The sequence below is a fragment of the Polaribacter filamentus genome, from assembly GCF_002943715.1.
GTDB lineage: Bacteria > Bacteroidota > Bacteroidia > Flavobacteriales > Flavobacteriaceae > Polaribacter > Polaribacter filamentus.
The window spans coordinates 2,152,817-2,268,159 of sequence record NZ_MQUA01000013.1 but is presented as its reverse complement, the minus strand read 5'-3'; the positions used below and the strand labels follow the sequence as shown (position 1 = coordinate 2,268,159).

104 protein-coding genes, 1 tRNA gene and 6 pseudogenes (2 of these 111 running past the window's edge) are annotated in these 115,343 nt (G+C 32.0%); 56 read left to right on the top strand and 55 right to left on the bottom strand.

The window, feature by feature from the left end:
* A protein-coding gene (locus tag BST83_RS12395) for an IS5 family transposase (protein ID WP_104810058.1) crosses the window boundary here: on the bottom strand, nucleotides 1-79 show its beginning. Its footprint begins 965 nt before the window's first position; only the first 79 of its 1,044 coding nucleotides appear in the window; it begins with the start codon at nucleotides 77-79; its stop codon lies off the left edge, out of view.
* Between the two features lie 393 nt (nucleotides 80-472).
* Between BST83_RS12395 and BST83_RS12385 the strand changes: the two genes are divergently transcribed.
* Complete coding sequence (locus BST83_RS12385) at nucleotides 473-925, top strand: T9SS type A sorting domain-containing protein (RefSeq protein ID WP_240614746.1); 453 nt, start codon at nucleotides 473-475, stop codon at nucleotides 923-925.
* A 6-nt stretch (nucleotides 926-931) separates the two neighbouring features.
* Complete coding sequence (locus BST83_RS12380) at nucleotides 932-2,743, top strand: immunoglobulin-like domain-containing protein (RefSeq protein WP_104810056.1); 1,812 nt, start codon at nucleotides 932-934, stop codon at nucleotides 2,741-2,743.
* 181 nt (nucleotides 2,744-2,924) lie between these two features.
* Here BST83_RS12380 and BST83_RS12375 read toward each other — a convergent pair.
* Nucleotides 2,925-3,242, bottom strand: a pseudogene (locus BST83_RS12375) (IS30 family transposase); the annotation flags it as partial.
* Nucleotides 3,243-4,520: 1,278 nt separating this feature from the next.
* Here BST83_RS12375 and BST83_RS12370 point away from each other — a divergent pair.
* The 39 genes and pseudogenes from BST83_RS12370 (at nucleotide 4,521) to BST83_RS12180 (ending at nucleotide 39,233) form a co-directional block, all read left to right on the top strand.
* On the top strand, nucleotides 4,521-5,798 hold the full coding sequence (locus BST83_RS12370; RefSeq protein ID WP_104810054.1) for a nucleotide sugar dehydrogenase: 1,278 nt from the start codon (nucleotides 4,521-4,523) through the stop codon (nucleotides 5,796-5,798).
* A gap of 355 nt (nucleotides 5,799-6,153) precedes the next feature.
* Entirely contained in the window at nucleotides 6,154-7,083 is a 930-nt protein-coding gene (locus tag BST83_RS12360; protein ID WP_104810053.1) for a Gfo/Idh/MocA family protein, read from the top strand.
* A 35-nt stretch (nucleotides 7,084-7,118) separates the two neighbouring features.
* A complete protein-coding gene (locus BST83_RS12355; protein WP_240614745.1) occupies nucleotides 7,119-7,475 on the top strand; it encodes an adenylyltransferase/cytidyltransferase family protein in 357 nt (118 codons plus the stop codon).
* Nucleotides 7,476-7,545: 70 nt separating this feature from the next.
* Entirely contained in the window at nucleotides 7,546-7,953 is a 408-nt protein-coding gene (locus tag BST83_RS12350; RefSeq protein WP_104810052.1) for an adenylyltransferase/cytidyltransferase family protein, read from the top strand.
* Between the two features lie 26 nt (nucleotides 7,954-7,979).
* Nucleotides 7,980-8,156: pseudogene (locus BST83_RS12345) on the top strand (UDP-glucose 6-dehydrogenase); the annotation flags it as partial.
* A gap of 300 nt (nucleotides 8,157-8,456) precedes the next feature.
* Nucleotides 8,457-9,782, top strand: a complete 1,326-nt coding sequence (locus BST83_RS12340) for a UDP-glucose dehydrogenase family protein (RefSeq protein WP_104810050.1) — start codon at nucleotides 8,457-8,459, stop codon at nucleotides 9,780-9,782.
* 228 nt (nucleotides 9,783-10,010) lie between these two features.
* Nucleotides 10,011-10,946 carry a UDP-glucuronic acid decarboxylase family protein gene (locus BST83_RS12335; RefSeq protein ID WP_104810049.1) on the top strand — a complete coding sequence of 312 codons (936 nt, stop codon included), beginning with the start codon at nucleotides 10,011-10,013 and terminating at the stop codon, nucleotides 10,944-10,946.
* Between the two features lie 49 nt (nucleotides 10,947-10,995).
* Nucleotides 10,996-11,508 (top strand): annotated as a pseudogene (locus tag BST83_RS12330) (UDP binding domain-containing protein); the annotation flags it as partial.
* Nucleotides 11,509-11,651: 143 nt separating this feature from the next.
* The gene (locus tag BST83_RS12325; protein WP_104810047.1) at nucleotides 11,652-14,048 is read left to right on the top strand and encodes an SLBB domain-containing protein; all 2,397 of its coding nucleotides are present in this window, start codon (nucleotides 11,652-11,654) and stop codon (nucleotides 14,046-14,048) included.
* A 43-nt stretch (nucleotides 14,049-14,091) separates the two neighbouring features.
* Entirely contained in the window at nucleotides 14,092-15,210 is a 1,119-nt protein-coding gene (locus tag BST83_RS12320) for a Wzz/FepE/Etk N-terminal domain-containing protein (RefSeq protein WP_104810046.1), read from the top strand.
* A 238-nt stretch (nucleotides 15,211-15,448) separates the two neighbouring features.
* Nucleotides 15,449-16,075, top strand: a complete 627-nt coding sequence (locus BST83_RS12315; RefSeq protein WP_104810045.1) for a glycosyltransferase family 4 protein — start codon at nucleotides 15,449-15,451, stop codon at nucleotides 16,073-16,075.
* Nucleotides 16,060-16,137, top strand: a pseudogene (locus BST83_RS21480) (hypothetical protein); the annotation flags it as partial. The gene BST83_RS12315 and the pseudogene BST83_RS21480, both read left to right, overlap by 16 nt.
* Entirely contained in the window at nucleotides 16,138-16,608 is a 471-nt protein-coding gene (locus tag BST83_RS12310; RefSeq protein ID WP_240614744.1) for a hypothetical protein, read from the top strand.
* A 52-nt stretch (nucleotides 16,609-16,660) separates the two neighbouring features.
* Nucleotides 16,661-17,125 (top strand): transcription termination/antitermination NusG family protein, encoded by a 465-nt coding sequence (locus tag BST83_RS12305; RefSeq protein ID WP_104810043.1) that lies wholly within the window; start codon nucleotides 16,661-16,663, stop codon nucleotides 17,123-17,125.
* Between the two features lie 173 nt (nucleotides 17,126-17,298).
* Nucleotides 17,299-18,255: a GDP-L-fucose synthase family protein gene (locus BST83_RS12300; RefSeq protein WP_104810042.1), complete on the top strand. Its 957-nt coding sequence runs from the start codon at nucleotides 17,299-17,301 to the stop codon at nucleotides 18,253-18,255.
* Between the two features lie 452 nt (nucleotides 18,256-18,707).
* Nucleotides 18,708-19,061: a four helix bundle protein gene (locus BST83_RS12295; protein WP_104810041.1), complete on the top strand. Its 354-nt coding sequence runs from the start codon at nucleotides 18,708-18,710 to the stop codon at nucleotides 19,059-19,061.
* Nucleotides 19,062-19,136: 75 nt separating this feature from the next.
* Nucleotides 19,137-20,315 carry a GDP-mannose 4,6-dehydratase gene (gene gmd / locus BST83_RS12290; RefSeq protein WP_104810040.1) on the top strand — a complete coding sequence of 393 codons (1,179 nt, stop codon included), beginning with the start codon at nucleotides 19,137-19,139 and terminating at the stop codon, nucleotides 20,313-20,315.
* 53 nt (nucleotides 20,316-20,368) lie between these two features.
* On the top strand, nucleotides 20,369-21,352 hold the full coding sequence (locus BST83_RS12285; protein ID WP_104810039.1) for an SDR family oxidoreductase: 984 nt from the start codon (nucleotides 20,369-20,371) through the stop codon (nucleotides 21,350-21,352).
* A gap of 4 nt (nucleotides 21,353-21,356) precedes the next feature.
* Nucleotides 21,357-22,640: a nucleotide sugar dehydrogenase gene (locus BST83_RS12280; RefSeq protein ID WP_104810038.1), complete on the top strand. Its 1,284-nt coding sequence runs from the start codon at nucleotides 21,357-21,359 to the stop codon at nucleotides 22,638-22,640.
* A gap of 19 nt (nucleotides 22,641-22,659) precedes the next feature.
* Nucleotides 22,660-23,076, top strand: a complete 417-nt coding sequence (locus tag BST83_RS12275) for an adenylyltransferase/cytidyltransferase family protein (RefSeq protein ID WP_104810037.1) — start codon at nucleotides 22,660-22,662, stop codon at nucleotides 23,074-23,076.
* 222 nt (nucleotides 23,077-23,298) lie between these two features.
* Complete coding sequence (pseB, locus tag BST83_RS12270) at nucleotides 23,299-24,330, top strand: UDP-N-acetylglucosamine 4,6-dehydratase (inverting) (RefSeq protein WP_104810036.1); 1,032 nt, start codon at nucleotides 23,299-23,301, stop codon at nucleotides 24,328-24,330.
* A gap of 2 nt (nucleotides 24,331-24,332) precedes the next feature.
* On the top strand, nucleotides 24,333-24,719 hold the full coding sequence (locus BST83_RS20720) for a cytidylyltransferase domain-containing protein (protein ID WP_240614743.1): 387 nt from the start codon (nucleotides 24,333-24,335) through the stop codon (nucleotides 24,717-24,719).
* 77 nt (nucleotides 24,720-24,796) lie between these two features.
* Entirely contained in the window at nucleotides 24,797-25,021 is a 225-nt protein-coding gene (locus tag BST83_RS20715; protein WP_240614742.1) for a glycosyltransferase family protein, read from the top strand.
* Between the two features lie 13 nt (nucleotides 25,022-25,034).
* Entirely contained in the window at nucleotides 25,035-25,907 is an 873-nt protein-coding gene (locus BST83_RS12260) for an SDR family oxidoreductase (RefSeq protein ID WP_170062785.1), read from the top strand.
* The gene (locus BST83_RS12255) at nucleotides 25,894-26,961 is read left to right on the top strand and encodes an N-acetylneuraminate synthase family protein (RefSeq protein WP_104810034.1); all 1,068 of its coding nucleotides are present in this window, start codon (nucleotides 25,894-25,896) and stop codon (nucleotides 26,959-26,961) included. The genes BST83_RS12260 and BST83_RS12255 overlap by 14 nt, the downstream gene beginning before the upstream one ends.
* Nucleotides 26,958-27,482, top strand: coding sequence for a GNAT family N-acetyltransferase (locus BST83_RS12250; protein ID WP_104810033.1), 525 nt, complete (start codon nucleotides 26,958-26,960; stop codon nucleotides 27,480-27,482). The genes BST83_RS12255 and BST83_RS12250 overlap by 4 nt, the downstream gene beginning before the upstream one ends.
* A gap of 221 nt (nucleotides 27,483-27,703) precedes the next feature.
* Nucleotides 27,704-28,060 (top strand): oligosaccharide flippase family protein, encoded by a 357-nt coding sequence (locus BST83_RS12245; RefSeq protein WP_104810032.1) that lies wholly within the window; start codon nucleotides 27,704-27,706, stop codon nucleotides 28,058-28,060.
* Nucleotides 27,982-28,608: an oligosaccharide flippase family protein gene (locus BST83_RS12240; protein ID WP_104810031.1), complete on the top strand. Its 627-nt coding sequence runs from the start codon at nucleotides 27,982-27,984 to the stop codon at nucleotides 28,606-28,608. Before BST83_RS12245 ends, BST83_RS12240 begins: the two co-directional genes overlap by 79 nt.
* Nucleotides 28,609-28,984: 376 nt before the next feature.
* Nucleotides 28,985-29,389, top strand: a complete 405-nt coding sequence (locus BST83_RS12230) for a hypothetical protein (protein ID WP_104810029.1) — start codon at nucleotides 28,985-28,987, stop codon at nucleotides 29,387-29,389.
* A 29-nt stretch (nucleotides 29,390-29,418) separates the two neighbouring features.
* A complete protein-coding gene (locus BST83_RS12225) occupies nucleotides 29,419-30,180 on the top strand; it encodes a glycosyltransferase (RefSeq protein ID WP_104810028.1) in 762 nt (253 codons plus the stop codon).
* A gap of 4 nt (nucleotides 30,181-30,184) precedes the next feature.
* The gene (wzy, locus tag BST83_RS12220; protein ID WP_104810027.1) at nucleotides 30,185-31,534 is read left to right on the top strand and encodes an O-antigen polysaccharide polymerase Wzy; all 1,350 of its coding nucleotides are present in this window, start codon (nucleotides 30,185-30,187) and stop codon (nucleotides 31,532-31,534) included.
* The gene (locus tag BST83_RS12215; RefSeq protein WP_104810026.1) at nucleotides 31,488-32,528 is read left to right on the top strand and encodes a hypothetical protein; all 1,041 of its coding nucleotides are present in this window, start codon (nucleotides 31,488-31,490) and stop codon (nucleotides 32,526-32,528) included. The genes wzy and BST83_RS12215 overlap by 47 nt, the downstream gene beginning before the upstream one ends.
* Nucleotides 32,529-32,902: 374 nt before the next feature.
* Nucleotides 32,903-33,775, top strand: a complete 873-nt coding sequence (locus BST83_RS12210; protein ID WP_104810025.1) for a TolB-like translocation protein — start codon at nucleotides 32,903-32,905, stop codon at nucleotides 33,773-33,775.
* A complete protein-coding gene (locus tag BST83_RS12205; RefSeq protein WP_104810024.1) occupies nucleotides 33,772-34,560 on the top strand; it encodes a glycosyltransferase in 789 nt (262 codons plus the stop codon). Before BST83_RS12210 ends, BST83_RS12205 begins: the two co-directional genes overlap by 4 nt.
* A 189-nt stretch (nucleotides 34,561-34,749) precedes the next feature.
* Entirely contained in the window at nucleotides 34,750-35,964 is a 1,215-nt protein-coding gene (locus BST83_RS12200; protein WP_104810023.1) for a DegT/DnrJ/EryC1/StrS family aminotransferase, read from the top strand.
* Nucleotides 35,961-37,154 carry a polysaccharide biosynthesis protein gene (locus BST83_RS12195; RefSeq protein ID WP_104810022.1) on the top strand — a complete coding sequence of 398 codons (1,194 nt, stop codon included), beginning with the start codon at nucleotides 35,961-35,963 and terminating at the stop codon, nucleotides 37,152-37,154. Before BST83_RS12200 ends, BST83_RS12195 begins: the two co-directional genes overlap by 4 nt.
* Before the next feature lie 3 nt (nucleotides 37,155-37,157).
* The gene (locus BST83_RS12190; RefSeq protein WP_104810021.1) at nucleotides 37,158-37,814 is read left to right on the top strand and encodes a sugar transferase; all 657 of its coding nucleotides are present in this window, start codon (nucleotides 37,158-37,160) and stop codon (nucleotides 37,812-37,814) included.
* 12 nt (nucleotides 37,815-37,826) lie between these two features.
* On the top strand, nucleotides 37,827-38,120 hold the full coding sequence (locus BST83_RS12185) for a hypothetical protein (RefSeq protein ID WP_104810020.1): 294 nt from the start codon (nucleotides 37,827-37,829) through the stop codon (nucleotides 38,118-38,120).
* Nucleotides 38,121-38,144: 24 nt separating this feature from the next.
* Nucleotides 38,145-39,233, top strand: coding sequence for a nucleotidyltransferase family protein (locus tag BST83_RS12180; protein WP_104810019.1), 1,089 nt, complete (start codon nucleotides 38,145-38,147; stop codon nucleotides 39,231-39,233).
* Nucleotides 39,234-39,235: 2 nt separating this feature from the next.
* Here the strand turns inward: BST83_RS12180 and BST83_RS12175 are convergent, their stop codons facing one another.
* Nucleotides 39,236-40,252 carry a phage integrase SAM-like domain-containing protein gene (locus tag BST83_RS12175; RefSeq protein ID WP_104810018.1) on the bottom strand — a complete coding sequence of 339 codons (1,017 nt, stop codon included), beginning with the start codon at nucleotides 40,250-40,252 and terminating at the stop codon, nucleotides 39,236-39,238.
* A gap of 638 nt (nucleotides 40,253-40,890) precedes the next feature.
* Between BST83_RS12175 and BST83_RS12170 the strand changes: the two genes are divergently transcribed.
* Both BST83_RS12170 and BST83_RS12165 read left to right on the top strand, forming a co-directional pair.
* The gene (locus BST83_RS12170) at nucleotides 40,891-41,655 is read left to right on the top strand and encodes a type IV toxin-antitoxin system AbiEi family antitoxin (RefSeq protein ID WP_240614741.1); all 765 of its coding nucleotides are present in this window, start codon (nucleotides 40,891-40,893) and stop codon (nucleotides 41,653-41,655) included.
* Entirely contained in the window at nucleotides 41,648-42,541 is an 894-nt protein-coding gene (locus tag BST83_RS12165; protein WP_104810016.1) for a nucleotidyl transferase AbiEii/AbiGii toxin family protein, read from the top strand. Before BST83_RS12170 ends, BST83_RS12165 begins: the two co-directional genes overlap by 8 nt.
* Before the next feature lie 473 nt (nucleotides 42,542-43,014).
* Here BST83_RS12165 and BST83_RS12160 read toward each other — a convergent pair whose 3' ends face one another.
* The 3 genes from BST83_RS12160 to BST83_RS12150 form a co-directional block, all read right to left on the bottom strand.
* Nucleotides 43,015-43,374 (bottom strand): helix-turn-helix domain-containing protein, encoded by a 360-nt coding sequence (locus BST83_RS12160; protein WP_104810015.1) that lies wholly within the window; start codon nucleotides 43,372-43,374, stop codon nucleotides 43,015-43,017.
* Nucleotides 43,371-43,664: a type II toxin-antitoxin system HigB family toxin gene (locus tag BST83_RS12155; protein ID WP_240614740.1), complete on the bottom strand. Its 294-nt coding sequence runs from the start codon at nucleotides 43,662-43,664 to the stop codon at nucleotides 43,371-43,373. Before BST83_RS12155 ends, BST83_RS12160 begins: the two co-directional genes overlap by 4 nt.
* Before the next feature lie 537 nt (nucleotides 43,665-44,201).
* Nucleotides 44,202-44,420 (bottom strand): hypothetical protein, encoded by a 219-nt coding sequence (locus BST83_RS12150; protein WP_104810013.1) that lies wholly within the window; start codon nucleotides 44,418-44,420, stop codon nucleotides 44,202-44,204.
* A 75-nt stretch (nucleotides 44,421-44,495) separates the two neighbouring features.
* Here BST83_RS12150 and BST83_RS12145 point away from each other — a divergent pair, with 75 nt between their 5' ends.
* The 6 genes from BST83_RS12145 (at nucleotide 44,496) to BST83_RS12125 (ending at nucleotide 52,068) form a co-directional block, all read left to right on the top strand.
* Nucleotides 44,496-45,581, top strand: a complete 1,086-nt coding sequence (locus BST83_RS12145) for a Fic family protein (protein WP_104810012.1) — start codon at nucleotides 44,496-44,498, stop codon at nucleotides 45,579-45,581.
* Nucleotides 45,582-46,448: 867 nt separating this feature from the next.
* Entirely contained in the window at nucleotides 46,449-47,261 is an 813-nt protein-coding gene (locus BST83_RS12140; protein WP_240614739.1) for an ATP-binding protein, read from the top strand.
* 64 nt (nucleotides 47,262-47,325) lie between these two features.
* Nucleotides 47,326-47,565 carry a DUF4143 domain-containing protein gene (locus BST83_RS20710; protein WP_240614826.1) on the top strand — a complete coding sequence of 80 codons (240 nt, stop codon included), beginning with the start codon at nucleotides 47,326-47,328 and terminating at the stop codon, nucleotides 47,563-47,565.
* Nucleotides 47,566-47,713: 148 nt separating this feature from the next.
* Nucleotides 47,714-48,910, top strand: a complete 1,197-nt coding sequence (locus BST83_RS12135; protein ID WP_104808119.1) for an IS4 family transposase — start codon at nucleotides 47,714-47,716, stop codon at nucleotides 48,908-48,910.
* 707 nt (nucleotides 48,911-49,617) lie between these two features.
* Nucleotides 49,618-49,866 carry a GIY-YIG nuclease family protein gene (locus BST83_RS12130; RefSeq protein WP_367889164.1) on the top strand — a complete coding sequence of 83 codons (249 nt, stop codon included), beginning with the start codon at nucleotides 49,618-49,620 and terminating at the stop codon, nucleotides 49,864-49,866.
* A 1,350-nt stretch (nucleotides 49,867-51,216) separates the two neighbouring features.
* Nucleotides 51,217-52,068, top strand: a complete 852-nt coding sequence (locus BST83_RS12125) for an N-acetylglucosamine kinase (protein ID WP_104810011.1) — start codon at nucleotides 51,217-51,219, stop codon at nucleotides 52,066-52,068.
* A 703-nt stretch (nucleotides 52,069-52,771) separates the two neighbouring features.
* On the opposite strand, the gene BST83_RS12120 is transcribed toward BST83_RS12125, so the two are convergent.
* Nucleotides 52,772-54,031, bottom strand: a complete 1,260-nt coding sequence (locus BST83_RS12120) for a UDP-N-acetylmuramoyl-tripeptide--D-alanyl-D-alanine ligase (protein WP_104810010.1) — start codon at nucleotides 54,029-54,031, stop codon at nucleotides 52,772-52,774.
* Nucleotides 54,032-54,095: 64 nt separating this feature from the next.
* Entirely contained in the window at nucleotides 54,096-55,778 is a 1,683-nt protein-coding gene (gene gldJ / locus BST83_RS12115; protein WP_104810009.1) for a gliding motility lipoprotein GldJ, read from the bottom strand.
* 197 nt (nucleotides 55,779-55,975) lie between these two features.
* Here gldJ and porU point away from each other — a divergent pair, with 197 nt between their 5' ends.
* The 6 genes from porU to BST83_RS12085 all read left to right on the top strand — a co-directional run bounded on the left by porU (nucleotide 55,976) and on the right by BST83_RS12085 (nucleotide 66,281).
* A complete protein-coding gene (gene porU / locus BST83_RS12110) occupies nucleotides 55,976-59,371 on the top strand; it encodes a type IX secretion system sortase PorU (RefSeq protein ID WP_104810008.1) in 3,396 nt (1,131 codons plus the stop codon).
* A 38-nt stretch (nucleotides 59,372-59,409) separates the two neighbouring features.
* Complete coding sequence (gene porV / locus BST83_RS12105) at nucleotides 59,410-60,537, top strand: type IX secretion system outer membrane channel protein PorV (protein ID WP_104810007.1); 1,128 nt, start codon at nucleotides 59,410-59,412, stop codon at nucleotides 60,535-60,537.
* Between the two features lie 74 nt (nucleotides 60,538-60,611).
* Nucleotides 60,612-61,094 carry a cytidine deaminase gene (gene cdd / locus BST83_RS12100; protein WP_104810006.1) on the top strand — a complete coding sequence of 161 codons (483 nt, stop codon included), beginning with the start codon at nucleotides 60,612-60,614 and terminating at the stop codon, nucleotides 61,092-61,094.
* Between the two features lie 589 nt (nucleotides 61,095-61,683).
* The gene (locus BST83_RS12095; RefSeq protein WP_104810005.1) at nucleotides 61,684-62,748 is read left to right on the top strand and encodes a 3-oxoacyl-ACP synthase III family protein; all 1,065 of its coding nucleotides are present in this window, start codon (nucleotides 61,684-61,686) and stop codon (nucleotides 62,746-62,748) included.
* 381 nt (nucleotides 62,749-63,129) lie between these two features.
* Nucleotides 63,130-64,665, top strand: coding sequence for a glutamine-hydrolyzing GMP synthase (guaA, locus tag BST83_RS12090; protein ID WP_104810004.1), 1,536 nt, complete (start codon nucleotides 63,130-63,132; stop codon nucleotides 64,663-64,665).
* Nucleotides 64,656-66,281 carry a LysM peptidoglycan-binding domain-containing protein gene (locus tag BST83_RS12085; protein ID WP_104810003.1) on the top strand — a complete coding sequence of 542 codons (1,626 nt, stop codon included), beginning with the start codon at nucleotides 64,656-64,658 and terminating at the stop codon, nucleotides 66,279-66,281. The genes guaA and BST83_RS12085 overlap by 10 nt, the downstream gene beginning before the upstream one ends.
* Before the next feature lie 106 nt (nucleotides 66,282-66,387).
* Here BST83_RS12085 and BST83_RS12080 read toward each other — a convergent pair whose 3' ends face one another.
* The 11 genes and pseudogenes from BST83_RS12080 to BST83_RS12030 all read right to left on the bottom strand — a co-directional run bounded on the left by BST83_RS12080 (nucleotide 66,388) and on the right by BST83_RS12030 (nucleotide 78,423).
* Nucleotides 66,388-66,903, bottom strand: coding sequence for a hypothetical protein (locus BST83_RS12080; RefSeq protein ID WP_104810002.1), 516 nt, complete (start codon nucleotides 66,901-66,903; stop codon nucleotides 66,388-66,390).
* 145 nt (nucleotides 66,904-67,048) lie between these two features.
* Nucleotides 67,049-70,182: pseudogene (locus BST83_RS12075) on the bottom strand (cytochrome c biogenesis protein).
* A 227-nt stretch (nucleotides 70,183-70,409) separates the two neighbouring features.
* The gene (scpA, locus tag BST83_RS12070) at nucleotides 70,410-72,512 is read right to left on the bottom strand and encodes a methylmalonyl-CoA mutase (RefSeq protein ID WP_104810001.1); all 2,103 of its coding nucleotides are present in this window, start codon (nucleotides 72,510-72,512) and stop codon (nucleotides 70,410-70,412) included.
* The gene (locus BST83_RS12065; protein ID WP_104810000.1) at nucleotides 72,505-73,860 is read right to left on the bottom strand and encodes a methylmalonyl-CoA mutase subunit beta; all 1,356 of its coding nucleotides are present in this window, start codon (nucleotides 73,858-73,860) and stop codon (nucleotides 72,505-72,507) included. The genes scpA and BST83_RS12065 overlap by 8 nt, the downstream gene beginning before the upstream one ends.
* Nucleotides 73,841-74,179, bottom strand: coding sequence for an FtsB family cell division protein (locus BST83_RS12060; protein WP_104809999.1), 339 nt, complete (start codon nucleotides 74,177-74,179; stop codon nucleotides 73,841-73,843). Before BST83_RS12060 ends, BST83_RS12065 begins: the two co-directional genes overlap by 20 nt.
* Nucleotides 74,180-74,785: a uridine kinase gene (gene udk, locus BST83_RS12055; RefSeq protein WP_104809998.1), complete on the bottom strand. Its 606-nt coding sequence runs from the start codon at nucleotides 74,783-74,785 to the stop codon at nucleotides 74,180-74,182.
* Between the two features lie 50 nt (nucleotides 74,786-74,835).
* Entirely contained in the window at nucleotides 74,836-76,146 is a 1,311-nt protein-coding gene (locus BST83_RS12050) for an ABC1 kinase family protein (protein WP_104809997.1), read from the bottom strand.
* A 2-nt stretch (nucleotides 76,147-76,148) separates the two neighbouring features.
* Complete coding sequence (locus BST83_RS12045; protein ID WP_104809996.1) at nucleotides 76,149-76,811, bottom strand: TetR family transcriptional regulator C-terminal domain-containing protein; 663 nt, start codon at nucleotides 76,809-76,811, stop codon at nucleotides 76,149-76,151.
* A gap of 119 nt (nucleotides 76,812-76,930) precedes the next feature.
* Nucleotides 76,931-77,221 carry a hypothetical protein gene (locus BST83_RS12040; protein WP_104809995.1) on the bottom strand — a complete coding sequence of 97 codons (291 nt, stop codon included), beginning with the start codon at nucleotides 77,219-77,221 and terminating at the stop codon, nucleotides 76,931-76,933.
* A gap of 30 nt (nucleotides 77,222-77,251) precedes the next feature.
* Nucleotides 77,252-78,082 carry a helix-hairpin-helix domain-containing protein gene (locus tag BST83_RS12035; protein WP_104809994.1) on the bottom strand — a complete coding sequence of 277 codons (831 nt, stop codon included), beginning with the start codon at nucleotides 78,080-78,082 and terminating at the stop codon, nucleotides 77,252-77,254.
* 83 nt (nucleotides 78,083-78,165) lie between these two features.
* Nucleotides 78,166-78,423, bottom strand: a complete 258-nt coding sequence (locus tag BST83_RS12030; protein ID WP_104809993.1) for a hypothetical protein — start codon at nucleotides 78,421-78,423, stop codon at nucleotides 78,166-78,168.
* A 215-nt stretch (nucleotides 78,424-78,638) separates the two neighbouring features.
* Between BST83_RS12030 and BST83_RS12025 the strand changes: the two genes are divergently transcribed.
* Entirely contained in the window at nucleotides 78,639-79,682 is a 1,044-nt protein-coding gene (locus BST83_RS12025; RefSeq protein WP_104808182.1) for an IS5 family transposase, read from the top strand.
* Nucleotides 79,683-80,059: 377 nt separating this feature from the next.
* On the opposite strand, the gene BST83_RS12020 is transcribed toward BST83_RS12025, so the two are convergent.
* The 36 genes and pseudogenes from BST83_RS12020 to BST83_RS11845 form a co-directional block, all read right to left on the bottom strand.
* The gene (locus tag BST83_RS12020; protein ID WP_104808323.1) at nucleotides 80,060-80,863 is read right to left on the bottom strand and encodes an AfsR/SARP family transcriptional regulator; all 804 of its coding nucleotides are present in this window, start codon (nucleotides 80,861-80,863) and stop codon (nucleotides 80,060-80,062) included.
* Between the two features lie 7 nt (nucleotides 80,864-80,870).
* Nucleotides 80,871-81,383 (bottom strand): hypothetical protein, encoded by a 513-nt coding sequence (locus BST83_RS12015; RefSeq protein WP_104808322.1) that lies wholly within the window; start codon nucleotides 81,381-81,383, stop codon nucleotides 80,871-80,873.
* Between the two features lie 10 nt (nucleotides 81,384-81,393).
* Nucleotides 81,394-82,395, bottom strand: a complete 1,002-nt coding sequence (locus BST83_RS12010) for an NAD(P)H-dependent glycerol-3-phosphate dehydrogenase (RefSeq protein ID WP_104808321.1) — start codon at nucleotides 82,393-82,395, stop codon at nucleotides 81,394-81,396.
* A 13-nt stretch (nucleotides 82,396-82,408) separates the two neighbouring features.
* The gene (locus BST83_RS12005; protein WP_104808320.1) at nucleotides 82,409-85,654 is read right to left on the bottom strand and encodes an HAD-IB family hydrolase; all 3,246 of its coding nucleotides are present in this window, start codon (nucleotides 85,652-85,654) and stop codon (nucleotides 82,409-82,411) included.
* Between the two features lie 2 nt (nucleotides 85,655-85,656).
* Nucleotides 85,657-86,817 carry an alpha/beta hydrolase family protein gene (locus BST83_RS12000; protein ID WP_104809992.1) on the bottom strand — a complete coding sequence of 387 codons (1,161 nt, stop codon included), beginning with the start codon at nucleotides 86,815-86,817 and terminating at the stop codon, nucleotides 85,657-85,659.
* A gap of 9 nt (nucleotides 86,818-86,826) precedes the next feature.
* On the bottom strand, nucleotides 86,827-87,762 hold the full coding sequence (locus tag BST83_RS11995; protein ID WP_104808319.1) for an alpha/beta hydrolase: 936 nt from the start codon (nucleotides 87,760-87,762) through the stop codon (nucleotides 86,827-86,829).
* The gene (locus tag BST83_RS11990; protein ID WP_104809991.1) at nucleotides 87,762-89,597 is read right to left on the bottom strand and encodes a WS/DGAT/MGAT family O-acyltransferase; all 1,836 of its coding nucleotides are present in this window, start codon (nucleotides 89,595-89,597) and stop codon (nucleotides 87,762-87,764) included. The genes BST83_RS11995 and BST83_RS11990 overlap by 1 nt, the downstream gene beginning before the upstream one ends.
* A gap of 190 nt (nucleotides 89,598-89,787) precedes the next feature.
* Nucleotides 89,788-89,861, bottom strand: a tRNA-Thr gene (locus tag BST83_RS11985).
* Between the two features lie 79 nt (nucleotides 89,862-89,940).
* Nucleotides 89,941-91,248, bottom strand: coding sequence for a cryptochrome/photolyase family protein (locus tag BST83_RS11980; protein ID WP_104809990.1), 1,308 nt, complete (start codon nucleotides 91,246-91,248; stop codon nucleotides 89,941-89,943).
* 109 nt (nucleotides 91,249-91,357) lie between these two features.
* Nucleotides 91,358-91,825: an SRPBCC family protein gene (locus BST83_RS11975; protein ID WP_104809989.1), complete on the bottom strand. Its 468-nt coding sequence runs from the start codon at nucleotides 91,823-91,825 to the stop codon at nucleotides 91,358-91,360.
* A 1-nt stretch (nucleotide 91,826) separates the two neighbouring features.
* A complete protein-coding gene (locus tag BST83_RS11970) occupies nucleotides 91,827-92,288 on the bottom strand; it encodes a TspO/MBR family protein (RefSeq protein ID WP_104809988.1) in 462 nt (153 codons plus the stop codon).
* On the bottom strand, nucleotides 92,288-92,458 hold the full coding sequence (locus BST83_RS11965) for a Lacal_2735 family protein (RefSeq protein ID WP_104809987.1): 171 nt from the start codon (nucleotides 92,456-92,458) through the stop codon (nucleotides 92,288-92,290). Before BST83_RS11965 ends, BST83_RS11970 begins: the two co-directional genes overlap by 1 nt.
* Before the next feature lie 6 nt (nucleotides 92,459-92,464).
* Nucleotides 92,465-92,935: a glutathione peroxidase gene (locus tag BST83_RS11960; protein ID WP_104809986.1), complete on the bottom strand. Its 471-nt coding sequence runs from the start codon at nucleotides 92,933-92,935 to the stop codon at nucleotides 92,465-92,467.
* A 17-nt stretch (nucleotides 92,936-92,952) separates the two neighbouring features.
* The gene (locus BST83_RS11955) at nucleotides 92,953-93,636 is read right to left on the bottom strand and encodes an SDR family NAD(P)-dependent oxidoreductase (protein WP_104809985.1); all 684 of its coding nucleotides are present in this window, start codon (nucleotides 93,634-93,636) and stop codon (nucleotides 92,953-92,955) included.
* Between the two features lie 6 nt (nucleotides 93,637-93,642).
* Nucleotides 93,643-93,858, bottom strand: coding sequence for a hypothetical protein (locus tag BST83_RS11950; protein ID WP_104810861.1), 216 nt, complete (start codon nucleotides 93,856-93,858; stop codon nucleotides 93,643-93,645).
* A 77-nt stretch (nucleotides 93,859-93,935) separates the two neighbouring features.
* Entirely contained in the window at nucleotides 93,936-94,163 is a 228-nt protein-coding gene (locus tag BST83_RS11945) for a hypothetical protein (RefSeq protein WP_104809984.1), read from the bottom strand.
* 3 nt (nucleotides 94,164-94,166) lie between these two features.
* On the bottom strand, nucleotides 94,167-94,859 hold the full coding sequence (gene folE, locus BST83_RS11940; RefSeq protein WP_104809983.1) for a GTP cyclohydrolase I FolE: 693 nt from the start codon (nucleotides 94,857-94,859) through the stop codon (nucleotides 94,167-94,169).
* 57 nt (nucleotides 94,860-94,916) lie between these two features.
* Nucleotides 94,917-95,192 carry a TIGR03643 family protein gene (locus BST83_RS11935; protein WP_104809982.1) on the bottom strand — a complete coding sequence of 92 codons (276 nt, stop codon included), beginning with the start codon at nucleotides 95,190-95,192 and terminating at the stop codon, nucleotides 94,917-94,919.
* A 9-nt stretch (nucleotides 95,193-95,201) separates the two neighbouring features.
* On the bottom strand, nucleotides 95,202-95,636 hold the full coding sequence (locus tag BST83_RS11930) for a hypothetical protein (protein ID WP_104809981.1): 435 nt from the start codon (nucleotides 95,634-95,636) through the stop codon (nucleotides 95,202-95,204).
* 95 nt (nucleotides 95,637-95,731) lie between these two features.
* On the bottom strand, nucleotides 95,732-97,222 hold the full coding sequence (locus tag BST83_RS11925; RefSeq protein ID WP_104809980.1) for a cryptochrome/deoxyribodipyrimidine photo-lyase family protein: 1,491 nt from the start codon (nucleotides 97,220-97,222) through the stop codon (nucleotides 95,732-95,734).
* Nucleotides 97,212-98,744 carry a cryptochrome/photolyase family protein gene (locus tag BST83_RS11920; protein ID WP_104809979.1) on the bottom strand — a complete coding sequence of 511 codons (1,533 nt, stop codon included), beginning with the start codon at nucleotides 98,742-98,744 and terminating at the stop codon, nucleotides 97,212-97,214. Before BST83_RS11920 ends, BST83_RS11925 begins: the two co-directional genes overlap by 11 nt.
* A 1-nt stretch (nucleotide 98,745) precedes the next feature.
* Nucleotides 98,746-100,056 (bottom strand): DASH family cryptochrome, encoded by a 1,311-nt coding sequence (locus tag BST83_RS11915; RefSeq protein ID WP_104809978.1) that lies wholly within the window; start codon nucleotides 100,054-100,056, stop codon nucleotides 98,746-98,748.
* The gene (locus BST83_RS11910) at nucleotides 100,026-100,166 is read right to left on the bottom strand and encodes a DUF2256 domain-containing protein (protein WP_104809977.1); all 141 of its coding nucleotides are present in this window, start codon (nucleotides 100,164-100,166) and stop codon (nucleotides 100,026-100,028) included. Before BST83_RS11910 ends, BST83_RS11915 begins: the two co-directional genes overlap by 31 nt.
* 2 nt (nucleotides 100,167-100,168) lie before the next feature.
* Nucleotides 100,169-101,590 (bottom strand): SDR family oxidoreductase, encoded by a 1,422-nt coding sequence (locus BST83_RS11905; RefSeq protein WP_104809976.1) that lies wholly within the window; start codon nucleotides 101,588-101,590, stop codon nucleotides 100,169-100,171.
* 6 nt (nucleotides 101,591-101,596) lie between these two features.
* Nucleotides 101,597-102,220: a flavin reductase family protein gene (locus BST83_RS11900; RefSeq protein ID WP_104809975.1), complete on the bottom strand. Its 624-nt coding sequence runs from the start codon at nucleotides 102,218-102,220 to the stop codon at nucleotides 101,597-101,599.
* A gap of 126 nt (nucleotides 102,221-102,346) precedes the next feature.
* Nucleotides 102,347-102,916 (bottom strand): phosphatase PAP2 family protein, encoded by a 570-nt coding sequence (locus tag BST83_RS11895; RefSeq protein WP_104809974.1) that lies wholly within the window; start codon nucleotides 102,914-102,916, stop codon nucleotides 102,347-102,349.
* 179 nt (nucleotides 102,917-103,095) lie between these two features.
* Entirely contained in the window at nucleotides 103,096-103,512 is a 417-nt protein-coding gene (locus tag BST83_RS11890) for a PepSY-like domain-containing protein (RefSeq protein ID WP_240614738.1), read from the bottom strand.
* Between the two features lie 163 nt (nucleotides 103,513-103,675).
* Complete coding sequence (locus BST83_RS11885) at nucleotides 103,676-106,084, bottom strand: TonB-dependent receptor (RefSeq protein WP_104809973.1); 2,409 nt, start codon at nucleotides 106,082-106,084, stop codon at nucleotides 103,676-103,678.
* A gap of 65 nt (nucleotides 106,085-106,149) precedes the next feature.
* Complete coding sequence (locus BST83_RS11880) at nucleotides 106,150-107,400, bottom strand: sensor histidine kinase (RefSeq protein WP_104809972.1); 1,251 nt, start codon at nucleotides 107,398-107,400, stop codon at nucleotides 106,150-106,152.
* A 3-nt stretch (nucleotides 107,401-107,403) separates the two neighbouring features.
* A complete protein-coding gene (locus BST83_RS11875; RefSeq protein WP_104809971.1) occupies nucleotides 107,404-108,078 on the bottom strand; it encodes a response regulator transcription factor in 675 nt (224 codons plus the stop codon).
* Between the two features lie 28 nt (nucleotides 108,079-108,106).
* Nucleotides 108,107-108,343 carry a hypothetical protein gene (locus tag BST83_RS11870; RefSeq protein WP_146092170.1) on the bottom strand — a complete coding sequence of 79 codons (237 nt, stop codon included), beginning with the start codon at nucleotides 108,341-108,343 and terminating at the stop codon, nucleotides 108,107-108,109.
* 168 nt (nucleotides 108,344-108,511) lie between these two features.
* Nucleotides 108,512-109,816 (bottom strand): MFS transporter, encoded by a 1,305-nt coding sequence (locus tag BST83_RS11865; protein WP_104810860.1) that lies wholly within the window; start codon nucleotides 109,814-109,816, stop codon nucleotides 108,512-108,514.
* Between the two features lie 82 nt (nucleotides 109,817-109,898).
* Nucleotides 109,899-110,878, bottom strand: a pseudogene (locus BST83_RS11860) (glycerophosphodiester phosphodiesterase family protein).
* Nucleotides 110,878-112,263 carry a T9SS type A sorting domain-containing protein gene (locus BST83_RS11855; protein WP_104809969.1) on the bottom strand — a complete coding sequence of 462 codons (1,386 nt, stop codon included), beginning with the start codon at nucleotides 112,261-112,263 and terminating at the stop codon, nucleotides 110,878-110,880. Before BST83_RS11855 ends, BST83_RS11860 begins: the two are co-directional and overlap by 1 nt.
* Nucleotides 112,264-112,434: 171 nt before the next feature.
* Entirely contained in the window at nucleotides 112,435-114,351 is a 1,917-nt protein-coding gene (locus BST83_RS11850; protein WP_104809968.1) for an outer membrane protein assembly factor BamB family protein, read from the bottom strand.
* Between the two features lie 11 nt (nucleotides 114,352-114,362).
* A protein-coding gene (locus tag BST83_RS11845; RefSeq protein WP_104809967.1) for a YdcF family protein crosses the window boundary here: on the bottom strand, nucleotides 114,363-115,343 show its 3' portion. The gene runs 183 nt beyond the window's last position; the window shows 981 of its 1,164 coding nt (coding positions 184-1,164); the start codon falls outside the window, past its right edge; the stop codon is at nucleotides 114,363-114,365.

The following is a 115,343-nucleotide window of genomic DNA, read 5'->3' as shown; positions in this document are numbered from 1 at the left end:
TGAAAAATGTCTTTTTAATTTTTCTTGCTCGTAAATCACAAATGCTATCGGCTAAAGTTGGTTGTTTTTGTATTTTCAAACACTAAATTTACAACTTAATATACTTACAATCAGATATTTAACATAAATAATTACGTGTTATTTTTGTGCTTTTTATTAGGCACTTCCTTGCAACGGTCTTAATTAGACAACCAATTGAGGTCTTATTTAGTTGGCTTATTGAAAAATCAGATATACAAAAGGCGAGTAAAGTAAGGTCTACAAAAGGGTTGAACTTGCATGTTTATGGGAGGCTTGCTGTTGCCTTTATATCCCTTATATTTAACTCTTGATTCGCATAATTAGTTTTTTCGTTGGAAAAATCTAAAATTACTATTATATTTACAACTTAACGAACCTAGTCTAGCCTTTCTTTTTGAGTTGACTTTAGTCGAATCTTTAATACTTTAATTCAATGAAAAAAATAACACTCGTGGCATGTTTATTACTTGCTTCACAATTAATTTATTCACAACAAACCATACCAGCCACAGGAGGAGACGCCACAGGCAGTGGTGGTTCTTCCAGTTATTCTGTTGGCCAATTGGTGTACACTACCAATACAGGCAGTGGCACAGTTATCCAAGGTGTTCAACAAAGTATAGAACTCTCTACCTTAAGTAACCCAGAATTGAACACTATAAATTTAAAAGCCGTTACGTATCCAAATCCAACGTCTGATTATGTCATACTTAAAATTTCAGATAATGCGCTGGATAATTTAAGCTATAATCTTATAGACATTAATGGAAAAGCTATATCTAATGGCAGCGTTACCAATGGGGATACTCAAATTAACATGCAGCAATTAGCCATAGGCATGTATATTTTGAAAATAAATCAAAACAACCAAGAACTAAAAACCTTTAAAATCATAAAGAAGTAAATCAAAATGAAAAAACTATACATAATTTTAGCAGCATTATTGGTTACTGCAAGCACTTTTGCCCAAGCGCCAGAGAAGATGAGTTACCAAGCCGTGGTAAGAGACAGTGGTGATGCTTTAGTAACAAGTCAACCAGTTGGCATGCAGATAAGTATACTACAAAACACACCTGTGGGAACAGCGGTTTATGTAGAAACACAAACACCAACTACTAATGTTAACGGATTAGTAACCTTAGAAATAGGCACAGGCACTGTTGTAAGTGGTGATTTCACGACCATAGATTGGTCTGCAGATAGCTACTTTATAAAAACAGAGACCGACCCTGCAGGAGGGACTAATTATACCATTATAGGCACCAGTCAATTAATGAGTGTACCATTTGCATTGTATGCAAAAACTTCAGAAAGTTCTGAAACGAATGCTATTACTATTGCTAACAACACAACAGCTATTGCAATAAACACGGCAAAAGTAGGATATACAGAAGCGTTGGTTTCAGCCAATACAGATGTGGTGGCTAATACAGCAAAAGTAGGCTATACAGAAGCGTTGGTTTCAGCAAACACAGACGTTGCTGCCAATACCTCTAAAGTAGGCTATACAGAAGCGTTGGTTTCAGCAAACACAGACGTTGCTGCCAATACCTCTAAAGTAGGCTATACAGAAGCGTTGGTTTCAGCCAATACAGATGTGGTAGCTAATACAGCAAAAGTAGGCTATACAGAAGCGTTGGTTTCAGCAAACACAGATGTGGTAGCTAATACTGCTAAAGTAGGTATGCCTGCAGGGACAGCCATTGGCCAAATGAATTATTGGAATGGTACTACTTGGCAAACTATTAATCCTGGAAATTCTGGAGAAGTACTTCAAATGGTTTCAGGGATACCAGTTTGGGGTTTTATTGATACGACAGCCCCAGTGATTACAGTTACACCTGGCACAGATACAGTAGAACAGGGTTCTACTTGGACGGATGCTGGAGCGACTGCCGATGGCGGTGAAACAGTTAGCGTTTCAGGCACAGTAGATATTAATACTGTTGGTACTTATACCATTACATATACTGCAACAGATGCGTCAGGAAATGTTGGAACAGCCGAGAGAACAGTTACTGTAGTTGATACGACAGCGCCAGTGATTACAGTTACACCTGGTACAGACACAGTAGAACAGGGTTCTACTTGGACGGATGCTGGAGCGACTTCCGATGGCGGTGAAACAGTTAGCGTTTCAGGCACAGTAGATATTAATACTGTTGGTACTTATACCATTACATATACTGCAACAGATGCGTCAGGAAATGTTGGAACAGCTGAGAGAACAGTTACGGTCAATCCTCCTCCAGCAATAGGCGATTTCCACCAAGGAGGTTATATCTTTTATCTCGATGGTAATGGTGGCGGTCTCATTGCTGCTCCTACAGACCAATCAAATGCTCCATGGGGTTGTTATGGAAATACAATTACTGGAGCTGATGGCACTGCAATAGGTACAGGTGCTCAAAACACGATTGACATAGAATTAGGATGTACAACAGCTGGCACAGCAGCAGATATATGTGCTAATCTAACTCTTGGTGGGTACAGTGATTGGTTTTTACCTTCCAAGGATGAATTGAATCTTATGTATCTAAAAATAGGCCAAGGAAATACATCAACCTCAGGGAATGTTGGCGGTTTTGTTGATAATTACTACTGGAGTTCTACGGAGTACGATTACTATAGCGCGTGGAATCAGTCTTTCACCAATGGTAGTCAGGGCTACATCAATAAGTACAACCCTTACAATAGCGTGCGTGCAGTTCGAGCTTTTTAACAATTTATCAATTTAATTATTTAATTAGTACCGCGAAAGCGGTCGATTTTTAAAATATAGAACCAATAGTACTCTAAAAAAGTAGTATTGGTTTTTTGTGTTTTAGATAAAGAATGATGCTGTGTTACTTACTTGGTTTCAACGTTGTAATGCAACAAATTGTTATTACTTTTTGATGTTACTAAGCTACTAATTTTAGTTCAATATTGATCATTTCAAGAGGTGTTTTATAACCAATAATTTTTCGTGGTCTATTGTTAAGTTTATCTTGTATAATTTGGAGTTGATTTTCGCTAATTTCATTAAAGTTTGTTCCTTTAGGTAGATACCTTCTTATGAGTCCATTTGTGTTTTCATTAGTACCACTTTCCCAAGAAGAATATGGATGAGCAAAGTAAATTTTCATACCGGTATTTTTAGTAATTTTTTCATGTCTTGCCATTTCAATTCTATTGTCATAAGTCATAGATTTTTTAAGATTATTGTTTAATTGATTGATTGTCAATTAAATATACGCCTTTTAATAGTCAAATGAATAACTTTTTTTAACTATTTATAATGCACAACGGGTTATAAAAATATTGCTTCAATCGTCCCTCTTTCCTAATGATAATCAGATTTAATTTATAAACTAGGCGGTCATTCCGAAATGAGCTTTTTTAGCGATTGAGGAATCTTCATTATCAGTTACTCAAATTCATGAGATTTCTCGTCACTCATACCTTCGCTCTGTCGAAATGACATCGGGTCTTGTTAACGCGTTAGCCTGTCATTTCGAAATGAGCTTTTTAGCGATTGAGGAATCTTCATTATCAGTTACTCAAATTCATGAGATTTCTCGTCACTCATACCTTCGCTCTGTCGAAATGACATCGAGACTTGTTAAGGTGTTAGCCTGGCATTCCGAAATGAGTCTTTTTAGGCGATTGAGGAATCTTCATTATCAGTTACTCGAATTCATGAGATTTCTCGTCACTCATATCTTCGCTCTGTCGAAATGACATCGAGACTTGTTAACGTCTTAGCGTGCCATTCCGAAATGAGCTTTTTAGCGATTGAGGAATCTTCATTGTTAGTTACTCGAATTCATGAGATTTCTCGTCGCTCGTATTTCGCTCTGTCGAAATGACATTGGGATTTAATTTTATAGTAACAATCTAAACCCGACATACTTTTAATGTTCGTAGCAATTCAAATTGTATGAAACGGTAAGCACCCAAAGAGGACAGAGCGTTCAATAAATGTCCAGTGGACATTTATAGCGAATGGGCCAGCCTGCGCCCGGAGTCTGGGTGCGTGAGTGGAATACAATTTAGAATTTAAGACTACCAAAGCTAAAATATATTTTGGTTGTAGGTAAATCGCGTAGCGGAAAAATAAGTCTAGATTTTTGTTTAGCTCACGCGTATCTATTTATTGGAGTTCGTGAATCTCCTAAAGTCGATTTCTTTTCAGCAATGGAAAAGAAAAATGAACAAAATAATAGGAAGTAAATGTTTTAGCAAAAAGCTGATTTACTATAAAAATATTGCTTCAATCGTCCCTCTTTCGCAATGACATCGAGATTTAATTTACAAATATAGTATGACGTATCGTTTTTCTTTAGAGAAAGAAGAAATCTCATTTTTAGTGTCTAAATCAATAATTAGGTATCCTTCATTAAAAGATTGCTTTATCCGCAGCTCTTTCTCAATGACGTGTTATTTTAAAAATTAAATACTTGCACCTCATAAAAAACCTTTTTTGTAACTTCGCAAATTGTAAATATATCCTATTAATGAGTACTGTAAAAATTGCGATTATCGGTCTTGGTTATGTCGGTTTGCCGCTTGCTAGGCTTTTTGCAACAAAGTATGCTGTTGTTGGTTTTGATATCAATTTAAATAGAGTTGTTGACTTAAAAAAAGGAACAGACGCTACACAAGAAGTAGAAAGTGAGTTGTTAAAAAAAGTACTCAAAGATGTTTCTAATAATGAAAACGGACTGTTTATCACGTCGGATGCGGACTATTTAAAAGACTGCAACTATTATATTGTTACCGTACCAACATCCGTAGATAAAAATAACCAACCTGTTTTAAAACCTTTATTGAGTGCTAGCAAAACCATTGCGAAGTATTTAAAAAAAGAGGACATTGTTATTTACGAATCAACGGTGTATCCAGGAGCTACAGAAGAAGATTGCATTCCGGTTTTAGAAAAGGTATCAGGATTTGTTTTTAATAAAGATTTTTTTGTAGGCTATTCCCCAGAAAGAATTAGTCCGGGTGATAAAGTAAGAACCGTTGAAAATATTTTAAAAGTTACCTCAGGTTCAACTGCGGAAACGGCAAAAAAAGTAGATGGTTTATATAAATCGGTTATCAAAGCAGGTACGCATTTAGCACCTTCTATTAAGGTTGCTGAAGCAGCCAAAATCATAGAAAATTGCCAAAGAGATATCAATATTGCTTTTGTAAATGAGTTGTCAAAAATATTCAGTTTAATGGATATCAATACGAACGAAGTTTTAGAAGCAGCAGCTACAAAATGGAATTTCCTTCCTTTTAAACCTGGTTTGGTTGGCGGTCATTGCATTGGTGTAGATCCTTTTTATTTAGCACAAAAAGCACAACAATTTGGCTATTATCCAGAAATTATTCTTTCGGGTAGGCGCTTAAATGACAGTATGGGCGCTCATATTGCATCCGAAGTGGTAAAGCTGATGATTGATAAAGAGGTGAAAGTAAAAGGAGCCAATGTTTTAATTTTAGGCATCACCTTTAAAGAAAATTGCCCAGATATTAGAAATACCAAAGTGATTGATTTGTATCACTCTTTAAAAAGTTTTGGCGTTCATTTGGATGTCTATGATTCTTGGGCTAAAAAAGAAGAGGTAAAAGTAGCCTATGATATCGATTTGATTGATGATATTTATACGAAAAAATACGAAGCCATCGTTTTGGCAGTAGCACATGCATCGTTTATTGATATTGATATTTTAAAATTAAAAAACAAGGAGTCTGTGGTGTATGATATCAAGAATTTTTTAGCCATTAAAGATAAAAGTTTGTAAACGTATTTCGTCCATCGTTTACCGTTTATCGTTTACCGCGAGCAACGAAACACGAACAACGATTTTCGTCCATCGTTTACCGTTTACCGCGAACAACGAATAACGAGCAACGAACAACGAATAACGATTAACGAATAACGATTTTCGTCCATCGATTACCGTTTCTCGTTTACCGCGAACAACGAACAACGAATAACGACCAACGATTAACGACCAACGACTAACGAGCAACGATTTTCGTTCATCGATTACCGTTTCTCGTTTACCGCGAACAACGAATAACGAACAACGAACCACGAACAACGAACAACGACTAACGACCAACGAATATAAAATAACATAAAAACAACCAATCATGAAAAATTTTGCTTTAATAGGCGCTGCAGGATATATCGCTCCTAGACATTTAAAGGCAATTAAAGACACCCACAATACCTTAATTGCTGCACTTGATAAATTTGATAGTGTGGGGATGATGGATAGTTATTTCCCAAAAGCAGATTTCTTTGTAGAATTTGAGCGTTTTGATCGTCATATAGAAAAATTACGAAGAAACGGAACACAATTAGATTACGTAAGTATTTGTACACCAAATTATTTGCACGATGCACATATTAGAATGGCGCTTAGAAGTGGAGCTGATGCAATTTGTGAAAAACCCTTGGTTTTAAATCCATGGAATGTAGATGCGTTGCTAGATATTGAAAAAGAATCAGGTAAAAAAATTCACACCATCTTACAGCTGCGATTGCACCCAAGTATTATTGCTTTAAAGAAAAAAATTGATGCGGGTTCTTCGGATACAAAATATGATGTAGATTTAACCTACATCACTTCAAGAGGAAAATGGTACGATATTTCATGGAAAGGAGATGAGAGTAAATCTGGCGGAATCGCCACAAATATAGGTATTCATTTTTTTGATATGTTAGCCTGGCTATTTGGAGATGTGCAAGAAAATATAGTGCACCTAAGAGAAAAAGACAAATCTGCAGGATATTTAGAGTTTAAAAAAGCGCGTGTTCGTTGGTTTTTATCAATTGATGAAAATTCTTTGCCTAAAAGGATTCAAGAAATAGGGCAAAGAACCTATCGATCTATCACCATTAATACTGAAGAACTTGAATTTAGCACAGGTTTTACAGAATTACATACAGAAAGTTATAAGCAAATCCTTAAAGGAGAAGGTTTTGGATTAAATGATGCTAAAGAATCCATAAAAATAGCCCAAAAAATTAGAAATAACGTAATAATAACAAAAGGGGAAAAACATCCTTTTTTATAGTTAGATAATAAATTATATATTTGGCAAAAAAAAGCATGAAGAGGAAGGCGATTATTGTTTCAGGGTATTTTAATCCGATTCATAAAGGGCCTTTAGAATACTTTAATAATGCCAAGTCTTTGGCAGATGAGTTGTGCGTAATTGTGAACAGCGATTTACAGAGAGCGCTAAAAAAATCCAAAGAATTTCAAAAAGAAGACGAACGTTTATTTATTGTTCAGAATATCAAAGCTGATGATACAGCAATAATTTCAATAGAGAAAGATCGAACTGTTAGTGCTTCGATAGCACATTTATATAAAACTTCAATGAAGAGTATGATCTTGGTCTCGCGAAATGCGGAGGTCAGGATAATAATTCAATTCCTGAAGCGCCAATTTGTAATGAATTAGGCATTCAATTAATAGATGGCTTAGGAGATAAAATTCAATCGTCTTCATGGTTGTTGAAAAATAAATAAATATGAAAGTAGGTATCACCTTTAGTTCTTTTAACTTGTTTCATGCAGGACATGTTAAAATGTTGGGAGAGGCAAAGCTTCATTGCGATTATTTAATTTGTGGCTTACAAACAAATCCAACTTTAGATCTACCAGAGAAAAACATGTCCGTTCAATCGGTTGTAGAAAGATACATCCAATTAAAGGGATGTAAGCATGTAAATGAAATTGTGCCGTATGCAACAGAACAAGATTTGGAGGATATATTACGTTCTTATAAAATTGATGTTCGAATTATCGGAGATGAGTATGCGAGTAAACAGTTTACTGGTAGAAAATATTGTGAAGAAAAAGGAATCGATTTGTATTTTAATAAACGAGAACATCGTTTTTCAAGTAGTGGTTTAAGAAAAGAAGTGCAAGAAAAATAAAATTTGAACAAAAGAAACAAGCAAGAATAAATATTGCTATAGTGGGTTTAGGTGATGTAGGTTTAGTTTCAGGAACTTGTTTTGCTGAAATTGGCAATCATGTTACTTGTGAAGATATTGATCCGGTTAAAATCGAAAAATTAAAGAATGGTGTTATTCCCATTTTTGAACCAGGTTTAGAGGCCATGGTTTTAAAAAATGTAAATAATTTTTATTAATGGACAAGTCGTTTATTCTTAATTGCTAATTCAATAAGTATATCAGCTAAATTAGGAAGAATTAGTAACGAATTGCTATACGGCTAAAGGGCGTTTGAAAGGTCTTTTATATAAATGTTAAATAGTTGCAAAGGGATTAGGGAATAGTGTCTGTATAAAATAGGGAGACCTCGAATTTTTTGAAAGCAGCGGGTATAAAAAAAAACCTATATTTCCATCTTGGATTAACGAGTGGAAATGTTTTGTATGTTCAAAGTAGAATTGATATAAATAAAATAGAATAGAATGAAAGTAGTAGTTATTGGGTCTGGATACGTTGGTTTAGTATCAGGGACTTGTTTTTCTGAAATGGGGAATAAGGTTACCTGTGTAGATATTGATGAAGAAAAAATTGAAAAACTAAAAAATGGAATTATTCCAATATACGAACCAGGGTTAGAACCTATGATTCTAAAAAATGTACAAGAGGAAAATTTATTTTTTACAACAAATTTAGCAGACGCAATTAAAGTTGCTGAAATTGTATTCATAACTGTTGGGACACCAATGGGTGATGATGGGTCAGCGGATTTACAATATGTATTAGCGGTAGCGAAGTCTATTGGAGAAACGATGCAACAACGAGTTGTTGTGGTGGATAAATCTACGGTGCCAGTAGGAACGGCAGATAAGGTAAAAGTGACCATTCAAGCAGCATTAGATAAAAGAGGATCTTCTTTAGAGTTTGACGTAGTCTCAAATCCCGAATTTTTAAAAGAAGGCGCTGCAATTAGCGATTTTATGAAACCAGATCGAGTGGTTATTGGTGCCGATAGTGACTATGCAGTGGCTAAAATGAAACAATTGTACCATCCTTTTTACATGTCTCACGACTGTTTAATTGCCATGGATATCCGTTCTGCAGAAATGACCAAATATGCTGCCAATGCGATGTTGGCAACGAAAATTTCATTTATGAATGAAATTGCCAATATTTGTGAAAAAGTAGGAGCAGATGCAAATAAAGTACGTGTAGGAATTGGTTCTGATTCACGTATTGGTTATAGCTTTATTTATCCGGGCGCCGGTTATGGAGGTTCTTGTTTTCCTAAAGATGTAAAAGCATTAAAAAAAATTGCTAAAGAGCATGGATATGAGGCGAAATTAATTAATTCTGTAGAAGAGGTAAATGATGCCCAAAAATTAGTGATCGCTCAAAAAGTTGTAAAACGTTTTGGAGAAGACTTAACTGGAAAGATTTTTGGTCTTTGGGGATTGGCATTCAAACCGGGTACGGATGATATGAGAGAATCATCTGCAATTTATGTGATTAAGGAATTGTTAAAAAGAGGTGCTAAAATTCAAGCCTTTGATCCAAAGGCTACTAAAGAAGCACAAGAACATTATTTAAAAGGGGTTGAAAATATTACTTATTATACCTCAAAATATGAAGTAGTTAAAAATGCAGATGCTTTGATTTTAATGACGGAATGGAAAGAATTCCGTTCTCCAGATTTTCAAGAAATAAAAGAACAATTAAACAATCCTATTATTTTTGATGGAAGAAACCAATACAATGTTTTTGACCTGCCAGCAAAAGGATTTGAGTATTTCCAGATTGGAAAGGAATAACTGAATCACTGGTTTTTTTAATGATGAGTTCATTGTATTTCAATGAAAATGTCGAATAGGTTGGAAATGAGTAGCACAAGGGGAACGATTCAGGTAGTTATAAAGCCACTCCAATAAAAAAGTGAGTGTTGTTTTTCATTTAATTGAATCTTTTAGCCTAGTTGTAATTGTTTTAAGCGGGGTTTAGAAAAAACATAAAACATTTATTGAATAAAGTAACACAAGAAAATGAAAAAAATATTAATTACAGGAGGTGCAGGTTTTGTGGGGTCTCATTTATGCGAACGCTTATTAAATGAAGGAAATGAAGTGCTGTGCTTGGATAATTACTTTACAGGAGATAAAAAAAATATACTAAAATTATTGGACAACCCTTATTTTGAAATGATTCGACATGATATTACGGAACCGTATTATGCAGAGGTAGATGAAATTTATAATTTAGCGTGTCCTGCTTCTCCGTTTCATTATCAATTTAATCCCATAAAAACGATGAAGACCTCTGTCATGGGAGCGATTAATATGTTGGGCTTGGCAAAGCGTGTAGGCGCTAAAATTTTACAAGCCAGTACTAGTGAGGTATACGGAGACCCTGCAGTACATCCGCAACCAGAAAGTTATTGGGGACATGTAAATCCGATTGGAATTCGTTCGTGTTATGATGAAGGCAAACGTTGTGCAGAGACCTTATTCATGGATTATCACATTCAAAATAAGGTAGCGATTAAGATTGTTAGAATCTTTAACACCTATGGACCAAATATGAACCCCTCAGATGGAAGAGTGGTTTCTAATTTTATAATGCAAGCATTAAGAGGCGAGAATATTACGATATTCGGAGACGGTTTGCAAACACGTTCCTTTCAATATGTAGATGATTTGGTAGAAGGCATGATTCGTGTGATGGCATCAGATCCTTCATTTTTAGGGCCTGTAAATCTAGGAAATCCGAATGAATTTACCATGCTAGAATTGGCGCAAGCGATTATTAGGCTAACAAATTCAAAATCATCCATTATTTATATGCCCTTACCACAGGATGATCCAAAACAACGTCAGCCAGATATTTCTTTAGCAAAAGAAAGGTTAAACGGATGGAAACCCTACATAGAGCTAGAAGAAGGACTTGGGAAAACCATTTCCTATTTCGAATCGTTACTTTAGGGATGCTTAAAGTGTTGGCCTAAGAAATTTGAATCCGTTAATTCTGCCTGTAAAAGCCTTAAAGAAAATAGCAGAAGCGCATGGGTATACTGCAACTTTAATTGCTTTAGTAGAAAAAGTGAATGATGCTCAAAAGCTTGTAATCGCTCAAAAAATAACAAATCGATTTGGAGAAGATTTAACCGGAAAGACTTTTGGGGTTTGGGGGTTGGCCTATAAGCCAGAAACAAACGATATGAGAGAGGCACCGGCTATTTATGTCATTCAGAATTTGGTTCAAAAAGGAGCAAAGATTAAAGTGTATGACCCAAAGGCAATGACCGAAGCTCGGGAACATTATTTAAAAGGGATAGAAAACATAACGTATTGCAATTCAAAATACGAGGTGCTTGAAAATTCTAATGCGTTGCTTCTTCTAACAGAATGGAAAGAGTTTCGATCTCCAGATTTTGAGCAGATCAAAGCACAACTTGTGACTCCAATTATTTTTGATGGTAGGAATCAATATATCGCATATGATTTAGAAGACAAAGGAATTGAATATATAAGAATTGGCAAGTAATGATGCATGTTAAAAATGGTTATCTAATTAAGTTTGCCTCAATTTTATATAAAAAAAAGGAGTAAGCTCTTTCAACAAGAAGAAATATGTACTTTTGCGCTAGAAATAAAAAAGAATATAATTGTTATTATTAAATAAGATAAATGAAAAACAGTACTCAACCATTTCTAATATTGCTTCTAGTTTTCTTTACAAGCATTGCATTTTCGCAAGACATCAGCCAACTTAAAAATGTAGATATCAATTCGATGTCTGACGATCAAATTGAATCGTATTGGTCACAAATAAAGAAAGGTGGCTATACGATGGAGCAGGTGGAGATTCTTGGAAAGGCACAAGGAATTTCTACAACTAAAATAGCAGAATTTAAAAGAAGGGTAAATAGCTTAGGAGCTATAAATGCCGCTGAAAATAAAGCGATTGAAGCAAATTCAGTAGCAGCAGTTGTCAATGAATCATTTGGATTAAAAGATGGTCAAGTAGTAGCGAAAAATACATCAGGTGATTTGCTTTTTGGATATGATTTTTTTAGAAATTCTAAAGTTTCTTTTACACCCAGTGTAAATATTGCAGTTCCTGAAAATTACCAAATAGGTCCTGGAGACGAAATCATGATTGATTTGTGGGGTGCTTCAGAAATCACCTATAAAGCCATAGTAGATAATAGTGGTAGCATTAAAATTAACGGTATTGGTTTTATTTTTATAAACGGATTTACCTTGGAGGATGCGTCTAAAAAAATAATTTCAAAATTAAAAACCAAACACGCCGGTATTTCAGCGGATAGCAATAGTTATAATAAAATAAACACCAATATTACCGTTTCTAAAATTAGAACGGTTCAGGTAAATATTATCGGAGACGTGGAAACACCAGGTACGTATGCCTTGAACTCATTGTCTACGGTTTTAAATGCATTGTATGTTGCAGGGGGGCCTACAAAAATGGGAACCTTTAGAGACATACAATTAATTCGTGCCAATAAACGAGTGGCTTCTTTAGACGTATATCAATACATGTTGTCGGGTACCCAAGAAGGCAATTTAAAATTACAAGACCAAGATGTTTTGTTAGTTACACCTTATAAAAATTTAGTATCTGTAGAGGGCGCTGTGAAAAGAGCCGGAATTTATGAATTAAAAGACGGACAAACCTTGGCGGAGTTGGTGCAGTATTTTGGTGGTTTTACGCCGATAGCATATACCAATTTATTAACGGTAGAGCGTTTAAATGGCACACAAAAAGAAATAAGAGAAGTTGCTTTTACAGAGGCTAAGGATTTTATCATGCAAGGAGGAGACAAATTGGTGGTACAAGAGATTTTAGATCGGTATGAAAATAAAATAACCATTCAAGGAGCCGTTTACAGACCAGGTAGTTTCGAGTTGTTTGAGAAGATGTCATTGAAAACCCTTATTGAAAAAGCAGAAGGCATTACCCCAGAAGCATTTCTATTGAGAGGATTGTTGGTGCGAACTTTTGATGATACCCATAAAGAAAACATAGCCTTTTCTGTTTCAGAGATTCTAAACGGGAGTTCTACAATTGTATTGCAAGCAAGAGATCAGGTTCGTATCTTTAATAAAGAAGAACTAAGAGAAAAAAGAACAATCACTATTGCTGGGGCAGTGAATACACCTAACACGTTTGATTTTGTTGATAAATTACAAATAGAAGATGTAATTGCCATGTCTGGTGGTTTAAAATTAGGCGCAGATCCGCAGGTGATTAGTGTTTCAAGAAGATTAAAAGACGGTAGTTTTAAAACTTTAAGTGAAGTATATGCAGTTTCTTCAGACGAAAACTTAGCAATTAATAACGGCACGCCCTTTTATATCGAACCTTTTGATATTATAGAAGTTCGGTATTCAAAAGGATATACAGAACAAAAAAATGTTTCCATTACTGGTGAAGTTAAATATCAAGGAGGGTATGTTTTAAAAAACAAAAACGAACGAATTTCAGATTTAATCGAAAGAGCGGGCGGTTTAACCGAGTATGCATTTGTAAAAGGAGCTTCTTTAGTTAGAAAAGGAGCACCGAGGGATGCTGCTCTTTTTAATAATCTTATTGAAGTAGAGGGTTTAGAAAAACCGCAGCCAACGCTCTCAGAATTTACGGTTTCTATTGATTTAGAAAGTGTTCTAAAAAACAAAGGAACAGAGATCGATATGTATTTAGAAGAGGGAGATATTTTGAATATTCCTACTAAATTACAAACTGTAAAAGTTTCAGGGATGGTTTTACAACAGTCATTAATACCCTATAAAGAGGAGTATTCTTTGAAAAATTACATTTCGAAATCTGGAGGGTTTAGTGCAAGTGCAAAAGAAAGTAAAATTTATGTTTCCTATGCGAATGGTGATATTAAAACTACAAAGCGTTTTCTTTTTATAAAAAGCTATCCAAAAGTAGCACCAGGTGCAGTTATTTTTGTTCCGGAACAAGCTGTAAAAGAGAAAATGTCTACTTCAGAGCTTTTGGGCATTACCACGGCTATAGCAACCTTAGGTATTTTGATTAAAACAATGTTAAACTAGTTTTTAAACTGTAAACGTATATTATCAGCAGAATTATAGCCATATGATACAAGAAAATACCACTCCGAACCAAAATCAAGAAGATGCTATAGACATCATTGCGCTTTTAAAAGATCTTTGGGCTGCCCGTAAAACCATTCTAAAAATAACGGTTGCCTTTACTTTTTTAGGGGTATTCGTTGCTGTATTTTCTAAAAATGAGTTTACGGCATCTACTACTTTTGTGCCTTTGGCACAAGGAAGTTCCGTAGGCGGAGGTAGTTTGGGAAGTTTGGCTTCTCTAGCCGGAATTAATATTGGTGGAGGTGTAAATAGTGAAGAGATCTCACCAGAACTATATCCGCAAATAGTAAGTAGCATTCCCTTTCAGTTAGAGCTTTTAAATACGCCATTAACTATAGAAGGGCAAACAGTGCCTGTTTCTTATAGAGATTATTATGAAAACATCTATAGCCCAGGCTTGTTGTCAACTATTAAAAAATACACCATCGGCTTGCCGGGTGTTTTAATTTCATTGGTAAGATCGGCTCCAGAAAACCTGGAAGCATCTGCAGGCTCTAAAGAAAGTAAATTGATTGCCATTTCTAAAGAAGATTATGAACTAATTGGGCTCTTAGAAAGTCAAATAAGTTTAAATGTAAACGCGAAGGAAGGTTTTATTTCTATTTCAGTAACCCTACCAGAAGCGATTGCAAGTGCACAAGTTGCATTAAAAGCACAGCAACTACTGCAAGCGTATGCATTACAATTCAAGACGCAGAAATCCATCGAGCAATTAACGTATATTCAAGAGCGCTATGCCGAAAAGCAAGACGATTTCAATACAATTAAAATTGCTTTGGCGCGTTTTCAAGATCAGAATACAGGGATTAATACCGCATTAGGGAGAACAAAATTATTGCAATTACAAGCTGAGTATGACCTTGCTTTTACGGTATATACCGAATTGGCAAAACAAGTAGAAACACAGCTTTTACAAGTTAAAAAAGACACCCCTCTTTTTACCGTATTAAAGCCAGTAACCATTCCAAATGAAAAGTCAGCACCTAAAAAAGCATTGATCCTAGTGGTGTATCTATTTTTAGGATTTGTGTTAAGTGTAGGTTTTGTTTTAGGGAAAAAGGCTTGGGTAAGTTTTAAAAAAGAATGGGCTTCGAAATAACCGAGCAGCATAGTTAACTTAATCTTTCTTCAAATCTTCTTGGAAGTTTTTAATGTTAAAAATAAGATTTAATAAGTTGTTTATTGCAATTTAACGCCCTTTTTTCGATTTGTACCTTATTAATGCTTATTTTATCAAGCCATCGGTTTTCTGTATCTTTTTTTTTTATTATATTTGCGAAGTATTTAATAATCAGGAAACCCGCTATGGATACTATTTAATAATTAGGAACCCCGCTATGGATACTAAAAGTTATATTTTTTTATCACTATCTCAAGAAATTACACTTTCTAATCTGTTGTATTTCCTGATTATATTATTTTTAGGGGTCTTTGTAACATCACTAGCAATCATCCCTAAAATTAGATCTTTATCCCTAAAACTTCGTTTTACCGATAGTTCCGATGAAAGGAGCTCGCACACTGGCACTATTCCATCTTTTGGAGGGGTAGCTTTTTACATAAGTTATATTTTGGTGCTGTTTTTTATTCAGCCAATAGATACGAATCATGTCTCACTTACCTTATTGAGCTCAATATCTGTCATGTTTTTTACAGGTTTGCTAGATGATGTTCGAAATCTATCTCCCAAAATTAAATTTTTAGGGCAGTGTATTGCGGTCTCCATATTAATGGCGCAGCCAGATTTTAGAATTCTAACGCTACATGGTTTTATGGGGGTGTATGAAATCCCATTGGTTCTCTCTGTTCTAGGAAGTATGTTTTTTCTATTAGGACTCATAAATGCATTTAACCTTATTGATGGGATTGATGGTTTAACTGGTATTACAGGAATTATTGCTGCTTCTTTTTACAGCTTTATGTTTTATAATTTGGGTCTTATTTTTATTTGGCGGTTAGTGTAACTACCATTGCGACGTTGCTTGCTTTTTTACGATTTAATTTCTCGATCAAAAGAAAAATATTTATGGGGGATACAGGGAGTTTAGTGATTGGTTTAGTTTTGGGGTTATTAACACTAAAATTAATGACTCTTGAAAATGCCTCCACTCCTTTTCCTTTTAATAGAGAGCAATTACCTTTATTTTTAGCGGGTGTTTTATTTATTCCCATTTTAGATCTATTTCGTGTCATGATTTTAAGGGCCTCTAAAGGGGTTTCTATGTTTCAACCAGACAGAAATCACCTACATCATATTATTGTAGATTTTGGTTTGTCTCACCATAAAGCCTCTATTTTTATTGGAATGGTTAATTTTATAGTCGCTTTTATTATGTTTAATACAATTCAAGTTTATAGTAGTGTAACATCTGCCTTTATTTTGATAACACTGTTTTTGTTGGCAATTATTATCTTGTTTTTGATGAATAAAAATAGAGCCGCTATTAAACTAAAATTGAAGATCAAAAGATCAATGCTAGGTTTCTTGTCATTATAAAAAAAACAAATTAAAAGGAGTCTGTTTTGCAAGAAATTAATAGTTTTGTACCATGTCAAATATTTCTAAAAATTGGTTTGTTTTGTTTACAAAACCTAGAAACGAGTTAAAGGTTTTAGAACGTCTTACGGCAATTGGAATCGAGGCATATACACCTTGTAAGATTGAAGTTCGTCAATGGTCCGATCGTAAGAAAAAGACACGCGTGCCTTTGTTACCATCGATGGTCTTGGTGAGTTTGCAAGAGAAAGAACTAGATCAGGTATTTGAAGTGCCAGGAGTGGTTCGGTATTTATTTGAACACGGTAAGCGTGCCATGGTATCGAATCAAGAAGTACTGGCAATGCAATGTTATTTAGAAAACACCTATCAGACGACTCCAAAAGAATTGGAAGTAGGAGATACGGTAAAAGTACCCTTGTTAGAACAAGAGGCCATATTGCTCTCTGTGAAAGGAAAAAAGTGTTTGGCCCAGTTGCAAAAATCAGGAGCCATTGTATCATTTCAATTGAGTTAATCAATTGATTTTTTTTATTTAAAAAAATCACTACTGTGGGTAGTGCTGGCGAAGCCGTAAAAAAACCAAGGTTTTGAAGCTTAAAAGAGCCCTAAAAAGCTTTTAAAAACGTTGATAAAAAGAAAAATACAAACAAAACGGGCTACCGTAGTAGTCAAGAAAAAAATAATAAAGTGAACCCTAAAAAAACTAAAATATATATCGCAGGTCACGGAGGAATGGTAGGTTCTGCGGTTTGGCGTATTTTAGTGGCTAAAGGATATTCAAATCTAATTGGGAAGACCAGTAAAGAACTTGATTTAACAAAGCAACAAGCTGTTTTAGATTTCTACAATAAAGAACAACCCGAAGTAGTCATCGATGCCGCAGCAAAAGTTGGGGGCATCCTTGCCAATAAAGATTTTCCTTATCCTTTTTTAATGGAGAACATGCAAATTCAGAACAATTTAATAGATGGTGCTCACAAGGCGGGTATCGAAAAATTTATTTTTTTAGGGAGTTCTTGTATCTACCCGAAGTTTGCGCCACAGCCGCTAAAAGAAGAATACCTACTCACAGATTCTTTAGAACCGACTAATGAATGGTATGCCATTGCAAAAATTACTGGAGTAAAAGCCTGCCAAGCAATACGCAAACAATATAACAAAGAGTATGTGAGTTTAATGCCTACGAACCTGTATGGTTCTTTTGATAATTTTGACTTGCAATCCTCGCATGTATTGCCAGCGATGCTTCGTAAATTTCATGAGGCTAAAATAAATAACCATGCAGACGTAACGCTTTGGGGAAGCGGAACTCCGATGCGAGAGTTTTTGTTTGTAGATGACATGGCAGAAGCGGTGGTCTATGCATTAGAAAATAATTTACCAGAATACTTATACAATATAGGTACAGGAAAAGATATTACCATTAAAGAACTGGCTGAAACCATAAAAAAAATAACTGGTCATCAAGGAAATATTCTTTGGGATGCCAGTAAACCAGATGGTACGCCAAGAAAACTAATGGATGTTTCCAAAATGAAAGAACTTGGGTGGCAATATACAACAGAGTTAGAAGAAGGAATTGAGCAGACGTATGCTTGGTTTTTGGAGAATATAGATGGAATAAAAGAAGTAAAGTTAGGGTAGACGAAGACAAAGACGAAGACTAAGACTTTGACAAAGACTAAAACGAAGACTTGATTCGTAAGGAAATGAAGCCATTGTCAAAGTCAAAGTCTAAGTTTAGAAAAAAGACGAAGGCAAAGACTAAGACGAAGACAAAGACTAAAACGAAGACTTGATTCGTAAGGAAATGAAGTCATCGTCTAAGTTCAAGTCATAGTTAGTAAAAAAGACGAAGGCAAAAACTTAGACTAAGACGAAGGCAAAGACTAAGACGAAGACTTGATTCGTAAGGAAATGAAGTCATTGTCTAATTCCAAGTCATAGTTAGTAAAAAAGACGAAGGCAAAAACTTAGACTAAGGCAAAGACTAAGACGAAGGCAAAGACTAAGACGAAGACTTGATTCGTAAGGAAATGAAGTCATTGTCTAATTCCAAGTCATAGTTAGTAAAAAAATACGAAAACTAAGAAATATTGAGAGATTTTAGAAAATATGATATTTGGACAGATAGTATGGCGCTTGTTAATGACGTTTATACCTTTGTAGAAACTTTTCCTAACACCGAAAAATATGGATTGAGTTCTCAGATAGCACGATCTGCGGTTTCAATTCCTTCAAATATTGCAGAAGGAGCATCTCGAAATTCAGAAAAGGACTTTGCTCTATTTTTAGAAATAGCACTAGGTTCGGCATTTGAACTAGAAACACAGTTAATTATTGCTGAAAGAAGAAAGTACCTATCAGTATCTCATTTAGAGGAAAGCATTTTGAAGCTAACTAGTTTACAGAAAAGAATATACGCACTAAGAAGAAAAGTATTAAACTAAGGCAAAAAAAACGAAGACGAAAACAAAGTCAACGTCAAAGTCATTGTTAAAGTTTATTTTTTAAAAATAAAAAATATGAAAGTAGCACTAATCACCGGAATTACAGGACAGGATGGTTCCTATTTAGCAGAACTATTGTTAGAAAAGGGGTATGAGGTGCACGGTATCAAAAGAAGGTCTTCTTCATTAAATACCGATCGTATTGATCATTTATATCAAGATCCGCATGACCCGAATCAACGGTTAAAATTACATTATGGAGACTTATCAGATGCGATGAATCTGACGCGTATTATAAAAGAATGTCAGCCCGATGAAATCTACAATTTAGGAGCTATGTCTCATGTGAAGGTGTCTTTCGATACTCCAGAATATGTTGGGAATGTAGACGGATTAGGGACTCTACGTATTCTAGAGGCGGTTCGCTTATTGGGGTTAGAAAAGAAAACGAGAATCTACCAAGCTTCTACTTCTGAATTGTATGGAGGGATGCCAGAAAATAAAAATGAAAAAGGATTTTATGATGAAAATTCACCTTTTCATCCAAGATCGCCATACGGCGTTGCAAAAATCTATGGCTTTTGGATCACTAAAAACTATAGAGAAGCCTATAATATGTTTGCATGTAACGGTATTTTATTCAATCATGAATCCCCTAGAAGAGGAGAAACTTTTGTAACACGTAAAATTACACGCGCGACTGCTAGAATTGCTCTGGGGCTGCAGGATAAATTTTATTTAGGGAATTTAGATGCCAAAAGAGATTGGGGCCATGCCAAAGATTATGTGCGGATGATGTGGATGATTCTCCAAGCAGAAGCGCCTGAAGATTGGGTAATTGCTACAGGAAAGACCACTACTGTGAGAGCGTTTGTAAGAATGAGTTTTGCAGAAATTGGTATTACACTTCGTTTTGAAGGAGAAGGTGTTAATGAAGTGGGTCTTATAGATAGTATAAACCAAGAAAAATACCAAAGTATTCTTAACCCCAACAGCGATCAACGAACAACGAACAACGAAAAACTCCCAACAATTGGTAAAGTAGTGCTATCCGTTGACCCTAAATATTTCCGACCTACGGAAGTAGATTTATTAATTGGAGACCCTACCAAGGCAAAAGAAAAATTAGGATGGGTAGCAGAACATGATTTGGCGTCGTTGGTAAAAGACATGATGCAATGCGATGTGAACTTGATGCAAAAAGAACAGTATTTGAAAGCTGGTGGTTACCACGCGAGTAAAAATTTAGAATAATAAAATTAAAAACAGACTACCGGTGGTAGTCGAGAAAAAATAAAAATAGTTAAATGAATATTGAATTAAGTAATAAAACAATTCTAGTTACTGGAGGTGCGGGTTTTATTGGATCAAATTTATGCGAGGCTTTACTTGAAAAAGGAAACAAAGTCGTTTGTCTTGACAATTTTGCCACCGGTAAAAGAGAGAATTTAGAAAAGCTATTGAAGGATACTAATTTCACCCTAATTGAAGGAGATATAAGAAAACTAGATGATTGTTTAAAAGCTACTAAAGATGTAGATTATGTTTTGCATCAAGCGGCACTAGGATCGGTTCCAAGATCGATTAAAGATCCAATCACTTCCAATGATGTGAATGTGAGTGGTTTTTTAAATATGCTGGTAGCGTCAAGAGATAATGGCGTGAAAAGATTTGTATTTGCAGCGAGTTCGTCTACCTATGGTGATTCAAAATCAATGCCAAAAGTTGAGGACATTATCGGAAAACCTTTATCACCCTATGCTATTACAAAATATGTAAACGAGTTATATGCAGATATTTTTTCGAAAACTTATGGTTTAGAGACCATAGGCTTGCGATATTTCAATGTCTTCGGTAGAAAGCAAGATCCAAATGGAGCTTATGCAGCAGTAATTCCAAAATTTGTTAGCCAATTAATGAATGGAGAATCTCCAGTGATTAATGGCGATGGAAATTATTCAAGAGATTTTACATACATTGATAATGTGATACAGGCTAATTTATTGAGTTTAGTCACAACCAATGAAAAAGCGCTTAATACTGTTTATAATGTAGCCTATGGAGATCGTAATACGTTGAATGATTTAATGGGGTACCTTAAGGAGTATTTATCTGAATTTGATGACAATATTTCAAACGTAGCCGTTATTTACGGACCAAATAGAGCAGGTGACATCCCTCATTCTCACGCAAGTGTAGATAAAGCAAAAGAAAACCTAAATTATAACCCACAGTTTAGTTTACAAAAAGGACTCAAAGAGGCTGTGAAATGGTATTGGCAAAATTTATAAAAAAATGAGAAAAGATAAAATAGCAATCATTGGTTTAGGATATGTAGGCTTACCATTAGCAAGACTCTTTGCAACTAAATATTCAGTAGTTGGATTTGACATCAATACCGATAGAATATCTGAATTAATGACTGGTGTTGATTCGACCCTAGAGGTCGACAGCAAAACATTACAATCTGTATTGGTTGATGAAAACTCCGATTCAAATGGATTGTTTTGTACCAATCAATCGGATAAAATTAAGGATTGTAATTACTACATTATAACAGTACCAACACCTGTTGATAAAAACAATAGGCCTGTTTTAACACCCTTAATCAAAGCGAGTGAGACAGTAGGATCTGTTCTAAAAAAAGGAGATATTGTAATTTACGAGTCAACTGTATACCCAGGAGCTACAGAAGAAGATTGTGTTCCTGTATTAGAGAAAGTCTCTGGTCTTAAATTCAATACCGATTTTTATGCGGGTTATTCTCCAGAGAGAATTAATCCAGGGGATAAAGAGCATACGGTTGAGAAAATATTAAAAGTTACTTCTGGTTCAACACTAGAGATAGGCTTGAAGGTAGATAACTTATATAAATCAGTTATCACAGCAGGGACTCATTTGGCGCCAACAATAAAAGTAGCGGAAGCCTCCAAAGTAATTGAGAACTCTCAGCGAGATATTAATATTGCATTTGTGAATGAATTAGCAAAGATTTTTAATATTTTAGATATCAATACGCATGACGTATTGAAAGCAGCTGGAACAAAATGGAATTTCCTTCCATTTAAACCAGGTTTAGTTGGTGGTCATTGTATTGGGGTTGATCCCTATTATTTAGCTCAAAAAGCTCAAGAAAATGGATATCATCCTGAAATAATTCTAGCAGGACGACGTTTAAATGATGGGATGGGAGACTATGTAGCTTCCGAAATTGTTAAATGTATGATTAAGAAAAACATACCTGTTAATGGGGCTAAAGTACTGATATTAGGTATTACATTCAAAGAAAACTGCCCAGATGTAAGAAATACTAAGGTTGTAGATTTAGTGAACGCATTAAAGGACTATGGTACAGATTTAACTATTCATGACCCATTGGCAAATGAAGAAGAAGTAATGTTTGAGTATGATTTAAAATCTATAAAATCATTGCCAAAAGAAAAATTTGACGCAATAGTACTTACCGTTTCACATACTAAATTCAATGAAATTGATTTTTTAACATTAAAAAAAGAAAATTCTATTATTTATGATGTAAAGAATTTTTTAAACAAGAATTTAGCAGATGGGAGCTTGTAATTAAATAATAAATAAATTTATGAAAGTAGGAATTACCTTTTCAACTTTTGACTTATTTCATGCGGGTCATGTAAAGATGTTAGAAGAAGCAAAACGCCAGTGTGATTATTTAATCGTAGGCTTGCAGTTAGATCCTTCGATTGATCGCTCTGAGAAAAATGGGCCATCACAGTCTATTATCGAACGTTATATTCAGCTTAAAGGATCCAAGCATGTAGATGAAATTGTCCCTTATGTATCTGAGCAAGATTTAGAAGATGTTTTACGCTCTTTTAAGCTTGATATACGCATCATTGGAGAAGAGTATAAAGAAAAAAATTATACAGGAAGAGACTATTGCGAAGAAAAAGGAATAGAGATCTATTACAACTCGAGAGATCATCGGTTCTCTTCGAGTGGACTTAGAAAACAAGTCAAACAAGGAGAAGATAAATAAGAAATTAATATTACAGTTATAGGGTCCGGATATGTTGGGCTCGTCTCATGAACTTGTTTTGCAGAGATTCGTAATCTAATAGATAATTATGGATGCACTCTAGATACGAATATTAAATCTGAGATTCAAAAATTTATTAACTGGTACAAATACAATAATTAAAAAAAAGTTTTGAGAGAATAAATAGTTCTTTAAAATTTTAAATATAATAAATAGACTAAAATGTTAAATTTAAACGGTAAATCAATTTTAATAACTGGAGGGACAGGTTCTTTTGGTAAAATGTTCACTAGATTAATTCTTGACAGAAATCCAGAGGTGAAGAAGTTAGTAATTTTGTCCAGAGACGAGCAGAAGCATTTTCAAATGGCTCAAGAGTTTCCTGAAGATAAATATCCTGCAATGAGATATTTTATTGGAGATGTAAGAGATAAAGAAAGGTTAAAAAGAGCTTTCGAAGGGATTGATGTTGTAATTCATGCAGCAGCTATGAAACATGTTCATTTAGCAGAATACAACCCTATGGAATGCGTGAAAACAAATATTAATGGTGCAGAAAATGTTATCGATGCAGCATTAGATTCTGGTGTTAGTGAAGTTGTAGCACTGTCAACAGATAAAGCAGCGGCTCCAATTAATCTATACGGTGCTACAAAATTAGCTTCTGATAAATTATTTATAGCAGCAAATAATATTAAGGGAAAAAGAGATGTGCGTTTTTCTGTTGTTAGATATGGAAATGTTATGGGGTCTAATGGATCTGTTATGCCATTTTTCTTGAATAAAAAGAAAAAAGGAGAAAAATTTCTGCCAATTACTGACGATCAAATGACACGATTTAATATTTCTTTACAAGATGGTTGTGAAATGGTGTTCTACGCGATTGAAAAAGCCTGGGGAGGAGAAGTTTTTGTTCCAAAAATCCCTTCTTACAAGATTTCCGATGTAGCAACTGCAATTGCTCCTGAACTTGAGCAAAAGGTAGTAGGAATAAGACCTGGAGAAAAATTGCATGAGGAAATGATAACTGCCTCAGATTCGTATAATACAGTTGACTTAGGGAAATATTATGCTATTTTGCCTCAAAAATCCCCTTACTCACGATATTCTAAAGATGATTACAAAAAAGCTTTTAATGGAGTTGATGTAGCTGACGGGTTTTCTTATAACTCTGGTAATAATTTGGATTGGGAAACAATAGATTCATTAAGGGAATTAGTTAAAGTACATGTAGATCCTAATTTTCAGATTTAATAATGTCTAAATTAGCAATAATACCAGCAAGAGGAGGTAGTAAAAGAATTCCTAGGAAAAATATAAAATATTTCTTAGGAAAACCAATAATAGCATATGCAATTGAAAACGCCATTAATTCTCAACTTTTTGATGAGATTATGGTGTCGACTGATGATGAAGAGATTGCTGAGATAGCAATAAGTTATGGTGCAAAAGTTCCCTTTAAAAGAAGTGAAAAAAATTCTGGCGATTCTGCAACTACAATTGATGTTATTAAAGAAGTGATTTTTTCGTATGAAAAGCTTGGAAGAAAGTTTGAATATGCATCCTGTATTTATCCGTGCACTCCTTTATTATCAAAAGAAAAATTAAAAGAAAGTTTTTATTTGTTGAAAAAAATAATTTAGATTGTGTTTTTCCAATTATTAAATATGGTTTTCCAATTCAGAGAGCTGTTAGATTAAATGATAAAGGATTAATAGAAATGGTTCAACCTGAACATTTAACTACTCGATCCCAAGATTTAGAAAATTCTTTTCATGATGCTGGTCAATTTTATAGTTTTAATGTTAATAATTTAGTCTCTAAACAAAAATTAATAACAGAATTTACAGGTTATATGGAAGTTTCTGAAATGGAAGCTCAGGATATTGATAATTTAGTCGATTGGCAACTTGCTGAATTAAAATACAAAATAATTAACGATTAATAGTATGAGAATATTGGTAACTGGAGCATCAGGTATGTTAGGTTCTACTTTAGCAATTGAGCTTTCAAGAAATCACAAGGTTTACGGGACGGGTAATTCAGATATTACATTACCGATAGATTATAAAGTATTTGACTTATCAAATGAATCATATAAAGAGCTGATAGATTGGTCCCAGCCAGAGTTAATTATTCACTGTGCAGCTATAACCAATGGTAATTATTGTCAAGAAAACTGTTTAAAAGCAATCGATGTGAATGGTGTTTCTGTTCATAAAATTTTAAATGCAACCAATACAACTACTAAGATAATTTATATATCTACCGATGCAGTTTTTTCATCGTCATTGCATATGGCAAAAGAGGTTCATTCTGTTTTTCCTGAAAACATTTATGGAAAATCAAAAGAGTTAGGAGAATTTTTTCTTAATAATTCTCAAGATAGACAATATACTATCATAAGAACCACTATAGTCGGTCTTAATATAAATAAAAACAGAATAGGATTCGTTGAATGGATAATTAATACTGCACTAGAAAATAAAAAATTAGGATTGTTTACTGATGTTTTATTTACACCAATATCCATATGGGATTTAGTAGATGAAATAAATTTTTTAATAAATACAGACAATATTAATTCTGAAACAATTCATATAGGAGGTGAATTATGTACTAAGTTTGATTTTGGAAGTAAGTTATTGAAAACACTTAATATATCTACTGAAAATCTATTTAAAAGATTAATATCTTCCTTTGAAGGTCGAGCTAAAAGATCAAATGATCAATCTCTTGATTCTGATTTTTATCAAAAAAAATATAAAAGAGATTCAATATCTTTAGATCAGACTATTTTAAAAATTAAAGAAAACTATGAACACAATTAAACTAGGTAATAAAATAATAGATGATAATTCGTTATATTTTATAGCTGATATAGGTGCTAATCACAATGGTTCACTTGAAAAAGCTATTGAATTAATTCACTTAGCTAAAGAGTCTGGAGCTGATGCGGCAAAGTTTCAAAATTTCCAAGCAGACAAAATTGTAAGTAAAGCAGGATTTGATAATATGAAAGGGAAACTTTCACATCAATCAAAGTGGAAAAAATCAGTATTTGAAGTTTATGAAGATGCTAGTATTTCTAAAGACTGGACAAGGATTCTTAAGGAGGAGTGTGACAAAGTAGGAATCGATTATTTTACAAGTGCTTACGACTTTGAATCTGTCGATTTAGTTGATCCTTATGTAGATTTATATAAAATAGGTTCGGGCGACATAACATGGTTAGAGATTATAGATTATATTTTAAATAAAAACAAACCTGTTTTAATAGCAACAGGGGCATCAACGAATGAAGATGTTTTAAGGGTAATGAATATGGCAATGAAAAAAACTAAAGATTTAGTTTTAATGCAATGTAATACGAATTATACTGGTTCAAAAGAGAATTATAATTTCTGTAATTTAAATGTGTTAAAACAATTTTCTATTGATTATCCAAATACTGTTTTAGGTTTGTCGGATCATACTGCTGGTCATGCGACAACTTTAGGAGCAATAGCATTAGGAGCAAGAGTAATAGAGAAGCATTTTACAGATGATAATAATCAAGAAGGCCCTGACCATGGGTTTGCTATGAACCCCCATTCTTGGAGGGATATGGTAAATAGATCATATGAGTTACTAGTCTCCCTTGGTGATGGTATCAAGATTGTAGAAAAAAATGAAGAACAATCCAAATTAGTTCAAAGAAGATGTTTAAGAGTTAATACTAATCTTAAAAAAGGACATATGCTTTTAGAATCTGATTTAATTTCATTGCGACCAATTTCTGAAGAAGGTTTTGAGCCCTTCGAAAAAATAAACCTTATAGGTAAGGAATTGTTAATGGATATTGACGCAGGTGAACATTTAACAAAAAAAATAGTTAAGTTATGATCAAAGGACAGAAAGTAGGCTTAAGAGCTGTTGAAAAAGAAGATTTACCATTTTTAAGGGATTGGAGAAATATAACTGAATTTAGAAAGCACTTTAGAGAGGTTAGAGAATTATCTTTAACTGATCAAGAAGCGTGGTTTGAGAATTTACAGAAAACTAAACATATTAACTACATGTTTATTATTGTTGATTTAGAAACTCAAAAACCGATTGGAGCAGCAGGGTTATTATACATAAATTGGGTTATTAGATCTGCTGATTTTTCTTTTTATATTGGAGCTAATAATAAATATATTGGAAATGATGGTATAGCTAAAGAAGCTGTTAAGTTATTGATAAATTATGGATTTAATAATTTAAATCTTCACAAAATTTGGATGGAATTATATGAATTTGATTCTCAAAAAATAAATTTTTTCAAAAAAGATTTTAATTTTAAACAAGATGGATTATTGAGAGATAATTGCTTTGAAGAAGGAAGATACTGGAATTCTATAATAATATCTTTAATTAATAATTAGCTTTAAAGAGATGAAATCACATATTTAGATTCAATTAATATTAATTTTATGCTTGAGTTGGGTAGATAAAGAACATGAGAGTTTAACAACGCGAGAAAGATTACTAAAATCAAATGAGTATGAATAAGGAAAATAGCTACAACTTTTTATATAACGGATTCAACAAATATTACTTCAGTCGAAATGACTAAATGGGAAGTTAAATAGCATTATTAGTAATAATGATTAATAAGTACAATTTAAAGAAATCATTACATAAGAATAAAAATTTAATTAAAAATTTTTCATTTTTATCTATTCTTCAAGTATCTCAAATGTTAATTGGGGTGGTTATTTTTCCATATTTAATTAAAGTTTTAGGCACAAATAATTATGGTATAGTGGCCTACTCACAAGCAGTTTTAGGATATGCAGTCCTTTTTGTGAATTATGGGTTTAATATAACAGGCACAAGAGAAATAGCAAAAAATAAATTGAATAAAGATAAAATGTCAAGAATATTTTCTACTATTTTAATAGTAAAAGCAATAATTTTTATTATTTTTCTATTATTATTATTATTCTATCTTTTACCATAGATTTTTTATATCAGTACCAATTAGCTTATAACCTTTCTCTTGTTGCTTTATTTGGATGGGTTTTATTCCCAGACTGGTATTTTCAAGGGATTGAAAAAATGGAAACTATTACATATGTAATGGTTTCCACTAAACTAATCTCATTAATATTGATTATATTGTTGGTAAAGTCAGTTGATGATTACATTGTCGCTATTGCAATAAATTGTTTTTCAATGCTAATTGCTGGAATTTTTGGTGTTATTTTAGCATTAAAATCTAGTAAAGTTTTAAACTTTCAATTACCAACATTTGTAGATATATCTAAGCAATTTAAAAGTGGTTTTGCATATTTCTTCTCAAACATCTCTGCTAATACTAAGGACTATCTAAATACATTTATAATTGGGTATTTTTTTAGCTATTCCGAAGTGGGAGTTTACGATTTGATAATAAAAATCATTAAAATGTTATTAATACCAATTACAATTTTAAGTAAAGCAGTTTTCCCTAAGGTTTCAGTAGAAAAATCATTTAGTTTAAATAAAAAATTGAATACATATTGTTAATATATGGGTTTTTGGCCATGATATTTGTTCTGTTTTTTGCAAATACAATTATTAGTTATTTGTCAAATGAAATTTTTCTAGAATCTACAGTTACATGTTTTAAAATTATGTCTATCTCTTTATTACTTTTAGCTTTAACCTCTTCCAAAGGGACTTTGACCTTAGTTGCGTACAGTTGTGATAAATCATTTACAAAAGGGATTATTTACTCATTTTTATTTTATTTTATGTTAATACTCATTTTGTATTATTTTAATTATATAAATTTAATTACTCTCGCTTTTGCTATTGTTTTTTCAATAGTTGTTGAATTACTCTCTCACGTTTATCAAATAAATAAGAATAATATTAGTAGAAAAATATAAATAAAAATTTAATGAGACAGAAGCGTGTAGATATTTTATACTTTGGAAGAGTTAATGCTAAAACGGGTGTATCAACCGTTTTGAAATCTTTTGTCAAAGGGACTGCCTACTTACAAAACAATAATATTTTGTTGAAAATATTTGACTTAGATGGAGAGTACTTAGATAGTCAAAAAGGAAATAATAATGAAATAGGTTTTCAACCTTCATTTAAAAGTAATTTAAAAAGAATTGCTAAAAAAAATTTCTTTATTTCATGGTTTTTAGTTTATAGACTTTATTGGTTTAATGCAAAAAAATCTTTAAAGTTCTATCTAAAGAAAAATAGAAGTGCAGATGTTATGTTTTTTCATGATTTTTTCTCTTGCTATCTGTATTTAAAATTAAACTTAAAAATTAAACAAAAAAAGTATTAGTATTACATACCAATGGAGATACATTTAAAATGCTTTTTGATTACTATCCTAGATTAAAAAACACCTTTATTCATAGATCTTTGTTGAGAAAGGAAACATTTGTATTATCTAAAATTGATAAAGTTGGTTTTGTTTCAAAAAACTCTAGCGTTTTATTTAAAGAAATCCATAAGGATTTTGATTTCAAAAAAGTATTTTTTGTTCATAATGGAATTGAAGATATTTCCTATATACCTAAAAATAAACAAATAGATAATAACAAGTTAATACTTACTTGTGCTGCATCAATAAGTGAAAGAAAAGGTCAAGACATTTTAGTTAAAGCAGCTGCTCTACTAGATGAAAAAGCTAGAAAAAAGCTAAAGATATACTTGTTAGGAGTTGGTCCATTAATGAGTGATCTATATATTTTTGTAAAAAACAATAATTTAGTTGATGTAATTATTTTTAAAGGACAAGTTAATGACGTAAATAAATATTTATTAGAATCTGATGGTTTTATACTGACTAGCAGAGATGAAGGTTTGCCTATGTGTATAATCGAAGCAATGAGAGTTGGTTTACCTATTATAGCTACAAATATTGCAGGCATACCAGAACAAGTAATAAATAATGAGAATGGGTATTTAATAAACCCTTCTATAAACGAATTAAAAGCAGTCTTAGAGTTGGCGCTAAATGATAGGATTAAATTTAAGGAAAAAGGATTACTCTCACGACGCTTATATGAGGAAAAATTTATTCTTGAAAAAATGTTATTCGGGTATTCTTTTATTTTAAGGGAAGTTTAAATTTATGAGATTATATATCAAATCTAGATTATTTTTAAATGGTAACCTTCTATTACTATTGGTATATATATGTGTTTATTTATTTAATCTGCAATTTAATACCAATACTAATCATACAAAATACTTTCTGTTTATAACATATATATTTATAGTAATCTCAAGTATAAAACATTTTTCATATTTTCATTCTTTGAACTTATTTTTATATGCTTTTGGTTTGTTTCTTATGGGAAGAATTTTTCTTGACATCTTTCTAGGAATCCCATCTGAGTTTGCAGATAAGTGGAATAATTATTGGTTATCTAGTTATACTATAAAAGAGGTTAATAATTCATTAACGTTGGCATTGATTGGTACTGGTATAGGAGCTTCTTTTTATAAAAAAATTAAATTAAAAAAAGATAAAAATAAGTCTATTATTAGGCCTCTTAAAATAATTATATACATATTAATACCTTTTTGTTTAGCTAAACTTTGGCTAGATTATGCTCAAGTAAGAGATGGTGGTTACATAACTCTTTATACAGGATTAAAAAGGTCTCCTTTTTATTTAAGGGCTTCGTGGTATTTGTTAGTTACAATTTTCCCTCTTCTACTGACAGATATTAATAATAAAAAGCAATTTAAATATTTAGTGCTTTTATTTATTATTATTGATGGATTAAATATTTTACAGGGAGCGAGGGGTGCTTTGTTTAGACCTTTGGCTTTTTTTATCTGGTATTACTATAAATTTATAAGTATCAAAAAAGTAAAATTGATTAAACTGGCTTATTTTTCAATAATAATTATTTTTTCATCTGTACTCTTATTGCAACTAAGAGAAAAAGACACGAAGGTTGATAACGTTCTTTTCTATGTTATGCAAAGTTTAAGTGGATCTTATTACACTCATGCATATTTTATTGATTATTCCAATAATTTTGTAAACCCTAGTAATTTTTACATTTTAGCACCTGTTGTTGATTATGTAAAATACTTGTATGATCCAGACCTAAAAGGGCACACATTAAAAAGAGTTGAGAAAACATTAAGTCTGGATCATAAATTAACTTATGAAATGGCCACTACAAGTTATTTATCTGGACATGGGCTTGGAGGTAGTTATATAACTGAAATGTATGCTTTAGGAGGTAAAATGGGAGTTTTTTTAATTTCAATTTTATTGGGTTATTCAATTATATATTTAGAGAATTTGTTTGTTATAGCAGAGACAACAAGGTATATTGCTTGGTTTTGGATAGGTAATTTAGTTTGGATGCCAAGAGCTGGGTTGTTAGATTTTATACCTTCTGTGATAATTTGTTATGTTTTTTATAAGTTTTTATATCGTTTTCAAAATAGTTATGATTAGACATTTAATAATTAAAAATAAACTAATTAATTATTTAATTTGTTATTTACTCAGAATTAGGAATAAAAAAGCATTATTTCTAATTCAAAAGAATAAAATTGAAGAAATTTTTAATTTTAGGAAAATATCTAGCCCTTTAGGGAAATACTATAACGAGCTAATTTTTGACAACAATTTTTTTGGTTTAGGGTATTCATTAAAAACATATTGTGATTTAAAACAATTAAATGCTTACGTGGAGCATGGATATTTTTTCGGTTCTTATGTTCCTGATGATGAAAAGAATTGGTGGTGTAAAAAAATAATTACCTTTAGCAGGCACAGAGAAGAGTTTATAAAAAAGAAAACAGATAAAGAGGTTATCAAAATTGGTCCTTATATTCATTATGCAGAAGACTATATGGTTAATGCTGATTTTGATAATCTTAAAAATGATTTAGGTAAAATGTTGCTTGTTTTTCCAGCTCATGCAGCTACAGGAGCCAAGATAGATTTTGATACTAATTTATTAATAGCCAACATAAATAGTGTTAAGAATGATTTTGATACAGTGGTTATTTCATTGTTTTGGGATCAGGCACAAGATAAAAAAATAACAAGTGTTTATAAAAAAGAAGGGTACAAAATATTTTCAGCGGGTCATAGATACGATTGGTATTTCTTATCAAGATTAAAAACTATGATTAAATTATCGGATTATACTATGTCAAACGGTGTAGGAACACAATTGGGATACTGTATCTATTTGAATAAGCCACATTGGATAGCAAAACAAAAAGTAACAGAGGTGGCTTTTAATAGTAAAGGGGAAGAAAATAATAGCACTTACACTAATGAAGAATATATTATTGTTAGCCAAGAAATTAATGAAGTAGAAGAAGTTTTTAAAACATACTTAAAAATAATTTCTAAAAAACAAAAAGAACTTGTCAATAAATATTGGGGCATAGATGAAGTAAAGAGTAAAAAAGAGTTATTTAAATTATTAAAATAGATACTAATGAGGTATAATAAATATGAAAGACTGATGTCTGTTTTTTTATCTAAATTTCCATCAATAAAAAAAAATATAAAAAAACAATATCAAATGGTTAGCTTTTTTTTAAACAGGAAAAAGTACACGTACCTATCTAACTATTTAATAAAAAAACATCAACAATTGATCAAGAAACTTTTTTCGGTTATTATGATAAAGCTCCAGTAAATCTATCTAACAATTATGTCTTATTTCACCAAGTTATTGTAGGATTTACCTCAGAAAAACCTTCCCAAAATAAAATAAATATAGTTCTCTTTGATATAGAAAAAAACATAATTGTTAAAAAATATAAAACGGCAGCATATAATTGGCAACAAGGAGCTAGATTAATGTGGTTAGATGATGATAATTTTATTTTTAACGACTATGATTTCACACATGAAATTTATATTTCTAGAATTATTAATATTACTACTTTAAATGACAGACGTATTGATTATCCTATTTATGATTCAAAGGATAATGTTGCTTTTGGTTTAAGTTATAAAATCCTTTCAGAGGTTAGGCCGGATTATGGATATCGTTGCCATAAGTATACGAAATCTGATTATGCTAATGGTAATATTTTTAGAGTAGATTTAAATTCCGGAGAAAAGAAAGATTTATTTTTCTTAAATGAAATGCAAAGTTATACTGATAAAGATGTTGATAGAGAATGGTTTAATCACATAATGATATCTCCAAACGGAAAAAAAATAATGTTTTTACATCGATGGGAAATTAAAAAAGTTAAGTTTGATGCTCTATATGTTGCTGATAGTGATGGGAGTAATCTTAAATGTATTTCAAATAATGGGATGGTTAGTCATTGTTTTTGGATAGATGATAAAACAGTCCTAGGGTATTTAAGGGGTTCCAATAAAAAAGATCAATATTATTATATTGATATTCAGAATAATAATCATTTATTAGTCTCAAATCAATTATCAGATATGGGAGATGGTCATCCTTCATTTTGTAACAAGAAAATATTATTTGATACCTATCCCAACAAATCTAGAATGAAAGAGTTGTTTGTTTATGATATAGTGAATGATGAACTTGATAAAGTTGGAGAATTTTTTGAGTCTTTAAAATATACAGGAGAAACTAGATGCGATTTACATCCTAGATTTTCAAGTGATGGCAAAAAAATTTATTTAGATTCGGTTCACGAAGGAAGTAGAAGTTTGTTTGAGATTTATTTAGATGAAAAAAAATGATTGAAATTACTGTAATAGTTGTTGTAAGGAATGAGGAAAATTATATTATAAATTGTATAAAATCGATAGAGAGACAATTTTCACAAAATGACACATGGGAATTAATAATTGTTGATGGTATAAGTTCTGATAATACAAAATTAAGAGCAAAAGAATATCTTTCTAATCAAAATTATAATTTTTTAATTTTGGATAATCTAAAAAGAACCTTAGCACCAGGATGGAATATTGGTATTAAGCATTCTAAAGGTAAATATATCTGCAGGCCAGATGCACATTCTAAATTACATAATAATTACATAAAAGAAGGGCTTAGATTACACTCTGTAATCGATGCAGCCGCAATTGGAGGGGTTTTAAGTACTAAATCTAAAGGGTATTGGGGTGAAATAATAAAAGAAGCATTATCTTTAAAAATGGGTGTTGGTAACTCCTTTAGATCATTAAAATCTAGCGGTTATACAGACACAGCAGTTTATGCAATATACGATGCTAATATTTTTAAAAAGGTGGGCTATTTTAGGGAAGACTTGATCAGGCATCAGGACAATGAGATGCATAAAAGGATAAGTGAAAGTGAAGGTAAATTTTATACTTCAATAAAAATGTCGGCTGATTATTACTGCAGGGATACCATTCCAAAGCTCCTTAAACAAATGTATAACATAGGTAAGTATTTGCCAGATGTTTTTTTTGATAATGCGCTTAGTTTAAGGCATTTAGTTCCGTTATTATTTGTTTTGTTTATTTTTTTGGATTTATACTATCTTTTTTTTCGATACTAATTAAATTGATATATATATATATGCTATTCATTTATTTTATATTACTTTTTTTAGAATTAAGCAAACGTTTTTTTTAAGAAAAAGATTAAAAATATATTTTAATTTGTTAATAATACCATTAATACATTTGACTTATGGTATAGGCACTGCTAAAGGGTTTCTAACTAAAAAATAAAATTAAATAAAAATATGAAAATACCATTTTGTCTCCCATTAATAGATAGAGATGTGAATCAAGAAGTTTTATCTTGTTTAAATGAAACAGGCTGGCTTACAACAGGTCCTAAAGTTAAATTATTAGAAGATCAAATAACTGAATTATGCCAGACGAGTTCAACGATATGTGTGAATTCATGGACTTCAGGAATGTTGCTTTTAATAAGATGGTTAGATCTGGACGAAGATGATGAAATTATTGTACCTACATATACTTATGCAGCTTCAGCGTTTTCAGTAATTAATTCTCGTGTAAAATGTGTCTTTGTTGATGTTAACTGTGATTTTACAATCAATATTGATGAAGTCGAAAAAGCCATCACTGAAAAGACAAAAGCAATTATGCCTGTTGATTTAGGAGGACTTCCTATTGATTATATTGCACTTAATACACTTCTAAATAAAGAAAGTGTTAGAAGTAAATTTAATCCAAAAACAGATTTTCAAAGAAAAATAGGAAGACCTATTGTTCTTTCAGATGCTGCACATTCTATTGGATCTTTAATTGATGGTGTTCCTACTCCATTATTTTCAGATTTTAGTGTTTTTTCTTTTCATTCAGTTAAGAATATAACGACAGGTGAAGGAGGAGCAATTACTTTTAAAATTTTTGATGAGGAAGAAGATGGATTAATACTTAAAGAATTAAGATTATTATCATTAAATGGTCAAAATAAAACTGCCTTTGAAAAAAATTCTATAGGCGGCTGGAAATATGATATTACAACTAATGGATTAAAAGTAAATATGGCAGATATTAATGCCGCTATTGGTTTGGCTCAAATCAGGAAATATAAAAATATTTTATTACCTGAGAGAGAGCAGATATTTTTAAAATATAATTCAATTTTATCTCAACATTCATGGGCTATATTGCCAACCTTTACTGTTGACAATAGAAAATCATCATGTCATTTGTATCAATTACGAATTAAAGGTTTTGAAGAACAGCAAAGAGATGAATTGATAAGTAGATTAGCCTCTTTAGATATAGGTGTTAATGTTCATTATATTCCTCTACCAATGCTATCGTATTTTAAAAGTATTGGATTAGATATAAAAGATTTTCCATCTTCTTACAACCTTTATAAGAATGAGATTTCTTTGCCAATATATAATAATCTTTCACTTGAGAGTGTTGAGCATGTCTGTTTAAACTTAATTAAAATTGTTAATGAAATAATATGAATATAAGTAAATTGCTTTCCACTAGAGTTAGAAATATTAAAGAGAATCCTTTTATTCACGATTTAATAACGCAAAGTGAATTTTTAAATTCAAAAATTAATAAAAAAAAAATATTAATAATTGGTGGCGCGGGTACAATAGGCTCTAGCTATATTCAACAAATTTTAAAATACAAACCTTCAAAAATTACCGTAGTAGATATTAATGAGAATGGTTTAACTGAATTAACAAGAGATTTGAGAAGCTCAAATTTATTGGACTATAATCCTGAATATATTACCTATCCAGTAAATTTATTGAGTAATACATTTGATAAAATATTTAATTCAGATACTTGGGATGTTGTTTCAAATTTCTCAGCTCATAAACATGTACGTTCAGAAAAAGATAAAATTTCTGTTGAAGCTCTAATTAAAAACAATGTTTTTGGGGCCATCAAACTTTTAAACCTCAGTGAAGGAAATCCACCAAATTATTTTTTTAGTGTTTCTACTGATAAAGCCGCTAATCCAGTAAATATTATGGGAGCCTCAAAAAGTTTAATGGAAAAATTAATTTTATCAAAGAAGAATAACTTTAGAGTATCAACCGCTAGATTTGCCAATGTTGCTTTTTCGAATGGAAGTTTATTAGACGGATTCATTTATAGACTAAATAAAAAACAACCACTTTCGTGTCCATCTGATATTAAACGTTTTTTTGTGACTCCAGAACAATCGGGGCAAATTTGCTTATTGGCTACATTTTTAGGGGACTCAGGAAATATTTTCTTCCCTAAATTAGATTTTCATAAAGATCAAATCTATTTTAAGGACATCGCTTTAGATTACTTAAAAGAAGAAGGGCTTGAGCCAATATATATGAATTCAGAAAAAGAAGCGAAAGAGTATGATATTGTAAATAATTCGGGACAGTATCCTATTTACTTTTTCAAAACAGATACCTCTGGAGAAAAAACATATGAGGAGTTCTATACAGAAGAGGAAGATTATAATATAAAAAAGTATGATTCACTAGGATTTATCAACACTCCAGAAGTTAAAATATCATTTCAACAGGTAGAGGATGATTTTGAAGCTGTTTTTAGTGATTTAGATTCAGTAAAATTAGATATCGTAAAAGTTATTAATAAATATGTTCCAGATTTTATGCACATAGAAACTGGTAAACATTTAGATCAAAAAATGTAAGTTATGCCAAGAATTATAGATATATTATTATCAACTTTAGTACTTCTAATTTTATTACCCTTTTTTGTTCCCATAGTTGTAATACTTCTTTTAACAGGAGAACATAAGGTGTTTTATTCACAAACTAGAGTAGGGTATAAAAACCAGAATTTTAAAATATTGAAATTTGCAACAATGCTTTCAAATAGTGCAAATATGGGACCAGGCAGTTTAACCTTAAAAAATGATCCAAGAGTTTTACCTTTTGGATCATTTTTGAGGAAAACAAAGATCAATGAATTGCCTCAAATATTAAATATTATAATTGGTGATTTGTCTATAGTTGGTCCGAGACCACAGATGCAAGTTGATTTTGAAAAGTATTCAGATGATGTTCAAAAAAAAATATATAATGTTAGACCGGGATTGACAGGGATTGGTTCAATTATTTTTAGAGATGAAGAATCTTTGATCTCAGCTGCATCTGAGAGTGAAGATCCACATGATTTTTATAAAAGAGTAATTGCTCCTTATAAAGGTGAATTGGAGATGTGGTATCAATCATATCGTTCTGTATTTTTAGATTTTCAATTGATTTTTATAACAGCTTGGGTCATAGTTGCTCCAGAAACTAGACTTTATGAAAAATGGTTTAAAGATTTACCAAAACGAAGTTTTTAATAAATATAAATTATGCCATTCGACCCAAAATCAGCAAAGAAAGCAGGAAAAAAATCCAAACGTGGTCCTGCTAAAAAGGAAGGGCCTTCCATTAAAGAAAAGATGGAACTGCTCTATGAAAAGGTTTTGGATGATCTGCTTATAAACCAAGAAAAACTCACAAAAACAGAACGGGTAAAAGTTTTTGTAACCCTGTCTAATTATATCTTCCCAAAAACAAAGTCTGTACGAGACAAATTCACGCTGGAACAATTAAAAGAGAAAAATGAAGATCACTTCAATCAAGATCCAGATCCTACCAAATAGCTTTTTTAATTAAAAAATAATCAATTGAATTATAAAGAAACCTTGTTTTTTATTGCCAAATGTTTGACTATTTCTTTGGAAGAAAAAAATAGACAAGAAATAGAAAAGCAATTAAAATCAGCCTCTATAGACTGGGATGCTGTTGTAAAAGTGAGTACAGCCCATTATGTGTTTCCTTCATTGTATTGCAATTTACAACGTGCAGATTTCTTGCAGTATTTACCTCATGAGTTGGTGAGCTACATGGAGCATATTACCGATATAAACAGGGGGCGTAACCAGCAAATCCTTAAACAAGCAAAAGAACTAAATAACCTGTTATTAGCAAATAACATTAGACCGATTTTTTTAAAAGGAACGGGTAATCTATTAGCTGGAATTTATGAGGATATTGCCGAACGTATGGTTGGTGATATTGATTTTATCTTCTCAAATGAAGAGTATTCAAAAGCGATTACAGTTTTAATAGAGTTTGGGTATTATAGAAAAGCGCCTTCCCTTCCGACAAATAGACATTATTCAAGGCTTATAAAAAAAGGTAGTATTGCAGCCGTAGAAATTCATAAAGAACTTTTAATAGAAAAGTACCAAAACGAATTTAATTATAGTTTTGTAGAGAAAGATAGTCAGGTTATTAAAGGAGTTACTGTTTTGAGTTATGCAAATAAATTAAACCTATCCATTATTGCAAATCAAATAAACGACAATGGTTTTTATTATAAAACAATGGCTTTACGAAATGCCTATGATGTTTTTTTATTGTCTAAAAAAACGAATTCTATGGCTGCGGTGAATGTATTAGATAAACTAACTAATCCTTTGAATTGTTTTTTAGCAGCTTGTTATGAGGTTTTTAATACCGTAGATAGTTTGGCTTATAAAAACACAAAAAAGGCAGCTTCCTATTTAAGTGCTTTTAACAGTCAGTTTGCCAATCCCATACCAACAAAAAGTAAACCCAAAAGCATTAAGATCTATCTATTTATTAAAGTAAGATTATACATTATTCTTAAATCCATAATATACAAAGAGTATCGAGTTTGGTTGTTTAAAAGAGTAACTGATAAAAACTGGTACAAAGAAAAAGGAATGCAGTTAGGAATAAAAAAGTAGAATTACCAAATAACTCCCGCTTGTTGCATAAATAAATCTGCCAAAGCATCTTTATTTTGATGGGTTCCAATATAAGTCAAAAAAGTACTCTCTTTAGAATGCCCTGTAATATTCATAAGCAGTGGCGTTTCAATTTTTCCATAATAGTTAGACGCAAAAGAACGCCTCATGATATGTGAAGTCACAAATTCATATTTCGGAGCATTTACAATTTCCTTTCTTCTTGTCCTTGGGTTGTTCTTAAACCCTGACACCAATCCTTCAATTCCCGCCATTTTACAAAGTGCTTTAATTTGTTTATTAAACACCACTTGTGAAACTCTTCTTGGGAATTCATTTTCTAATAGTTCAATAATCAAAGGGTCAGCCACACCAACAGTTACCGCCTTCTTTGTTTTCTGTTGCAAGATATCTATATACAATCCAGAACTCGCTTTTCTAAGATTATTCGGACTTAATTTTAATAGATCTGAGACTCGCTGCCCGATACACAAACCAATCAATAACCAATTATAACTATCTGTATATGCTGCTGGGATATGCTGTAATTCCTTTAATGTTTTAATCTCTTTCGGATTTAAAATATGAAGAATTCGATCTGAACTCTTCTGCTTAAAAGACTCAATATAATTGGAATAAGGGTGAACCTCCAAACCACTTTTCTCTGCATCACGCAGAATAATTTTCAATAATTTTAAGAGTTGACCGCAGTAATTATCACTATACTGCTGCTCAATTTTCAGAAAACGGGTAAAAGATTCGGCGGTATATTTATCTATAGCATTCAAATACAGTTTCTCAGATTTCTCAAATTCATAGGCTTTTACAATCCGAAAAAGCGATTTATACGTCCGAATGGTGTTGTGTGCCAAACCTACTGTTCCATATCCTTGAACTCTTTTTGTGGCAGAATTGGAAATAAAATGGGCCAAATAATCTAAAAATAAAACGGAATGTTCTATTTTTAAGCGTGTATTTGGGCTCTTAATTTGTGGTTTTTTATAGAAATTAACGTGCATATAACGTATGTTATTTTAATTATTTAACATGAATATAACTTGTATTTATTTATAATTTAACAAAATATGAGCTAAATTATAACAAGTTATAGTACTTAAATATACGTTATTTTTTTAAAATACAAAAGTTAAATTACTTGTTTTAAAGGGTTTAAATTGATTTATTTTTGAAAAGACTACGGACTGTAGTCTTAAATCTATATGAAGTAATATTTAATCATTTGTTTAATTTTTAAAAATCAGTTTATCAATCCAAAAGCAACAAAAAGGGAGCTTGAGTGTTGCAAGTTCAAACTTATATATTGACATAAAAAATATATTATGCTGCAATACTATTTAAAAAACCTCCAACCAATTTAAGGGTGAAGGCTCTACAGTGTGCTCGAATTGACAGAGTTCAAACTTCTTGAAAGATGACATTAGGTTAATACGCTTAGAATCATTCCAATTAACTATTGAAAATTACTGAACAATTTCGATTAGACGTATCACTTTAATTGAACTCGATTTGTTTTTACAACACTAAACTATATAATTAGTTTAAAAATAAAGGATTAAACAAACTAATAGTTTGTATATTTGATTTTAAATAAACCGTAAGCAAAGTTTAAAAACGTATAATTAAACAAACTAATAGTTTGGAAAAAGAACAAAAAATAAACCAATTACTGAAATCACAACCTGCCGGAACCGTATATCTAACCTCTTGGTTAACAAAAAACGGGTTTTCAACACAACTATTAAATCGTTATAAGAAAAGCGGGTGGCTATATTCAATAGGTACAGGTGCTTGGATGCGAGTAGGAGAAAAACCTACTTATCAAGGCGCAATATATGCATTACAGAAACAGGCAAATTTTAGTATTCATATAGGTGGAAAAACTGCTTTATCCTTATTAGGTAAGATGCATTATTTGGAATTGAATACACAACAAATTGTTCTGTTTGGTAGCAGTAACGAAAATTTGCCAACATGGTTCACTAATTATAATTGGGGTTTTAAAGTCATTTATTATAGTACTTCCTTTTTACCAGAGAAATTAGGAATACAGTCTTTAGAAGAAAATATGTTTAACCTAAAAATATCAAATTCAATAAGAGCTTTAATGGAATGCCTTTATTTATCCCCTAAAAAACAACAACTTTTAGAGTGTTATGAAATAATGGAAGGACTAAATAACCTAAGGCCAAAACAGGCTCAAGATCTTTTAGAACAATGTAAATCAATTAAAGTAAAGCGACTGTTCCTATATATAGCAGAAAAATCGGGGCATAGCTGGTTTAAATATATCAACTTAGAGAGCATAAATATAGGTAAAGGAAAACGATCTCTGGCAAAAAATGGAGTTTACATACCAAATTACGGTATCACTGTACCAAAGGAATTAGCAGAATATGAGTAGTTATAAAGAACAAGTCAATTTACTATTGAAAATATTGCCAGAAGTCGCAAAGCAGAAATGCTTTGCATTGCACGGAGGAACGGCTATAAATTTATTCATTAGGGATATGCCTAGGTTATCCGTGGATATAGACTTAACGTATATACCTATTGAAGATAGAGAAACATCATTGGCAAACATACTTGTTGCTCTCAAAACAATACAAACTAGTATTCAGAAACTATTTCCAGACATTCGTATTAACTTAAAAGAAAGATTGTTAAAACTTCAAATATATAATAACAAAGCACTTATAAAGATTGAAGTAAACCAAATAAACAGAGGGCTATTAAACGACCCCGTTGAGTTACAATTAAGTGACAAAACTCAGCAAGAATTTGATGCTTTCTGTACCATTTCCGTGGTTCCCTTAGAACAACTTTATGGGGGTAAAATATGTGCAGCTTTAGACCGTCAACATCCACGGGACTTATTCGACACAAAGTACTTATTAGAAAACGAAGGATTTACTGACAATATTAAAAAAGGATTTCTGCTCTTATTGCTAAGTAGTAAGCGTCCTATAAATGAGATGCTTAATCCTAACTTAATAGATCAACGCCAAACATTGATACATCAATTTAATGGTATGAGTCTAGAAGAGTTTACTTATCAAGATTTTGAAAAAACTAGACAAACACTAATTAAGATAATAAACCAAAGTTTAACTTCCTACGACAAACAATTTTTACTTGCATTTAGCAAATTAAATCCAGATTGGTCTGTTTACGATTTTGAAAAATTCCCGGCGGTTCGATGGAAATTACAAAATCTGTCGAAACTTAAAGAAAACAATAAAGAAAAATTCAATAAATTCAATTCATCGCTTTCAGAAATACTAAGTTAGTAAATTGAGTGATTTTAAGACATCATTTCAAACCTATAACTCACTATCAACGGGTCAATTATTCTGTTTTTTGAAAATCAAGGTGTAAACAAAAAAGTGCTCTAAACATTTAATTTAAAAAGCCTTCTTATAAAAAATTTTGAGCTTGAGTGTTGAAAGTTCAAACTTATGTATTGATATAAAAAATATATTATGCTGCAATACTATTTAAAAAACCTACAACCTATTTAAAGGTAAAGGTTCGGCAGTGAACACAAACGGATTCAAATTTATCTATCCATAAACATAGAATAAATATTCTTTATAAGTCCATCATATACAAAGAGGATTGCATTTGCCTATATAAGAGACGCAACGATAAAAACGGGTACAAAGAAAAAATAATTCAGTTAGGTTTAAAAAATACTAGTATTAAAATATTAAATAATTTTAACTCTAATTCTCATTACTAAACAGCCATTAGAATATTCTTTTTATGCCAATAAAACAGCAGCTGGAATTCCAAATTCTTTATGGAATCTTTTAGCTAAATCTAATGTTAATGGTTTTCTTTTGTTTAATAATGACGAGATGTGCCCTTTTGATCCATAATTTTTGGTTACGAGATCTTTATTTCTAATACCAGATTCTTCCATTTTTAATTTGATTACTTCAATGGGATCAGGAAAAGGTATATCATAATGAATATCTTCATATTGTTTGATTAATAGTAATGCTATCTGAAGTTTTTCACCTTCTGCTGAATTGGGGTCAATGCTTTTATCAAATAGGGTATCTACCCAATCTAAATACGCATCATATTGTTTTTCGGATTTTATAATACTTAGTTTCATTTGTTTCTTTTAGTTTTAAATTGAACAGTCTCTACATTAATAGCATTATACTCATTATGAGTTCCAAACCATTTAATTTGTATTGCTTTATATGTAAATACAAATCGAACAACTAATCTGTATGAATTTCCTTTGATAGTAAAGACAACGCTGTCGTCTCCTACAATACTACCGTTTTTATAAACTTCTTTTAATTCATTGAAATTCTTAAATTCAGATATTTCTAGTTCACGATACCATTCTTGAAGCGATGTAGCTGCTTCAGGGTAGAGTCCTATATAATTGAGCAACGTCCTTCTTTGTATGATATTAAACATTTACAAATATAAGAAGTTTTCTAAAAGAAAACTATTTTATTTTTTCTGATTTTTTTTTTAAATACTGAACATGAATTAAGTGTTAAAGGAATAAAAATTCAAAATTATTGATAAACTCCGTCAAGTGTAAAAAGTTGGATTTTATCTGATTTTTTCAAAAGTTAATTTTTCAAAAAACCTCCGTATAACTTTAATGGGGTTTTTTACTCCTGAAAAAAAATAAAAAATATTTAACATCCGTCTCAGAGGAACTTCTGAAGAAGTCAATTTTACCTTAACTTAAGGTGGGATACAGGGGAATTTTAAATGAATTATATAGTGTCTGGTCGTAAACAGACGATTTTTATAATTTGAATTATTTTTGATGTCATTTTCAGTTACTTTTTATAAGGTGATGCCTTAGCATCAATCGATTAAAAATAAATGGTAAGGGCGCAAAAAGAAACATATTTAATGTTGCTATGTTTACGACCAGATACTATACAACAAAAAACAAATTTAAATGAATTACTATTTTGATAAAATATCAAATAATTCGTGATTAATGTAGTAATTCGTAACACCTAATTTCTTTTTTGTTAATATTCCATCATCTGACAGCTTGTTCAAGTAATTAGCAGCAGTAATTCTTGACACCTTTAAATCTTTCTCTACAAATTCGATTTTAGTATATGGATGTTTAAATTTATTTTTTATTATCTGTTTATTGAACGTAATAATTACATCCATTAGTAGAATAAAGGTAAATTTTTAGTATATTTACCCTCGTTAAGATTACGTGAGTAATATGCACCCTTATTTAAAATGACAAAATTTAATAGAAAAATACCTTACAATAGTTTACCAATATTACCTCCTAGAACAAATTTAGAAACTACTAAAGTGTTACGCAAGACTATTGATGCTAGTAGAGCGCTAGCAAAACTTAATGGTATGCTTACCAATTTACCAAATCCAACGTTGTTTTTGGATACTATTCATTTACAAGAGGCTAAAGCAAGTTCAGAAATAGAGAATATCATCACAACAAATGATGATATATATAGATCTTTAGTAGCAGACAAAAAGTTTGATAATCCAGCTACAAAAGAAGTCATAAGCTACAAAGAAGCACTTTGGAATGGTTTACAACAAATAGAAACTCGACCTTTTATAAGTACAAACTTGTGTGTTGAAATTGTACAAAGCATTAAAAAAAATACTGCAGGTATTAGAACAACGCCAGGAACTGCTTTGAAAAATACGAATGGTGAAACCATTTACACACCACCTTCAGGGGAAGCTATTATAAGAGAAAAGTTACATAATCTCGAAACTTTTATAAATGGTGACGATGCTATTGATCCATTAATTAAAATGGCTTTAATGCATTATCAATTTGAAGCAATACACCCTTTTAGTGATGGTAATGGTAGAACAGGACGAATATTGTTATTATTATATCTAAAACTCGAAAAACTGTTGGATACACCTGCTATTTATTTAAGTGAATATATCATTAAAAATAAGACTGACTATTATACAAAACTGAGAAAGGTAACTGAAAATAATGATTGGGAAGGGTGGATACTTTACATGCTTGAAATGGTTGAATATACAGCTAATAAAGGACTAGAACGCTTAAAAAATGTTACTTCATTAATGGATCAAATGGCAACAGAGATTAAGGAAACATTACCTAAAGTATATACTAAAGAATTGGTTGAAATACTATTTAGGTTGCCTTATACTAAACGACAGTTTTTAATTGATGCTAAATTAGGGACACCAAAAACCGTAGGTAATTATTTAATGGAATTAGAAAAATCTGGTTTTTTAATTTCTGAAAAAGTGGGTAAAGAAAAATTATATCTTAACCATAAATTAATGGCTATATTGGAAATTCCTTAATTTTCTTAGGTTGCAAATTTTTGAAAAAAAGAGTTGAATTAAGGAGTATTTAATTATTTTCTTGTTCTGTTCTACTATTAACAAACCTTATGAAGATCTTTTAGAACCTTTAGTAAATATGTGAAATTTAACGGAATCACTATTATGTATAAAAAATCAATTTTCTTTACAAAAGGAAGAGGATATGATCAAATAATTCAGAAAGTTTGACAAAGGAAGTAAAGACCATTGAAGATTGTGTTATGATAAATCAATTCATAAAATCACACACTATGGGAGGGTCTTTTACGTTACGCAATAAGCTTGTAAATTTAAAAATCTCATGGCCGTTTAGTAATGAGAATTGCATGTAAAGTTACCTAAAAACTAAAGTAGGTCGGTTTTAGATTCTGACTTTATCTTTGATATGCTACTTTATAAATTAAAATGGTTTCTCGTTTACCGTTTATCGTCCATCGTTTCTCGAACATCGAACAACGAACATCGAACATCGAACATCGAACAACGAATATCGAATAACGAACAACGAATATTAATGTTATCAAAATAGGGATTCATTGTAAGTAGAGAACAACGTTTAATTTTAATACTTTTTTGCTTGATCAAAAAGTATTCAACTTAGATCAGGTCCCCCGAGTTGGGGTTACTCCCTACCGTGTATCCTCACGCTTCATAACAATAAAGACCACCAAAAACTTCCAAACAGACCTGTCTGCGAAATTTTCCGGAAAATTTCATGAAGGCCTATTATTATAAATTTTAAACAGATACATACAATATATAAACATCATTTTAGTGTATATGTTCATTAAAAAGCATAACTATTAGTGAATACAATCTAAAATAGTATATTTGTAAAAAAAGAAAATGTACAAACGAGTCCTAAAAGAAACTATTGAGAGTAAAATAAACAAAGGGAAAGCTATTATATTAATTGGTCCCAGGCAAGTAGGAAAAACGACACTACTTAAAACTATAATAGATACCAAAGAACATCTATTTTTAGATGGAGATGATGCTACCATAAGAAGTCTATTAAACAATCCTAACACAACACAAATTAGAAGTATTATAGGGTCTAATAAAATCATCTTTATTGATGAAGCTCAAAGAATAGCGGGTATTGGGCTAACATTAAAAATAATTATAGATCAATTTAAAGAAGTACAATTATTTGTAAGTGGCTCATCATCTTTTGATTTATCAAATGCACTTAATGAACCGCTAACAGGAAGGAAATGGGAGTATGAATTGTATCCAATAAGTTGGGAAGAGTTGGAAAATACAGAGGGTTATGTTTCAGCAGAACAACAATTAGAAAACAGGTTGTTATACGGTTTCTATCCAGATATATTAAACAATCCTGGAGAAGAAAAAGAACTATTAAAACAGTTGGTAAATAGTTATCTATATAGAGATATTTTAGCCTTTGCAAATATTAGAAAACCAGAAGTATTAGAAAAGTTGGTACAAGCTTTAGCGCTTCAAATTGGAAGTGAAGTAAACTATAATGAACTAGCTCAAATAGTTGGTGTAGATAAAAATACAGTTGCCAACTATATAGATATTTTAGAAAAAGGATATGTAATATTTAAGTTACCTAGTTTTAGTAGAAACTTACGAAATGAAATTAAAAAAATAAAAAAATATATTTCTATGATAACGGAGTTAGGAATATAATTATTGGAAATTTTACTCCTTTAGAATTAAGACAAGATAGGGTGCTTTATGGGAAAACTTTTTAATTTCAGAAAGACTTAAACAAAATAAGTATAAGAGTACAAATGCTAAAATGTACTTTTGGAGAACCAAACAACAGCAAGAGGTAGATTTAGTAGAAGAACATAATGGTATTATCTCTGGTTTTGAGTTTAAATGGAATAATAAGAAAAAAGTGAGATTACCAAAAACTTTTGTAAATGAATACAACGCCAAGGAAATTGTAATTGATAAAAATAATTTTAGAGAATTTATTAAAATATAGGTTATAAAATAGTTTAGCCCCGAATAAGTTCGGCGTGTTCTTTTAAATTTCAAAACATTAGTGTCCGATAAATAATTTTAAAAGCAGGATTTCCATAGTTGGATTTCCTGCTTTATTTATATCTTGATTTTTACCACAAAATTGAGATATGAACAAAAGTACACACTTTAGCGGAACACCAATAATTAAACAGATTTTAAAATATATACCACAAGCAGATATTACTCGGACAGCCAAAATCTATAACAGTGACCGCTACTACAAAAAGTTTAAAACCTACGACCATTTAGTCACGATGCTTTATGCCACAATGAGTGGAGTTTCCTCACTTAGAGAGTTGTCGACCGTTTTATTAGCTTGTGAAGGGCGTATCAGCCATTTAAATCTAAAACATTTCCCTAAGCGAAGTACATTGTCAGATGCTAACAAGAAAAGAACCAGTGAAGTCTTTGGAGCAATTTATTCAAAATTATACAAACGCTACGCTCCATTTTTATCGGACAGCAGTCCATTAAAATCTCCTGTAAAGAATTTAAAAATTGTAGATTCTACCACAATCAGCCTATTTAGTGATATTTTAAAAGGAGTTGGTCGTAATCCTATTACAGGTAAGAAAAAAGGAGGTATAAAGATGCACACAATGATAAATGCTTTGGAAGATGTACCTTGTCTGATACGTTTTAGCAGTGCTGCTACTCACGACCACACTTTTTTAAAAGAGTTAAATTTAGAGAAAGATTCTTTTGTCGTTTTTGATAAAGCATACAATGATTATCTCCAATATTTAGAGTGGACTTTAAATGATATTTACTTTGTAACTCGCCAAAAAGACAATGCTGTCTATAAAAGCATTAAAGAATTTGATTTAGCAGACAAAACAAGTGATGCAATACTAAAAGATGAACTTATATTGATAGAAAAAGACGATAAATCTATTCAAATAAGAAGAGTTGCTTATTGGGATGCTACAAAAGAAAAGGTATATGAGTTTATCACCAATAATGCAGAAATATCTCCAGACCAAGTAGCAGATATATACAAACACAGATGGCAGATTGAAACGATGTTTAAAAGACTCAAGCAGAACTTTCCCCTTAAATATTTTCTTGGAGATAATCAAAATGCAATAGAGATTCAGATATGGTCAGCATTAATCATTCAACTCATCATGCTTGTGATACAAAGAAAAATCAAACGAAAATGGGCATATTCAAATATGGTTTCTGTGATGAGATTTCATCTGATGACCTACATTGATCTGTTTAAATTTCTCGAAAACCCAAACAAACAATGGTGGGAACTCACATCAAAACCTCCAGATATACAACTGCAACTTTTTAAATAGACACCTTGCTAACTCAAAAAGAAAAATATAGAACGTGTTTACTGGGCTCAAAAATGGGTTTAATTAAAATTTGTAGTTTTATCGGACACTAATGATTTCAAAACTAATATATTTGAGATATGAAATACAAGAAATGGAGTTTAGAAGAAAAGCTAGAAATTCTATCCTTTTCATAGAAATTGAATTTTCATAAAAAATAAAATAGGTAGGGTTTTAAAAGGCTAACTAGAGATTTAAAAATAAACCTCAATGTTACTTTCTACAGCGCGAGGTACGAGTGACGAGAAATCTCATGAATTCGAGTAGCTAACAATAAAGATTCCTCAATCGCTAAAAAGCTCATTTCGGAATGACACGCTAACACGTTAACAAGTCTCGACGTCATTTCGACAGCGCGAGGTACGAGTGACGAGAAATCTCATGATTAAAAGCAGTTAACAATAAAGATTCCTCAATCGCTAAAAAGCTCATTTCGGAATGACACGCTAACACGTTAACAAGTCTCGATGTCATTTCGACAGCGCGAGGTACGAGTGACGAGAAATCTCATGATTAAAAGCAGTTAACAATGAAGATTCCTCAATCGGTAAAAAGCTCATTTCGGAATGACATTCTAGTTTATAAATAATCCTAAAGGTCATTCGATAAAATGAAGTATAAGGGACAATAAACCTTAAATATTTCAACTAAAATCACTATTTTTAATAATGTTTAAAAAATATATTGTCTATATAATTACCAATAAAAACAAAACGGTACTTTATATTGGAGTTACAAGTGACATTCAAAGAAGACTTTCTCAACATTATTTCGATAGTGAAAATGCTAAAAAATCATTCGCAGGCAAGTACAATTGTTATTATTTATTATATTATGAAGTATTTGAAGACGTTAATGTTGCTATTTTAAGAGAAAAAGAATTGAAAGGCTGGGAAGAGAGAAGAAAAGAATACTAATCACGAATTTTAATCCGGATTGGGAGTTTTTGAATCATGATGTTTTTTGAATTATGCACCTATTATTAATTAATAACAAATGTCATTTCGACAGCGCGAAGGTACGAGTGACGAGAAATCTCATGAATTCGAGTGGCTAACAATGAAGATTCCTCAATCGCTAAAAAAGCTCATTTCGGAATGACACGCTAACACGTTAACAAGTCTCGATGTCATTTCGACAGCGCGAGGTACGAGTGACGAGAAATCTCATGAATTCGAGTAGCTAACAATAAAGATTCCTCAATCGCTAAAAAGCTCATTTCGGAATGACATGCTAGCACGTTAACAAGTCTCGATGTCATTTCGACAGCGCGAAGGTACGAGTGACGAGAAATCTCATGAATTCGAGTGGCTAACAATGAAGATTCCTCAATCGCTAAAAAAGCTCATTTCGGAATGACACGCTAACACGTTAACAAGTCTCGATGTCATTTCGACAGCGCGAGGTACGAGTGACGAGAAATCTCATGAATTCGAGTAGCTAACAATAAAGATTCCTCAATCGCTAAAAAAGCTCATTTCGGAATGGCACGCTAACACGTTAACAAGTCTCGATGTCATTTCGACAGCGCGAGGTACGAGTGACGAGAAATCTCACGAATTCGAGTAGCTAACAATGAAGATTCCTCAATCGCTAAAAAAGCTCATTTCGGAATGACACGCTAGCACGTTAACAAGTCTCGATGTCATTTCGACAGCGCGAGGTACGAGTGACGAGAAATCTCATGAATTCGAGTAGCTAACAATAAAGATTCATCAATCGCTAAAAAAGCTCATTTCGGAATGACACGCTAACACGTTAACAAGTCTCGATGTCATTTCGACAGCGCGAGGTACGAGTGACGAGAAATCTCATGATTAAAAGCAGTTAACAATGAAGATTCCTCAATCGCTAAAAAGTTCATTTCGGAATGACACGCTAACACGTTAACAAGTCTCGATGTCATTTCGACAGCGCGAGGTACGAGTGACGAGAAATCTCATGATTAAAAGCAGTTAACAATGAAGATTCCTCAATCGCTAAAAAGCTCATTTCGGAATGACACGCTAACACGTTAACAAGTCTCGATGTCATTTCGACAGCGCGAGGTACGAGTGACGAGAAATCTCATGAATTCGAGTAGCTAACAATGAAGATTCCTCAATCGCTAAAAAGCTCATTTCGGAATGACACGTTCATGTATTTAAAATTTTGGGTGTCATTTCGACAAAGCGGAATGAAATATTCTTTAGCGAAAACGATTGAAGTTTTATCAGCTATTGTATAAGACTATAACTTATAATATATTTGGTTAAAATAAAAGAAGTATGATTTTAATTGCAGATGGTGGCTCTACAAAAGCAGATTGGATAGCTATAAATAAAGATAAAAACGAAGCCTTTAGAGTACGAACTTTGGGCTTAAACCCTGCAATAATTACCGAGTTAGAGTTGAATAACAGAATCGTAAACATGTTTCAACTTATTAAAATTAAAAAAGAGGTCACAGAAATCTATTTTTATGGCGCTGGTTGTGGAACTCCTGAGGCTACAAAAATTTTACAAAATGTGTTGGAATCTATTTTTACCAATGCAAAAGTTTCTGTTGCGGAAGATATGCTTGCTGCTGTATATGCCGCTACTGGTAAAAACCCTGCAATAGTGTGTATTTTAGGCACTGGTTCTAATAGTTGCTATTTTGATGGAGAAAACATACACATGAAGGCTCCTTCTTTGGGATATGTAATTATGGATGAAGCAAGTGGTAATTACTTTGGTAAAAGATTACTAAGAGCCTATTTTTATGAGAGAATGCCAAAAGGAATTGCAGAAAAATTTGAAAGGCAATTTAATTTGGAAGCAGATTTTATCAAGAAAAACTTATACAGAGAACAAAATCCGAATATGTATTTGGCAAATTTTGCGCAATTTATGTTTGAGTTTAAAGAAGATAAATACATTAAAAAATTAATCAGAAAAGGATTCCAGGAATTCTTTAAGTATCGAATTTTACCTTTTGAAAAAGGATTGGAAACTCCGCTTTACTTTATAGGTTCTATCGCTTTTTATTTTAGAGATATTTTAGAAGAAGTTGCCGTAAAAAAGAATTTAAAAATTACAGATGTGATTCAGCGACCTATCGATAATTTGTTGGAGTATCACAAGAATAATATTGTGTAGTGTTGTCAGTGGTCAGTTATCAGTTATCGGTTATCAGTTATCAGTTATCGGTGATCAATTATCAGTGATTAATTATCAATTATTAGTGGCCGTATAGTAAGTAGTTGCAGTGTTCGGTTATCAGTTAGCGGTAATCAATTATTAGTTATCAGTGTTCAGTAGCAGTTTTCGGTTATCAGTTTTCAGTTATCGGTTATCAGTGAATAATTATCAATTATTAGTGGCCGTATAGTAAGTAGTTGCAGTGTTCGGTTATCAGTTAGCGGTGATCAGTTATCAGTTATCAGTGCTCAGTAGCAGTTTTCAGTTATCGGTTATCAGTGAATAATTATCAATTATTAGTGGCCGTATAGTAAGTAGTTGCAGTGTTCGGTTATCAGTTAGCGGTGATCAGTTATCGGTTATCAGTTTTCAGTTATCGGTTATCAGTGAATAATTATCAATTATCAATTATCAGTGTTCAGTAGCAGTATTCTTTTGAAATTTGGGAGCTAAAGAGGGAAGACAGTTAAAAGCGCCTACGAGACATGACCAGTATGCAACTATAATATTGTATTTTAAAACTACTAAGGTTCTTCGTTTCTTCGCAGATTGATTACTGATCACCAATAAATTTTTGATTGATAACCGATAATTGATCACTGATAATTGTTTGATTGATAACCGATAACCGATAACTGATAATTGTTTGAATGATAATTGTTTAACCAATAAACTCCAAAATTCGTTCTAAACGCATTCCTCTAGAGCCTTTAATTAAAATTGAACTGTTTTTTAGCGGATTCTTTTTGAGGAAATCTTCGAATGCTTGATAGGTTTTAAATTGTGGTTTGTTCGTTTTTGCGATGTTGAAATTCTCGCCAACAAAATAAATTTCATCAAAATTGAAAGCAGTTGCTACATCAACAATTACTTGATGTTCGTGAACACTTTCTTTGCCTAATTCGAACATATCTCCCAAAATCACCACTTTAGAAGGTGCTTTTAAAGTGTCAAAATTTTCAAGTGCCACTTGCATGCTCGAAGGATTTGCATTGTACGCATCTAAAATTATTGTGTTGTGTTTTGTTGTAAGTATTTGGGAACGATTATTTGCAGGTACATAACTTTCGATTGCTTCTTTAATTGCTGTTTCAGAAATCTTAAAATAGGTACCCATGGCAATTGCTGCAGCAATATTTGTGAAATTGTATTTTCCTATTAAATTACTTTGTATGGTTGTGTTTCCATAGGAAAGTTTCACAAACGGATTCACTTCTAAAAACTTTATAGCTTCTGTAGTAAAAGAAACGGCTTTAACTCCCTTCGTTTTTTTAACTTGAATGGCATCATCGGCATTTACAAAAGTAGTTTTTTGGTTTGCTTTTAAGAAGGTGTACAATTCACTTTTTCCTTTAATAACGCCTTCTATACCGCCAAAACCTTCTAAATGTGCCTTTCCGAAATTGGTGACGTACCCAAAATCTGGTTCACAAATGGTGCATAAAAATTCAATTTCTTTTTGATGATTTGCACCCATTTCTACAATCCCTAGTTCCGTTTTATCGGTCATAGAAAGTAAGGTTAGTGGCACACCGATATGATTATTTAAATTTCCTTTGGTTGCTACCGTATTTAATTTTTTACTTAATACTACATGTATCAATTCCTTCGTAGTCGTTTTACCATTGCTGCCCGTTAAGCCAATAATAGGAATGTGAAGTTGCTTTCTATGAAAATTGGCAAGTTCTTGAAGTGCCTTTAACACATTAGTAACCAAAAGAATGCGGTCATTGGTTTGGAACTCTTTTTCATCAACAACAGCATAGCTTGCGCCAAGTTTTAGCGCTTGTTCTGCAAATGTGTTTCCGTTAAAATTATCGCCTTTTAGCGCAAAGAAAATGGTGTTTTTTCGGATGTTTCTGGTATCCGTATCCACTAAAAAATGTTGCTGGTATAAATTATAAAGAGTGGCTGTTTTCATTTATCAGATATAAAAAAACCTCATTATTTTTCAACAATGAGGCTTTATTTTTAATTATAATAGGTTATCTGCTAGGGCTTCTAGCGGTTCTTTTTTGATTTGTCATAGGTCCTACTTTATCAGATACACATCTAAAACCAATATAGTTCGTTGCCATGTATTCTGGTAGATATCTTCTTTGAGCAGGATCTAACCAATACTCTCTATCAGACCAAGAACCGCCTTTGTAAACTCTACTGATATCACTAATTAAAGTAGTTCTAAATTTATCATCGTTGGTAAAAGTTGTGCTACCAGTTTCAGAATCTGTTACTATTTTTGGACTTTTAGGGGAGTTGTACATATTAGGTCTTGCTTTAAATTGATCTTCATCATCTTTATAAAAACGGGAAGAATTTAAATCACCATCACCAATATTTGAGTTGTCAGAAACTGAAAAATTTCTTCTCAAGGTTGCATCGTCTTTTGTAATGGGTATGTATTTAATAGTTCCTGGTAATTGAGTAGGAATAATTTTTCCATTTGGTAAGGTGTCGTAGGCTACTTCAGTACTCCCATCATTCGCAGCGATCACCACATTACCCTCTTTATCAATCATTTTTTTGGTAAAAATATTTCCTCTAAAATAATTGAAGTCATTTGCTTCATTGTCTATAATAGGTCTGTAAACATCTGCTACCCATTCTGCCACATTACCAGACATATCGTACAAACCAAATCCGTTTGGAGGATAGGATTTTATTTCATTCGGAATATCAGCACCATCAGAACTCCAACCTGGTAAACCACTATATTGTCCTTTTCCTTGTTTAAAGTTTGCCAATTGATCACCTTTATTTCTATTTCCTTTTGCTCTGGTGTATTTACCATTCCAAGCATATTTTTTTCTGCCTCTAATATTGTTATATTCTCGGTTTTCTATATTTGCTTTTGCAGCAAATTCCCATTCTGCTTCCGTTGGTAATCTAAAAGGTTGTCCTAAAATACCATCTGCTTGCGAAATTTTTCTTCCTTGAAAAGAATTTCTACCTGATTTAGGATCTCCTTTTTTTCTTACAGTTCTTCCTACACCTTTTTTATAAATAGTAGAATCACCGTCAAATAATTGGGTAGCATCTGTTAAAAAAACATCCGTATCAAAAAAGTTGCTAATAGAGTCTTGCTCAAAAATATTTTTGATGTGCCCTTTATCAATTAAGGTTTTTAAATTTACCGCATTTGTGCGCCATTTGCAATATTCATTAGCTTGCAACCAAGTAATACCAACAACAGGATAATCTGAATACGCGGGATGACGGAAATAGTTTTCAGATAAAATATCTGTATTTCCCAAACTTTTTCTCCAAACTAAGGTGTCTGGTAAAACGGAGTTGTAAATGTGTTTGTAATTCTCTTCGGATGGAGGAAAAACATTCTTTGTATATTGAACATATAAAAAGTATTCAGAATTGGTAACTTCCGCTTCATCCATAAAGAACGAGCGAACATGCAATTGTTTTGGCGTCGTATTCCAATCGAACATTACATCATCTTGCACTTGCCCCATTGTAAAAGTACCCCCTTCTATGGCAACCATACCCAAAGGTGGTGTTTGACCCGCATCTGTATTACCTTTAATAAAGTTACCGTTTTTTGGATCGTTAAAAGATAAACCAGTTAACCTCGATTTATTTGAATTTGAACTATTACAGTTAGCTAACAGCAATGTTGTTAGGATAACTAATGTTATTTTAAAAATGTTTTTCATTTCCTAATTAAAATTGATAGGGTTTTTTATAGTGATGCAATTTACAATAAATATAATTTCTACCAAGTAAAATATAAAATTTAACGCATCATTTTATGCTTATTCCTAAATAAACGATTGCTTTTTTAGTTTAGTATAATTTATCTTTGATTGCTGTAAAATATCTAAAAATTATTTGCGTTCTTTGAATACCTAATATGAAAAAACAGTTCGTACTTTTTTTTTGCCTCTTTTTAGTCCAGTTAAGCGTTGCTCAAATCTCAAATTCTGTTTTATCTTCGGGAGATTGGTATCAATTTTCCGTGGATACCACTGGTGTATTTAAGATTGATCGTGCCTTGTTGCAAAGAATTGGTATTTCTATGAACGGATTAAATCCGAAGAAAATTCACATTTATGGCAATGGTGGTCAGCTATTACCAGAACTAAATAGCGATTTTAGATATGATGACTTGCAAGAAAATGCCATTTATATAGAAGGCGAAAATGATGGTTCTTTTGATGGTGGTGATTTTATCCTTTTCTATGCAAAAGGGCCGCATGATTGGGAGGTAAATGCAACCGCAAACTCCATAAAACACCGACAAAATATTTATTCTGACAAAGCCTACTATTTTGTTACGGTGAATGATGTAGATGGAAAACGAATTCAAGCAAAAACACCTATTACAACGAACGCCACGACGCAAATAACTGTTTTTGACGATTTTATATTTTATGAAAAAGAGCAAAAAAGTCTTTTAGCAGCAGGCACACAGTGGTTTTCTGATAAAGATTTTAATATCCTAAATACACAGAACTTTAAAATTCCGTTTAGAAATGCAGTTGCAAACGGAAATATAAATGTAAGAGTTCGCGGCGTTTCAAATTCTGTGGTTTCCACTACGATGGATGTAAAAGTGAATGCACAAGATGCTTTTACGATTAATTTTCCTGCCGTAAATTCTGGTTCATTGACAAAAGCCTACGATATAGAAAGAAATGCAACGTTGGCAAATACTTCGGAAAGTATCGCCGTTTCTATTACCTATGCTAATAACGGGAATCCGTCTGCAAATGCATTTTTAGATTATATAGAAATTGTTGGGCAAAAACAGTTAACATTTTCTGATTTTCAGTTTTCATTTAGAAGCTTAGCACAAGCAACTACGTCCGGAACGGTAGCTTATCAAATAACAAACGGAAGTGCTGCTTTTCAAGTATGGGAGGTAACAAACGCCATCAATCCTCAAGTTATTACTAATGAAAGTACTACTAATGAGTTTACTTTTAAAGATACTGCAGGCGAACTCAAGGAATATATCATTTTAAACGATACTGATTTTTACAAACCAGAAACGGTTGCGAATTCTAAAATTAAAAATCAGAATTTACACGCGCTCAAAGACCTTAATTATATTGTAATTACAAATTCGCAACTTTCTGGGCAAGCGCAACGACTGGCAGATTACCATCAAAATAATTCAAACTTAACCACAAAAGTGATATTGTTAGATGAAATATATAATGAGTATTCTTCCGGGTCAAAAGACATTACAGGGATTCGTGATTTTATAAAACATATATATGACACAAATTCATCCGCAGAAAAAAAACTAAAATATGTTTGTTTTTTTGGCGATGCTTCCTATGATTATAAAGATAGATTGCAAGGCAATAACAATATTGTGCCTGTAAAATTAGCTACCATTAGTTTCAATTTAGCGAATTCTTGGGTTACAGACGACTTTTTTGTGATGATGGATGCTAATGAAGGCAAGATGTCTAGCGCACATACGGTAGATATCGCTTCCAGCCGAATTCCCGTTTCTACCATTTCTGAAGCGACGATTGTGGTCGATAAAATTTTAAACTACTATAATAAAAAGACCATTGGAGATTGGCGAAATACCATCACATTAGTAGCGGATGATATTGATGCAGTTGGCGAAGAAATTTTAGCGCAAGGAGTAGAATCGATTGCGGATGAAATTAAAGCAAATCAGCCAATTTTTAATATCAATAAAATTTATACGGATGCGTATGTTCAAGAAAATTCTTCGGGAGGAGAACGCTATCCAGATGTAAACAAAGCAATTACAAATGCCATAGAAAAAGGAACCTTGGTTTTTGATTATTTTGGACACGGCGGGGAGGATGGTTTTGCATCAGAACGGATTTTAGATGTTCCGCAAATTCAGGGGTTTAACAATCCAAATACATTACCACTTTTAATTACCGTAACCTGTGATTTTTCTCGATTCGACAATCCGAATAGAATTACAGCAGGTGAGTTGACGCTAAAAAATGCAAACGGAGGAGCAGCAAATATGATTACCACCACAAGAGAGGTTTTTATTTCGGTGGGTCAACGTTTTAACGAGGAGCTAATACGGATTTTACTAGCATTTAATGATGAAGATTTTAGCATTGCAGAAGCTTTAATGACGGCGAAAAATAATTTTTCAAGCACACAAAAATTCTTTATCTATTCTTTTGGAGATCCTGCAATGAAATTAGCCGTTCCGAAACCAAACATTCGCATCACTAAAATGAATGATGTGGATATCACACAATCTTTAGATACCATAAAAGCATTGTCTAAAGTGAGGTTTGAAGGTATTGTAACAGACAATTCAGATGCCGTTTTAACCAATTTTAATGGCACACTTTCCACCACCGTTTTTGATAAATTAATTGATAAAACAACCTTAGATAATGATGGCTACGGAATTAAAATGACTTTTGATACCCAAGATAGTAAATTGTTTAGAGGAAAATCAACCGTAGAAAACGGGCAGTTTAGTTTTGATTTTATTGTACCAAAAGATATTAAAATTGCGTACGGAAAAGGAAAATTAAGTTTCTATGCAGAAAACGGAGAAATAGATAAAGCAGGGTATAATTTTGACGTGATTGTTGGCGGAATTGATGAAAATGCGCCTGATGACAAGCTCGGCCCAGAAATAAAATTATTCATGAATGATGAGTCTTTTATTGATGGAGGCAACACAAATGCATCTCCAAATTTAATTGCTGTTTTATTTGATGCTAGCGGAATTAACACCTCCATAACTGCTGTAGACCACGATATTGTCGGGATTTTAGATGGCGATACGGCAAACCCAATTATTTTGAATGATTTTTATCAAACGGAATTAAATGATTTTTCGAAAGGAAAAGTAAGTTATACTTTAAGAGATTTAGAAGTTGGGCCGCATACTTTAAAACTAAAAGCATGGGACACGTACAATAACTCATCAGAAACTACGTTAAATTTTGTGGTTGTAAGTGATGCTATTTTAAATTTAGAAAATGTGCTGAACTACCCAAATCCTTTTGTAAATTATACAGAGTTTTGGTTTAATCATAACAAACCAAATGAGCCTTTAGAGGTGCAAGTTCAAGTTTTTACAGTTTCGGGTAAATTGGTAAAAACCATCAATCAAAATGTGCAAACTACGGGTAATTTGTCAAGAAATATTACTTGGAATGGTTTAGATGATTTTGGTAATAAAATAGGAAAAGGAGTCTATGTTTATAAATTAAGAGTAAAATCAACAGCAAGTAGTTTGGTTTCAGAGAAGTATGAAAAATTAGTAATACTGCAATAAAAATTAGATATTTGTAAAACTAACAAGAAGAACAGAAGATGAAAAAATTAGGATTTTGTATTGCACTTTGTGCCCTAGTAAGTTTAAAAATAAGCGCTCAAACCGATACACAACAAACAGGCGGAATTACCACTGCAACTCCGTTTTTATTAATTGTACCCGATGCTAGAGCAGGAGGAATGGGGGATATAGGTGTTGCAACGACTGCGGATGCGTTCTCTTTATTTCACAATCCTGCAAAAATTGTGTTTAGTGATCGCCAAATAAAAACAGGGCTTACCTATTCGCCTTGGTTGCGTAATTTAACGGATGATATTTTTATAGGAAGTGGTTCTTATATTAATCGATTTAGCGAAAACTCAGCTTGGGGAGCAGATTTTAAATATTTTTCTTTAGGTCAAATAGATTTAACAGATGATACAGGGAACCCAAACGGAACGATAAACCCGAATGAATTGGCAGCAACAGGCTCGTATGCTTTAAAATTAAGTGAAACTTTTTCTATGGGAGTTTCTTTAAAATACATTCGCTCTAATTTGGCATTTAACGGAACTGCAGGAAATTCATTACAACCAATTAATTCTTTTGCGGTGGATGTGTCTGGGTATTATCAATCGTATGAAGAAAATTACGGTAATTTTAATGGACGTTACAGAATAGGTTTTAATATTGCTAATATTGGACCAAAAGTTTCTTATACTCCTGGTCAAGAAGATTTTATCCCAACAAATTTAAAATTTGGTGGAGGTTTTGATTTTATTTTAGACGATTACAATATTATTTCTACAACGGTTGAATTTACAAAATTATTAGTACCAACGCCGCAGCTAGACGGTTCTGATGATGACCAAGGATGGATTCAAGGAATGTTTAGTTCTTTTGGAGATGCGCCAGGAGGATTTAGTGAGGAATTGCAAGAATTTACCTATGCATTAGGTGGAGAATATTTATACAATAATGCCTTTGCTTTAAGAGCAGGGTATTTTCATGAAAGCCAAGACAAAGGGAATAGACAATATTTTACCTTAGGTGGTGGTTTCAAAACCAACGCTTTAAATATCGATTTGTCGTATTTAATTAATTCTTCGGATGTAAATAATCCGCTAGAAAACTCATTGCGCTTTTCTTTATCGTTTGATTTAGGAGAAATCTATGACAATTATTAAAAGTGATAAATTTTTAGTAAATTTACAGTATAAAAAGCAGTCAAAAAAGGCTGCTTTTTTTGACCCCATTATTTATGAAAAAAATAGAAATAGTAGCATCCGCAACCCTTTTTAATGATGTGTCAGAACTTTCTTTAGAAGATAAAATGTTGATGGATAAAGCCGTAGAAGCTAGAAAAAAAGCATACGCGCCCTATTCTAAATTTAGTGTTGGTGCCGCATTGTTGTTAGAAAATAATGAAATTGTTTTAGGAAACAACCAAGAAAACGCGGCGTATCCATCAGGAATGTGTGCAGAAAGAGTTGCTATTTGGAAAGCTGGATCTGATTTTCCAGACGTGAAAATTATAAAATTAGCGATATCCGCAAGTTCATCCATTAAAAAAGTAGACAAGCCTGTTGGGCCTTGTGGAGCTTGCAGACAATCATTGTCAGAATATGAAATCAAACAAAAACAACCTTTTCAGGTCTTGTTTATGGGCGAAGTTGGTGAGATTGTAAAAACGGAATCGCTGCTTTCATTATTGCCTTTTTCTTTTGATAGCTCTTATTTATAAGATAAAAAAGTACTAAATAGAAACTGTTTTGCATTTTTAAAACCGTGTCAATTCGAGTTAATTTTAAAATGGAAACGAGTAAAATAGGTAACTAGAATACTGATTTTAGTTGTTATCTAGTCAAGAAAAGACACAAAACAGCTCATCATAAAATTTTATCATAAATTATTGCTCGAAAAAAAAATGATTCCTTTTTTTACTGCTATTGTGAAAGAAAATCAATTAGAGAATCATTTAGAGATTATTACTGATTTTTTTGGAATGATATTATTTTTGATACCTATCCTATAGTAATAGTATAATGTAAAAACACCTTGATAAAAATGCTTTTGTACCTTTTAAGAAAGATCATTTTACACTTTGGGTATCGTATTTTTTGGAAACGATTGATACTTGTTTTAAAGGAGAGAATTCAGAAAGAATGAAGTCTAGAGCTTAATCTATCGCTACGGTTATGCAATTAAAGAGGAATCTTTATACAGAGAAATAAGGTTCTTTTGTATTTTGAATTTCGTTTTTTGTACGTGATTTAACATTCTAGAAATAAGAAAATCACTTAATTTTACACCAGTTGTTAATTAAAAGCAAAATGATTTCATCAAAAATTACAGGTACCGGAACTTTTATTCCGTCTTTAAAAAAAGAAAACACAGATTTTTTAAATGAAAAATTTTTAGATTCTGATGGTGTTGCGCTTACATCTGAAAATGATGTTATCATAGAAAAATTTAAGGCAATTACTGGTATCCAGGAAAGACGGTATGCACGTGCAGAATATACGTCATCTGACTTGGCTTTTTTTGCTGCTCAGAAAGCAATCGAAGATGCACAGATTAACAAAGAAGAAATTGATTATATTATTTTTGCTCATAATTTTGGCGATGTAAAACGAGGTGCAATTCAGGGTGATATGCTACCAAGTTTAGCAACCAGAGTAAAATGTAAATTAAAAATTGAAAACCCTAATTGTGTAGCCTATGATATTCTATTTGGCTGTCCGGGTTGGATTCAAGGAGTTATTCAAGCGCAAGCGTTTATAAAAGCCGGAATTGCAAAAAAATGTTTAGTGATTGGTGCAGAAACTTTATCGAGAGTTATTGATAAATACGATAGAGATTCTATGATTTATAGCGACGGAGCCGGAGCTTGTATCGTGGAGGAAACAACAGAAACGGACTCAGGTATTTTAAGCCACGCAACACAAACTTTTGCAAAAGAAGAAGCGTATTATTTGCATTATGGAAGTTCATTTAATAAAAAGGAAGATAAAAATGTGCGGTATATAAAAATGTTCGGACGTAAAATTTACGAATTTGCGATAACGAATGTTCCTGCAGCAATGAAAATGGCTTTGGATAAATCTGGAGTTGAAATTAGTGACGTAAAGAAAATTTTTATCCATCAAGCGAATGAAAAAATGGATGAGGCGATTGTAAAACGTTTTTTTAGGTTGTATAAAATGTCAGTTCCTGAGGGTGTGATGCCAATGAGTATTCATAAATTAGGAAACAGTTCTGTAGCAACGGTGCCTACTTTGTTAGATTTGGTTTTAAAAGGAAAAATAGAAAATCAATCCGTAAATAAAGGGGATGTTATTATTTTGGCTTCCGTAGGAGCAGGAATGAATATCAATGCAATTGTGTACAAGTATTAAGCTGTACTATTCAAAGTTCAAAGGGAATTAGTTGCCATAGGTATTGTGTATTTTGAAGGATGCTATTTGTTAGGATTTCAGTTCCAGTAATCACGCTTTTGGTTGTGATATAGTGCACTTCTTTAACAACTAAAAATGCCGTGCTCTGCAAAAATTTCATTTATTTTAAACGTAAAGTTCACTTGAATTGAATTCATTTTGTAAAATGCAAAAGATTTGCAATACATAATTATGTTTTCTACGTGCCGCTGTGATAGTAAAAAAAGGAATAGAAGAGGTTGTTTTTAGATCGAATTCGTAGTGATTTCAGCGCATACTAATTAACTTAAAAATACTAACTTCTTATATGGTAAATCTAATATCAAAATATTATTTTTGCGTATGGAACAAGACCAAGTACTTATTTTAGATTTTGGATCGCAATACACTCAGTTAATTGCGAGAAGAGTAAGGGAGTTAAACATTTATTGTGAAATTCATCCGTATAACCATCCACCAAAGGAATTAGAAAACTTTAAAGCAGTCATCTTATCGGGAAGTCCAAATTCCGTTAGAGGAGAGAATGTTTTACATCCAGAGCTATCTGAAATAAGAGGGAAAAAACCTTTGTTGGCTGTTTGTTATGGAGCGCAATATTTAGCCCATTTTTCTGGAGGAAAAGTAGCGCCATCAAGCACTAGAGAATATGGAAGAGCAAATTTATCATTTGTAAAAAATGATGAAATTTTCTTTCAAAATATTTCGGTAGGAAGCCAAGTTTGGATGAGTCATTCAGACACTATTAAAGAATTACCAACCAATGGTCTTTTATTGGCGAGTACAAAAGACGTAGAAAATGCGGCTTATAAAATTGAGGGCGAAGATACATTTGCCATTCAATTTCACCCAGAAGTGTATCATACAAAAGACGGAAAACAATTATTGGCAAACTTTTTGGTAGACATAGCCAAAGTTGGGCAAACTTGGACGCCAGATTCTTTTGTAGAAAGCACCGTAGCTGCGATTAAAGAAAAAGTGGGAAATGATAAGGTTGTTTTAGGACTTTCTGGAGGTGTAGATTCTACTGTTGCAGCAGTTTTATTGCACAAAGCGATCGGAAAAAATTTGTATTGTATTTTCGTTAATAATGGGTTGTTGCGTAAAAATGAGTTCGAAAGCGTTTTGAAACAATACGAAGGAATGGGTTTAAACGTTAAAGGTGTAGATGCATCGAAACGTTTTTTAGATAAATTAGCAGGTATTTCTGATCCGGAAGGAAAAAGAAAAGCTATTGGTGTTACTTTTATTGATGTTTTTGATGACGAAGCGCACCACATACAAGATGTAAAATGGTTGGCACAAGGCACTATTTATCCAGATGTAATTGAATCTGTTTCTGTAAATGGTGGGCCATCAGCAACTATAAAAAGTCACCATAATGTGGGCGGATTGCCAGATTATATGAAGTTGAAAATTGTGGAACCTTTGCGAATGATTTTTAAAGACGAAGTAAGAAGAGTTGGCGCATCTATGGGGATTGATCCCGAGTTATTAGGACGTCATCCTTTTCCGGGTCCAGGATTGGGAATCCGTATTTTAGGAGATATAACCGCCGAAAAAGTTCGTATTTTGCAAGAAGTAGACGCTATTTTTATCAACGGATTAAAAGAAGATGGTTTGTATGATAAAGTTTGGCAAGCAGGCGCCATGTTATTACCCGTAAATTCTGTTGGAGTGATGGGCGATGAACGAACGTATGAAAAAGTAGTAGCTTTAAGAGCCGTAGAAAGTACAGACGGAATGACGGCAGATTGGGTAGATCTACCGTATGAATTTTTGCAAAAAACATCAAACAAAATTATAAATCAAGTAAAAGGGGTCAATAGAGTTGTCTATGATATCAGTTCAAAACCACCTGCAACTATAGAATGGGAATAGAGCATATGAAACATGTAAAGATTTTTATTTTTCTATCTATTTTAACGTTTACCGTTTCTTGCGGACAACAGAATAGATACATACAGTACAAAGTTAAAAAGGGCGAAACCATTTATACCATTGCCAAGAATTTAGACATGAAAGAACAGGATTTAATTCGTTTAAATCCTGACGTAACTGGTGGTCTTAAAGCAGATTCCTTTATTGTAGTGCCAGAAAAAAGTCTACATAATTATAAAGCTAAAAATTTAAAAGAACATACCGATGAGGTTCATACAGCTGTTGTGTCTGATGAAGGTGAATCTATTGAAAAGAAAATAAAGCTCTTAAATGAATTAAGAGAAAAGTTTGTGGTGTATGAAGTAAAAAAAGGAGATACTTTTTACAGTTTAAACAAAATGTTTAACGTGACAAGGGGGGAATTGCTATTGCTAAACCCTGAGTTAGTGGAAGGTTTAAAAGTTGGTCAAAATTTAAAAATCAAAGAAATACCTGTTAAGGTTAGCAGGGACGTAAGTTTTTATGATGATTATATAAAGCCAAACACCTCTTTAAAAGTAGCGTTGTTATTGCCATTTAAAGCAGATATATATAATATTGATACACTTGCACCCAAGGAAATTTTTATTAAAAATGCAGCACTTGTAAACATTGCAACCGATTTTTATATGGGTGCAGAAATTGCAATAGATTCTTTAAGAAGTAGTGGTGTAGAAATAGAATTCAATGTTTTTGATACGGGAAATAGAAGTACCAATGAAGTAAGAAATCTTCTAGCAAACAGAGATTTTAGCAGAAACGATGTTGTTATAGGCCCTTTGTACTCAGAAGAGGTGCAAATGGTTGCAAATAGTGTAAATATTCCTGTTGTTTTTCCGGTGTATTCTAGCAATCAATCAGATTTTTCTTCTTCAAATATTGTAAAAACATCACCAGAAAAAAGTGTTTTTAGACAAGAATTAGAAAGATATATTAAAGAGAATTTTGATCAAGGAAACATTATAATTGTGAGTGATGATAAGCCAGCATCTTTAGAAACAAGTAGATTATTAAGGTCTTCTTTACAAACGAAGATTAGTGCGAGTAGCATACATCTGCTAACTCCAAGCAACGGTTACATTGCGAAATCAAGGTTTTCTCAAATCTTAAAACCAAATACAAAGAACTGGGTTATTATTGCTTCGGATAGCAACTTAATTATTGCAGATGTGATAAATAGCTTGATAAGTTTGCCAGAAGAAACCACTACTAAAGTTTTTACTTTTGATAAAAGCAGCGTTTATGAAAATGTAGACAATAGAAAATTAGCAAGAGTTGGTTTTACCTATATAAGTGATGAGTTTATTGATGAAAATTCTCTAGAAACGAGAAGCTTTAACGCTCAATATTATAAGAAGAATAAGACATTGCCTTCTTTTTATGCTACAAAAGGATTTGATATTACCTATGACATTTTAGTGCGATTGGCTTCTGGAAATGATTTAAAGAAAACGTTTAAAGCAGGAACATCGTCTAGAGTAGAAACAAAATTTGACTATAGAAACAGTAATACAGAGAATCAGGGGTTGTTTATTGTTCAGTACAATAAAGACTTGACGTTAACTAAACTGAAGTAGAAAAACATTCTGTAGAAGTTGTTTGAGTATCCTCTTGTCAAGTGAATGTATAAAATAAAAAAAAATCCGCTATTAGCGGATTTTTTTTATCAGAAATTTAGAAAAATTAGATCTTTTGCATCTGCTTTTTCATCATTTGTATTTGTTCTTTTAGCATACCGTGTTTGTCTAATTTTTTAGCTTCTGCCATTAAATTAGTGGCTTCACGTTTGCGTCTTTTGGTCATTGCAATTCCTGCTAACTGTAGTTTTGCCATTGCCAAATCATGATCCATAGACAATCCTATTTTTACAGCTTTACGTAAATATTTTTCTGCTTGGGTAATGTTGGTTTGGCTTAACATAATTCCGTGTAAATAGTTGTAATACCCTTGTTGTTTTGTAATCAAAGCAGCTTCAGGATTTTTAATATAGTTTAACCATTTCTGTGCCCCAGGAAAATTTTGTTTACGCAATTGTAAAAAAGCCAATAAAATAAATTCATTTTTAAAATAGAACAAAATGAAAATTCCAGCGAATAATAAGATGGAAATTCCGTTCATAATATTCCCTTGACTAAATTGATAAACAGCCCAAGCTGAAATTAAAACTGCTAAAACTAATTTTATGTTTTTATGAAACATTGTATGTGTATGTTTTTTGTAATCTCGATTAAATTCGAGCGATCGTTTTACTAAGTGAAATGCAAAAATACATTTTAAAATGAAAATACCTACAAGCTTTTTATATTGAATCTAGTTCGAGATAAGAAAACTTGCAGGTACTACACTATTTCTTGTAATATTTTTTATATTTAAACCAAGAAAATGTTCCAAGAATGGCAACAAATCCTATGCAGTAGTATACAGTTGTTGGTGTAATTACTCGATCTCCACTCGCATAAGAATGCAATCCAGATAAATAGAAATTTACACCAAAATAAGTCATCATAATAGATGCATATGCAATGATAGACCAAAGATTAAAGGTATATCTTCCTCGTAAACCAGGAATTAAACGCATATGTAAAACAAAAGCATACACCATAATAGAAATTAGTGCCCAAGTTTCCTTTGGATCCCAACCCCAATAACGACCCCAACTCTCATTGGCCCACATTCCGCCTAAAAAAGTACCAATTGTTAGCATAACAAGCCCAACTGTAATTGCCATTTCGTTTATAACAGTAAGTTCTTTAATATGAACATCCATTCTTTTTTTGTTATTTTCATTGGTGAAAAGCATTATGAAAAGAGAGAATATTCCTAAAATTAATCCTAAAGTGAAAGGACCATAACTTGCCACAATTATTGAAACATGCACTTTTAACCACCAAGAATTTAATACCGGTTGTAAATTTGCAATCTCTGGATCTAACCAACTTTGACTTGCAAAAAATAGTGTAACTGCAGTAATAAATGTAGTTGCAGTGATGGTTAAAGCAGATTTTCTACCCAAAAATAATCCAAATAACATGGTTGCCCAGGCTACAAAGATGATAGATTCGTATGCATTACTCCAAGGTGCGTTTCCACTAATGTACCATCTGGCAGCTAAGCCTAAAGTATGCAGTATAAATAAAGAGACAGCAACACCAATTAAGATTTTTACAACATAACTAATCCATTTTTTAGTACTAAATATCTGGGCAACTACAAATAGTATTAAAAGTAAACTCGCAAAGCCATAATAACGCACCAATTTTGTAAAAACACTGTATTTGTTATACGCGATTTCTAATTCGACTTGCCTATCTGAAGGAAGAACTTCTGACCCAAATTTCTCCTGATATTTTTTTATACCCGCTAAAATCTGATTCGCTTTTGTATAATCGCCTGTTTTTTTTGCCGTTTGCAATAACTGCACATAAAGATTTAAAGATCTGCGAACAAAGAATGAATCTTGTGGTTTAAAACCTTCTGTTGACGAGGTTTCTGGTTGTGAAACCCACTTATTATTTTCGTCACCAGGAATAGGGTAAATTTTTAAAATTCCACCACCAATTGCACCATATAATAAGCCAACTCTTTTATCAATTTTAATCAAATCTTTATCAAAATAACTCTTCACACTTTTCTTTTGTGCTTCGGCAACGTCTTCTCTAATTTTATAAGTTGCATTATCTGTAAAAAAATCTGATAAACGGGCATATTTGGCAGTTTCAGGTAAACCTAATTGTACTCTAATTTTTGTATTTCCTTTCTCTAAAAAAACAGCAGGAACTTCATACCAAAGCTTTGGGTTTTCTATAATAGACAGTAAAACCTGACTAGGTTCCATGCCATATAAAGTCTCTGTTTGACTAACTTTTCTTACAAGTTCTGAAGCAAAAGTATGCGCAGGTTTCATTCGTCCACCAGCATCTTGAATTACTAGTTTGTTAAAACTTTCTGCGTGTTCTAAAGAAACTAAATTAGATTTTAATATAGAATCAACTTGTTGATCAGAAATTCTGCTAGCGCCATGGCCATTTTCATGTTGGCTGTAACTAAAAGAACATACGAAAATAGCGAATAGAACAGACATTGTTGTTTTTTTCTTTCTAATTTTCTTTAACGAGTTTTTTAAATCATCAAATCGTGTAAATTTTGCAAAGAAGATACAAATCATACCTGTGTATAAAAATGAATATCCTAAATATGTAATTAAGGTTCCCAAAAAATCATGATTTACAGAAAGATGCGTTTGTTCTTTTTCTCCGGATAAATCATAACTAGCCTGAAATAGCTTATAACCTTTATGGTCTAAAATATGATTCATAAAAATTTTAAAATCAAAGGTTTCATTATCATCAATTACAGTTACTTCACTTGCGTATGAAGCAGCACTTTCTGATCCTGGATATTTTTCTAGCTGAAAATCATTCAGTTTTACTTTAAAAGGAGTTTCTAATATTTTCGCTCCATACCAGATTCTAAAATTCAATCCATTCAAGGTAAATTCTTTTGTATCGTCGCTATTAAATTTCCCACCTGTAAGTTCTACTCTTTTTGTTTCGTTATTAGTGATGATATCTAATACAACAACATCTAACATTTTGTCATCTTTAACGCCACTAATTGTTTTCATTACTCCTTTGCTAGGGTATTGAGGCACTACAAAAGGCAATCCATGAACATTGTAAAGAGAACGCAATTTAAAATCTTGAGTGCTGTCTTTTGTCAAGTTTCCTTTTTCTTGGGTTGCCATAACTTGAAAAGTACCAGCTTCTTTTGCATTAATTTTTAAGGAGTCATTTCTCTTAAAAATATTTATAGATGCTGAATTGTCTGGAGCATTATACCCCACTAGAATATTGTGAATATTTTGAATCGTACCAGATTTTATATAATGTTCATGTCTGCTTCCGCTAGAAGATTCCACGAAAAATAAATACTCATCTCCATTTTCATCATCGACTAATTTTTTCTCTGCCCAAGGGATGTAATCAACTAAATTTACTTTGTATTCTTTGTCTCTAAATGCAGCTGCATAAGACCAAGAATTTTTGCCCCAAGCAGAAAGTAAAATAGGTTTATGAACTGTTTTTTGCTCTTCATTATTATCAACAATAACATTTATGTAGGTGGTTTCTGATAAAAATTGACTGGTAGTTTGACCTTCATCAATCAACATAATACCTTCAAAACCAATATATCTTGTTACTGCAGCGCCTACAAGAATTAATAAAAAAGATAAATGAAACATTAATGTAGCCCATTTTTCTTTTTTGTACAATCTGTATCTAAATATGTTTCCAAAAAATTGATCATAAAAAAGACCATAATCGCTTCAAACCACCAAGCGTTATAAACTAATGCTTTAGAAGTTTGCGTGCCATAGTCATTTTCTATAAAAGTTGCAACGCCCATTGCAGCTGCAAAAACAATAAATAAGACTGCTGTTAATCGTGTTGAGTAGAGGAAATTGAAAATTTTTTTCATCTGAATTTGTTGCTTTTAAAAGTCATGCAAAAATAAGGATAAAAGCAATAAGACTTGATACTGATAAGATGTTTTTTGTTGTTAAGAAGTGTTAAAAATTGAGTAATAAGCTATTTTGATTTGATATCATTTGTACTTTTTTAGAATAACTTTAATAGACTACTCTAATTGAAACAAGACAAATCGATAGGCTTTAAAATAAAATTTATAGTTATTAAAGTTAAATATTACTCTACAACACTATCAATTAAAATAGTCAATAAATCGATTGCTGCTTGTGCAATTTTAGTTCCTGGGCCAAAAACACCAACGGCACCAGCATCAAAAAGAAATTGATAATCTTGCGCGGGAATTACCCCACCAACAATAACCATAATATCTTCTCGTCCGTATTTTTTAAGTTCTGCTATTACCTGCGGAACTAATGTTTTATGACCTGCGGCTAAAGACGAAATTCCTAAAATATGAACATCGTTTTCTACAGCTTGTTTTGTAGCTTCTTTTGGTGTTTGAAAAAGTGGACCAATATCAACATCAAAACCTAAATCGGCATAACCCGTTGCAACTACTTTTGCACCGCGATCGTGACCATCTTGCCCTAATTTGGCAATCATAATTCTTGGACGTCTTCCTTCTAAATCAGCAAATTTATTCGCTAATTCGGCTGCTTTTTTAAATAGTTTGTCTTCTTTTATTTCTTTACTATACACACCAGATATGGTTTTTGTAACTGCTTTATGTCTACCATAAACAACTTCTAAAGCATCGGATATTTCCCCTAAAGTAGCTCTGTTCCTTGCTGCTTTTACTGCTAATTCGAGTAAGTTTTCTTCACCTGATTTTGCAGCAGTTGTTAAATTTACTAAAGATTTTAGAACTTCTTCAGTATTTCTATCAGCTTTTAGTTGATGTAATCTTTCAATTTGCGATTTACGAACTGCTTCATTATCAACTTCTAAAATATGTAAAGGATCTTCTTGTTTTAATTGATATTTATTTACACCAACAATTACATCTTTTCCGCTATCAATTCTTGCTTGCTTTTTTGCAGCAGCTTCTTCAATTCGCAATTTCGGAATTCCTTTTTCAATGGCTTTGGTCATTCCGCCTAAATCTTCCACTTCTTTAATCAACTTCCAAGCTTTGTTGGCAATGTCCTCTGTTAGTTGTTCAACATGATAACTTCCCGCCCAAGGATCTACGGTCTTGGTAATTTTCGTTTCCTGTTGTAGAAATATTTGTGTGTTTCTTGCAATACGTGCAGAAAAATCTGTGGGTAAAGCAATTGCTTCGTCCAAGGCATTTGTATGTAAACTTTGTGTGCCTCCAAAAACCGCAGCCATCGCTTCGATTGTAGTTCTTGCAACATTGTTAAAAGGATCTTGCGCTGTTAAAGACCAACCACTTGTTTGACAATGTGTTCTTAGTGCGAGTGATTTTTGGTTTTTCGGATTGAATTTCTTTACAATTTTTGCCCACAACATTCTTGCGGCTCTTAACTTTGCAACTTCTGTAAAATGATCCATGCCAATTGCCCAAAAGAAGGACAATCTTGGCGCAAAAGAATCGATATCCATTCCTGCAGCAATTCCTTCTTTAATATATTCTAATCCGTCTGCTAGCGTATATGCCAATTCAATTTCTGCAGTTGCACCCGCTTCTTGCATGTGATATCCAGAAATAGAAATAGAGTTGTATTTTGGCATATTTTTGCTGGTATATTTAAAAATATCCGCAATAATTTTCATGGATGGAGAAGGAGGATAGATGTAAGTATTTCGCACCATAAACTCCTTTAAAATATCATTTTGAATGGTTCCAGATAGTTGATCAGGAGAAACTCCTTGCTCTTCTGCCGCGACAATATAAAAGGCTAAAATGGGCAAAACAGCGCCATTCATAGTCATTGAAACCGACATTTTATCTAAAGGTATTTGATCAAACAAAACCTTCATGTCTTCTACAGAATCAATGGCTACACCAGCTTTACCAACATCTCCTTGCACACGTTCGTGATCTGAATCATACCCTCTGTGCGTTGCTAAATCAAACGCAACTGATAATCCTTTTTGACCAGCTTCTAAATTTCGTTTGTAAAAAGCATTGCTTTCATCGGCGGTAGAAAAACCTGCATATTGGCGAATTGTCCAAGGTCTAATTACGTACATTGTAGCATACGGACCTCTTAAATTTGGGGCAATTCCTGCTACAAAATCTTCGTGTGCAAAAGTTCTGAGTTCTGAGTTCTGAGTTCTGAGTTGTTTACCTGAACTGTGATTTCTAGATTCTGAATTTTTTAAACTGATATGTTCGAATGATTTTCTAGACATTTTCTTGGGCTAATCTTTCTTTTTCTAAAGTTTCAGAAAGGCGTTTTCTATTAATGGGTATAAGTATCGTTTTAATGTTTCGCTGTTTTACAAAAGGATACAATTCTAAGTCATGTTTCATTTTATCGGCTGCATTTAATTGCATATTTGATCCTAATAAAATAATTTTTTTGCTCGTGAAGTTTTCATCCTCTTTTAAAGCGCTTTCGGATATTTTCTTTTGGATGGCTCCCGCTTTTAGTTGATGTAAAAATCCGCCAGCTTTTTCGATTTGTTTAAAAATTAACAATGCTTTTTCGGCTAATTGCTCTGTAATTGTTTCAATGTAATAAGAGCCATCAGCAAAATTTTGTGCTTCTTGTAAGTAACTTTCTTGTTGCAAAATTAGCAACTGATTTCTAGAAATCCGATTTCCAAATTCATTCGATTTATGATAAATAGCATCATAAGAAACATTAGAAATTGTGCTGGAACCACCTAAAATAGCGCTCATACATTCTGTGGTAGTTCGCAGCATATTCACATTGTAATCATATAATGTTTTGTTTCGCAAACTAGGTTGCGTAAAAATATGTGCGGCTACATTTTTTACTTCATATTCATTTAAAAGCGTTTCCCATAAAATTCTAAAGGCTCGTAATTTAGCAATTTCAAAAAAGTAATTACTACTCACAGAAAAAGTAAAATGGATTTTATCTGCAGCCGCTTTTCCAAAATGAGCTAAATATTCATTTGCATGTGCAAGTGTGTAAGCTAACTGCTGTGCACTATTTGCTCCGGAATTTTGATACAAATCACCGGAAACTGAAATACAGTTTTTGGTTGAGGAAACCATGTTTTCTAGCTTTCTGTGATCTTCTTTAAGGCTGATAAACCAATTGCCATTCTCAGCTAAATTGCCAAGAATATCAGTTTGAAAATAAACAGTTTCTGAATCGCAAAAGGTAGAAAGTTCTATTTGAAAGTCATCATCCAAAAAAGACAATTGAAAATAAATAGTATTCGACTTAATGTCTATATTTTTTAAAACCTTCTGATAATCAAACTTTTTTACTGCTTTAAATTGAATGGAATTTGCGCCTCTTTTTAAAACATCTAAAGCTAAAGAATTTGCTATTTTTTCATCATCAATAAAAATAGTTTGACAAATATTAAATCCTTTTTTAGGAAGATTTATTTTTGAATTTGTTCGGTCTTCTTTTGTGTAAAAAGGCCTTACAATAATACCTTCATCCGTTTTGTAAAGTAGGGTTTCATTATAATCAGCTCCTTTTAAATCTACTTGAATTTTTTGTTTCCAAGCCGAAGGAGTTACTGGTTCAAATTCATCAAATAGAAAATTGCTCATTATTTTTTATGGTATCAAATTCAATAATATAAATATCTTCGTTTTCTTTTTTCATTAAATATTTTTCTCTTGCAAAACGCTCTAATTGTAAAGAATCTTGAAGGTTTTTGATCATCTCTTTGTCTAAAAATAATTTCTCTTCATAAAAAGTGATCGTGCTTTCTAAATCTTCAATTTCCTTGTTAAATTCCCGATGGACTAAATATGAATTATCATCAAAAAAAAGCATCCATATTATAAAAGGAATAAAAAATAGCACAAAAATGTTTGTAAGAATTTTATAAAACGGATTCTTCTTTAAACGATCAAAAAACTTCATTTATAAACGTTCATTTATTACAGTTCTAACAATATCTATGGCTACAGTATTAAAACGATCATTAGGGATAATAATATCTGCATAATTCTTTGTTGGCTCTATAAATTGTTGATGCATAGGCTTTAAAGTGTCTTGGTATCTATTCAAAACTTCGTCAATATCTCTTCCTCTTTCGTTAATATCTCTTCTAACTCTTCGTATTAAACGTTCATCAGTATCTGCATGTACAAATATTTTAATATCAAACAAATTGCGCAATTCTTCACTGTTAAAAATTAAAATTCCTTCTACAATGACAACTTTTCGAGGATGTGTTTTTAAAGTATCTATCGTTCTATTGTGGGTTACAAAAGAATAAATAGGCTGTTCTATAATTTCACCAGCTTTTAATGCAATTAAATGTTTTACGATTAACTCAAAATCAATCGCTCTTGGATGATCAAAATTTATCTTTTTTCGTTCTTCATAAGACAAACTATCTGTAACTTTATAATAAGAGTCTTGTGATATTACACAAACTTCATCAGTAGGTAAATGTTTTATAATTTGCCTTACCACTGTCGTTTTGCCACTTCCAGTTCCACCTGCAATACCTATAATTAGCATATATTTTAATTGATTTTTTTAAAAATTATTTTACTAAAATAATAAACTTTTTATAAATTGATGAAATTATTAATTTTAATGTCTTTTGCTTTTAAATCGAACATTAAGTTATACAAACCAAAAAACGTTCTATTCATATAAATAAAATGCTTAGAACCTCTGCTTGCATTGTAAGACCTTAACTCGGTGCTTTTTGCAAACTTATCGGCAAATTCTGATATTTGAGCAAAAAATTCTTCACTAGAAAAATCAAACGTTTCTGCATGAAAAGGTTGTGTAAAAATACTTAACATTTCATGAAACATCGCACTAAAAAAGGTTGATTCTTCTTTACTGTCTGATGGTAATAAAATCTCTAATTCATACATTTTTTCTTCGAAAAGCTTTTTATCAGCTAAGGTATCTTCTCTTGCCAAAACGAAATACGGAGTATAAAAATCTAATGGAATTATTTTTATACAACCAAAATCTAATGCAATTAGTTGCACATCTTCAGAAATTAAAAAGTTTCCTGGATGGGGATCTGCATGCACTTTCTTTAAATTATGAATTTGAAACATATAAAAGTCCCACAAAGCCTGACCTAAACTATTTGATTTTTCTTGACTTGTATTGATATTCGTAAACTCAGAAAGATGAATTCCCTTCATCCAATCCATGGTAATAATCTGTTTAGAAGACAAATCTTTATAATAGTTCGGAAACATTAAATTTGGGATATGTTTGCACGCATCTGCAATTTCTTGACTCTGATCTATTTCTAAAATATAATCTGTTTCTTCTAATAATTTATCTTGAACTTCAAGAAAATAATCATCAGACATTTTACCTTTCATGTTGAACATTCTTAGAACAAAAGGTTTTAATAATGCTAAATCAGATTTTATGCTGTCTGCAATTCCTGGATATTGAATTTTTACAGCCAGTTCTTTTCCGTCTTTTTTAGCTTTATGAACTTGCCCAATACTTGCTGCATTGTATGCTTTTAAGTCAAATTCGTCATAAATTTCTGATGGAAATTTCCCAAAACTTTTTTTGAACGTTTTTAAAACTAATGCTTCAGAAAGTGGAGGCACAGAAAACTGCGCTAGAGAAAATTTCTCTACATACGCTCGTGGCAAAAAGCTTTTATCCATACTTAACATTTGCGCAACTTTAAGCGGACTTCCTTTTAAGTCTTTTAGGCTGTCATAAATGTCTTCTGCATTCGATTTGTTTAATTTATCTCTGGCTTCTTCTTCTGTATTTGTAATTTTGTTACCGTAATATTTTAAATAATTTACACCAACCTTGGCACCAGTTGCCACTAATTTAGTTGCACGTTGTATTTTTGAAATGGGAATTTTACTTGCTTTTTTCATACTTAAATCACCTTTTTTTGAAACTTTTCTTGATAAACAAACTTTCCTAAGTCAAACACATTCTTTAAAAATTTGTTTTCTATAAGTTCGAAACTGGTGTTGATTGATTTTTCTATTAAAATATCTGTTTTTTCGAAAGATTCAGAAGTATCATCTAACCAAAATTGTATGGTTAAATAAAGTTGAATCCAAGCAGATTCGTTAATGAATTTTCTTTGTACTTTTTCTAAACCATCAATAGGTAAAATGCTTTCAGATAAATCTAAATGATCTACAAAAGCAATAAAATTTTTCTTTAAACCAGAAAGTGCTCCAAAGGATTTTAATTTGTTTTTACATCCTTTTAATGCGATTAAAACGTATTCTCTATTAAGGTTTAGATTCTCGAAAAATGTAAAATATAAACTAATGAGTTTGTTTTTTTTATCAAAAGCAAGAAACTCCTCACTTTCATTTAAAACGTCTATTGAGTTTTTAAAAAGTTCTTTAAAAACTGTTTTTTCTACATTTTTTAAAGATTTAAAATGGCTGTAAAATTGGTCTTCTTCTAATCGGACACTTTCGCAGAATTCCTCTACATCCGTTGGCTTTTGTTGGTTTTCTACAACAAAATCCATGTACATTGTTAGGACGTCTAATTTAGAAATATTTTTCTTTTTTGTCATATAAAGATTTAAAGTGTAAAAATACGAAACCTTTTGTTGTTTAAAGAAAAACAAGGTATTAAAACAAAAAAACCAAGTTAAAAATTAACTTGGTTTTTATAGAAAGTTGGGAATATTATTTAAGCAAATATTTTGCCTAATCTTTTTTTACCACTAACAAAGTGATTCTTGTAAGATTCTAAAGTGTCAAAAATAATATTTTGCTGATTAGCTAATAATTTTACGCCGCCTTTTAATGCTTTATCAACAACTTGTTGCCACTCACTTGCAACGCTAATCGTCTCTGTAATTGCTTCTTCGGTTGTGTTTAACGCATATTCATTTGCTTTTGTTACAGATGTTTTTGCAGTTTTTAAAATTGTCTTAATTTTTTCTGTAAATTTTACTGTGCTTATTTTTCTTGTGGTCATAATAGTATTTTTTTAATGTTGTTATATTTATTATAATGCTCCTTTTAACGCCAATGTTGCTTGTGCTTTCCAACCTTCAAGATCATAAATTTTGGCATTGATTCCTGCACCATTTAGTAGCTTCGTTAGGTCTTCAATCGTCATTTTTGAAATTTGATCGTACGACGTAATGTTCAATTCATTTAAGTTTTTTTCCAAAACCGGACCAATACCTTTAATAACTTTTAAATCATTGATAACATCCGTTTTTACAACAATTACTTTTTCTACGATTTCTAATTTCTTAGCGACTACTTTCTTTTTTGTAGGTGCCTTTTTTGCTACTACTTTTTTAATTGGAGCGTTTTTTGGTTCAGTAAAGGCGCTTACTTTTTCTTTCACGTCATCCAATATATCTTCTGTATAATCTTCGATCTTATCTTTTACATTTTCAATTGTTTCAGAGATATTCTTTTTTAATTTAGAAGACATTTTTTCTGCTTTCTTTACTAATTTATTATTTGCAACTTCTTTCTCAATCTTGTTCTTCATCGCTTCAGCTTTCTCAACTAAAGGATTTTTAGAGATCATTTTTTTTGCGTTTTCAACCATTTTTGGGTCATAGCCAACTAATGTTTTTAAACGTTCTGTACTATTTTCTAACTGACCTTTAATAGATTCGGCAGTTTCAACAACCATATTAATTTGTTGTTTTGTTAAAGGTTCTGCTTTCTTTATTAATTTAGCTGTTAATTTTTGCCATTTTTCACCGGTTTTTACGGTAGTTTCAATAGCGTTGAAAGAAGCATCAATTAAATCAGTATTAATTTTTTTAACGATTGCTTTTGCTTTTCCTAGTGTGTTTTCTTTTTTAGTTGTCATAATATGTGTGTTTTAAGTTTTTACTTTTTTATTGGTATTTATGTTGCAAATTTAAGTGATGTAAGTTGCAAATGAGTTACAAACTAGTTTTTGGTAAAAAAGTCTAATGATTTATTAAGCTTTTTCCAAATCATTCCTTTTCCTTTTTCAAGGTTGTTAAAGAAATTATCTTGTTGCTTTGCTGTAAACTTGAAGATGCTTCTTAGTTTTTTGGAAGTTAACTCTTGTAAATTTTCTGCAGTATCAATTGATTTTAAAATCACTTTTTCAGTAGATTTTAGAGCAAAACTGTTTAATTTTAATGTTTTTTCTTTAATATTTGCTTTATAAATTGTTTTCATCTTTTTTAGTTTTAATACTAATTTAATGCAAATTTAGAAAGAGGGAGTTGCAAATGAGTTACAAATACATGCTATGGAAGATTTAAGTTCTTTTGATATAGATTTCACGTATTAAGACCGTTGCAAGGAAGTACCTAATAAAAAGCACAAAAATAACACGTTATTATTTATGTTAAATATATGATTGTAAGTATATTAAGTTGTAAATTTAGTGTATGAAAATACAAAAACAACCAACTTTAGCCGATAGCATTTGTGATTTACGAGCAAGAAAAATTAAAAAGACATTTTTCACCCAAATAAACACCCTTATCGATTGGGATACGATCTCTATCCTAATAAATAATGATTATTTAAAAGGAAAAAGTGCCACTGGCAAGCCTTCTTATGATGGGACATTACTTTTTAAAATGTGTCTTTTACAAAGTTGGTATGGTTTAAGCGATTATGAAGTTGAAGACCGAATAAATGACAGTCTTTCCTTTAGTTATTTTTGTGGGATGACCATTGAACAGGTTGCTCCAGATCATAGTACTTTAAGTAGGTTTAGAACCGCATTAACCAAAACACAAACCTTCGAAAAATTATTTACCTCCATAAACAAACAGCTAGAAGCACATAATATCATTGTAAAAACAGGTTTAATAATAGACGCTAGTGTAATAGATACGCCACTTAGACCAAAAGGAAAAACAAATTTTAAGGTAACCGAAGACCGCTGTGCAGACCAAGTAGAAGTACACAAAGAATATCCAGATAGTGTCGATAAAGAGGGTACTTGGTTAAAGAAAAGAGGAAAGTACCATTTTGGGTTTAAAAAGCATCATGTAACGGATAACGAAGGACTCGTTCTAGGAGTACTAACCACAACTGCCAGCAAAAATGAGATTGCAAATTTGGAGGAAGTTCTAGAAACTGTAAATGTGGTATTACCAAAAGACATCCCTCTAAAGGCAGATAAAGGGTACCAATCAAAGAAAAATGTTGCGATTTTAAAGAAGCGTAATTTAAAGAATCATATCCTTAAAAAGGCGGTAAAAAATAAACCGTTAACAAAATGGGAAACTAGATTCAATAAATTAATAGGAAAAACAAGGTTTAAAGTAGAACGTACTTTTGGAGGAATAAAATTATGGTTTAAAGGTGGAATTGCAAGATACAGAGGGATGAAAAAAATGCATACACAAAATTTGATGGAGGCAATGTGCTATAATTTATATCGAAGTCCAGGGATATTTGCGTCTAATTGTAAAAATTAAGGAAAAATGAAGCCTAAAAAAGGCATTTACTCACTTAAAATAGAAAAAAAATAGCATAATCGATGTTGTAGCTAAAAAAAAGGGAACTCTAAAAAGTAAAAATAATTAAGTTCGCTTTTTGCAACGGTCTTGTATTATATGAACCATGTAAAGTCTTTAATTTTTCTTAGACACGGATTTCACAGATTTTCACGGATGAAACATGTTAAATTGTAAAATAAAATTTAAAATTGATTGGTATTTTTTTTATTCTATCCACAATATTAGAGTTAAGCGAGGGTCTGTGTAATTCGTTAAACCCTTGTCTTTTTTTACAGCAGCAGATTCAACTCAAAGCAACAATCCGCGTAAATCTGTGCAATCCGTGTCTTAAATATTTAATGTATTTCCTCTATCTCTTTCAATAATTTTTTTGTTTCAGGAAGCGGGGAAATTCCATACTCTTCTTCTAAAATCACTTGGCATTTCATATACGTTTTGATCGCTTGAGGTCTGTTGCCTTTAATAATATACGCTTGCATTTGTATTCTGTATGCGTCTTCCCAAGTTGCATCAATAGCCAAAGCATTTTGCGCCAAACGGATACTTTCTAACGGATTTTCTTCTAGTAAAATTTCTGCTAAGGTGATATAAGCGCCTAAAATTAAAAGTTGTGTTTTTTCTCTTTCTTCGGAGGTCCAATCTTCGAAGATTCTGTTGGGTAAATAAGATCCTTTATATAATGCTATTGCAGCTTTATAGGCTATTTTAGAAATAGATTTGTCAACAATAAAAGCTTCATTACCAATAATAATGTATTTTTCTAAGGCTTCGACATCAATCCAAACTTTTTCTAAATCTATTTGGTAACTAACACCTTGTCTTATAATATATTCTGATTCTGTTCTAGAAAGTCTCTCTGGTTCTAAAACTTTATGGATTCCGTGAAGCGCCACTTTAAAATCTCGATCATTCCATTCTTCCCAGAGGCCATCCATAATTTTTTCTTTATGAAGTGCATTTCTTTTTCGATTAGAAACTAAATATTGCAATAATTGAATCGTTTTATCTCTTGCCCATTCTTTACTTTCAATCTTTTGATGATTTCTCCACACACAAAAATGCCCTAAAGTTTCAATGCGAATTTGTGCATCTTTTTGAAAGGCTTGTAATTCTTGTAATTGTTGAAGAGCGTTAAACATAGCGCAACTATTTCTTTTTTATAGCGTCTACTTTTGTAACAAGTTTTGTTATTTCTGATGATAAGCTTTCTATTTGACTTTGAATTTTATTAAAATCAGATCTTGAAGCATTTCTCCATTGATCAATTTGCACTTTCTCTGATATTTCTTCGCTAAATGTGCTTATTTTATCTTGAAGTTCATCTTGTAAATGTATAAACTGTTTTTTAGGATCTTTTAAGGTGTCTCTAATTACTTTTGGACCAAAATCCCTAATGGTTTTCCACATAGAATAGCTTTTTTTAAGAATACTTTCTTGTTCCTCAGTAGTTTGATGTTTTGTAGCTTCTTCCGTTAATTCGCCTAACTTTTGCTGCATAAAAAGTAAGGCATCGTTAAAATCTGAAAATCTTTTCTCATCACCATCTTGAATATGAGAAATCTTACCACGCCATTGCAGTTTAGATTCGCCATTTTCTTCAAAGATTCGTTGGTTAAAACGAACCATAAAAGAGGCTGTTTGGTCTTGTTTTTTTGTCATGACTTTAATTTTAACCCGGTTCTTTTTCAGAGCCAGTTTCGTATTTTAATAAACCTTTAAAAGCATCATTTACGTTGTTACCTTCGTAGAGAACTTTGTAAATTTCTTTGGCAATTGGCATATCAATTTTATAATGTTTAGCTAGTTCCATAACTACTTTTACTGTTTTTACACCTTCAGCAACTTCGTCCATTTCGCTAATAATTTGATCTAAGCTCTTGCCTCTTCCTAATTGAAAACCAACATGATGATTTCTACTTTTGGTGCTAGAACACGTTGCAACTAAATCGCCCATTCCTGCTAAACCAGAAAAAGTACTTTTTTTACCACCCATCGCAATTCCTAATCGGGTAAGTTCTGCTAAACCTCTAGTTATAATTGCAGCGCGTGTATTATCTCCAGCATTTGAACCATCTCCCATTCCTGTGGCGATTGCATAAATGTTTTTTAAAGCACCGCCTAACTCACACCCAATAACGTCATCATTTGTGTACACACGAAATAAACCCGAACTAAATACCGACTGTAAACTTTGTGCAATTGAATGATCCACCATTGCAATTACTGCAGCGGCGGCTTTTCCAAAATGAATTTCTTTAGCTAAATTAGGACCTGTTAAAACACCAATTGGATGACCAGGCATTAATTCTTCAATTATTTCTGTCATTCGCATTTTGGTGCTAATTTCCAATCCCTTTGCTAAATTTATGATGGGAACCCAAGGTCTAATATGTGGTTTTGCTTCTTCTAAAACTTCACGGAAACTTTGTGAAGGAACACCCATAACAATAACATCTGCATGTTCAACCGTTTCTTTTATAGAAACGGATGCTCTTAAAGAATGTGTTAATTTAGCATTAGGTAAATATTTGCTATTTGTGTGATGCTCATTAATTTCATCGACTATTTCTTGGTTTCTTGCCCAAATAATTGTGAGGCTATTTTTTGCAGTTAAGGAGGCAACAGTTGTTCCCCAAGAACCGCCGCCCAATAATCCAACTTTTAATTTCATAATTTTAGTTTTATTAGTTCTCTAATTCCTTTAAAAATAAGTTTCTAACTTCTTCAACATAGCTATCTATGTATTTTGGTTTCCATTCAGAAGTGTCTACAGGATCTAAAACCACTACTTCAATATGTGTAGGTTTAAATATTTTACTTCCTTTTGGCATTGCCATATATGCGTTTTTAATAACAATTGGCACAATTGGAACGCCACCTTTTATCGCTAAGTGAAAAGCACCTTTTTTAAATTTCCCTAAAGTTTTACTTCCACTTCTTGTGCCTTCTGGAGCAATGGCAACTGATGTTCCTTTTTTTAGGATTTCTGAAGCATTTTTCATTGATTCTAACGCTTTATCTTTGTCAGTTCTATCTATAAATATTGCGCCCATTGCTTTAAATAGTGGGCCAAAAGGAGTCATTTCTAATTCTTTTTTTGCGATACCAGTAACATCTTTTCTTAATAATTTTAAAATGATAAAAAAGTCTGCAGACGATTGATGATTAAAACAAAAAACTGCTGGTCTATGATCTTCTAAATTATGTTTATTTTTTACAACAATATCTAAACCGGCCAATCTAGTTCCTAAATCTCCAATACTAGAAATGGTTGCGTTTATACCTTCTTTATGAGATAATGATAAGGTTCCTTTTAGAATCCCTTTTAATGCAGATGGGTATAAACTTGCAGCAGCTAAGCCAGTTCTTAATCCGTTAACCAAAGGTTTTCTTTTGTTTTCTTTAAAACGAAGAATTTTCCAATCGTTTTCAAAAGCCAATTGTGATAATTTAGTATCAGGATTTGTAGCAATTGGTTTGCCTACAATTTCTAATAAAGGATAATCGTCAATACTATCGGTGTAGAAAAAACTTTTTGATAAATCGATGTTATTAGATTTTGCAAATTTTCTACCAGCCCTCGCTTTTCCTTCTTGCCAACACATTTCTGAAATGATTCCCGTAAATTTTCCTTTTCTAACTTCCATTTCTGTACAGAAAATATCTTTGATACCAAGCTCATTTGCAATTGGTGTAATTTGATAACGCGTTGCGGCAGAAATAATAACGACTTGATGTCCTCTTTTTACATGAGATGCAATTAATGCAATTGCCTCAGGATAAATAGTGTTTGCCAAGTGTTCTTGGTATACTTCTTCACCTAAATCTATAAATTGTTTTTCTTTGATACCTTTTACGCCCAAAGCAGAAATTTTTGTAAGCATTTCAAAATCCCTATTGCCTGCTGCATATACTAAAACGGTAGCAAATTGAGAAAGCAATTCTTTGACAGTGGATTTACCACTTAATAAGCGAGATTTTAAAAATTGTTTAGCAGAAAAATCATTGATTAACGTTCTATCTAAATCAAAAAATGCTGCAATATGCGGGCCTTCTTCATCCTCTAAAACATCTTCAGAAATACTGTTTAATTCGGCACCAGGAACAACTTCACTCTCCTCTTTTCTTTTACTGATTAATTTCTTCGTATTTACAATTTCTAATTTTTGTAAAAATCGCAAACGTTCCGTAAGATTTTCTAGCAAATCCATCCAGACATCTAATTCCTTGATATCTATTTTTTTATCAAACGGAGTTAGTTTACTGTTTTTTGCCAAACGCAAAGCACTCACTAAAAAGGGCGTAGATAAACTGTCTAATCTGCTAATTCTATTCTGCCAATGCAATTCTCTTCCTTTAAAAAGACACAATTGTATAAAATCTTCATCTGTAAATTCATCTTCTAAATCCCAAGAATGTAAAGTTTGGCAGACTACTTTGTTGGCTTCTAAATAGATTAATAACAATCCTTTAGAAACAAACATTTCTTGTCTTGCCAATAATCCGTTTATATCTCCTTTTGGGTTACTAATAATTGCTCTCCAATTTTTATCAAACAACGATAATTCGGCTTCAATTTCACTGCTAAACTTCGGTTTATTTGTATAGAAAAATTCGAATTTAAACAAGTTTCTTAAACGCATAATTTCTGTCCAAAAAGAAAGAATCCTATTGGGAGAATCTTCATCCTTAATTTGAACCAAAGCCATTTCTATAAAAGCTCTGTGATACAAATGTGCAGAAGCCATGTTTGCATAATAGGTTGCTGACAAAAACTCAGAGGAAGTTAAACTATACTGTGTTTTATAGCCTGCTTTATTTTTTTGAATAATGCCTGAACTTTGTAATAAATTTAAAGCTTTTTGCACCGATGCACCAATGCTTTTTCCTCGTTCAATTAAAACATCTTTTTTACGTTGTTCAATATAATTCATTAGTTGAATAACGCTAATTTCTATCTCATTTTTAGTAAGTGAAAAATTGTTTAATAGTACATTACAAACCAGTGATACAGTCGTTACTGGTGTTATCATATTTGCATTATGAATCAATTCAAAAGCAAAACGCGGCAATGTGTTTGTGTCTGAATAACTGTCTTCTTCAATATCCGGTATGATGGCATTTTGGTGATCGCCGGCATCTACAGGCTCACCAAATCGAATCGCTGCCTTGCCATATTCATTTCCTAGCTTTTTAAAGTAGTTGATAAAAGTACTAATATTTTCAGATTTTTTTGCGACTCCTTTGCCTTCTTCAGTCATTTCTTTAACATCCGGAATTAAATCATACACAATAGAAACGGGTACATATTTTATATTTCGTGTGCTTTCTTTTTCACCTTCCATGATGTATTTTAAAATCCCCATTTGAGGATAGACAATCTTACCTGTTCTAGAGCGCGTGCCTTCGATATTCCAAGTTAAATGATCGCCATTTTCTATCATGCAAGAAATATAATGTCTTAAAGCAGCTTTGTAAATTTGGTCTTCTTTAAAACTTCTTCGGATAAAAATTAAACCAGATTTTTTCCCCAATTGTTTAAAACCAGGAACAGCAAGATTGATGCCTCCAAAAGTATACGGAATTGGCATTCCATATCTAGCTAAAGTGGTTACTAAAACAACAGTATCTAAATAGGTTTTGTGTGTTAAAATAAACGCAACAGAGTTTTGTCGCATTAATTTCATCAATTTTTTTATTTCTTTAGGATCAATATCTATTTTGTTATTGTACGCTTTAGACATCATAAATTGAAACCCTTTTAGAGACAACATGTTTGCAATAGGATGCTGTTGAGAATACAATTCTGCAATACAATCAGCTCCTTGTTTTTGAATTTCAGAAAATTCAATTTCTTGAGCTGTTGCAATTTCTTGAAGCTTTTCTTGAAATTTAGGATGCTCTATAATATTTTGTAAACGATGTTCCATACTTAACTAAAAAAGAGGTTTGTAAATTTTGATATTCCTTTTTGTTCCCAGAATTTAGGGAAAAATAAACTTTCAACCTTAGTCATGATACCTTTTGGTTTTTTACCTGTAATATTCGTGTTTAAAGAATTGGCTACGGTTAATAAAACGGATGCATTCGCACCCATTCCACAATGACTTCCAAAAACTTCGATATTTTTTATATCTTTTCTTAATGTTTCAGCTTCCATACAATGTTTCCAAGGCAAAAGACCGTCGGTTTTTGTGTAAATACAGGTCACGGGTACATCTGGAATTTCTTCTAATTCTTTAATAAATTTATCATTTCTTTCCTTTAATTTTCGTCCTCTTAAAAATTCTAAAGACCTAACTACAGGGGTTTTCATGTTTTTAACGCCCCAAACAGGAGAACCAATTGTAATTAATTGTTCTACTTTATCAGGATGTCTGTTCGCAATTATTTTTGCAAAAATTCCTCCGCCACTCCAGCCAACAAGACTTACTTTTTCCTGATGTTTTTCAAAGATTTCGTCTAACTTTTCTATCAATTTTGGTAATGATTTTGAGTTAATCATATTTACCCCAAGCTCCCATTTATACGTTTTAAAACCAACAGATTTAAGGTAATTTCTTACAAAAGTGGTAGATAAATCATTTCCTAAATAAGGCGGCATTAATAAAACGGGTCTATTTTTACTCGCTTTGTGCTTTGGTATAAAAGGATAAATACCAAACATAGAAACCCATTCTACAACAGATCTCGTTTCTAAAATCACATTAAATAATGGAGGAGATTCTATTCTTGTATTTATTTCTTCAATCTTTTCTTTGAAGGCGATTAGCACTTGATTTGCAATGTCATCGGTACCTTTTTTAGTTGCCTTTACTTTGCTTATTCTATCTAAAACAATAATTAAAGTTACATAATCTCTATCAGGTCCAAAATCTTCGCAAACAGATATACATTCGTCTAATAGTGTATGGATCTCTTTTTTTATTAGTTTACGTTCATCAATAAGGCCAACAATCATTTTTTCAAAAGGGTGTAGTTCAAACTTTAGAATAACGATTTCCTTTGCTTTTTTTAAAGTCATGCCTTTAGACATGGCAAGTTTTAGGGCAAGTTTTGTAAAGGATGTATAGAGCGTTTTGTTGTTTTCCATTTTTCTAATTTATACCTTAATTCTATCATTTAGCCAATTAATGACATCTTGTTCAACGTCATTTTTATTAATTTCATTCAGCATTTCATGTCTACCACCTTCGTAAAGTTTTAGCGTTAGATTTTTAATGCCCGCTTTCTCATATGCATTTGCCACTTTTTTGACTCCTTTTCCCATTTCTCCAACTGGATCTTTATCGCCCGAAAAAATTAAAATAGGCAAGTCTTTTGGCGTGCTTTCAAAAGTTTGAATTTTATTAATCTTCTTAGTCCCTTTCAAGATATCTCGAAAAACACTTAAAGAAAAATCTTCAATTCTTAACGGATCGGCTTCAAACAAATCTACCTGACGCGCATCACTACTGATCCAATCTACTTTTGTTCTGTTCGGTTTAAATTTCTTATTGAATTGTGTAAAGAACAGCTTTTTTAATAACTCGTTACTTCTATGTTTGCCATTAATTTTGCCTAAAATGTCTGCGCTAAAAAGGCCCACAGGCCCCAAACCTTTCATAAAACTTGCCGTTCCGGATAAAATTAACGCTTCTAAATCAGCACCATATTTGGTAGTATATTCTCTACTCAATAAAGAACCCATACTATGACCAAACAAAATTATTTTTTTATTTGGATGTTCTTTTTGGATGATTTCTGTAAGTTGGCGCATATCATTTAAAGCATCCAAAAAATAATTATCACCATCATAATAGCCTAAATAATCATGACTTTTCACTGATTTTCCATGAGCTCTATGGTCGTTTGCATAGACTTCAAAACCTTCATTTTGTAATTTTTCTGCTATTGGATGGTACCTGCCTGCGTGTTCACCAACCCCATGAGCAATTTGTACAATTCCTTTTATAGGGTTGTTTCTATTTGATGGCCATTTGTAATAAAAAATGGTTTCATCATCAATTGTTTTGTATGCACTGGTCGTAAAACTCATTAATTTTTTTCTAAAAATTCAGAAAGTAGTTGCGAGAATTTATCAATGTTCTTTTTAGTACCTGTAAGTTTTACTCTTTCTTGAATGATGGCTTCTTGTAATACTAAATTCTTTTTATAAAGATTGATTAAATTATCATCATCAATTTCAATTTTTACAACAGGTTTTGCAGTTTTTTTCTTTTTAACGGAAACACTTTCTTTTAAAACTGCTAGCTGATAATTGATTTCTGAGTTACCTAAATTTAGATCAAAATCATACAAACCAGTAGCTTTTTGTCTTCGTTTTTCATCTTCATTTAAATACTTTTTAAAAGCCGTAAAAAACACAGAACTTTTAATATTTTGAACTTTTTCAACCGTTTTTTGTTTTTCTTTTGCTAAAATAAGCACTTCTAATTCATTTGCAGATTCTCTAATATATCTAGAAAATTTATCAGCATCTGGCATTGTTTTAGCGTCCGAAGTAGTGGTTATAGAAACCAAACCATTGTAGCTAAATGCGGCTATAATCAATCCAAAGCCGTCTAAAACAGGCGTTAATCCAAAAATACCTACAACTTTATGACCTTTTAAATATAACAGATTTTGTGGTCCAGGAACATTGGTAATGGTAACATTAAAAGGAGGTCTATGAAATTCTTTAATATTGTATTTGCTATACAAACTCGCAGCCAAATTTGCCAGCCCAAAAGGCACAGCGTCTGCCATTTTAGAAAGTGCTTTAGCGCCAACTGCTTTATGTTTAGACTTACCTACACTAGTTTGTTCATATATAAATTCTAAACGCTCTATTGGATTTTTAATATGTGTGCCAATTTTAACGAACATATTAGAAATCTTATTGTTCATCTCGTGTTCTTCACCTTTTACACGAATTGAAATAGGAACATTTGCAACCAAAGGTTGAACGGGTAATTTTTCTCTTTCTTCTAAATATCGTCTAATAGCTCCCGCGCAAATTGCTAAAATTAAATCGTTAACACTAACGTCCATAATTTTGCGCAGTGTGTTAATTCTATCAAAAGATAAAATAGCGGTTCCCCAAGTTCTTTTCGGAGAAACAGATTCGTTAAAAATAGTTTTTGGTGTTGCATATGTACTTTTAAGCGAAGATCTTTTAATTTTTAGCTGGCTATTCATTTTTACTTTTAAGAAAGAATATGCAGTCTCTCCAATTAATTTAGGGACTTTTAAAGGATTTTTAAAAAATCCGTAGGTACTTTTTATGAGTAAACTGATTTCGTCTGGCAAAGGTTCTGGCTCGTAAGGTTTTGGCGGAGAAGGCTTCTTGTTTTTGTCATCTTCGCTTTTATCAAATAAAATACTCATAATGCCAACGCCAGAACTTCCATCAATCATTACATGATGAATTTTAGACACAATGGCAATTGAACCTTTAGGAACTTGAGAAACTTCATCCAAACCTTCAATAAAATCGATAGACCACAAAGGTCTTCTTAAGTCTAAAGGACTGCTAAAAATGGAAGAAGTCATTTCTCTTAAGGTTTTCCAGTTTGCCGGATCAGGAAGTTTTAACCTGTTGATGTGTAAATCAATGTCAAAATTAGGGTCATCTACCCAATAAGGATAGTCTAAATTCAAAGGAACATTTAAAAGTTTCTTTCTGAATTTCGGAATTAAATGTAGTTTTGAGGCTACGATTTCTTTAAAATCATTAAATGCTATAGAACCTTCAACAATTGTTAAGGTGGCAATATGCATAGGACTCGTTGGCGATTCTGCATACAAAAATGTCGCATCTTGACCAGATACTTGTTGCATAGAACTGTCTAAAACTTCTTGTAAAAGATTTTTAATTACCTTATTAGCCATGTATTTCTAAGTTTACGTATTCGGTTTTAGTTGAAAATGAAAGAGAATATATTTTTTTTGAAAAATTTTGCAACTCTGCAAGATAAATAATTTTAGTTACATTTTCTAATATGAAATTGCAGAGTTTTTATCCGATTATCTACAAAAAAAAAGTCTCAAAAAATTAATTTTTTGAGACTTTTAGTATTTGAGCCGATAGAGGGACTCGAACCCACGACCTGCTGATTACAAATCAGCTGCTCTAGCCAGCTGAGCTACATCGGCTTTTATTTTAAGTGCGCAAATTAAATACTAAAACTGAAGTTTAGCAAGATAAAAATGCTTTTTTTTTAAACAAAAGAATTTAAAATTCTTGCAAAGCGGCTTTATAGGTTTTTAAACAGCGTTCTCGCGCTATTTTATGATCTACAATCTCCTTAGAATATGTCAATTCTTGAAAATCTGGAACCCATTTGTTGATGTATTCTAACTTTTTATCAAATTTAAGAATCTGGGTGGTTGGATTAAATATTCTGAAATAAGGTGATGCGTCAACACCTGTGCCTGCCACCCATTGCCAATTGCCAATATTACTAGCTTGCTCGTAATCGTGCAATTTTTCCGCAAAATAAGCTTCGCCCCATCTCCAATCGATCAATAAATGTTTGCATAAAAAACTACCAACCAACATACGTACTCTATTGTGCATAAAACCTGTTTGGTTTAATTCCCGCATGCCCGCATCTACGAGTGGATATCCAGTTTTTCCTTGACACCAAGCCTTGAATTCCTCTTCGTTATTTCGCCATAATATTCTATCGTATTGTGGCTTAAAGCTCTCTTTTGTAGTATGCGGAAAATGCCATAATATTTGCATAAAAAACTCTCGCCAAATCAACTCTTTTAAAAAAGTACTATTACTGCTTTTTGATGCTTTATCAACCATTTTTCTGACGCTGACGGTCCCGAAACGTAAATGAGTTCCTAGTTTTGAAGTGCTATTCTTTGCAGGGAAATTTCTGGTTTCTTGGTAGGTATCAATTAAAGGAGCGTCTATTTTATAAGAGGCTACTTTGATAGAAGATGCTGTGAAGCCAATATCTTCTAAGGATAAAAATTGATGAGTTTCATTTTTGATGAAATTTTCTAACTTTTCTTCCGAACGAAAAAATTGTATTCCTTGAAGTTGAAAAGCTTCTAACCATTTTTTTGAATAGGGTGTGTATACTTTATACGCCGTTCCGTCTTTTTTGACAATTTCATCTCGTTCAAAAATTACTTGATCTTTAAATGTTTTAAAACTGCTATTTTTTGATTCTAATAAATCTGTAATTTCCAAATCTCTTTTAATTGCATACGGCTCATAATCGTGATTTGTAAAAACAGTATCGATGCTATATTTTTCTGATAGATCTTTGAAAATTTCCATTGGTTTGCCATGAAAAACGGAAAGGCTGCTATTAATTTTTAAAAGCTGCTCTTGAATATTTTCTAATTCCTGATGAAGAAACGAAACACGGGAGTCGTCTTTTGGTAATTTATTTAGAATGTCTTCATCAAAAATAAAAATAGGAAGTACTTTTTTATCCGAAGAAAGTGCCTTGAATAATCCACAATTATCGTCTAGACGTAAATCTCTTCTAAACCAAAAAATGTTTATTGCTGTTTTCATGTCTTTTATTTTTAGTTTGTTTTTAAAAATAAGAATACCACAAATTCAAAAATTTTAAATCTTCAAAAAGATTTTGAACTCTTGAATTTATGGCAAAAATAATAGTTTTTTATTTTTTATACGCTCCGAAAAGTTCTAGTAATTTTTTTTGTCTGTACGCAAAAATTTCCTCTAATTTTGGTTTTACTATAAAAGGATGTATGAATTGTCCTAAAATTCCTAGCGGAACTTTATAGTCAATAATGTCTTCCATTTCTACGCCACCGTCAATTTCTTTGATAAAATGTTTGTGATGCCACAATGCATAAGGTCCGTACATTTGCTCATCAACAAAATATTTTTTGTCTTCTATATGTGTAATTTCTGAAACCCATTTTGTTTTTATTCCAAGAATTGGGGTAACAATATATTGTATAATTTGGCCCGTGTATAAAGGTCTGTCAATAGTAGAAATAATATTGAAGCTCATATAATCTGGCGTAATTATTTTTAAGTTTTTCGGATTTGACAAAAAGTCCCAAGCTTGATCTAAGGTGATTGGTAATTTTTGTGTTTTATGAAGGGTGTATATTTTCATGTTAATTATGAACTAAAATATATAGATTTAAAGACGTTGCAATGCACAGCCAAATCATATAAGGTAAAAGTAAATATTTATAATTACCTACTTTTTCACTGAATTTAAAGAAATAGATAAATAGGAGTGAGGTCAACAGCGTAATTGTTATGAAGCCAACTAAAACTAAATGCTGATTAAAGAAAATAAAGTTCCAACTTACGTTTAAAATAAACTGAATTAGAAAAATAATTGTATTCTTTTGAGAATTGTTGTCTAAAAATAGTTTCCCTAAATAGATCGAAAAACAACTCATTATCAAAGTCCAAGCAATGCCAAATACAATTCCTGGCGGCGTCCAAGGCGCTTGATTTAAATTCGTATACCAATCTGTTAAAGGTCCATTATCCATTAACCAACTTCCAATTGCTAAACCACCAAAATTGAGTATTAAAAATAAAATGGTTAAACGAAGTTGTTTCATTATTTTGATTGAATTTCTTCTATCTTTTTCAGAATGGCATCCGCTTCAAAATATTTTTGATCACTATCGCTTCTATTAACAGATTGTAGTTTATAAGCTTCTTCCATTAATTTTTTATAAGAATCTTGTAGTTTGTCAACTTCAGATTTCTTTTTAAATAAATTAAACATATTTTTTTATTTTAAGTATTTTGTAATTTTTGTACTTAATGGTTTTGTGAGTGAGAAATAATAATCAATCAAATTACCTTCTGTATCCACAAAGTATTTTTGAAAGTTCCATTTTACTGAAGAGCTTTTCTTATCATTCATTTCTTTGCTAGTAAGCCACGTATATAAAGGGTGCTGATGGTCTCCTTTTACGTCAATTTTTTCGGTCATTAAAAAAGAAACACCGTAGTTTACTTGGCAAAATTCTTGAATTTCATCTGCATTTCCTGGTTCTTGTTTTCCAAACTGATTGCAAGGAACTCCGATAACAACTAAGTTGTCTTTATACGTCGCGCTTAAAGTTTCTAAATCTTCGTACTGAGGTGTAAATCCGCATTTAGAAGCAACATTTACAAATAGGATGTATTTATTTTTAAAGTCAGATAGTTTTATAGGGTTGCCTTGCAAACTATCAATTTTAATATCGTAAAGATTCATTTGTTTGAGGATTAAGGTTAGATTTTGAAGCTTACAATTCCGCAATCCAGTTCAAAGATTTGACCAGAAATAGAACGCGCTTTATCAGAAATTAAAAAAGTAGCCATGTCTGCCACTTCTTGCGGAGCTAAGAACTTTTTAAGAGGATGACGTTCCGTAATGCTCTCAATCATTCTTTCGTTTCTCAATAATTTTGATGCCAAATCTGTATCTGTAACAGTTGGTGCAATTGCGTTAACTCTAATGGTTGGGGCTAATTCTGCACCCAAAGATTTTGCTAGACCTTCTACTGCTGATTTTGCAGCGGCTACACTTGCGTGAAAAGGCATGCCTAATTTAGCTGCAACGGTACTAAATAATAAAATAGACGGATTATTGCCCTTTTTTAGAGCAGGTAAAAAATGTTGAATCGCTTTTACAGCGGAAATAACATTAATCTCATAATCTGTTCTAAAATCATCTAAACTTAATCTAGATATGGGTTTTAAATTGATGCTTCCTGGACAGTAAATAAGAGAATCTATTTCATCAATTTCAGGCAATTCGTCGCTAAGTATGTCGCAAGAAAAATGAGTAAGATTTGTATGAGAAAGTAGCGGAACTGACCTACTTATATTAACTACTTGGTTGGTCTCAACCAAAGATTTAACGATTGCACTTCCAATTCCTTTACTACCTCCAATTACTACTATTTTCTTCATATACTTTTACGGTCTTCCTTTCAAGCGCTTTTCTATTTTCTGTTTTACAGCGGTTAGGCGCTTCATTAGATCCATCATTTCTGGATCTTTATCTGATTTATAAACTTCATTAAGTTCTAGAATAAGTGCTTTTACTTCTCTAGATGCTAAGATTCTGTCGCTAGTTGTTTTGAATGAGAATTTTCTGTTCTCAAACTCTATAGCTCTTTCAATTAAATTCATTTCTTGTTTTTTCCTAAATTTTACCAATCTGTGAATGTAATTATAAAACTTAGAAAATCAAGATAAATTTTAGTTTTTTAAGAGGCTGTAAGTGGTTTTCCTTTTAATCGTTTTTCAATTCTTTGTTTTACAGACGTTAAGCGCTTCATAATGTCCATTATTTTTTTGTCTTTATTCTCTTTGTAAATCTCGTTTAAGCTCAAAATTAAAGATTTTGCTTCTCTTGAAGCCAAAATGCGATCGCTAGTTGTTGGAAATCTCATTTTTCTATTTTCGAACTCTAATGCTTTTTTAATTAATTCCATGGCCTAATAATTTAAAGTGTTTTGTAATTCTGCTATTTTTTCTGGTGTGTTAAAAACACCACCAAAATAAGAAGTTACTGTAGAAGATGTATCGTCTTTTACACCTCTAGATGACACACATAAATGTTTAGCATCTATAATCACAGCAACGTTTTCTGTCTCTAAAATTGCTTTTAATTCCTCTGTAATTTGATTTGTTAAGCGCTCTTGCACTTGTGGTCTTTTTGCATAATACTGTACTATTCTATTTATTTTTGACAAACCAATTACTTTTCCTGATGAGATATAAGCAACATGTGCTTTTCCGATAATTGGCACAAAATGATGCTCGCAATTTGAATAAAACGTGATATTTTTTTCAACCAACATTTGGTTGTATTGGTATTTATTATTAAATAAAGCAACCTTTGGTTTATTTGCAGGGTTTAAGCCAGAAAAGATTTCATCAATATACATTTTTGCAACCCTTTTTGGAGTTCCTTGCAGCGAATCATCAGTTAAGTCTAAGCCCATGACATCCATAATTTGTGAAAAAAGATGTGCAATTTTCTCCTTTTTTACTTCATCAGAAATGTCAAATGCATTTGGTTTCATCGGGGTTTCTAAACCAGTAAATAGGTGGTCATCTCCAATTTCATCAAATGATAAACTGTTAAATCCTTGTGTTTCTCTTTTCATTAATTTGTCTGTAATCATTTTGTTCTTTTTAATGTGCTGTCATTAAGTACCCTAAACTTAAAAGCAAAGCACGTTTTATCTTTTGGATATAGAGTTATTTGATATTGTTCTTTGTCTTGAGCATCTGAATGTTCCTTTTTCAAATACTCTTAATTTTGCGTGCTTGGTTTTTCTTCCTTGCACTCGTTTTCTCCACATTTTGAAGCTTTTTAACTTCATTTCTTTTCTCATTAAATCGATAACTTCTTGTTCTTTCAAACCAAATTGAAGTTTTATTGCTTCAAAAGTAGTCCGGTCTTCCCAAGCCATTTCTATAATTCTATCTATTGCTATGCTATCTAATTCTATCATAAATAGTTTTTAATTGAAAGCTTCATAAAATGAATAATTTTCTTCGTTTTCAGCTTTTAACTGTGAAATTCTGTCAAGAAATCTTTTATTTTCTAAATAAAGGGTATTCGTTTTAAAGCGAACAAAATTTCCATGAGCATGAATACTATAACCATTCGTTTTATAAATGTGCAATTGATAAAACGGAATTGCCCAGCTGTAATTGCTTAATCCTTTATTAATATGAACTAAAATTCCTTTACTTCGGATCTCAATGTTTCCGTAGTTGATGTCATTCACCGCATTGATGATTTTTTTAAAGCCGGTGCTAACATCTTCTATCATCATTCTCTTGGATCCAGTTCCTTTTAGTTTGATGGATTCAATAAAAGTGTAACGCTTACCAATTAAATCATTAATGGTAGTTTCTGCATCTTTGTTTTTATATGTTGTATTATAAATCACATACAAATATACAAAAAATAATAATATGTTTAACCTTATGTGGTAATAGTTAAACAAAGTTTAACAAAATATTATAACTTTTGATATTGAGGTGATTAGCTATTTTTTAGCATTCTATTTCTTTCAGAAATGGTGTGCTTTTTTAAGATTCGTTTATTTTCTGCAATTACAGCTTTATCTTTTTTTAGTTCCCAAAGGATGTCGCTCGCCCTTTTTCTTGCAGATTTGATTTCTACAATGGTATTTGGGTAATTTTCGCCTAGTTTGAAATCGTTAAATAATTCATCTAAGGGAGTCATAATATAAGGTTCGTGTATAAACGGAACTGGTAAATTAGCCAATTCTGGACACCATTTTTTTATAAAAGTAGCATCTGCATCATGCTCTAAACTATTTTTTATAGGATTGTAAATACGCAGTGTATTTATACCTGTTTCGCCAGAACCCATTTGCAATTGTGGAAAATGAATACCAGGTTCAAAATCTAAAAATAATTTTGACAAATGTTGTGAGGCTGCTTGCCAAGGCTGCCATAAAATATGGGTAAAAAAAGAAATCAACATGGCGCGCATTCTAAAATTTAAATATCCAGTTTCTATTAAACAACGCATACTTGCATCAATTAAGGGGAAACCCGTATTTCCTGCTTCCCAAGCTTTTTGATATTCTTCGGATATGCTCTTTTTTAATTTCTGATATCCTTTATTCAGACTCACGTTTTCCATGGTGTGTTCCATTTCAAACTTCTGAATAAAATGTGCTTGCCAGCGCAATCTCGAAACAAATGCACCTAAAGGTTTCGAGTTTTCTGCGTCTTTTACGTCACACGCTTTTTGATAAATTTGACGAATAGAAACATTTCCCCAAGCAATATAAGGCGATAATCGACTGCAACTTTCTCTTGCCAATGCTGGCTTTGAAATGTTAAACATGTATTTTTCATGTCGTTTATCAAAAAAACTATTGGCATATCTCCAACCCATTTTTGAACCTCCTTTTTGAAAAACAGCTTTTTTCGGAGTTTCTAAATCTACAATTTGAAAATATTTTTCTAGTGCAGTAATTTCATTAAAAGAAATAAATTTTTCTGATTTCAGTTCGTTTTTAATTAGATTTTGGGTCATATAATCTTCCCATTTATCAAACCAATCTTCTCTGTTTAACAATCCTCTTAAAACAGCGTTATTCTTATTTTCAATCCAATTTATAGAATTATTTCTGCAATATCTGGTAAAATCTTTGTCTCTATTATAGGTAATTAATAAACCCGTTTCTTGATGAGAAAAAACGCCATTTATTTTATAAGTGTCTAACAATTGATTAAATGCGTTCACAACCTCTGTTTGAACACATAGAATTTTAGTATTGTAATTTTTTAAATCTTCATTAAGATCTCTAATAGATTCTTTTATAAAGTTCCAATGACGCTCATTATAATGTGGGTCTTCTAGTAAAGAATTTTCGAAAACATATAAGAAAAGAGTGCGCTCGTTAGATTGCAAAGCATTGTAAATTGCCTCATTATCTTGTAAACGTAAATCACGTTTTAACCAAACTACATGTATTTCTTCTCTGTTAATATTCATCTAAATTTTCTATTATATGATTTGCTTTCTCTTTAATTTTCGATCTATCTTCGGATGACATTTTGTTTAAAACGCTGTACATCATTTTCATTCTAAAGTTGGATGCCAATTGTGCTTGTTTTTCGTCTAAGAAATTCCAATACAAAGTATTAAACGGACACGCGTCATCTTCAAATTTCTTCGCTTTCTTATACACACACGCATCGCAATAATTACTCATTTTACTGATGTAGCTTCCGCTAGAAACATAAGGTTTTGTAGCTATTTTTCCGCCATCTGCAAACTGACTCATTCCGCGGGTATTTGGCAACTGAACCCATTCAATAGCATCTACATATATACCTAAATACCAAGCATCAATTTCATCTGGATGTACTTGTGCCAAAAGCGCAAAATTACCGGTAATCATTAATCGTTGAATGTGGTGTGCGTAGCCATTATTCAGAGAATTATGAACTGCATTTTTTACACAATTCATTTTCGTTTCCCCTGTCCAAAAGAAGTCTGGTAATTTGTTTTTATTACCAAGAAAGTTTTCTTTTTTATAATCTGGCATAAGCATCCAATACATGCCTCTCATGTATTCTCGCCAACCTAAAATTTGTCTTATAAAACCTTCAACTTGCGATATATCAATGTCATCTTCTTGCTTTCTATAGGTTTCTAAAACCATATCAACTACTTCTTTTGGCGAAATCATTTTTGTATTCATCGCAAAAGAAATTCTGCTATGAAAAAGATATATCTTATCTGTGTGCATCGCATCTTGATAGTCACCAAAATGAACCAATAAATGCTCGCAGAAATAGTCTAATTGAACTAAAGATTGCTTTCTAGAAATAGGATATTCAAAATAAGTAGCATTGATGTTTCCAATCGTTTTTACTCCAGCTTTATCTATATCAGAAATAATAGCAGAAACATTGTTGTCAAAACTAATTTCTTGCGGAATTAAAGCATCTCCTTTCCATTTTTTTCGATTGCTCGCATCAAAATTCCATTTACCGCCTTCTGGCTGTTGATCAATCATTAATATTTGATGTTTTTTACGCATTTGTCGATAAAAATTCTCCATCAAAAATTGCTTTTTCCCTTTAAAAAAAGTTTTTAAATCTGTTCTTTCTGTATAAAAATGTTCTGTTGAATACACCTCAGATTTAATTTTTAAACTCTTAGAAAATTGGCTTAACTGCGCGTCTAACCGATATTCATCCGGAGCTAAGTATTCAAATTTCTCGATGTTATTTTCTTCAATTAAAAGCGCTAAATTTTCTACTAAACTTTGTGTATTTTTTGTGTCATTAATATCAAAATAAATAACGGTATGATTTGCTGCTTTTAATTCTTCGGCAAGGTTTCTCATCGCAGCAAAAAAACCAACCACTTTTTGAATGTGATGCGTTACATAATCAGTTTCTTGACGCATTTCAAACAAACAGTAGATTACATTTTCATCAGTTTTTGAAAACCAAGAATGTTCACTATTTAATTGATCTCCTAAAATTAAGCGTAATTTTTTCATCTTAAAATAATGTTTTTACCAACCATAATTTTCTAAATTTATAAGCGGCATCATAACGCTCGGCTTGAAATTGTGTATTAAATTTTCGATCTCGTGGGTCATTGCCAACTCCGGCAACATACATCCAGTTCCCGTAATTGCTGTGCACATCATAATCTAACAACATAGATTCGAAATAAGCAGCACCAATGCGCCAATCTAATAACAATTCTTTTGCAAAATAGGAAGCCACATTTTGTCTTCCTCTATTGCTCATCCAGCCAGTTTCTTTAAATTCGATCATGTTTGCATTTACAAAATCGTCTTTAGTTTCTCCGTTAATCCATTGCTGTACAATTTTTTTATCAGTATTCCAATGGTACTTTTTATGGAGAATTCCGCCAATTTTAAAGATTTTAGCATCATGTTTTAAAGAAATATATTTAAAATAATCTCTCCAAATTAATTCAAAAATAACCCAATAGGTAGAGTCATTTGCGCCAAATTCCTTTTCGTATGCTTTCATTTTCCAATAAATAGTTTTTGCGGATAAACTTCCGTTTGCCAACCAAGGAGAAAATTTTGTTGAGTAATCTCTACCCACTAAACCGTTTCTTGTTTCTTTATAAAATCCAACTTTTTTACTTTCAAATAGATAATAATTCAATCTTTTTAAAGCTTCTGATTCTCCGCCTAAAAATGGAAAAGCAGATTTTGGATGCATTTCAAAATCTTCAAAACCTAAAGTTGAAAGCGAAGGAATTACGGTATTATTTTCAATGATATTAGAGGATGCTAATTTCGAGGTGTAAACTTCCTCTTGAATTTCAACATACTTTTCTAATTTTTTTCTAAATTGTGTAAACACATCCGGAATATTGCTAAAATTCTTAGAAACGGTTTCTGGATGGTATAAAAACTGATCATAATCGTCAATAAATTTCACATCGTCAGACAATGTTTTTTTTATCAATTCATTGGTGTCAAGTTCTTCTCGTGTCCATTCTCTTTGAGTATATATCGCATCCACTGAAAATTCATCACACAAAAAAGAAATTTTATTTTCTGGTGCATCAAAATAGGTGAGAAGCGTAATATTTAAAGTAGCTAAATTTCTTTTTAAATCTGTAATGGTTTCGATAAGGAATTTTGCTCTAAACTTTGCTGTTTTTTGAAAACCGAATGCATCCTCTTTAAAAAATTTAGGATCAAAAAAATACACAGCAATTACTTTTCTATGCTTTTCAGCGGCGTTATTGAGTGCTATATTATCTAGAGTTCGTAAATTATTACGAAACCATATTAAACTGGTGTTGTTTTGTTTCTCCTGCATTTTTCGCTACAATATTTTACGTTTTCCCAATTTTTTTCCCATTTTTTGCGCCATGTATAAGGGCGTTCGCATACAAGACAAATTTTTGTTGGAAGGTTTTCTTTTTTCAAAATTACTTGTTTATGTTGTTAATCATTCCGTTAAAAACAAACCAATGAAAAGGCATCACAGAATACCAATACAATCTGCCAGCCAAACCATGAGGTCTAAAAGTGGCCGTTTGATATAAAATGCCGTCTTCAATTCTAAATTCTAACCAAGCTTCGCCGGGTAAAATCATTTCTGCATAGAGTAGTAGTTTGCCCTTCTCTCTATCCGCATATATTACGCGCCAAAAATCTAGGGCATCACCAGAATTTAATTCAGACGGATGTCTTCTTCCTCTTCGTAAACCTGCACCGCCAAAAAACTGATCTACAATTCCACGAATTTTCCATAGAAATGTGCCGTAATACCATCCGGTTTCACCACCAATTGCCCAAATTCGATTTAAAGTAACTTCTTTATTTTTAACTTTTCTTTTTTTGAAATCTCTAAAGCAACCATATTCTGGAACATTTATAAACTCATGTACATAATTTTTTAATTTCCCACTGCTTACATAAGAATCTTTCCAACTAGAAATAATACTATTTTGCTCAATTTTCTTGAAAGCCAATTCTACGGCTTCCTTATAGGTCATTGGGTGTACGTCTAGTATTTGATTGATATCACTTTTGATACCAATAACTTCTACGCCCATAGAATTTACTAAAGTGCGTGCTAATTTGTAAGAAGTTGAGGTAACAAAATACAGCCAATATGAAGACAATCCGGGAGTCATTACAGGGATTGTAACAATCCATCTTTTTAGTTTTCGTACTTCTGCAAATTGCAATAACATCGTTTTATAGGTCATTATTTCAGGACCAAAAATATCATACGAAGTATTGAATAATTCTTTTTTGTCTAAGGCATTATGTAAAAACGACAACACATCTCTAATTGATAGGGGTTGCGTTTTTGTGTTTAACCATTTCGGAGTAATCATAAATGGTAATTTTTCTACAATATCCCTTATAATTTCAAAGGATGAACTTCCAGAACCTACAATAATGCCTGCCTTAAAAGTGGTTAAGGAATATTTTTTTGATGCCAAAGTTTTTTCAACATTTTTTCTAGAAAGTAAGTGCTTAGATAGCTTTGTGTCATTCGTAATTCCGCTTAAATAAATAACTTGTCGTATCGAAGTTTGTTCTGTAAATCGTTTAAAATTAAACGCACATTTTTCTTCTAAAATATGGAATTCTTTTGCCGAATTAGACATGGAATGTATCAAATAATACGCTAGATCAATATCTTTTGGAATTGCCTCTAATGAGGGGCCGCTTAAAAAATCGGCTTCAACAAGTTCTACATTTTTTTGATCCTTGTAATAATTCTGAGCCCTTTTTTTATCTCTAACAGGACACACAATTGTATGGCCATCTTGTAATAATAACGGAATTAAACGTTTGCCAATATAGCCAGTTGCACCTGTTACGAGAATTTTCATTAAGTTTTATTTAGTTTTTTTTGGTCGTTGATATGTAAGTTGCTTCTTGAATTTAGGAATAGCATACGTGTCTAAACCATTAATAGCAGCTACGTTACCAACCGATAAATTGATCAATCCATCGTCTTGCAACAATTCGTCTTTTACATACAATTCCTCAATTTGAGCAACAATTAGCATCACATCGTTTGAAGGTACATAAATTTCTTCAATAAATTTCATGCTCATTTGTACGGGCGCATTTTTGACAAAAGGAGCCTTAAATTTTCCTTTAAATTCTGATTCTAAATTCGTCATATCAAATTCAGAAACGTCTGTAGGATATTTTGCAGATGTATGATGCGCATCTTCTATTATGTCTTCCCAAATATGATTTATAGTAAAGATTCCCGATTCTTTAATATTTTTATAAGTATCTCTGGGCACTGTGGTGGGTCTTAAAATAAAACCTAATGTTGGCGGATTCGACCCTAGATGCGTAACGGAGCTAAAAACGGCTACGTTTGCAACGCCATCAGCAGAAATGGAGCCTAATAAATTGGCCGACTTAAAGCCTGAGCAACTGTTTATTAAGTTGATTTTGTATATTTTATCGAGACTTTGGATGTCTGTATGATTAAAAAAATGCATGGTTTTGTTTTTAATATATACAAACAAAGATACAAATTGTTTAACAAATTACATCGTAAGTTAAACACAAGGTATCGTTAAAACTGAGCGTTTGAATCAAAAAATAAAATTTTTTCAGCACTCAAATTAAAATACATAGGTAAAGCCCAAAAGATAGTCGCCTTTATTGCTGTTAAAGGTAAGTTCCATGTGTTTCTGTTCATAGCTTTTTGTGAATAAAAAATTACTGCCAAGACCAATAGTTGCTCCTATTAAAACATCAAAAATATCATGTTTTTTTGAGTCAATTCTACTCGCGGCCGTAAAGCCAGCAAACACATAAGCAGGAATGCTATATTTAAGCCCGTAGCGTCTATGAATAAAACCTGCACTATAAAAAGTTGTAGCGGTATGACCAGACGGAAATGAATTATTGTTACTCATATCTGGTCGTTCCTTGTCGATGCTCAATTTTAATCCGTAAGTAACAGCACACGAGGTTAATAGTCCTTTTGTAAATTGCCAAGCACCTTCTTTGTCCCCAATTATAAATGTAGTTCCCAACGAAACTAATGGCATGGCAAAAAGAAATACATCTCCTGTTTTCTGAATTGCTCTTATTTTTGTTGAGTTTGTTTCTTGAGCTAGAAGTGGCGAAAATGTAAAAAATAGAACTACAAGATAAAGTATTAAAAATTTTATTTGTTTAGGGTTCATCTATTTTAGAAGTATTAATTTAAAGAGTTAAACGCTTATTAAAAATAAGTAAAAATTCTAAAGGAATTTTAAACAAAATCCCAAAACACGTATATGCATTTTGGGATTTTTAAAATGAAGTTCAATCAATGAAAAATGAAATTAATCTTTATCTTCTTTATCGTTTTTTACTTCTTGTTTTACAATTTTTCGTTAGTATTTATAGCTACTTCCATCTCTATTTTGCCTTTTTCAATCATGAATTCATAGAGCATTTCATTCGGAGTTTCAGAAATTTCTGCTTCTTCAATTTCATAGCCTGGAAAAGCGACCATTAATGCACTTTTAATAGTTGCAGGAATGTCTTTTTTACTGATTTCATGTTCTGTTTCTTGCCAAGTACCGTCTTGTAAAAAGTTAGCGGAATAGGCTACTTTATTTATTTTAAATTCTGCTTCCCATTCGGTAGCAGATTCTTTATCCCATTTTACTTTTTTTACGGTAGGAAATTTTTTAGAAAAAGCTTGTGTTACTTTTAATGGTGCCTTGTCTGCTGATGTAAAAGCAAATAATGCACATGCTAACAGGGTACTTAAAACTATCTTTAATGTTTTCATTTTTATTGTTTTTAAGATTAATAATGATGTAAATCTAATAACCAATTCTAAAGATGAGTTTAAGAGAATCTAAAGAAATTTTGAATGAATATAATGTAACAAAAAAGGCGAATCTTTTTACTGATTCGCCTTCATGTAAGCGTTTAATAGCACACTAAAATTATTAAAATTTATACGTATATCCCAAACGGATAACTTGTGTTTCGTTATAATTGTTGCTGGTATAACTAAATCTATCTCCTTTAATAGTCTGTTTAATGACCATTGTATTTAATACGTCTGTAGCATTTAAAAAGAGCTCTCCTTTTCCTTTCTGAATTGATTTTTTAAGACCTAAATCCAACGAGAACATAGCGGCTCTTTTGCCTTGCGGAATAATATCCGGAGCTAAATAACTCGCGGTTAATTGCGCATCTAAGGTTTTAGAAAAATGAAAGCTGTTGTTTAATTTTAAAGTTCCAGAAGTTATTTTTTGTTGGTTTGCCGAGAAAATATTTTTCGTTGGATATAAATTAACGACCGAAAAAGCATCAATCTGATTTTGATACACATTTCCATTTAAATTAAAAGAATAGCTATCGGAAACTTCTTCTTCATAAATCACTTCAAGTCCGCTGTTGAAACTTTTACCAGCATTCTGAAAAATCGCATAAATTAGAGGATCGTTGCCAACCGTACTAGAAATTCTAGTAATAGTTCCATCTGCAAAACGATGGTATAAAGCACTATATAAACTACCTGATTTCCAACTGGTCTTATAGCCGAACTCTAATAAATTTGTAAACTGCGGACGTAAATTAGGATTCCCAACTTTAATGATTTCGGCATCATCGTATTTTGGAAAGATTCGAATATCAACTTCATTTGGTCTATCTACACGTCTGTTATAAAAAAGTGAAATTTTATTGTTTTCATCAATCTTTTGAGCAAATCGTAGGTTGGGAAAAGGTTCAAAATAGGTATAACCTCCTGTTTTGTAGGTGTTATGATTTGGGTTTACAAAATAATTTAAATCAACATATTCTACTCGCAAACCAATTTCTGCTTCGTATTTTTCATTTTCATATATATAATTTCCATAAACAGCAGGAATAAATTCTTTGTATTCTGCTTCGCCACCTGCTTCTATATCCAACGGAGTATTTGCTCCAGGAAAAAACTGCATATTAATTGGTATATTTCTTTGTCTTACTTTTATACCTGTTTCCATTTTACCATATTTTAAGGGCTTTACGTAATCGATATTAAAATCATACACCTGCTCATCCGAAAGGAGCTTAAAAGAATTTTCACTAATTGGTTCGTTGGGTAAAATATTATCGAAAAAGTATTTTTCATCCTCTCTATGAAACGTATAATTGAATCCCAATGTTAAGTTATGGCCGGCTTCTTTAAACTTATGAAGATAACTTGCCGTTGCCATCGCAGTTATTTTCACTTCATCTTCTAGAAATTGCCAAAGTCGTAAACGAGTGCTTAGGTCTTCATTAAAAAAAGGTTGATCTCCATTGTCAATAATTACTTCTGTGCCGTATAAACCCGAAAAAGTAATCGTGTTTTTGTCGTTTAAATTCCAATCTACACCCGATTTAAAAGTAGAAAAATGGGTGTCTCTATTTCGTTTCGATTGCTGGTTTATGATCGTTCCGTCATCATAAGTTCTAGTTACAAACTCATTTTTATTTAAAGTTTCGGTGTATAAATAATCACCTTGAAAAAAGATATTTACATTGTCTTTTCTATAATTTAAAGAAACTGATGGGTTCATTTTTGGCGTAGCAGTATACTGCGGTCTAATGGTTGGTAGGTTTTCTTTACGAATCCATAGAGCACCTAATCCGCCAGTAAAACCAACTTTTCCGTTAAAGCCTTCCGCTTTATTTTTCTTATAAATGATATTGATAATTCCGCCATTTCCATTCGCATCATATTTGGAAGATGGATTATTAATTACCTCAATTCGGTCAATGGCGGAAGACGGAATATTATCCAATCCAGCTTGATTTCCAAAACCGGTAAGTGCAGTTTGTTTGCCATCAATCAACACAATTACTTTATCATTTCCACGTAACTTTACTTTCCCATCCAAAATGCTTACACTTGGTAAATTTTGCATCGCTTGTAAAACAGAACCGCCACTTTGATTGATATTATCCTTTAAAGAGTAGGTTTTTTTATCCATCTTGGCACTAATTTCATCTTTTTTAGTGTCAATAACTATCTCATTTAAACTTGCAATATCTTCACTAAGTTCAATGTTTTTTAAATCAATAAATTTAGAGAGCGTTCCTATATAAATAGATTCTTTATAGGTAATGTATCCAATGGTAGAAATTTCAAGAAAATAATTTCCAGATTTTAGAGTTGCAATTGTAAACAGCCCTTCTTCGTTGGTTGCTGTTCCGATAACAAAGGCATTATCTAATTTATATTTTAGAACTACACTTGCATACGAAATCGTATTTTGAGTGTTTTTATCTTTTACAGTTCCAGAAACAGTAATATTATTTTGGGCAACGGCTGTTGTATAGAATGAAATTACAACAGCAAATAGTATTATTTTTTTTAGCATTAATTTAATTTTAATGCAATAATACCAATGAAATCTTAAGCAATTTTTAAGTTTTCGTCAACGAACTACTTAAAGTGTATAGAAAAAACATGTTTTTGTTCCTTGTAATCATAAGACAACGTAAATCCATAAAAATCGCAAATCTTTTTAACGATTGCCAAACCTAACCCTGTAGATTGTGCGGCCTTAGATTCTCTATAAAAACGTAAAAACAAACTTTCAGGATTTACAAGCGCTGTATCTCCAAAATTTGAAATAGTCAAGGTTGATTCAGTTGTATAAATTAGAATTTCTTCTTCTCTTTTTTTACCATGTTTAATGGCGTTTGATATTAAATTATTAATCAAAATATCAGCAAGGTAAGAATCCATAGTAACCATTAATTCCTGTTTAGAACTATGCAAAATATTTGTAAATTGCATTTCTTTAAAGTTTTTAATCTTTTCGTTGATCAAAACGGTAAGTTGAACGTTTTCTATGTTAATAAACTGGTTGTTATCTATTTTAGTAAGAATTGTTATTTTTTTATTGAGTTGTTTTAAACGCTGAATGTCTTTTTGAATAGAAGTTACTTGGCTAAATTGTTTGTCATTTATATCGTATTCATTGATGAGGTTGTCAATTTTTGCCTGAATAATTGCTAAAGGAGTTTGTATTTCATGCGATATGTTTTCTGTAAACTGCTTTAAATTTTCATAATCTGTTTTTACTTTATTGGTAAGTAAGGTAATTTCATTTTTCAATTCCGAAAACTCTAAAACATCGCTTTCTACAAGTGTTAGCATTTTTTTTGAAGTTAAAGAAAATCGTTTCATTTGTTCTAAATTCATAAAAAACGGCTTCCATAATTTTAGATTTCTTTTGGTGTTAAAGTAAAATAGAAAAAGAAAAGCCAATAGAAATATAATTATATTAGAGAGTACAATTGCGAATAAAAAATTTTCTGACTCAACCACTAAATTACGTACAGTTATTTTATAGTTCGCTCCATTAATTTTTTTAAAAGTAGATAATTCTCTAAATAGCTCCATTTCATCCTGCGAAGGATCGTAGATAATTGTGTCTTTTAACAACTTGTTCTTTAGTGTTTTTACAATTTCTACCTCTGTTACCGGTGGTAAAGAGTATATGATATTTTGATGTTTTAAAGCATCTGAAACCCTTGCTTCTGTAGAATACAATACTTCCTCAACTTCATTTTTTAACAAGTATTTTGTGTAAAAATATAATGCCACAGAACTTAAAAAAGCCAAAACGAATCCGGTTAAAAGAAAGGTTTTAGATGTTTTTTTTATAAGCGTTATTTTTTTTGACATTTGCTAATCTTCTATAAATTTATAACCACTACCGTATGCAGTTTTAATATATTTTGCACCTTCGGCAGTTAACTTTTTACGCAAATTGTTGATGTGCACATAAATAAAATCAAAATTATCGAGTAAATCGCTATCATTTCCCCAAAGATGTTCGGCAATAATTTCTTTAGATAAAATGCGCCCTTTGTTAGATATAAAAAAAACTAATAAATCGTATTCTTTGCGCGTAAGTCCAATCGAATTTCCGTCTATATACGCTGCTCTCGATTTGGTGTCAATTTTAATTTCGTTAAACTCCATTACCTCCTCACCGCCATAAGTACCACGGCGAAGCACCGCGTTTATTCTCGAATTCAATTCCGCCAAATGAAAAGGTTTTGTAATATAATCATCGGCTCCTAAATCCAATCCTTCCAACTTATCCGTTAAAGAGTTATTAGCAGAAATAATAATAACACCTGCTTTTTTCTTTTCTTTTTTTAGTGTTTTTAGGATGTCTAAACCGCTACCAGAAATTAAATTGAGATCTAAAATAATAATATCATACTCATAGATGGCAGCTTTTTCTGAAGCTTCTCTAAAATTTGATGCAACTTCACAAATATTACCATCACGTTGCAAATAGGTAACAATTGCTTGTTGCAAATCGATTTCGTCTTCGGCTATGAGATATTTCATGTTTGTAAATTTAAGACTATAATAATGTTTAAGAATAGGGTTGTGTAAGTTCTTCGGATAAAAAGGCAATAGTTGTATTTATGATTTTATTTTGAAAGAGTAAATTTTCAGTAATTACTTTGTTAAACAAATTCTTTGTCACAAGTACCTGCGCCGCATATAAACATCCATTGGTAATGCCAACATCATAGCCAAAAGCTTTGGAGGATGGGGTAGTGGTAATCGCTATCAGCTGGCTATTGTTATTAAAATAGGGTGCAACCAACACTTCGGAAGTTGCATTTACTAAAAACGCATTATTCTGTGCATCAATAATGCTATTCTCAATTTCACCACGCTTTAGTAAGTTCTTATTTTCGTTTAAAGTGGGGTTAAAATAAGAACACCACCTAAATCAAAAATTATATTTTTTATAGTTTTCATATTTAGAAATTTATGTTTTTTTCCAAACTAATAACGCCAATAAAACTGAAAGAGTTGCAGCTCCAATCCAAAAAATAGAAATTGTATCAAAATTGTAAATTGTTACACCATTTACGATTGTCTTATTATTCTCGATAAGATATCCACTTGCAATATCTTGAATGCCTGCAGCAGCGTAACTCATAATACCAACAATACCTAATGCTGCACCAGATGCTTTTTTGGATACGATATCAACTGCCATTAGGCCACCTAAATAACATATTAAAGCCCCAATACCTAGTCCGAAAATAACCATGCTTGTGGCATCTAACCACCACATGTTTTTAGGTCCTAATAAAAAGAGTGCTAGGGCAAAAACATTCATTAACCCAAAAAGTAATGCAGGTATATTTCTTCTTCCTTTAAAAAATTTATCTGATACAAAACCTGATGAAGCTGTTCCTAAAATTCCACATACTGCACTAATGGCGACTAAACTATTTGCTTGTGTTAGCGTATATCCTTTGGCTGCTTCAAAATAGTAGGGTCCCCAGCTGTTTACAGCGTATCTAGAGATGTACATAAAGGCACTTGATAATGCTAATAACCATACATAAGGATTTTTTAAAACTCCTCTTTGTTCTTCCCAAGTTGATGTTTTCTTTTTATCAAAATCTTTGTTTACAGGAGGTAACCCTTTGCTCTCTGGAGTATCGTGGAAGAAAATAGACACCATTAAAGCTCCTAATAAGCCGACTATGGCAGCTGCTTTAAAACCCCATTGCCAACCAAAGTAAGAAACAACCACTGCTGTTAAAATATAGGTAAGTGCCTCACCAATATTATGACTAGTACTCCAAAAACCATAAAAACTACCACGTTCAGAATCTTTGTACCATCTAGATAATGATACCACGCTGGCAGGAGCTCCCATAGATTGTACCCAACCATTTATACCCCAGCAAATAGCAAAGAATAAAAAAGTACTGGTAAATCCCATAATTAGGTTTGCTAGTGCGGAAATTAATAAACCTATCGCCATAAACCTTTTAATGTTGCTATGATCTGCCAAAAAGCCATTTGTTAATTTACCGATAGCATATGCAAAGAATAGGGTAGAACCAATAATCCCTAATTCTGACTCTGTAAGTATACCCGCATCTACAATTGGTTTTTTTACAACATTTAGACTCAATCTACATACATAGTACAAACCATACCCTAAAGTAGCCGATATAAATACTTGCCATTTTAGTTTCTTGTAATATAATTTCTGATCTTCTTCTGATTTTGTGATTGAAACTGGAGCTGATTTTTTAAAGTATTTTATCATTTTTTGATAAGAATTTAAAAAGGGCATAACCTATTATGCTACGCCCTTTAATTAACTAATTCAAATTAAATAGTTTAAGAATTTATTGATGTAAACCTCTCTGTCTTAAATAGGTAAGTAATAATTGTGGTCGATCTGTTTGAATGATATCAATGTTATTATTAATATACCAATCATAGATTTTAATATTATTTACAGCTTCTTCATCATCGTGATTTGCATTGTGATGCCCCACAAAGAGTTTACCCAAATACTAGCACCTTTATTTCTAATTTTTTTGAACTCTTTCAGAAATTTTATGGTGTCTGATTTTACTGTAAATTCAAAAGCAATAGGCGCATTTTCAGAATTCATATAATCATCTACAAAGTTGTTAGCAGCCGCGTTAGGTAAGCCTAAAATTGGCATAAAATGTACTTTGTTTAAATACTTACCAAATTCTTTTTTTACTGTAGCGTGCTCTTTTCCACCTTTAATAATTACTTGATTTTCTGTACCCGTTTCTAAAATAATTTGATAACATTTATCAAAAATGGTGTAACTCTTATCGAGGTTCACCAAGATTTTATCTTTTGATATCTGTAATGCTTCTTTAAGTGTTGGTATTGTATGTTTTGTAAGAACACCTAACCCATCTTTTAAATTTAAAGTTCTTAATGAGTCTAAAGTCCATTCTTTAACTTTACCTTTTCCGTTTGTGGTTCTATCTAATGTTTTGTCGTGCATTACAACAAGATGCCCATCTTTAGTTTCTCGAATATCAATTTCTACCATATCAACACCCATTTTTATGCAGTTTTTAATTGCTTGTAATGAATTTTCAGGTGCGTTTCGCCAATCTCCTCTATGAGAAACTACGATAACTTGATTGTTTTTAGAATCTTTTAGATTTGCTATTTTTTCTTGAATAGAAGTTTTTTTAGAAACATTAACATTCAGTTCTTTTTGTTTTTCTTTTTGACAACTAAAAAGGAAAATAACGGATAGTATTAAAATACTACTACCCGTTTTTTTAGTGTAGATTTTAAGAAATTGAAATACATAATTTCTTTTAAAACTCATTATTCAATAATTAATTTTGATGAAGTTGATTTCCCATTTTCAGATATTTTTAAAAGATAAATACCTGATTTTAAATTTAATTGCTCAATTTTCTTATTTCCAGAAATAGTTTTCGAGAAAACATTTTTGCCAAGAATATCAAAAATTTGAACTGATTTTTCACCATTAAAACTAGTTTCTATAGAGAAACTATTTTTAGTAGGATTTGGATATACTTTAAAACCTGGTATAAAACTTTCTTGAGTTGTAGATAATACAACTGTATTTACATTACTTGTATGGTATTGATTTCTTCCGAACATTGGCCAATCTGAATCTGCCAATCCAGTTGATGGAATATCTATAGAATACAATTTGTTATCATAAGACCCAATATATAATGTTCCATTAACAATAGCTGGAGAAGACCATACATCTGCATTTAAGTTAACTTTGAAGTTAAAAGAACCATCAGGATTTAAACAATATAAATGGTCATCCCAAGAACCAAAATATATTTTTCCATCATTGCCTACTGCTGGAGAAGAATTAATAATACTAGCGCCATCTTCCATTACATATTCCCAAACTTGACTACCATCTGTGGCACTTAAAGCTAGCATATTAAAACCCTCTTTTGTTCCAACATATATAGTGCCATCTGAAGCTAAAGCAGGAGAACATACAGATATTCTACCAACTATTGTTTGAGTCCACTTTTGTGTTCCATCTGGATTAATTGCAAAAACAGCTCCAGTTCCACTTCCTTGATCTACACCAACTATTATAGTTCCATCGGCTTGAATAGCTACACCACCCTGTATATTTCCACCAACATTAAATGACCATTTTTGTGAACCATCTGTATTTATAGCGTATAAGTTATCGTCATCATTACCTACATATATGGTACCATCTTGAGCAATTGAAGGAGATCCTCTAAAGTTATCACCACCAGCAAATGTCCACTTTTGAGAACCATCAGAATTAATTGCATACAAATTATCGTCATCAGAACCAATATATATTGTTCCATCATCTGCAATTGCGGGTGTAGAATAAATTACATTACTGCCCACAGCGGCTTTCCACTTTTGAGTTCCACCTGGGTTAATAGCGTGTAAAAAATCATCTTTAGATCCCACGTAAATTGTCCCATCACTTCCAATTGAAGCTGATGAGTATACATTATCCCCAAGCTCTGAATATATCCACTTTAGAGTACCATCTGCATTAATTGCATGAAAGTTGGTATTATCTTCAGATCCAATATAAATTGTACCATCTGAAGCTATTGCTGGTGATTGTGGTTTAATTTGAAATCCTATATCATAAGACCAATTGATTGTTTGTCCGAAAGAAAATTGAAAGATTGCTAAACAAAATAAGAGTGTAATTTTTTTCATAATTTAAAGTTTTAATGATTAATATGTGCTCGTTATTTTACATTTATACGCTTTTGATTAGAATCAAAAAAAAATAAAATTATTTTATGCTTAAAGCATTTTTACTTGGCGTGAAAATAAATCCACACCAGTATAAAATATAAAATTTAACGAGATTTAGTTATTGTATTTTTATCTACTTGTGTGTTTTGGATTCTTACCAAACATCGGCCAAACACTATTAGCTAAACCGCCAGAAAACATTTCTAAAGCATAAAGTTTATTATCATATCCACCAACATAAATAGTACCGTCCGAACCAATTGCGGGAGATGACCATACATCACCACCTGTTAGAAATTTAAATTTTAAGGTACCATCTGGATTAACTGCGTAAACATGATTGTCCCAAGAGCCAAAATATATGACACCGTTTATATCTACAGCAGGTGAAGAATTTAAAATAGCTCCTGGTGTATCAAAAGACCAAACTTGCGAACCGTTGGATACATCTATTGCTAATAGATTATTCCCTTCTTTAGTGCCGATATATATATTCCCATTAGCAATAGCTGGTGCGCAAACAGAAATTCTGCCATTGATAGATGTGCTCCATTTTTCTGTGCCATCTGAGTTCACAGCAAAGATTGCACCAGAACTACCACCTAAATCAACACCTACAACAATAGTCCCGTCAGTATCAATTGCAATACCACTTTGTGCATTTCCTCCAATATTTAAAGACCAAATAGAAGAACCATTTTCTGGATTTAATGCATATAAATTGTCATCATCCGAGGTTACATAAATTGTTCCATCAGATGCGATTGCGGGAGTAGAACGAATATTAAAACCATATGTATTAAAGACCCATTTTTGAGTGCCATCAGGATTTATAGCAAATAAGTTCTCGCTATCTGAACCAATGTATATTGTACCATCTGATGCAATAGATGGTGTAGCATATATTGCATCCCTACCCATATCAAATTTCCATTTTTGTGTACCATCAGGGTTTATTGCATGTAAATGATCATCTTTAGATCCTACATAGATAGTACCATCGCTGGCTATTCCAGCAGAAGAATAGACGTTATCTCCTAGGCCAGTATAAGTCCATTTTAGAGTACCATCAGGGTTTATTGCATGAAAATTATCGTTATCTTCTGACCCTATATATATGGTGCCATCGTCTGCGATTGCTGGTGATTGCGGTTTAATTTGTTTACCTATATCATAAGCCCATTTTTGCCCCCAAACAAAAACTTGTTTCGTATCATTGAACTTTAACCCCTGACTATCAGTTATTTCAATTGAAACATCATAAATACCCGGTTTATTAAATGTATGTTGTGGGTTTTGATCAGTACTAATAGTACCATCTCCAAAATTCCAGCTCCAAGTTGAAGCAGTTGAGTTAGGAAGATAAGCCGGATTGTAAGTAAACTGGACTAACTCTAACGCTTGTGGTGATTGTACATTCAGTAAAAAAGCTGAAATCTCACCTGGTGTTACAATTGATTTTACTGGATTTGATTTTGTTTCATCTGTATAATTAATAACAAAAGAAAAATCGTATTCGACATCATTTTCTAATCCTGAAATTTGATATGAATTCATATTATTCTGTAATTCTATATTTTGATTATTTGGTGTCCAGAAAATAGTATAACTATCAATATCACTTCGATTAGGAGTATCCCATACTGCTATTGCAAATTTATTTCCAGGAAGTACTGAAAAATTTAATTCATCTGCTGGTTTTAATTTAATTTTATTTTTTCCAGAGAATCCTATACCATCATAATTTGCTTGAATGGAAAATTCATAATTAACATCATTTTCTAAGCCTATTATTTCATAATTTAATACAGTTGCATCTACTGTAATTTCTGAGCCATTTGGCGAGTAATTTAGAATATAATTTTGCGGTGTATTGTCTGCGGGACTTTCCCAACTTAAAGCTACCTTTTCGTGAGAAATATCTCCCTTAAAGACTTTAATGGCATCTAAATTAAAATTGCCAGTTGGTATATTCTCCTCTTGACAAGAAGTTAATACTACCGAACATAGAAATAATAAATAATATAATTTGTGTATTTTTTTCATGGTGTACTATTTTATGGATCCAATGGATCAGATGAGTCTAAATGAAGCACTTCTATAAGTGATGTGAATTCTATATCAAAGTCAGACAAACGATTGTATAACTCTACAGGAATGTGATTCATTTCTGCCTGTGAACGTGTAGGATATCTGTTTGAAGAAACATATTCGCTATGCGTATTTGATGTAGAAATAATTCCCTTTTTGTCAATAGGAATGTTGTATTTAAAAATAAGGCGTCCAACATTTCTCATATTTGTTGTGGTATGTCTGGAATGAGGATCTACCAGAAGTCTACTTTCTGGAATATTATAAGTATCCATTACATATTTTCTTACTTCAATCGCTTCGCTGTATGGCGTGTGTACAGGATATAAATGGCCACCAGTAAAAACTAAAAGTGGTGCTTTATTTTGTTTGTATAATTCTACTGCATGATCGGCTCTTGCCATACCGCCAAGACTAATATTTGGTAAGTCGTTTGATGAATTTGGAGAATCTCCAAGTACCACAATTATAGAATAGTCATAATCGGCCCAATTAATAGTTTTTATATAGTTGTAAGCGGCTTTGTTTACTCCTTCTCGCATTGGGAAGTATCTACCAGCTTCATCTCGATCATTAATTTCTAAAACACCTAAAGCGAATTTTAAAAAGGGTTGATAAAACAATTTATAATCGGCTTTATTGGTGTTTAAACTAGTGACTAAGTTTTTTACCAAAAGTTTAAATTGTGCGCTATTTACATCAAAACTTACAGAATCTATAATTGGATATAAAGGAGCTATTCCTGCACAATACGTATCAATTATTTGATTGATTCCCAACAGCATTTCTTGAACAATTAATTGATGTATTCGGTCAATATTTTTTACTTCTTTAAATTGATTAAAAGCTCCTGAAACTCCAATATGATTGTCGCTAAAACTTTTAAAACTAGTAACATTCTCTTCAATAAGTTTTTTAAGGGCAACGTTAATGTTGGTTATTTCATC

Coding starts and splice junctions, on each gene's coding strand:
- BST83_RS12380 (WP_104810056.1), top strand. CDS start 932: ATGAAAAAACTATACATAATTTTAGCAGCATTATTGGTTACTGCAAGC.
- BST83_RS12370 (WP_104810054.1), top strand. CDS start 4,521: ATGAGTACTGTAAAAATTGCGATTATCGGTCTTGGTTATGTCGGTTTG.
- BST83_RS12360 (WP_104810053.1), top strand. CDS start 6,154: ATGAAAAATTTTGCTTTAATAGGCGCTGCAGGATATATCGCTCCTAGA.
- BST83_RS12355 (WP_240614745.1), top strand. CDS start 7,119: ATGAAGAGGAAGGCGATTATTGTTTCAGGGTATTTTAATCCGATTCAT.
- BST83_RS12350 (WP_104810052.1), top strand. CDS start 7,546: ATGAAAGTAGGTATCACCTTTAGTTCTTTTAACTTGTTTCATGCAGGA.
- BST83_RS12340 (WP_104810050.1), top strand. CDS start 8,457: ATGAAAGTAGTAGTTATTGGGTCTGGATACGTTGGTTTAGTATCAGGG.
- BST83_RS12335 (WP_104810049.1), top strand. CDS start 10,011: ATGAAAAAAATATTAATTACAGGAGGTGCAGGTTTTGTGGGGTCTCAT.
- BST83_RS12325 (WP_104810047.1), top strand. CDS start 11,652: ATGAAAAACAGTACTCAACCATTTCTAATATTGCTTCTAGTTTTCTTT.
- BST83_RS12320 (WP_104810046.1), top strand. CDS start 14,092: ATGATACAAGAAAATACCACTCCGAACCAAAATCAAGAAGATGCTATA.
- BST83_RS12315 (WP_104810045.1), top strand. CDS start 15,449: ATGGATACTAAAAGTTATATTTTTTTATCACTATCTCAAGAAATTACA.
- BST83_RS12310 (WP_240614744.1), top strand. CDS start 16,138: ATGGGGGATACAGGGAGTTTAGTGATTGGTTTAGTTTTGGGGTTATTA.
- BST83_RS12305 (WP_104810043.1), top strand. CDS start 16,661: ATGTCAAATATTTCTAAAAATTGGTTTGTTTTGTTTACAAAACCTAGA.
- gmd (WP_104810040.1), top strand. CDS start 19,137: ATGAAAGTAGCACTAATCACCGGAATTACAGGACAGGATGGTTCCTAT.
- BST83_RS12285 (WP_104810039.1), top strand. CDS start 20,369: ATGAATATTGAATTAAGTAATAAAACAATTCTAGTTACTGGAGGTGCG.
- BST83_RS12280 (WP_104810038.1), top strand. CDS start 21,357: ATGAGAAAAGATAAAATAGCAATCATTGGTTTAGGATATGTAGGCTTA.
- BST83_RS12275 (WP_104810037.1), top strand. CDS start 22,660: ATGAAAGTAGGAATTACCTTTTCAACTTTTGACTTATTTCATGCGGGT.
- pseB (WP_104810036.1), top strand. CDS start 23,299: ATGTTAAATTTAAACGGTAAATCAATTTTAATAACTGGAGGGACAGGT.
- BST83_RS20720 (WP_240614743.1), top strand. CDS start 24,333: ATGTCTAAATTAGCAATAATACCAGCAAGAGGAGGTAGTAAAAGAATT.
- BST83_RS20715 (WP_240614742.1), top strand. CDS start 24,797: ATGGTTCAACCTGAACATTTAACTACTCGATCCCAAGATTTAGAAAAT.
- BST83_RS12255 (WP_104810034.1), top strand. CDS start 25,894: ATGAACACAATTAAACTAGGTAATAAAATAATAGATGATAATTCGTTA.
- BST83_RS12250 (WP_104810033.1), top strand. CDS start 26,958: ATGATCAAAGGACAGAAAGTAGGCTTAAGAGCTGTTGAAAAAGAAGAT.
- BST83_RS12245 (WP_104810032.1), top strand. CDS start 27,704: ATGATTAATAAGTACAATTTAAAGAAATCATTACATAAGAATAAAAAT.
- BST83_RS12230 (WP_104810029.1), top strand. CDS start 28,985: ATGAGACAGAAGCGTGTAGATATTTTATACTTTGGAAGAGTTAATGCT.
- BST83_RS12225 (WP_104810028.1), top strand. CDS start 29,419: ATGCTTTTTGATTACTATCCTAGATTAAAAAACACCTTTATTCATAGA.
- wzy (WP_104810027.1), top strand. CDS start 30,185: ATGAGATTATATATCAAATCTAGATTATTTTTAAATGGTAACCTTCTA.
- BST83_RS12215 (WP_104810026.1), top strand. CDS start 31,488: ATGTTTTTTATAAGTTTTTATATCGTTTTCAAAATAGTTATGATTAGA.
- BST83_RS12210 (WP_104810025.1), top strand. CDS start 32,903: ATGTGGTTAGATGATGATAATTTTATTTTTAACGACTATGATTTCACA.
- BST83_RS12205 (WP_104810024.1), top strand. CDS start 33,772: ATGATTGAAATTACTGTAATAGTTGTTGTAAGGAATGAGGAAAATTAT.
- BST83_RS12200 (WP_104810023.1), top strand. CDS start 34,750: ATGAAAATACCATTTTGTCTCCCATTAATAGATAGAGATGTGAATCAA.
- BST83_RS12195 (WP_104810022.1), top strand. CDS start 35,961: ATGAATATAAGTAAATTGCTTTCCACTAGAGTTAGAAATATTAAAGAG.
- BST83_RS12190 (WP_104810021.1), top strand. CDS start 37,158: ATGCCAAGAATTATAGATATATTATTATCAACTTTAGTACTTCTAATT.
- BST83_RS12185 (WP_104810020.1), top strand. CDS start 37,827: ATGCCATTCGACCCAAAATCAGCAAAGAAAGCAGGAAAAAAATCCAAA.
- BST83_RS12175 (WP_104810018.1), bottom strand. CDS start 40,252: ATGCACGTTAATTTCTATAAAAAACCACAAATTAAGAGCCCAAATACA.
- BST83_RS12165 (WP_104810016.1), top strand. CDS start 41,648: ATGAGTAGTTATAAAGAACAAGTCAATTTACTATTGAAAATATTGCCA.
- BST83_RS12160 (WP_104810015.1), bottom strand. CDS start 43,374: ATGAAACTAAGTATTATAAAATCCGAAAAACAATATGATGCGTATTTA.
- BST83_RS12150 (WP_104810013.1), bottom strand. CDS start 44,420: ATGGATGTAATTATTACGTTCAATAAACAGATAATAAAAAATAAATTT.
- BST83_RS12145 (WP_104810012.1), top strand. CDS start 44,496: ATGACAAAATTTAATAGAAAAATACCTTACAATAGTTTACCAATATTA.
- BST83_RS12140 (WP_240614739.1), top strand. CDS start 46,449: ATGTACAAACGAGTCCTAAAAGAAACTATTGAGAGTAAAATAAACAAA.
- BST83_RS12135 (WP_104808119.1), top strand. CDS start 47,714: ATGAACAAAAGTACACACTTTAGCGGAACACCAATAATTAAACAGATT.
- BST83_RS12130 (WP_367889164.1), top strand. CDS start 49,618: ATGTTTAAAAAATATATTGTCTATATAATTACCAATAAAAACAAAACG.
- BST83_RS12125 (WP_104810011.1), top strand. CDS start 51,217: ATGATTTTAATTGCAGATGGTGGCTCTACAAAAGCAGATTGGATAGCT.
- BST83_RS12120 (WP_104810010.1), bottom strand. CDS start 54,031: ATGAAAACAGCCACTCTTTATAATTTATACCAGCAACATTTTTTAGTG.
- gldJ (WP_104810009.1), bottom strand. CDS start 55,778: ATGAAAAACATTTTTAAAATAACATTAGTTATCCTAACAACATTGCTG.
- porU (WP_104810008.1), top strand. CDS start 55,976: ATGAAAAAACAGTTCGTACTTTTTTTTTGCCTCTTTTTAGTCCAGTTA.
- porV (WP_104810007.1), top strand. CDS start 59,410: ATGAAAAAATTAGGATTTTGTATTGCACTTTGTGCCCTAGTAAGTTTA.
- cdd (WP_104810006.1), top strand. CDS start 60,612: ATGAAAAAAATAGAAATAGTAGCATCCGCAACCCTTTTTAATGATGTG.
- BST83_RS12095 (WP_104810005.1), top strand. CDS start 61,684: ATGATTTCATCAAAAATTACAGGTACCGGAACTTTTATTCCGTCTTTA.
- guaA (WP_104810004.1), top strand. CDS start 63,130: ATGGAACAAGACCAAGTACTTATTTTAGATTTTGGATCGCAATACACT.
- BST83_RS12085 (WP_104810003.1), top strand. CDS start 64,656: ATGGGAATAGAGCATATGAAACATGTAAAGATTTTTATTTTTCTATCT.
- BST83_RS12080 (WP_104810002.1), bottom strand. CDS start 66,903: ATGTTTCATAAAAACATAAAATTAGTTTTAGCAGTTTTAATTTCAGCT.
- scpA (WP_104810001.1), bottom strand. CDS start 72,512: ATGTCTAGAAAATCATTCGAACATATCAGTTTAAAAAATTCAGAATCT.
- BST83_RS12065 (WP_104810000.1), bottom strand. CDS start 73,860: ATGAGCAATTTTCTATTTGATGAATTTGAACCAGTAACTCCTTCGGCT.
- BST83_RS12060 (WP_104809999.1), bottom strand. CDS start 74,179: ATGAAGTTTTTTGATCGTTTAAAGAAGAATCCGTTTTATAAAATTCTT.
- udk (WP_104809998.1), bottom strand. CDS start 74,785: ATGCTAATTATAGGTATTGCAGGTGGAACTGGAAGTGGCAAAACGACA.
- BST83_RS12050 (WP_104809997.1), bottom strand. CDS start 76,146: ATGAAAAAAGCAAGTAAAATTCCCATTTCAAAAATACAACGTGCAACT.
- BST83_RS12045 (WP_104809996.1), bottom strand. CDS start 76,811: ATGACAAAAAAGAAAAATATTTCTAAATTAGACGTCCTAACAATGTAC.
- BST83_RS12040 (WP_104809995.1), bottom strand. CDS start 77,221: ATGACCACAAGAAAAATAAGCACAGTAAAATTTACAGAAAAAATTAAG.
- BST83_RS12035 (WP_104809994.1), bottom strand. CDS start 78,082: ATGACAACTAAAAAAGAAAACACACTAGGAAAAGCAAAAGCAATCGTT.
- BST83_RS12030 (WP_104809993.1), bottom strand. CDS start 78,423: ATGAAAACAATTTATAAAGCAAATATTAAAGAAAAAACATTAAAATTA.
- BST83_RS12025 (WP_104808182.1), top strand. CDS start 78,639: ATGAAAATACAAAAACAACCAACTTTAGCCGATAGCATTTGTGATTTA.
- BST83_RS12020 (WP_104808323.1), bottom strand. CDS start 80,863: ATGTTTAACGCTCTTCAACAATTACAAGAATTACAAGCCTTTCAAAAA.
- BST83_RS12015 (WP_104808322.1), bottom strand. CDS start 81,383: ATGACAAAAAAACAAGACCAAACAGCCTCTTTTATGGTTCGTTTTAAC.
- BST83_RS12010 (WP_104808321.1), bottom strand. CDS start 82,395: ATGAAATTAAAAGTTGGATTATTGGGCGGCGGTTCTTGGGGAACAACT.
- BST83_RS12005 (WP_104808320.1), bottom strand. CDS start 85,654: ATGGAACATCGTTTACAAAATATTATAGAGCATCCTAAATTTCAAGAA.
- BST83_RS12000 (WP_104809992.1), bottom strand. CDS start 86,817: ATGGAAAACAACAAAACGCTCTATACATCCTTTACAAAACTTGCCCTA.
- BST83_RS11995 (WP_104808319.1), bottom strand. CDS start 87,762: ATGAGTTTTACGACCAGTGCATACAAAACAATTGATGATGAAACCATT.
- BST83_RS11990 (WP_104809991.1), bottom strand. CDS start 89,597: ATGGCTAATAAGGTAATTAAAAATCTTTTACAAGAAGTTTTAGACAGT.
- BST83_RS11980 (WP_104809990.1), bottom strand. CDS start 91,248: ATGAAAACAGCAATAAACATTTTTTGGTTTAGAAGAGATTTACGTCTA.
- BST83_RS11975 (WP_104809989.1), bottom strand. CDS start 91,825: ATGAAAATATACACCCTTCATAAAACACAAAAATTACCAATCACCTTA.
- BST83_RS11970 (WP_104809988.1), bottom strand. CDS start 92,288: ATGAAACAACTTCGTTTAACCATTTTATTTTTAATACTCAATTTTGGT.
- BST83_RS11965 (WP_104809987.1), bottom strand. CDS start 92,458: ATGTTTAATTTATTTAAAAAGAAATCTGAAGTTGACAAACTACAAGAT.
- BST83_RS11960 (WP_104809986.1), bottom strand. CDS start 92,935: ATGAATCTTTACGATATTAAAATTGATAGTTTGCAAGGCAACCCTATA.
- BST83_RS11955 (WP_104809985.1), bottom strand. CDS start 93,636: ATGAAGAAAATAGTAGTAATTGGAGGTAGTAAAGGAATTGGAAGTGCA.
- BST83_RS11950 (WP_104810861.1), bottom strand. CDS start 93,858: ATGAATTTAATTGAAAGAGCTATAGAGTTTGAGAACAGAAAATTCTCA.
- BST83_RS11945 (WP_104809984.1), bottom strand. CDS start 94,163: ATGGAATTAATTAAAAAAGCATTAGAGTTCGAAAATAGAAAAATGAGA.
- folE (WP_104809983.1), bottom strand. CDS start 94,859: ATGATTACAGACAAATTAATGAAAAGAGAAACACAAGGATTTAACAGT.
- BST83_RS11935 (WP_104809982.1), bottom strand. CDS start 95,192: ATGATAGAATTAGATAGCATAGCAATAGATAGAATTATAGAAATGGCT.
- BST83_RS11925 (WP_104809980.1), bottom strand. CDS start 97,222: ATGAATATTAACAGAGAAGAAATACATGTAGTTTGGTTAAAACGTGAT.
- BST83_RS11920 (WP_104809979.1), bottom strand. CDS start 98,744: ATGAAAAAATTACGCTTAATTTTAGGAGATCAATTAAATAGTGAACAT.
- BST83_RS11915 (WP_104809978.1), bottom strand. CDS start 100,056: ATGCAGGAGAAACAAAACAACACCAGTTTAATATGGTTTCGTAATAAT.
- BST83_RS11905 (WP_104809976.1), bottom strand. CDS start 101,590: ATGAAAATTCTCGTAACAGGTGCAACTGGCTATATTGGCAAACGTTTA.
- BST83_RS11900 (WP_104809975.1), bottom strand. CDS start 102,220: ATGCATTTTTTTAATCATACAGACATCCAAAGTCTCGATAAAATATAC.
- BST83_RS11895 (WP_104809974.1), bottom strand. CDS start 102,916: ATGAACCCTAAACAAATAAAATTTTTAATACTTTATCTTGTAGTTCTA.
- BST83_RS11890 (WP_240614738.1), bottom strand. CDS start 103,512: ATGAAAACATTAAAGATAGTTTTAAGTACCCTGTTAGCATGTGCATTA.
- BST83_RS11885 (WP_104809973.1), bottom strand. CDS start 106,084: ATGCTAAAAAAAATAATACTATTTGCTGTTGTAATTTCATTCTATACA.
- BST83_RS11880 (WP_104809972.1), bottom strand. CDS start 107,400: ATGTCAAAAAAAATAACGCTTATAAAAAAAACATCTAAAACCTTTCTT.
- BST83_RS11875 (WP_104809971.1), bottom strand. CDS start 108,078: ATGAAATATCTCATAGCCGAAGACGAAATCGATTTGCAACAAGCAATT.
- BST83_RS11865 (WP_104810860.1), bottom strand. CDS start 109,816: ATGATAAAATACTTTAAAAAATCAGCTCCAGTTTCAATCACAAAATCA.
- BST83_RS11855 (WP_104809969.1), bottom strand. CDS start 112,263: ATGAAAAAAATTACACTCTTATTTTGTTTAGCAATCTTTCAATTTTCT.
- BST83_RS11850 (WP_104809968.1), bottom strand. CDS start 114,351: ATGAAAAAAATACACAAATTATATTATTTATTATTTCTATGTTCGGTA.